General features: G+C 64.9%; 103 protein-coding genes and 2 tRNA genes (1 of these 105 cut by a window edge). 56 read left to right on the top strand and 49 right to left on the bottom strand.

Annotated features, from left to right (window positions below):
* Positions 1–443 precede the first annotated feature (443 nt).
* A tRNA-Arg gene (locus tag ACFSGJ_RS14970) sits at positions 444–520 on the bottom strand.
* Positions 521–669: 149 nt separating this feature from the next.
* Between ACFSGJ_RS14970 and ACFSGJ_RS14975 the strand changes: the two genes are divergently transcribed.
* The 4 genes from ACFSGJ_RS14975 to ACFSGJ_RS14990 are packed head-to-tail and all read left to right on the top strand — an operon-like array spanning position 670 to position 4,384.
* Positions 670–1,704 (top strand): LacI family DNA-binding transcriptional regulator, encoded by a 1,035-nt coding sequence (locus tag ACFSGJ_RS14975; protein ID WP_390263485.1) that lies wholly within the window; start codon positions 670–672, stop codon positions 1,702–1,704.
* Positions 1,694–2,575, top strand: coding sequence for a hypothetical protein (locus ACFSGJ_RS14980; RefSeq protein WP_390263488.1), 882 nt, complete (start codon positions 1,694–1,696; stop codon positions 2,573–2,575). Before ACFSGJ_RS14975 ends, ACFSGJ_RS14980 begins: the two co-directional genes overlap by 11 nt.
* Before the next feature lie 13 nt (positions 2,576–2,588).
* Complete coding sequence (locus ACFSGJ_RS14985; RefSeq protein WP_390263490.1) at positions 2,589–3,617, top strand: N-acetylneuraminate synthase family protein; 1,029 nt, start codon at positions 2,589–2,591, stop codon at positions 3,615–3,617.
* The gene (locus ACFSGJ_RS14990; protein WP_390263493.1) at positions 3,614–4,384 is read left to right on the top strand and encodes a glycosyltransferase family 25 protein; all 771 of its coding nucleotides are present in this window, start codon (positions 3,614–3,616) and stop codon (positions 4,382–4,384) included. Before ACFSGJ_RS14985 ends, ACFSGJ_RS14990 begins: the two co-directional genes overlap by 4 nt.
* Here ACFSGJ_RS14990 and ACFSGJ_RS14995 read toward each other — a convergent pair.
* Positions 4,381–5,166, bottom strand: a complete 786-nt coding sequence (locus ACFSGJ_RS14995) for a glycosyl transferase (RefSeq protein ID WP_390263496.1) — start codon at positions 5,164–5,166, stop codon at positions 4,381–4,383. The genes ACFSGJ_RS14990 and ACFSGJ_RS14995 overlap by 4 nt on opposite strands.
* A gap of 119 nt (positions 5,167–5,285) precedes the next feature.
* Between ACFSGJ_RS14995 and neuC the strand changes: the two genes are divergently transcribed.
* From neuC to ACFSGJ_RS15035, 8 genes are all read left to right on the top strand, one after another.
* The gene (gene neuC, locus ACFSGJ_RS15000) at positions 5,286–6,407 is read left to right on the top strand and encodes a UDP-N-acetylglucosamine 2-epimerase (protein WP_390263498.1); all 1,122 of its coding nucleotides are present in this window, start codon (positions 5,286–5,288) and stop codon (positions 6,405–6,407) included.
* The gene (locus ACFSGJ_RS15005) at positions 6,400–7,683 is read left to right on the top strand and encodes a 3-deoxy-D-manno-octulosonic acid transferase (RefSeq protein WP_390263501.1); all 1,284 of its coding nucleotides are present in this window, start codon (positions 6,400–6,402) and stop codon (positions 7,681–7,683) included. The genes neuC and ACFSGJ_RS15005 overlap by 8 nt, the downstream gene beginning before the upstream one ends.
* Positions 7,684–7,696: 13 nt before the next feature.
* Positions 7,697–9,013, top strand: coding sequence for a 3-deoxy-D-manno-octulosonic acid transferase (locus ACFSGJ_RS15010; protein ID WP_390263504.1), 1,317 nt, complete (start codon positions 7,697–7,699; stop codon positions 9,011–9,013).
* Positions 9,010–9,678 carry an acylneuraminate cytidylyltransferase family protein gene (locus ACFSGJ_RS15015; protein WP_390263507.1) on the top strand — a complete coding sequence of 223 codons (669 nt, stop codon included), beginning with the start codon at positions 9,010–9,012 and terminating at the stop codon, positions 9,676–9,678. Before ACFSGJ_RS15010 ends, ACFSGJ_RS15015 begins: the two co-directional genes overlap by 4 nt.
* Complete coding sequence (locus tag ACFSGJ_RS15020) at positions 9,675–10,553, top strand: SDR family oxidoreductase (RefSeq protein WP_390263509.1); 879 nt, start codon at positions 9,675–9,677, stop codon at positions 10,551–10,553. The genes ACFSGJ_RS15015 and ACFSGJ_RS15020 overlap by 4 nt, the downstream gene beginning before the upstream one ends.
* A gap of 314 nt (positions 10,554–10,867) precedes the next feature.
* The gene (locus ACFSGJ_RS15025) at positions 10,868–11,977 is read left to right on the top strand and encodes a transglutaminase domain-containing protein (RefSeq protein ID WP_390263512.1); all 1,110 of its coding nucleotides are present in this window, start codon (positions 10,868–10,870) and stop codon (positions 11,975–11,977) included.
* 16 nt (positions 11,978–11,993) lie between these two features.
* Positions 11,994–13,301: a phosphopantothenoylcysteine decarboxylase domain-containing protein gene (locus tag ACFSGJ_RS15030; protein ID WP_390263515.1), complete on the top strand. Its 1,308-nt coding sequence runs from the start codon at positions 11,994–11,996 to the stop codon at positions 13,299–13,301.
* A 90-nt stretch (positions 13,302–13,391) separates the two neighbouring features.
* Entirely contained in the window at positions 13,392–15,518 is a 2,127-nt protein-coding gene (locus ACFSGJ_RS15035; RefSeq protein ID WP_390263517.1) for a hybrid sensor histidine kinase/response regulator, read from the top strand.
* 19 nt (positions 15,519–15,537) lie between these two features.
* Here the strand turns inward: ACFSGJ_RS15035 and ACFSGJ_RS15040 are convergent, their stop codons facing one another.
* Positions 15,538–16,446: a LysR family transcriptional regulator gene (locus ACFSGJ_RS15040; RefSeq protein WP_390263520.1), complete on the bottom strand. Its 909-nt coding sequence runs from the start codon at positions 16,444–16,446 to the stop codon at positions 15,538–15,540.
* A gap of 111 nt (positions 16,447–16,557) precedes the next feature.
* Here ACFSGJ_RS15040 and mdlC point away from each other — a divergent pair, with 111 nt between their 5' ends.
* The 5 genes from mdlC (at position 16,558) to ACFSGJ_RS15065 (ending at position 22,515) form a co-directional block, all read left to right on the top strand.
* Positions 16,558–18,138 carry a benzoylformate decarboxylase gene (gene mdlC, locus ACFSGJ_RS15045; protein ID WP_390263522.1) on the top strand — a complete coding sequence of 527 codons (1,581 nt, stop codon included), beginning with the start codon at positions 16,558–16,560 and terminating at the stop codon, positions 18,136–18,138.
* Positions 18,139–18,210: 72 nt separating this feature from the next.
* Positions 18,211–19,239, top strand: a complete 1,029-nt coding sequence (locus ACFSGJ_RS15050) for a TRAP transporter substrate-binding protein (protein ID WP_390263525.1) — start codon at positions 18,211–18,213, stop codon at positions 19,237–19,239.
* A 25-nt stretch (positions 19,240–19,264) separates the two neighbouring features.
* Positions 19,265–19,732, top strand: a complete 468-nt coding sequence (locus ACFSGJ_RS15055; RefSeq protein ID WP_390263528.1) for a TRAP transporter small permease — start codon at positions 19,265–19,267, stop codon at positions 19,730–19,732.
* Positions 19,732–21,030: a TRAP transporter large permease gene (locus tag ACFSGJ_RS15060; RefSeq protein WP_390263531.1), complete on the top strand. Its 1,299-nt coding sequence runs from the start codon at positions 19,732–19,734 to the stop codon at positions 21,028–21,030. Before ACFSGJ_RS15055 ends, ACFSGJ_RS15060 begins: the two co-directional genes overlap by 1 nt.
* A 24-nt stretch (positions 21,031–21,054) precedes the next feature.
* Positions 21,055–22,515: an aldehyde dehydrogenase gene (locus tag ACFSGJ_RS15065; RefSeq protein ID WP_390263534.1), complete on the top strand. Its 1,461-nt coding sequence runs from the start codon at positions 21,055–21,057 to the stop codon at positions 22,513–22,515.
* 62 nt (positions 22,516–22,577) lie between these two features.
* On the opposite strand, the gene ACFSGJ_RS15070 is transcribed toward ACFSGJ_RS15065, so the two are convergent.
* Entirely contained in the window at positions 22,578–23,672 is a 1,095-nt protein-coding gene (locus ACFSGJ_RS15070) for a glycosyltransferase (protein ID WP_390263537.1), read from the bottom strand.
* A gap of 327 nt (positions 23,673–23,999) precedes the next feature.
* Positions 24,000–24,084 (bottom strand) — tRNA-Leu (locus ACFSGJ_RS15075).
* Between the two features lie 139 nt (positions 24,085–24,223).
* Between ACFSGJ_RS15075 and ACFSGJ_RS15080 the strand changes: the two genes are divergently transcribed.
* Positions 24,224–25,207 (top strand): complex I NDUFA9 subunit family protein, encoded by a 984-nt coding sequence (locus tag ACFSGJ_RS15080; RefSeq protein WP_390263539.1) that lies wholly within the window; start codon positions 24,224–24,226, stop codon positions 25,205–25,207.
* Here the strand turns inward: ACFSGJ_RS15080 and ACFSGJ_RS15085 are convergent, their stop codons facing one another.
* Complete coding sequence (locus ACFSGJ_RS15085) at positions 25,208–26,011, bottom strand: undecaprenyl-diphosphate phosphatase (protein WP_390263542.1); 804 nt, start codon at positions 26,009–26,011, stop codon at positions 25,208–25,210.
* Between the two features lie 201 nt (positions 26,012–26,212).
* On the opposite strand from ACFSGJ_RS15085, the gene ACFSGJ_RS15090 reads away from it, so the two are divergent.
* The 3 genes from ACFSGJ_RS15090 (at position 26,213) to gltB (ending at position 32,681) form a co-directional block, all read left to right on the top strand.
* A complete protein-coding gene (locus tag ACFSGJ_RS15090) occupies positions 26,213–27,646 on the top strand; it encodes an NAD(P)-dependent oxidoreductase (protein ID WP_390263545.1) in 1,434 nt (477 codons plus the stop codon).
* A 65-nt stretch (positions 27,647–27,711) separates the two neighbouring features.
* Complete coding sequence (locus ACFSGJ_RS15095) at positions 27,712–28,131, top strand: GFA family protein (RefSeq protein ID WP_390263547.1); 420 nt, start codon at positions 27,712–27,714, stop codon at positions 28,129–28,131.
* Between the two features lie 11 nt (positions 28,132–28,142).
* Positions 28,143–32,681: a glutamate synthase large subunit gene (gene gltB, locus ACFSGJ_RS15100; protein ID WP_390263550.1), complete on the top strand. Its 4,539-nt coding sequence runs from the start codon at positions 28,143–28,145 to the stop codon at positions 32,679–32,681.
* Here gltB and ACFSGJ_RS15105 read toward each other — a convergent pair whose 3' ends face one another.
* Entirely contained in the window at positions 32,682–33,245 is a 564-nt protein-coding gene (locus tag ACFSGJ_RS15105) for a sugar O-acetyltransferase (protein ID WP_390263553.1), read from the bottom strand.
* 70 nt (positions 33,246–33,315) lie between these two features.
* On the opposite strand from ACFSGJ_RS15105, the gene mtgA reads away from it, so the two are divergent.
* The 5 genes from mtgA to ACFSGJ_RS15130 all read left to right on the top strand — a co-directional run bounded on the left by mtgA (position 33,316) and on the right by ACFSGJ_RS15130 (position 37,074).
* Positions 33,316–34,053 carry a monofunctional biosynthetic peptidoglycan transglycosylase gene (mtgA, locus tag ACFSGJ_RS15110; protein WP_390263557.1) on the top strand — a complete coding sequence of 246 codons (738 nt, stop codon included), beginning with the start codon at positions 33,316–33,318 and terminating at the stop codon, positions 34,051–34,053.
* 57 nt (positions 34,054–34,110) lie between these two features.
* Complete coding sequence (gene fzlA, locus ACFSGJ_RS15115) at positions 34,111–34,776, top strand: FtsZ-binding protein FzlA (RefSeq protein WP_390263559.1); 666 nt, start codon at positions 34,111–34,113, stop codon at positions 34,774–34,776.
* Positions 34,773–35,804, top strand: coding sequence for a tRNA epoxyqueuosine(34) reductase QueG (queG, locus tag ACFSGJ_RS15120; protein WP_390263562.1), 1,032 nt, complete (start codon positions 34,773–34,775; stop codon positions 35,802–35,804). Before fzlA ends, queG begins: the two co-directional genes overlap by 4 nt.
* A gap of 81 nt (positions 35,805–35,885) precedes the next feature.
* Positions 35,886–36,818 (top strand): DMT family transporter, encoded by a 933-nt coding sequence (locus tag ACFSGJ_RS15125; protein WP_390263565.1) that lies wholly within the window; start codon positions 35,886–35,888, stop codon positions 36,816–36,818.
* A 64-nt stretch (positions 36,819–36,882) separates the two neighbouring features.
* Positions 36,883–37,074 carry a hypothetical protein gene (locus ACFSGJ_RS15130; RefSeq protein WP_390263568.1) on the top strand — a complete coding sequence of 64 codons (192 nt, stop codon included), beginning with the start codon at positions 36,883–36,885 and terminating at the stop codon, positions 37,072–37,074.
* A gap of 38 nt (positions 37,075–37,112) precedes the next feature.
* On the opposite strand, the gene ACFSGJ_RS15135 is transcribed toward ACFSGJ_RS15130, so the two are convergent.
* A complete protein-coding gene (locus tag ACFSGJ_RS15135) occupies positions 37,113–37,982 on the bottom strand; it encodes a branched-chain amino acid aminotransferase (protein WP_390263571.1) in 870 nt (289 codons plus the stop codon).
* 171 nt (positions 37,983–38,153) lie between these two features.
* Between ACFSGJ_RS15135 and ACFSGJ_RS15140 the strand changes: the two genes are divergently transcribed.
* From ACFSGJ_RS15140 to ACFSGJ_RS15210, 15 genes are all read left to right on the top strand, one after another.
* Positions 38,154–38,660, top strand: coding sequence for a MarR family winged helix-turn-helix transcriptional regulator (locus ACFSGJ_RS15140; RefSeq protein WP_390263573.1), 507 nt, complete (start codon positions 38,154–38,156; stop codon positions 38,658–38,660).
* On the top strand, positions 38,657–39,370 hold the full coding sequence (locus ACFSGJ_RS15145; RefSeq protein ID WP_390263575.1) for a response regulator: 714 nt from the start codon (positions 38,657–38,659) through the stop codon (positions 39,368–39,370). Before ACFSGJ_RS15140 ends, ACFSGJ_RS15145 begins: the two co-directional genes overlap by 4 nt.
* A gap of 87 nt (positions 39,371–39,457) precedes the next feature.
* A complete protein-coding gene (purU, locus tag ACFSGJ_RS15150; RefSeq protein ID WP_390263578.1) occupies positions 39,458–40,342 on the top strand; it encodes a formyltetrahydrofolate deformylase in 885 nt (294 codons plus the stop codon).
* 36 nt (positions 40,343–40,378) lie between these two features.
* The gene (locus ACFSGJ_RS15155) at positions 40,379–41,314 is read left to right on the top strand and encodes a histone deacetylase family protein (RefSeq protein ID WP_390263582.1); all 936 of its coding nucleotides are present in this window, start codon (positions 40,379–40,381) and stop codon (positions 41,312–41,314) included.
* Positions 41,311–41,553, top strand: coding sequence for an exodeoxyribonuclease VII small subunit (locus ACFSGJ_RS15160; protein WP_390263585.1), 243 nt, complete (start codon positions 41,311–41,313; stop codon positions 41,551–41,553). The genes ACFSGJ_RS15155 and ACFSGJ_RS15160 overlap by 4 nt, the downstream gene beginning before the upstream one ends.
* Positions 41,553–42,419: a polyprenyl synthetase family protein gene (locus tag ACFSGJ_RS15165; protein WP_390263588.1), complete on the top strand. Its 867-nt coding sequence runs from the start codon at positions 41,553–41,555 to the stop codon at positions 42,417–42,419. Before ACFSGJ_RS15160 ends, ACFSGJ_RS15165 begins: the two co-directional genes overlap by 1 nt.
* Before the next feature lie 12 nt (positions 42,420–42,431).
* Entirely contained in the window at positions 42,432–44,351 is a 1,920-nt protein-coding gene (gene dxs / locus ACFSGJ_RS15170) for a 1-deoxy-D-xylulose-5-phosphate synthase (protein ID WP_390263591.1), read from the top strand.
* Positions 44,352–44,497: 146 nt separating this feature from the next.
* Entirely contained in the window at positions 44,498–45,109 is a 612-nt protein-coding gene (locus ACFSGJ_RS15175; protein WP_390263594.1) for a ribonuclease D, read from the top strand.
* A complete protein-coding gene (locus ACFSGJ_RS15180; RefSeq protein ID WP_390263596.1) occupies positions 45,109–46,086 on the top strand; it encodes a KpsF/GutQ family sugar-phosphate isomerase in 978 nt (325 codons plus the stop codon). The genes ACFSGJ_RS15175 and ACFSGJ_RS15180 overlap by 1 nt, the downstream gene beginning before the upstream one ends.
* A 1-nt stretch (position 46,087) precedes the next feature.
* Entirely contained in the window at positions 46,088–46,687 is a 600-nt protein-coding gene (locus ACFSGJ_RS15185; RefSeq protein WP_390263599.1) for a hypothetical protein, read from the top strand.
* A gap of 28 nt (positions 46,688–46,715) precedes the next feature.
* Positions 46,716–47,198 (top strand): lipopolysaccharide transport periplasmic protein LptA, encoded by a 483-nt coding sequence (gene lptA / locus ACFSGJ_RS15190; protein WP_390264178.1) that lies wholly within the window; start codon positions 46,716–46,718, stop codon positions 47,196–47,198.
* Entirely contained in the window at positions 47,195–47,950 is a 756-nt protein-coding gene (lptB, locus tag ACFSGJ_RS15195) for an LPS export ABC transporter ATP-binding protein (protein ID WP_390263602.1), read from the top strand. Before lptA ends, lptB begins: the two co-directional genes overlap by 4 nt.
* A gap of 27 nt (positions 47,951–47,977) precedes the next feature.
* The gene (locus ACFSGJ_RS15200; protein WP_390263604.1) at positions 47,978–49,291 is read left to right on the top strand and encodes an RNA polymerase factor sigma-54; all 1,314 of its coding nucleotides are present in this window, start codon (positions 47,978–47,980) and stop codon (positions 49,289–49,291) included.
* Between the two features lie 58 nt (positions 49,292–49,349).
* Complete coding sequence (gene hpf, locus ACFSGJ_RS15205) at positions 49,350–49,925, top strand: ribosome hibernation-promoting factor, HPF/YfiA family (RefSeq protein ID WP_390263607.1); 576 nt, start codon at positions 49,350–49,352, stop codon at positions 49,923–49,925.
* 34 nt (positions 49,926–49,959) lie between these two features.
* Positions 49,960–50,424, top strand: a complete 465-nt coding sequence (locus ACFSGJ_RS15210; protein ID WP_390263610.1) for a PTS sugar transporter subunit IIA — start codon at positions 49,960–49,962, stop codon at positions 50,422–50,424.
* Between the two features lie 10 nt (positions 50,425–50,434).
* On the opposite strand, the gene ACFSGJ_RS15215 is transcribed toward ACFSGJ_RS15210, so the two are convergent.
* From ACFSGJ_RS15215 to cysQ, 8 genes are all read right to left on the bottom strand, one after another.
* Positions 50,435–51,838, bottom strand: a complete 1,404-nt coding sequence (locus ACFSGJ_RS15215) for a nodulation protein NodH (protein WP_390263613.1) — start codon at positions 51,836–51,838, stop codon at positions 50,435–50,437.
* Entirely contained in the window at positions 51,835–53,514 is a 1,680-nt protein-coding gene (locus ACFSGJ_RS15220; protein WP_390263615.1) for a DUF5927 domain-containing protein, read from the bottom strand. Before ACFSGJ_RS15220 ends, ACFSGJ_RS15215 begins: the two co-directional genes overlap by 4 nt.
* Complete coding sequence (locus ACFSGJ_RS15225; RefSeq protein WP_390263618.1) at positions 53,511–54,527, bottom strand: glycosyltransferase family 2 protein; 1,017 nt, start codon at positions 54,525–54,527, stop codon at positions 53,511–53,513. Before ACFSGJ_RS15225 ends, ACFSGJ_RS15220 begins: the two co-directional genes overlap by 4 nt.
* Before the next feature lie 41 nt (positions 54,528–54,568).
* Positions 54,569–55,819, bottom strand: coding sequence for a glycosyltransferase family 4 protein (locus ACFSGJ_RS15230; protein ID WP_390263621.1), 1,251 nt, complete (start codon positions 55,817–55,819; stop codon positions 54,569–54,571).
* Between the two features lie 9 nt (positions 55,820–55,828).
* A complete protein-coding gene (galU, locus tag ACFSGJ_RS15235) occupies positions 55,829–56,722 on the bottom strand; it encodes a UTP--glucose-1-phosphate uridylyltransferase GalU (RefSeq protein ID WP_390263623.1) in 894 nt (297 codons plus the stop codon).
* Positions 56,723–56,917: 195 nt separating this feature from the next.
* Positions 56,918–58,153 (bottom strand): glycosyltransferase family 2 protein, encoded by a 1,236-nt coding sequence (locus tag ACFSGJ_RS15240; RefSeq protein WP_390263626.1) that lies wholly within the window; start codon positions 58,151–58,153, stop codon positions 56,918–56,920.
* Positions 58,150–58,950: a 3-deoxy-manno-octulosonate cytidylyltransferase gene (locus tag ACFSGJ_RS15245; RefSeq protein ID WP_390263629.1), complete on the bottom strand. Its 801-nt coding sequence runs from the start codon at positions 58,948–58,950 to the stop codon at positions 58,150–58,152. The genes ACFSGJ_RS15240 and ACFSGJ_RS15245 overlap by 4 nt, the downstream gene beginning before the upstream one ends.
* On the bottom strand, positions 58,950–59,744 hold the full coding sequence (cysQ, locus tag ACFSGJ_RS15250; RefSeq protein WP_390263632.1) for a 3'(2'),5'-bisphosphate nucleotidase CysQ: 795 nt from the start codon (positions 59,742–59,744) through the stop codon (positions 58,950–58,952). Before cysQ ends, ACFSGJ_RS15245 begins: the two co-directional genes overlap by 1 nt.
* A 139-nt stretch (positions 59,745–59,883) precedes the next feature.
* On the opposite strand from cysQ, the gene ACFSGJ_RS15255 reads away from it, so the two are divergent.
* A complete protein-coding gene (locus ACFSGJ_RS15255; protein WP_390263635.1) occupies positions 59,884–60,705 on the top strand; it encodes an ABC transporter permease in 822 nt (273 codons plus the stop codon).
* 20 nt (positions 60,706–60,725) lie between these two features.
* Here ACFSGJ_RS15255 and ACFSGJ_RS15260 read toward each other — a convergent pair whose 3' ends face one another.
* Positions 60,726–61,847 (bottom strand): baeRF11 domain-containing protein, encoded by a 1,122-nt coding sequence (locus tag ACFSGJ_RS15260; RefSeq protein ID WP_390263638.1) that lies wholly within the window; start codon positions 61,845–61,847, stop codon positions 60,726–60,728.
* A 299-nt stretch (positions 61,848–62,146) separates the two neighbouring features.
* On the opposite strand from ACFSGJ_RS15260, the gene dnaK reads away from it, so the two are divergent.
* The 3 genes from dnaK to radC all read left to right on the top strand — a co-directional run bounded on the left by dnaK (position 62,147) and on the right by radC (position 66,109).
* Complete coding sequence (gene dnaK / locus ACFSGJ_RS15265; protein ID WP_390263641.1) at positions 62,147–64,057, top strand: molecular chaperone DnaK; 1,911 nt, start codon at positions 62,147–62,149, stop codon at positions 64,055–64,057.
* Positions 64,058–64,125: 68 nt separating this feature from the next.
* Positions 64,126–65,277 (top strand): molecular chaperone DnaJ, encoded by a 1,152-nt coding sequence (dnaJ, locus tag ACFSGJ_RS15270; protein ID WP_390263644.1) that lies wholly within the window; start codon positions 64,126–64,128, stop codon positions 65,275–65,277.
* Between the two features lie 67 nt (positions 65,278–65,344).
* Positions 65,345–66,109 (top strand): RadC family protein, encoded by a 765-nt coding sequence (gene radC, locus ACFSGJ_RS15275; RefSeq protein WP_390263647.1) that lies wholly within the window; start codon positions 65,345–65,347, stop codon positions 66,107–66,109.
* 214 nt (positions 66,110–66,323) lie between these two features.
* Here the strand turns inward: radC and secA are convergent, their stop codons facing one another.
* Entirely contained in the window at positions 66,324–69,020 is a 2,697-nt protein-coding gene (gene secA / locus ACFSGJ_RS15280) for a preprotein translocase subunit SecA (protein ID WP_390263650.1), read from the bottom strand.
* Positions 69,021–69,203: 183 nt separating this feature from the next.
* Between secA and ACFSGJ_RS15285 the strand changes: the two genes are divergently transcribed.
* The 4 genes from ACFSGJ_RS15285 (at position 69,204) to ACFSGJ_RS15300 (ending at position 72,105) form a co-directional block, all read left to right on the top strand.
* The gene (locus ACFSGJ_RS15285; protein WP_390263652.1) at positions 69,204–70,040 is read left to right on the top strand and encodes a peptidylprolyl isomerase; all 837 of its coding nucleotides are present in this window, start codon (positions 69,204–69,206) and stop codon (positions 70,038–70,040) included.
* 18 nt (positions 70,041–70,058) lie between these two features.
* Positions 70,059–71,417 (top strand): bifunctional glutamate N-acetyltransferase/amino-acid acetyltransferase ArgJ, encoded by a 1,359-nt coding sequence (argJ, locus tag ACFSGJ_RS15290; RefSeq protein ID WP_390263655.1) that lies wholly within the window; start codon positions 70,059–70,061, stop codon positions 71,415–71,417.
* Positions 71,414–71,812, top strand: coding sequence for an 8-oxo-dGTP diphosphatase MutT (mutT, locus tag ACFSGJ_RS15295; protein WP_390263658.1), 399 nt, complete (start codon positions 71,414–71,416; stop codon positions 71,810–71,812). Before argJ ends, mutT begins: the two co-directional genes overlap by 4 nt.
* A gap of 152 nt (positions 71,813–71,964) precedes the next feature.
* The gene (locus ACFSGJ_RS15300; RefSeq protein WP_390263661.1) at positions 71,965–72,105 is read left to right on the top strand and encodes a hypothetical protein; all 141 of its coding nucleotides are present in this window, start codon (positions 71,965–71,967) and stop codon (positions 72,103–72,105) included.
* 102 nt (positions 72,106–72,207) lie between these two features.
* Here the strand turns inward: ACFSGJ_RS15300 and infB are convergent, their stop codons facing one another.
* The 5 genes from infB to pip all read right to left on the bottom strand — a co-directional run bounded on the left by infB (position 72,208) and on the right by pip (position 78,682).
* The gene (infB, locus tag ACFSGJ_RS15305) at positions 72,208–74,709 is read right to left on the bottom strand and encodes a translation initiation factor IF-2 (RefSeq protein ID WP_390263664.1); all 2,502 of its coding nucleotides are present in this window, start codon (positions 74,707–74,709) and stop codon (positions 72,208–72,210) included.
* Positions 74,706–75,347 carry an RNA-binding protein gene (locus ACFSGJ_RS15310; protein WP_390263667.1) on the bottom strand — a complete coding sequence of 214 codons (642 nt, stop codon included), beginning with the start codon at positions 75,345–75,347 and terminating at the stop codon, positions 74,706–74,708. Before ACFSGJ_RS15310 ends, infB begins: the two co-directional genes overlap by 4 nt.
* Positions 75,348–75,361: 14 nt before the next feature.
* Entirely contained in the window at positions 75,362–76,972 is a 1,611-nt protein-coding gene (gene nusA / locus ACFSGJ_RS15315; RefSeq protein WP_390263669.1) for a transcription termination factor NusA, read from the bottom strand.
* 3 nt (positions 76,973–76,975) lie between these two features.
* Complete coding sequence (gene rimP, locus ACFSGJ_RS15320; RefSeq protein WP_390263672.1) at positions 76,976–77,566, bottom strand: ribosome maturation factor RimP; 591 nt, start codon at positions 77,564–77,566, stop codon at positions 76,976–76,978.
* Between the two features lie 123 nt (positions 77,567–77,689).
* Positions 77,690–78,682: a prolyl aminopeptidase gene (pip, locus tag ACFSGJ_RS15325; protein WP_390263675.1), complete on the bottom strand. Its 993-nt coding sequence runs from the start codon at positions 78,680–78,682 to the stop codon at positions 77,690–77,692.
* Positions 78,683–78,749: 67 nt separating this feature from the next.
* Here pip and ubiG point away from each other — a divergent pair, with 67 nt between their 5' ends.
* On the top strand, positions 78,750–79,490 hold the full coding sequence (ubiG, locus tag ACFSGJ_RS15330) for a bifunctional 2-polyprenyl-6-hydroxyphenol methylase/3-demethylubiquinol 3-O-methyltransferase UbiG (RefSeq protein ID WP_390264181.1): 741 nt from the start codon (positions 78,750–78,752) through the stop codon (positions 79,488–79,490).
* Here the strand turns inward: ubiG and ACFSGJ_RS15335 are convergent.
* From ACFSGJ_RS15335 to ACFSGJ_RS15345, 3 genes are all read right to left on the bottom strand, one after another.
* Positions 79,487–79,930 carry a MarR family winged helix-turn-helix transcriptional regulator gene (locus ACFSGJ_RS15335; protein WP_390263677.1) on the bottom strand — a complete coding sequence of 148 codons (444 nt, stop codon included), beginning with the start codon at positions 79,928–79,930 and terminating at the stop codon, positions 79,487–79,489. The two genes, ubiG and ACFSGJ_RS15335, sit on opposite strands and share 4 nt — an antisense overlap.
* A 74-nt stretch (positions 79,931–80,004) precedes the next feature.
* The gene (gene grxC, locus ACFSGJ_RS15340; RefSeq protein WP_390263680.1) at positions 80,005–80,262 is read right to left on the bottom strand and encodes a glutaredoxin 3; all 258 of its coding nucleotides are present in this window, start codon (positions 80,260–80,262) and stop codon (positions 80,005–80,007) included.
* Between the two features lie 34 nt (positions 80,263–80,296).
* Positions 80,297–81,022: a ComF family protein gene (locus ACFSGJ_RS15345; RefSeq protein WP_390263683.1), complete on the bottom strand. Its 726-nt coding sequence runs from the start codon at positions 81,020–81,022 to the stop codon at positions 80,297–80,299.
* Positions 81,023–81,075: 53 nt separating this feature from the next.
* Here ACFSGJ_RS15345 and ACFSGJ_RS15350 point away from each other — a divergent pair, with 53 nt between their 5' ends.
* Together ACFSGJ_RS15350 and hemH are read left to right on the top strand one after the other, a co-directional pair.
* On the top strand, positions 81,076–81,897 hold the full coding sequence (locus ACFSGJ_RS15350) for a methyltransferase domain-containing protein (protein WP_390263685.1): 822 nt from the start codon (positions 81,076–81,078) through the stop codon (positions 81,895–81,897).
* 99 nt (positions 81,898–81,996) lie between these two features.
* Positions 81,997–83,085 carry a ferrochelatase gene (gene hemH / locus ACFSGJ_RS15355; protein ID WP_390263688.1) on the top strand — a complete coding sequence of 363 codons (1,089 nt, stop codon included), beginning with the start codon at positions 81,997–81,999 and terminating at the stop codon, positions 83,083–83,085.
* A 46-nt stretch (positions 83,086–83,131) separates the two neighbouring features.
* On the opposite strand, the gene ACFSGJ_RS15360 is transcribed toward hemH, so the two are convergent.
* Positions 83,132–83,737, bottom strand: coding sequence for a L,D-transpeptidase (locus ACFSGJ_RS15360; RefSeq protein WP_390263691.1), 606 nt, complete (start codon positions 83,735–83,737; stop codon positions 83,132–83,134).
* Positions 83,738–83,934: 197 nt separating this feature from the next.
* Here ACFSGJ_RS15360 and dalA point away from each other — a divergent pair, with 197 nt between their 5' ends.
* Positions 83,935–84,450, top strand: coding sequence for a divisome-associated lipoprotein DalA (gene dalA, locus ACFSGJ_RS15365; RefSeq protein WP_390263694.1), 516 nt, complete (start codon positions 83,935–83,937; stop codon positions 84,448–84,450).
* 66 nt (positions 84,451–84,516) lie between these two features.
* Here the strand turns inward: dalA and ACFSGJ_RS15370 are convergent, their stop codons facing one another.
* From ACFSGJ_RS15370 to hslO, 9 genes are all read right to left on the bottom strand, one after another.
* Positions 84,517–85,011, bottom strand: a complete 495-nt coding sequence (locus tag ACFSGJ_RS15370; protein ID WP_390263697.1) for a L,D-transpeptidase family protein — start codon at positions 85,009–85,011, stop codon at positions 84,517–84,519.
* An 81-nt stretch (positions 85,012–85,092) separates the two neighbouring features.
* Positions 85,093–85,899 (bottom strand): ion transporter, encoded by an 807-nt coding sequence (locus tag ACFSGJ_RS15375; RefSeq protein WP_390263699.1) that lies wholly within the window; start codon positions 85,897–85,899, stop codon positions 85,093–85,095.
* Positions 85,900–85,915: 16 nt separating this feature from the next.
* Positions 85,916–87,154: a class I SAM-dependent RNA methyltransferase gene (locus ACFSGJ_RS15380; RefSeq protein WP_390263701.1), complete on the bottom strand. Its 1,239-nt coding sequence runs from the start codon at positions 87,152–87,154 to the stop codon at positions 85,916–85,918.
* The gene (locus tag ACFSGJ_RS15385) at positions 87,151–88,986 is read right to left on the bottom strand and encodes an ABC transporter ATP-binding protein (protein ID WP_390263704.1); all 1,836 of its coding nucleotides are present in this window, start codon (positions 88,984–88,986) and stop codon (positions 87,151–87,153) included. The genes ACFSGJ_RS15380 and ACFSGJ_RS15385 overlap by 4 nt, the downstream gene beginning before the upstream one ends.
* Positions 88,987–89,026: 40 nt before the next feature.
* Complete coding sequence (locus tag ACFSGJ_RS15390) at positions 89,027–90,871, bottom strand: ABC transporter ATP-binding protein (RefSeq protein WP_390263706.1); 1,845 nt, start codon at positions 90,869–90,871, stop codon at positions 89,027–89,029.
* 78 nt (positions 90,872–90,949) lie between these two features.
* A complete protein-coding gene (locus ACFSGJ_RS15395) occupies positions 90,950–91,546 on the bottom strand; it encodes a LysE family translocator (RefSeq protein WP_390263708.1) in 597 nt (198 codons plus the stop codon).
* 76 nt (positions 91,547–91,622) lie between these two features.
* The gene (locus tag ACFSGJ_RS15400) at positions 91,623–92,765 is read right to left on the bottom strand and encodes a CCA tRNA nucleotidyltransferase (protein WP_390263710.1); all 1,143 of its coding nucleotides are present in this window, start codon (positions 92,763–92,765) and stop codon (positions 91,623–91,625) included.
* Positions 92,762–93,340, bottom strand: coding sequence for a CoA pyrophosphatase (locus ACFSGJ_RS15405; protein ID WP_390263713.1), 579 nt, complete (start codon positions 93,338–93,340; stop codon positions 92,762–92,764). The genes ACFSGJ_RS15400 and ACFSGJ_RS15405 overlap by 4 nt, the downstream gene beginning before the upstream one ends.
* Entirely contained in the window at positions 93,327–94,319 is a 993-nt protein-coding gene (gene hslO / locus ACFSGJ_RS15410; protein ID WP_390263715.1) for an Hsp33 family molecular chaperone HslO, read from the bottom strand. The genes ACFSGJ_RS15405 and hslO overlap by 14 nt, the downstream gene beginning before the upstream one ends.
* Before the next feature lie 76 nt (positions 94,320–94,395).
* On the opposite strand from hslO, the gene ACFSGJ_RS15415 reads away from it, so the two are divergent.
* Positions 94,396–94,827, top strand: a complete 432-nt coding sequence (locus ACFSGJ_RS15415) for an NUDIX hydrolase (protein WP_390263717.1) — start codon at positions 94,396–94,398, stop codon at positions 94,825–94,827.
* Here ACFSGJ_RS15415 and ilvA read toward each other — a convergent pair.
* Entirely contained in the window at positions 94,824–96,062 is a 1,239-nt protein-coding gene (ilvA, locus tag ACFSGJ_RS15420; protein WP_390263719.1) for a threonine ammonia-lyase IlvA, read from the bottom strand. The two genes, ACFSGJ_RS15415 and ilvA, sit on opposite strands and share 4 nt — an antisense overlap.
* A gap of 104 nt (positions 96,063–96,166) precedes the next feature.
* Between ilvA and ACFSGJ_RS15425 the strand changes: the two genes are divergently transcribed.
* Positions 96,167–97,393, top strand: coding sequence for an argininosuccinate synthase (locus ACFSGJ_RS15425; RefSeq protein ID WP_390263722.1), 1,227 nt, complete (start codon positions 96,167–96,169; stop codon positions 97,391–97,393).
* 248 nt (positions 97,394–97,641) lie between these two features.
* Here the strand turns inward: ACFSGJ_RS15425 and ACFSGJ_RS15430 are convergent, their stop codons facing one another.
* Positions 97,642–98,121 carry a MarR family winged helix-turn-helix transcriptional regulator gene (locus ACFSGJ_RS15430; protein ID WP_390263724.1) on the bottom strand — a complete coding sequence of 160 codons (480 nt, stop codon included), beginning with the start codon at positions 98,119–98,121 and terminating at the stop codon, positions 97,642–97,644.
* A gap of 105 nt (positions 98,122–98,226) precedes the next feature.
* Between ACFSGJ_RS15430 and ACFSGJ_RS15435 the strand changes: the two genes are divergently transcribed.
* Positions 98,227–100,143 (top strand): FAD-binding monooxygenase, encoded by a 1,917-nt coding sequence (locus ACFSGJ_RS15435; RefSeq protein WP_390263726.1) that lies wholly within the window; start codon positions 98,227–98,229, stop codon positions 100,141–100,143.
* 24 nt (positions 100,144–100,167) lie between these two features.
* Here ACFSGJ_RS15435 and ACFSGJ_RS15440 read toward each other — a convergent pair whose 3' ends face one another.
* From ACFSGJ_RS15440 to ACFSGJ_RS15490, 11 genes are all read right to left on the bottom strand, one after another.
* Complete coding sequence (locus ACFSGJ_RS15440; RefSeq protein ID WP_390263728.1) at positions 100,168–100,527, bottom strand: hypothetical protein; 360 nt, start codon at positions 100,525–100,527, stop codon at positions 100,168–100,170.
* Positions 100,524–101,606 (bottom strand): EscU/YscU/HrcU family type III secretion system export apparatus switch protein, encoded by a 1,083-nt coding sequence (locus tag ACFSGJ_RS15445; RefSeq protein ID WP_390263731.1) that lies wholly within the window; start codon positions 101,604–101,606, stop codon positions 100,524–100,526. The genes ACFSGJ_RS15440 and ACFSGJ_RS15445 overlap by 4 nt, the downstream gene beginning before the upstream one ends.
* A complete protein-coding gene (locus ACFSGJ_RS15450; protein WP_390263733.1) occupies positions 101,603–102,394 on the bottom strand; it encodes a flagellar biosynthetic protein FliR in 792 nt (263 codons plus the stop codon). The genes ACFSGJ_RS15445 and ACFSGJ_RS15450 overlap by 4 nt, the downstream gene beginning before the upstream one ends.
* The gene (gene flhA, locus ACFSGJ_RS15455; RefSeq protein ID WP_390263735.1) at positions 102,391–104,472 is read right to left on the bottom strand and encodes a flagellar biosynthesis protein FlhA; all 2,082 of its coding nucleotides are present in this window, start codon (positions 104,470–104,472) and stop codon (positions 102,391–102,393) included. Before flhA ends, ACFSGJ_RS15450 begins: the two co-directional genes overlap by 4 nt.
* Positions 104,469–105,197 (bottom strand): lysozyme family protein, encoded by a 729-nt coding sequence (locus tag ACFSGJ_RS15460; RefSeq protein WP_390263738.1) that lies wholly within the window; start codon positions 105,195–105,197, stop codon positions 104,469–104,471. The genes flhA and ACFSGJ_RS15460 overlap by 4 nt, the downstream gene beginning before the upstream one ends.
* Before the next feature lie 170 nt (positions 105,198–105,367).
* Positions 105,368–107,272 (bottom strand): CocE/NonD family hydrolase, encoded by a 1,905-nt coding sequence (locus ACFSGJ_RS15465; protein ID WP_390263740.1) that lies wholly within the window; start codon positions 107,270–107,272, stop codon positions 105,368–105,370.
* Positions 107,269–108,843, bottom strand: a complete 1,575-nt coding sequence (locus ACFSGJ_RS15470) for an ABC transporter substrate-binding protein (protein ID WP_390263743.1) — start codon at positions 108,841–108,843, stop codon at positions 107,269–107,271. The genes ACFSGJ_RS15465 and ACFSGJ_RS15470 overlap by 4 nt, the downstream gene beginning before the upstream one ends.
* Complete coding sequence (locus tag ACFSGJ_RS15475) at positions 108,840–109,883, bottom strand: ABC transporter ATP-binding protein (RefSeq protein WP_390263745.1); 1,044 nt, start codon at positions 109,881–109,883, stop codon at positions 108,840–108,842. Before ACFSGJ_RS15475 ends, ACFSGJ_RS15470 begins: the two co-directional genes overlap by 4 nt.
* Complete coding sequence (locus ACFSGJ_RS15480) at positions 109,880–110,857, bottom strand: ABC transporter ATP-binding protein (protein ID WP_390263748.1); 978 nt, start codon at positions 110,855–110,857, stop codon at positions 109,880–109,882. The genes ACFSGJ_RS15475 and ACFSGJ_RS15480 overlap by 4 nt, the downstream gene beginning before the upstream one ends.
* Positions 110,854–111,756 (bottom strand): ABC transporter permease, encoded by a 903-nt coding sequence (locus ACFSGJ_RS15485; protein ID WP_390263751.1) that lies wholly within the window; start codon positions 111,754–111,756, stop codon positions 110,854–110,856. The genes ACFSGJ_RS15480 and ACFSGJ_RS15485 overlap by 4 nt, the downstream gene beginning before the upstream one ends.
* Positions 111,756–112,372: the 3' portion of an ABC transporter permease gene (locus tag ACFSGJ_RS15490; RefSeq protein WP_390263753.1), read on the bottom strand. The gene runs 352 nt beyond the window's last position; only the last 617 of its 969 coding nucleotides appear in the window; the start codon falls outside the window, past its right edge; its stop codon occupies positions 111,756–111,758. The genes ACFSGJ_RS15485 and ACFSGJ_RS15490 overlap by 1 nt, the downstream gene beginning before the upstream one ends.

A 112,372-nucleotide genomic window follows, 5' to 3' on the forward strand; every position in this document is an offset into this window, starting at 1 on the left:
ATTCGCAGCATCTATCGGCGCGGCCTCGATAGCCCTCTGATACCCTTGTTTTGTTGGGAGTTTTCACCTCTCCCCGGCTATTCCCACATAATCCCGCATCTCTGCAGGTATTGGTGTCACACAACACTTGAATCACGCAGGGGCGGCGACATCAAGCCAATCAATGGGTCCTGACCCTAGTGGTTCGTTGCCGAAAGAGACGGGCTTTCATAGCAGTTACCACGGGACCAAGGCGAACAACCGCTCCATCCCGCATCGCAGACGCTCCAGTGTCAACGCCCACTGCGGATCACCCGGCACAAGCAGCTTACGACCGCTGACCGCTATGCCCGAACCCCGAACGAGGCGGTCGAAGGTAAGCAAAATCCGCCAGGTTGGAACGAACCTGCAACGGACCTGATCCGACCCCTTCCAACCGTAAATCTGAGAACGGCGTGATTTATTGGTGACCCCGAGAGGATTCGAACCTCCGACCTCCAGATTAGGAATCTGCTGCTCTATCCTGCTGAGCTACGGGGCCGCCTGACGACCCCGTCTGGTTAAGCGTGCCTTGCGACGATTTCAACCGGGGATGACGCGGGTCGCCAAAGAATGCCCCGCAAAGTGCCGCTTGGACAAGCGTCGCCTTTGGCGCTATCAAGAGGTGCTGTAAGAAGGTTGCCTGCCTCTGTGTCCAGACCGCCCACCCCCGATCCCCGCCGCCCGCTGACCCTTCGGGACGTCTCGGAAGCCTCTGGCGTAAGCGAGATGACCGTGAGCCGCGTTCTCCGCAACCGGGGCGACGTATCGCCCGCGACGCGCGACCGCGTGATCGAGGCCGCGAAACGTCTGGGCTATGTCCCGAACAAGATCGCCGGTGCGCTCGCCAGCCAGCGGGTGAACCTGGTAGCGGTCATCATCCCCTCGCTCGGGAACATGGTCTTTCCCGAGGTGCTGGCCGGCATATCAGACGCGCTTGATGATACCGGGCTTCAACCCGTGGTCGGCGTCACGAACTATTCCGCCGAACGTGAAGAGGCGGTGCTTTACGAAATGCTGTCCTGGCGCCCGACCGGCGTGATCCTTGCCGGGCTGGAACATTCGGATGCCAGCCGGGCGATGCTGGAAAACGCCGGCATCCCGATTGTCGAGATCATGGATGTGGACGGCCCTGCGATAGATTCGAATGTCGGCATCTCGCACCATCGCGCGGGCCGGCAGATGGCCGAGGCGATCATCGCCGCGGGCTATCGGCGGATCGGATTTCTGGGCACGATGATGCCCGACGATCACCGCGCCCGCAAAAGGCTCGCGGGCTTCCGCGAGGCGTTGGGCGAAGCGGGGCTCAGCCTCGTGGATACCGAGTTCTATTCCGGCGGCTCCGCGCTCCTCAAAGGGCGCGAGATGACCGAAGCGATGCTGACCCGCAATCCGGATCTCGATTTCCTTTATTATTCGAATGACATGATCGGCGCGGGGGGGCTTCTTTACTGCCTGGACAAGGGGATCGACGTCCCCGGACGTCTTGGGCTTGCGGGGTTCAACGGGGTCGAATTGCTCGACGGGCTGCCACGGCGGCTTGCCACGATGGACGCCTGCCGCCGCGAAATCGGCGAGATCGCCGCCCAGATCATCGCCGGCAAACGCCAGAGCGACCTGATCGGCGGCGAGCGTGTGGAACTGACCCCCAAGCTTCAGAAGGGCGACACGATCCGTGCCGTCTGAACGCCCCGGCACGCCGCAGCTGCAATATGTCTTCGTGATCTGGGGGACGAAATACCCGGTCACGAATATCAACGCGATGATCGAGGCGATCGGCCGCGCCAGCCCCCTCCCCGCGCGATTCGTCTGCCTGAGCGACCGGCCGCGCCCCGACCTTCACCCCCTGGCCGAGTTGCAGGAGCTGGGACCGGCCTTTGACCGGCCCGAATACAAGTCGCGCGGCACCCAGGCCAAGCTTGCCGTTTTTGAACAAGGTCGCCTGCTGCCGGATGTGCCGGCGATCTATTTCGATCTCGACACGATGATCCTGGGCGACCCGGCGCGGCTTGCGCGCCTGTTGGACCGGCGCCGCGGGCTTCACCTGATCCCCGCCACGGACGGGCGGTTCTGGGGGATCGGGAAATGGATCAACCGCATCGTCCCGAACGCGATCCGGTTTCGCGGGAACGGCTCGATCTTCGTCTTCCGGCCCGAGGACTGGTATCACCTGCCGGGCCGGTTCCTTGACCTGGCGGAACGGACGCCGCATCCACGCCCGAGGCATCTCTGGGCCGATGACCGGTTCATTTCCTGGGCGGCGGGTCCGGCGATCTATCCCATTCCGCAGAACCTCGCCGTGAAGTTCGTGAACGAGTTCACATCGCGCCCGGCCGCCCTCGCCGGGATCAAGGGCCGCCTGCCCTTCGTGCGGAAAAGGCGCGCGGGGCTTGTCGCGATCACCTTTTCAGGCGATGCGTTCAACCCCGAGGATCTTTTGTCCCTGCCGCCTGGCGGCAGGCTGCGCGACCGCAAGGGGCGGGTCCTTGTCTGGAACGATCATGTCATGTCAGGCTTGATCGGCCCGATCCGCCGCTACTGGACCCATCTGACCTGAGGAATGTCCCCAGATGAAAATTGCCCATCGCGAGATTTCATTCGCCCACCCGCCTCTCGTGATCGCCGAGATCGGCATCAACCACGGCGGCGATCTGGACGTGGCGATGAACATGGTGCGTCTCGCCCGCGATGCGGGGTGTGAATGCATCAAGCATCAGACCCATATCGTCGAGGATGAGATGACGGAGGAAGCAAAGCAGATCTTCCCCCCGAACGCCGATGTCTCGATCTGGGAGGTGATGCAGCGCTGCGCCCTCCCGCGCGAGGATGAGGTCAGGCTCAAGGACTATACCGAGAGCCTAGGCATGATCTACATCTCGACCCCGTTTTCGCGCGCCGCGGCCGATTTCCTAAACGAGATCGGTGTGCCCGCCTTCAAGATCGGGTCGGGCGAGGCCGACAATCTGCCGCTGATCCGGCACATCGCGCGCATGGGCAAGCCGGTGATCCTGTCGACCGGAATGCAGACGATCGACACGATGCGCGCGAGCGTCGCCATTCTGGACGAGGCCGGGGTGGATTATGCGCTGCTGGAATGCACGAACCTGTACCCCTCGCCCCCGGAAATCGTCTCGCTGCGCGGAGTGACCGAGCTGCGGGAGGCCTTTCCGAAGGCGGTGGTCGGCTTTTCCGACCATTCGATTGGGCCGGAGATGGCGCTTGCCTCGGTCGCGCTGGGGGCCGCGATCCTCGAACGGCATTACACCGACAGCCGGTATCGGGTGGGGCCTGATATTTCCTGTTCCATGGACCCGGCCGAACTGCGCTTTCTCATCGACCGCTCGCGCGAGATCCACACCGCGCTCCATAACGAAAAGCGCCGCACCGCGCCGGAGGAAGCCGTCTATCGCTTTGCCCGCGCGAGCGTGGTCGCAGATCGCGACCTGCCCGAGGGTCATGTGATCGCCGAGGCCGACATCTGGGCCCGCCGCCCCGGTTCGGGCGAGATCCCGGGTTATGACTTCGACAAGGTCCTGGGGCGCCGCCTGACGCGCGCCGTCAGCCGCAACACGCAACTGAAATGGTCGGATCTGGCATGACGCTGACACGGGATGACATGGGTGTCTGGCTGATCAACCTGCCACGCGACACCGCCCGCCGAGAGGGGATGCAGACGCAGCTTGCGCGGCTTGGGCTGGATTACACCCTGTTCGAGGCGGTAGACGGGCGCGCGCGCGCCGACGAGCTTTCCGCGATGGCCGATGCCGGGGCCTACGCACGCAACATGGGCAGCCCGATCCTGCCCGGCAAGATGGGCTGCTATGCTTCGCATCTCTCGGTCTGGCGGGAACTTGTGGCCTCCGACCGCAAGGTCGCCCTGATCCTTGAGGATGACGTGGTCTTTCACGACGACTTTCTTGAAAGCCTCGATCTGGCGCTGGCCCATTCGGATGACTGGGACCTCGTGCGGTTCAACTGCATCCGGGCCAAGATGCCGGTCCGCCAGAAGCAGATCGGGCACTACAGCCTGAACGCCTATGTCGGCCCCTTTACCGGCAACGCGGCCTACCTTCTGAAGCGTGAGGTCGCCGAACGGCTGCTGCCGGGCCTGCTGCCGATGACCCGCGCGTTCGACCATGAGCTGAACCGCTTTTTCCGCCACGACTACCGCCAGTTCGGGCTGGAACCGTTTTCCAGCCATGTGGATGACGGCAATGTCAGCTCGATCACGGGGATCGGCTTCGCTGCCGTCAAGAAGTTCAAGTGGTATCGCAGGCTGCCGCATTACCGGCTGAAGGCCGCCAACTATTTCCGCCGGTTCTGGTGGCTTGCCCGCAACGGCTATCTTTGGGGTGCGCGGCGCTAGGGTCTGGCCCCCAGTTCCGTCCCGATCCATGCGTCGCGCAGCCATGCGCAGGGTCGGGTGCTGCGCAGACCCGCGCGATAGCCCGCGACGGCCTCTTCCATCTTGGGCCGGCCGTGAAAGCAGACGACCCTCGCATCCCTCGGCAGGCGCGGCGGCAGGAACAGGTTCAGGGGTTTTGCCGGCCTGCAATCGTATTTGAAACTCACGATCCATTCGTCGGGGAAGGGTTCGAAATCGTTGTGGCGGTCGGCGAGCCGGGACGTGTAGGTCTGCTCTGATCCCATCCCGAAGGCCACGGCCCCCTCGGGATCGCGCGCCATCTCCTCGTAAAGATACCCGTGCCGGTCGGGATGAAACTTCTCGACCGAGCCGTGCCCCAGCGCCCCGTTCGCGGCGCTCGCCTTCCATTCCCGCCGCATCGAGACCTTGCCGGGCGCGAAATCGCGCAAGGCGTCGATGCTTCCGGTGATCACCACGTCGATGTCAAAGACCAGCAACGACCCCTCCAGATCGGGGATCAGGTCGGGCCGGAACAGGCTGACCTTCTGCAGCCGTCCGAACTTGGGCGCCTTGCGAAGGGCCTCGAACATGCGGTCGTGAAACGGCTCTTGCGGCAGTGGCAGGATTTCGATTTCGGGGCGCAGGCCTGTCCGGTCATCTGTCATGCAGAAAAACCGCAAGGGGCTGGCGGTATTGCGGCCAAGGCCCGCCCAAAGCCTGTTCACATAGTCCGGCCCATAGGCGGACCCGTATTTGATGCAGATGGCGTTTGTCGTGACCAAGGGGAAACTCCGCTTTTGCGGCAGGCTATCCGCTTGGCACCGGACCGGCAATCGGTCGCGCAGACTTGCATCCGGCCCGCATCTCGGGCTTTCTATGCGCCGCCGTGGAAGAAAGCCCCATGACCAGACACATCCTCTTCGTCACCGGCACCCGTGCCGATTTCGGCAAGCTCGAACCCCTGGCGCTAGCGGCGCGGGATGCGGGGTTCCGGGTCTCGATCTTCATCACCGGGATGCACATGCTCGCGCGATACGGGCTCACCAAGATCGAGGTGCATCGGATGGCGGGGGTCGAGGTGCATGAATTCCTCAACCAGCGCGCGGGCGACCCGCAGGACATGATCCTCGCCAAGACGGTCATCGGCTTCTCCGATTTCCTGCAGGAACTGCGACCCGATCTGGTCGTCGTGCATGGCGACCGGGTCGAGGCGCTGGCCTGCGCGCTGGTCTGCGCCACGAATTACGTTCGCTGCGCCCATATCGAAGGCGGCGAGGTCTCGGGCACGATCGACGAGATCTATCGCCACTGCAACACCAAGCTCGCCGCGGTTCATTTCGTCAGTTCGGAGGCGGCGCGCCAACGCGTAATGGCGCTTGGCGAACCCAGCGAGGCGATCCATGCCATCGGCTCACCGGAACTCGACAAGCACGGCGCTCCGTCGGGCGTGACGCTGGACGAGGTGCGCGCACGCTACGGCATTCCGTTCGACGACTATGGCATCTGCGTCTTTCACCCCGTGACCTCGGAAACAGCGAGCATGGGCGATCAGGCGGCGTCGCTTTACGGCGCACTTGAGGCGTCAGGCCGGAATTTCGTCCTGATCCTGCCCAATAACGATCCGGGCTCGGACCAGATATTCGCTGTGATCGACAGGCTTCCTGCTGACCGGTTCCGCCGCATCCCGTCGATGCGCTTCGCCTATTTTTCGGAACTGATGAAGAACGCGGCGGTGATGGTCGGGAATTCCAGCGCCGGCGTGCGCGAGGCTCCGTTTCTGGGCATCCCGAGCCTCGATATCGGCACCCGTCAGACGGGCCGGTCGCAGGCGCCCTCGATCACCTCGTGCAGGGCCAGCGACATCGATGCGATCCGCGCGTTTCTGGAAGGCGAATGGGGACGGCGTTACCCGGCCCATACCGCATTCGGTGAAGGCCGCGCGGCCGACCGTTTCGTGAACGTCCTCATGGACCCGACATTCTGGGAGCGCTCGCTTCAGAAAGAGTTCCGCGACATTGGCTGAGAGCGGGCTCCTCTCTCTCTGGCTTGCGCTCTCGGCGCGGGTGGCGCCGCTGGCCCGCTGGCATCTGCAACGCAGGCTGGCCCGCGGCAAGGAGGACCCCGCCCGCCTGCGCGAAAAGATGGGCGAGGCCTCGTTGCCCCGCCCCCCCGGCACGCTGGTCTGGATACATGCCGTCGGCGTGGGTGAGGTGCTCGCCCTGCCCGCGCTGGTCGAGGCGCTGCGCGCAAGGCGACCGGGGCTTTCGGTGCTCATCACCTCATCCTCCCGGACCTCGGCCGCAGCGCTGGCGCCGAACCTGCCGCAGGGGGCGTTTCATCAGTTCCTGCCGCTGGATGCAGAGGCTTTTGTCGCGCGCTTTCTGGATCACTGGCGCCCCGATCTTTCCGTCTGGGCAGAGCGCGATGTCTGGCCCGTGATGATCGAGGCGGTGCGAGAACGCGGCATCCCGCTTGCCCTCATCAATGCGCGGATGAACGCGGCCTCGTTCCGGGCCAAGGGTCGGGCCCGGCGCCTCTATCCGGTTCTTTATTCGCGCTTTGCCTTCGTTTCCGCGCAGGATGAGGATACCGCCCGCCATTTCCGCGCGCTGGGGGTGGACCCTGCCCGGCTGAATGTGACCGGCACGCTCAAGGCCGGGGCGGCCCCGCTTGCCGATCAGCCGCAGGCCCGCGTCAGGTTGGAGGGGCTGTTGCAGGGACGCCGCTGCTGGATCGCGGCCTCCACCCATCCCGGGGACGAGGCCGGGGTGATCGCGGCACAGAAAGACATGCTGCGCCACGACCCCGCGACGATCCTTGTCATTGCCCCCCGCGATCCCGCCCGCGCGGCAGAGGTTGCCGGGGCGGCCCGGGCGGCCGGACTCGATACCGAGATCGTCGCCCCGGGAAACAGGATCGGACGCGCGGCATCGGTGCTGGTGCTGTCGGAAATCGGGCAGCTCGGGCTTTGGTATCGGCTTGCCGATGCGGCCTTTGTCGGCGGGTCATTTGCCACGACCGGCGGGCACAATCCCTATGAACCGGCGCGGCTCGATTGCGCGGTGCTTCACGGCCCGAACGTCGCCAATTTCGCCGGGGATTACGCGGCCTTCCATGCTGCGGATGCCGCGCGGATGGTCGAGGATGGCGCGGCACTCGCGACAGCGCTGCGGGACCCCGCGCTGGCAGAGACGCGCGGGCGGGCCGCCATCGTCGCGGCGCGCGGACGGCAGGCGGTCGAGGCAGAGGCCGAAAGGCTCTTGTCGCTCCTGCCCGGGCCGCTAAACCCCGGCGGATGACAAAGGGGGACAGATGACCCGACCGTTTGTGCAGCGCCTGTTTCTGCTGGTCTATCGCGCCGCCTGGTATCCCGCGCTGCCGGTGGTGCTTGCCTATCTGTGGCTGAGGGGGCGCAAGGACCCCGCCTATCGCCGGCACCTGCCCGAGCGGTTCGGTGCCGGGCCGGGGCTTGCCGGCGCCGTCTGGGTCCACGCCGTGTCGCTGGGCGAGATGCGTTCGGCCGTGCCGCTGATCCGCGCCCTGCTGGACAGGGGCGACACCGTCATCACGAGCCACCTGACCCCCGCCGGCCGCCGCGCCGCCGAAACCGCCTTTGCACCCGAGATCGCCCAAGGCCGGCTGGTCGTCCGCTATCTGCCGCTAGAGTTCGGCTGGGCCATGCGCCGCTTTCTCCGCCGCTGGCGTCCGCGCCTCTGTCTGGTGATGGAGATCGAGGTCTGGCCCGTCCTGATCGAGGAAACGCGCGTGGCAGGCGTGCCGCTCTATCTGGTGAACAGCCAGTATACCGCGCACAGCTTTGCCCGCGACCGCCGACTTGGCGCGGCCCATCCCGTCAGCGGGGTCGCCGGGGTTCTGGCGAAATCCGACCGCCACGCTGCGCGGTTTCGCGAACTTGGCGCGCCGAACGTCTCCGTCTGCGGCGAACTTCGGTTCGACCAGCCGATCCCGCCGCATCTTCTGGCCGCTGCCGCCCGGCTGCGCCCCTTGCTGGGCGGGCGGCCCGTGGTCGCCATCGCGAGCGTGGTCGAGGGCGAAGACCCGCAGTATCTCGCGGCCTACCGGATCATCCAGGAGGGCTTTCGTGCAAAAGGGCTGGTGCCGCCGCTCTTCGTCCACATTCCCCGCGCGCCCGAGCGGTTCGGCACTGTCGGCGATCTGCTGGCGGCGGGCGGGCAGCGCGTGATGCGCCGCTCGGTCGTGCTGGATGGCAGGCTCTCGCCCCGGACGCGCCTGCCCGATGCCGACATCCTGCTGGGGGACTCCTTGGGCGAGATGTATTTCTATCTCGCGCTTGCCGATCTTGCCGTGGTCGGCGGGGGCTTTGTCGAAAAGGGCGCCCATAACATCATTGAACCTTTAGCCCTGCGCAAACCCGTGCTTGTCGGCCCGCATGTCTGGACCATCGACTATCCGGCGGTCGAGGCCGAGGCGGCGGGCGTTCTGACGATCTGCCCGACGATCGAGCATCTTGCGGCGGAAATTCTGGACCTGCTGTTGCAAGAGGCTAAGCTGCAGGACATGTCAGGCCGCACCCAAGCCTTTTTCGCGGAACATGCCGGCGCGACCGAGCGGGTGCTTGCCGCCCTGCCGCCACGGGTCGTTCCATGACCGGTCTTGTGGCAATCGTGCCGGTCCGCGGCGGGTCCAAAGGACTGCCGGGCAAGAACACGCGGCTGCTCGCCGGCAAGCCGCTTTACCGCCACGCGCTCGATCAGGGGCTGGCGCTCGGCGCGCGCTGCATCCTGACGACCGATATTCCCGACCTTCTTGCAACCGATCACGGACCGGGGGTGACGGCGCTGGCACGGCCCGCCGAACTCGCCCGGGACGACACGCCGATGGACCCTGTGCTTGACCACGCGATGCGATCCTTTGACGGGACCGCGACGGTCGTCCTGCTGCAGGCAACCTCGCCGCTGCGGGCGCCTGACGATATCCGAGCGGCGATCACGCTTCATGCGGGCGGGGCGTTCGATCTGGTGATGACGGTGACGGAAACGTCCTCCACCATCCTGAAATACGGGATGATGCGCGATGGCGCCTTTCAGCCTGTCGCAGGGGCGGATTACTGCTTCATGAACCGGCAGGCCCTGCCGCCGGTCTATCGCCCGAACGGGGCCGTCTATGTCTTCGATGCCGACTGGTTCCGCCGGAACGGCCGCCTTGCCACGGACCGGATCGGCGCGGTCGAGATGCCGGCCGCCCGCGCCCAGGACATCGACACCGAGGAAGATTTCCGGCGCGCCGAGGCGACACTGGGGGCCGGGACATGACCGCGCTCCTGTCGCTCGGCCACGGCTACAGCGCGGCGACCCTTTCGCGCCGGCTTCTGTCGCGGGGGTGGCGCGTGACGGGCACGACCCGCAGCCCGCAAAAGGCCACGACGCTGGCGGCCGGGGGTGTCACCCCCCTTCTGTGGCCGGTCGACAGCCTGGGGGAAGCGCTGGCTGGCGCGACGCATCTCCTCATCTCCATCGCGCCGGATGCGGCGGGCGATCCGGTTCTTGCGACCCATGCCGGAGAACTGCGGGCGGCCCGGCATCTGCAATGGGTGGGCTACCTGTCGACCACCGGCGTCTATGGCGACCGCGCCGGCGGCTGGGTGGACGAGACGAGCGAACTGGCCCCCGCGACCCGGCGCGGCGAACAGCGCGTACGGGCCGAAGCCGCGTGGCAGGCGCTTTGTGACGAGGCCGGGCTGCCGCTCCATATCTTCCGCCTGGCCGGGATCTACGGGCCCGGGCGGGGGCCGTTCGAAAAGGTGCGCAACGGGACCGCGCGCCGCATCATCCGGCCCGGGCAGGTCTTTTCCCGCATCCATGTCGAGGATATCGCGACCACGCTCGAAGCCTCTATGGACCGGCCCGATCCCGGCGCGATCTACAACGTCTGCGATGACGACCCCGCCCCGCCTCAAGAGGTCATCGCCCATGCGGCACAGCTTCTGGGGCTGCCTCCACCGCCCGAAGAACCCTTTGAGACGGCCGAGATGACGCCAATGGCGCGCAGCTTCTATGCGGAATCGAAGCGGGTCAGCAACAGGCGGATGAAAGAGGATCTGGGTGTTCACCTGCGCTATCCCACCTATCGCGAGGGGCTGCAGGCGTTGCTTTCCGAATCAGGGGACGACAGCAGCGACAGATCATAGGCGACTTTCCGCTCATGACCACGGCATTCCGTATATTCCATGGAACCAAAAAGTATGGGGTGCGTTTGGCATCTCGCCCAATCATAACGGGCATTTACCTTTGCTTTCAAAATGCGCGGAAAGGCCGTTTGACGTTTTTCTGACAGCCGAAACGACGCAAAAATCAGGAAACAAAGGAAAAATTCGCGATTTTATTCTTCTGAATTTTTAAGGCCTGCTTTACCGTCCCGCTCACAACGTGAGGTAGAGATGCGTGCCTTCCGCCACATCGTTTGCCTCGAACCTCCCTTGGGTCCGCTCTGAAAGGCAAACGGATGTCCTACCTCTCGATCACCTCGCCGAAAATCAACTTTGCCGACTGGTTCAAGGAAACCCCGCTGGGTATCCGCCTGGGGTCGATGACCGACGCGATCTGGCGCATGGGCGAATTGCGCCGCATTGCAGCCGGTGACGTGCTTGTCGCGAAAGGCAGCGTCGAGCATGTGCTGAATGTCGTGCTGCTGGGGCGGCTGAACGACTCTCTTACCTGGTACGGGCCGGGCAACCATATCGGCAGTGCGGCAATCCTGCACGGGCGGGCGGTTGCCGACGATATCGTGGCCAGCGAGGACTGTACCGTCTGGACCCTGCGCATGGACTCGCCCCTCTGGCGGCGTGGAAATTCCCGTGCGGCGGAGCTTTTGATGCAGGTGATGGAGATACTGGAGCTTTTGCCCCGCGACCGGCCGGCGCCACCGCGGGCCGTGGCGGATGCCCATGCCTTTTGCGACGTGCATCACCCGCTGATCCAGCGCACCGCAGCCATGCTCAAGCGCGATAACGATTCCGACACGGCGGCGGCGATCTGGGCCTATGTCCGCGAAATGCCCTATCGGTTCGGCGCGTGGCAGGAACCCGCGTCGCAGACGCTGGCGCGCGGCACAGGAATGTGCACGACAAAATCCAACGTGCAGGTCGCGCTGTCGCGGGCTTGCGGACTGGAGGCCGCCTATGTCGAGGTCGGGCTGGAGATGAGCGTTCTGGGCCTTCTCATCCCCGATATGTGGCGATATGTGATGCGCCCCAAGGTCCGCCATTACTTTGCGGCGGTCAAGTTGGGCGGACGCTGGCACGCAAGCGACGCCACCTATAACGGAGACTGCATGGACATCTTTGCGCAGGCCAATCCGGTTCTCTATCAGCTCCAGCCCTACCGCTTTGGCGAGAACGAGCCCTTCAACCCCGGCGCCTTCGTGAACGGAGAGGACCCCTATGCAATCGACGTCCGCCCCGATCTTGCGCATGAAATGAGCAAGAGCAGCCGCTTTGAGGCGCATCACTTCGAATCCCTCAACACCCGTCTCGATCAGGCACAGGGCCTGTTGCGGATGCCGCAACTGGCGATGGACCCAGAGGCGCCGCGCGTTGCGGAACTGACCGCGTGACACGCAGGAAGACCATATGACCACCTTTGACTGGGACTTTTCGACCCCGACCCCCAGCCCGATGGGCGACCATGACGTGCCCACAGCCTCGGACCGGCTGAAGGGGCGGCGCGTCGCGCTGCTGGTGACGGGCGGCATCGCCGCGATGAAGACACCCGAACTTGCACGCGGGCTGCGGCGGAACGGTGCAGAGGTGGTCGCCTTCTGCTCGGACGAGGCGCTGCGCTATGTGGCGGCCGAGGCGCTGGAATGGGCGACCTGCAACCCGGTCGTCACCGCGCTGACCTGGAAGGCCGAACATCTGTCGGACAGCGCGCCCTTCGACGCCTATCTGGTGGCGCCGGCGACCCATAACACGATCGCCAAGATGGCCCACGGGATCGGCGACACAGTCGTGACCTCGGCACTGGTTTCCGCGCTGGGGCGGATGGAGCAGGGTCGCTGCAAGGTGATCGTCGCGCCCACGATGCACGGCACGATGCACAACGCGCAGCTGGTCGACAATGCCCGCCGGCTGGCAGCGCAGGGCGTCGTCTTTGCGGCCCCGCGCGACGCCTATGGCAAGCACAACATGCCGGACACGGAGTTTCTCTGCGTCTGCGTGGGCCGCGCGCTCAGCACGTCACCCTTGCGCGGGCGCCGTATCCTCGTGACGGCGGGGCCGACGCCGGTGCCGATCGATGGCGTGCGCCGGATCGTGAACCGCTTTCGCGGGCGACTGGGGGCGGAAATCGCGGCGGAACTGGCCTGGCGCGGCGCGGATGCGGAACTGTTGCTGGGCGATGGCGCATGGCGTCCGGCTGCGTGGGTCCCGACCACCATCGCGCGCACCTATGACGATTATCGCCGTCTGGTGCTGGAACGGGTGGAAACCGGACTTTTCGCCGGGGTTTTTTCGGCAGGCGTCGCCGATTACCGCCCGGCCTCGGCGGTCGATGGCAAGATCGCCAGCGGTCAGGCGCAGCTTGCGCTGAACCTCGTGCCCACCGAAAAGGTTATCGATCTTGCCTGCGCCGCAGACCCCGACATGCATTGCGTGGGGTTCAAATACCTTGAAAAGGTCACCGAAGAGGAACTGATCCGCGTCGCGAGGGGCCGTCTGGATCGCGCGGGCCTGATCGTGGCGACCCGGGGCGAGGACACGCGCGGGACGGAACAGCGGGCGCTCTTCGTGCGCGAAGGCGGCGTCGTCGCCGTGGACGGCAAGCGGGCCATCGCCGCCGCCCTTGCCGATCATCTCGAGGGCCTTACCGCCCGGGAGACCGCGCAGGACAGCCCCGACCGCGGTACGAATGTGTTGAGTCTTGGCGGAGTGAGGGAGTAGGGTTTGCAACCCCGTGCGACATCTCAATGCGGCGCTGCGCCAGGCCCCGACGCGCCGTTTTTGGCATCCCCACCAACATGACGATCCAGAATGACAGAACTGCAGGAGCTTGAGGACGACCTGGACCGCTTGACGCGGATCCAGCCGCTTGTCGTTGAAATCCTCAACAACCTCCTCAAATGTGCGATCGAGGAAACTGACGCGGCGGTGCATGAAGCCTTGGCGCGCCTCGGTCAGTTCTGCGGATCCGACCGCACCTATGTCTTTGTCGTCCGCGACGAGAACCTGCTCGACAACAGCCACGAATGGTGCGCGGACGGTATCGAGCCGATGATCGGCATGCTGCAGGGGCTAGATATCAGCCTGATCGACGCCTGGGTGGATGAGTTGCGGCAGGACCGGCCTGTCCACATCGCGGATGTGGAGGCTTTGCCGCCGCAACGGTCTGAACGGGAAATTCTTCTGGCGCAGGGCATAAAATCCCTTCTGACCGTGCCGATGTCGGACGGGGGCAAGCTTACGGGCTTTGTCGGCTTTGACGCGGTGCGCAGCAAGAAGGCGTTTCTGCCAGGCGAGATATACCTGCTCAAGTCCGTCGCGGACGTCATCATGTCGGTCCTCTGGCGGCGCGCGACCGACACCGCCTATCGCCGGGCTCAGGCCGCCCTGGACGAGGAACGTGCCTTTCTTGACAGCATCCTTCGGACCAGCGTTTCAGGCATTCTGGCTGTGGATGCGGATCGGGAAATCGTCTTTGCGAATGCGGCAGCCGAACGGGCGCTGGGGGCGGGCAAGGGTGCGCGGCTCAACTTTGAGGGTGTTACCGTAACGAGGCTGGACGGGCAGCCCCTCCTACCGGACGATCTGCCGGTTGCAACTGTCCTGCGGACGAACGAACCCATCACGGACATGCGTCTGGCCCTGCAGCAACAGGACGGGACACGCCGCTTTCTGTCGTTCAACGCGGCCCCCCTTTTTGCAGGTCAGGCCGACCGGTGCCGCGTCGTGTGTTCGGTGACGGATGTGACCGAGGAAGTTCTGGCGAGCCAGGATCTCAAGGCCGCGCTGCAGGACGCACAACAGGCAAGCCGTGCCAAGACGCGGTTCCTAGCAAACATGAGCCATGAGATGCGCACGCCGCTGAACGGCGTGCTGGGCGTGGCCGAACTCCTTGATGCTGCGCTCACCGATGCGGAACAGCGGCGGATGATCTCGGTCATCCGGGACTCCGGCGAGCTGCTTCTCAGCATCATCAATGATCTGCTCGACATGTCCAAGATCGAGGCCGACCGGCTGGAGATCGAACAGGTCATGTTCTTCCCCGCAGAACTCGCGCGGCGGATCGAGGCGACCCATACCGTTCGGGCCTCCGAGAAACATATTTCACTTTCCATCCTGACCTCTTCGGGCGCGGATATCCCGCGTCTCGGCGATCCGAACCGCATCCTGCAGATCATGCACAATGTCGTCGGCAATGCGCTCAAGTTCACCGAGGCGGGCGAGGTCACGATGGCGCTGAGCTGCGTGCCCGGCAAGCCCCTGGTGATCGACGTGCGCGACACCGGCATCGGCATGACCGAGGAACAGCTGAGCCGCATCTTCGAGGACTTCGCGCAGGCCGATACCTCTATCTCCCGGCGCTATGGCGGGACCGGTCTTGGCATGGCGATCGTCCGGCGCCTGGTCACGATGATGGGCGGCACGATCCGCATCAACAGCCGCCCCGGCGAAGGCACACAGGTGCGCATCGCGCTGCCGCTGCCCATGGACGAGACGCGGCCAACCGCGCCGATCCGGCCCGCAGAACCCGCCAGCGGCGGAATGGGCCTGAGGGTGCTTGCCGCGGATGACAACGGCACGAACCGGATGATCCTGCAGGCGATGCTGCGGAACCTTGGCGTTGAGGTCGTGATGGTCCCGGGCGGTATTCCGGCCCTTGAGGCCTATGAGCGGGAAAAGTTTGACGCGGTTCTTTTGGATATCTCCATGCCCGATCTGGATGGCATCAGCGTTCTTCGGGAACTGCGCAAACGCGGAAATCCGCCCGGTTCACCGCCGCCACCCGCGATCGCCGTAACAGCGAACGCGATGGATCATCAGATCGAGGCCTACCGCGCGGCAGGTTTTGACGGACATATCGCGAAACCGATTTCGCAAAAGACGCTGCATGAGGCGCTGGAGCGAATTCTGGCACAGCACAAGATGTCCAGGCGCTGACGCGCGTGCAGTTGGCGAGTCAGGGCGCATCCTGCGCCAGTTTCTGCAAGGCGCGCAGCAACTGGACGGCAGCGGGAGGCAGTTGCCCCATGCGGCGGCGATAGACGTGAAAGGTCCGGCGGTGACGCAGTTCGGGGATCGGCAGCGCGGCAAGTTGCCCGGCCTCGACCTCCAGCGCCACAAGCCCGCGCGGCATCCAGCACATGAGCCCGCCCTGCGCCGTCATGCTTTTCAGCATGTTGACCGACCGGGATACGACGCGGATTTCGATCGTCTCGATCCCGCGCGCGAAGAACCGGCGGCGCAATTCCCGCGTGACGGGCGTGTCCGGTGGTGGCAGCGCCCAGGGGTGCCGCGCGACCTCGGCCAGCGATATGTCACGCGCGTTGGCCAGGGGGTGGTCGGGGGTGGCATAGACCTCGACCTCATCGTGCAGGCCTTCGGGGCAGGCCAATGCGATCTCCTCGTCCAGATAAGGTTCGGGTGACACGGCCAGATCGATCTCGCCGCGTTTCAGGGCGGTCAGCAGCTTGTCCTCGATCTCTTCCACCACCAGCGCCTGAAGCCCCGGTTGCAAAGCAAGCAGGCGCCGCAGCGCCGTCGCCAGATGGCCGGATGTGACGCTGCCCACCCCGCCCACGCGAACCACCCCCCGGCTTGCCCCGCGCATCGCATTCACAAGCTGTTCGGCGTTCGACATCTCGGCGTCCACGACACTGGCGTATGGGAGCAGCGCCTTGCCATAGACGTTCAGTGCCACACCCGTCGTCGTGCGGTCAAAGAGGGGCGCGCCAAGATGCGCCTCCAGCCGCCGGATGATACGGGTCACGGCGGGCTGCGTCAGGTTCACGTCCCGCGCCGCGCGGCCAAAGCTGCCCGCCCGGGCGGTCGCAAGAAAGACGGCAAGGCTGCGCTGATCCCAAGTCATGACAAAACGGTATGGCTTTGCGCAGAGAATGACAATTCCACAACAGTGCCTTTCTGACCACGATCCTGTGGCAAGACAAAGATCCCGGCACCGCCCGGGACGGGAGGAGCTATGATCCAGTCGGGTATCGCCCGCGGCACGACCGTGCGGGATGCGGTTTTCGATCTGCTGCGCCATCACGGCATGACGACCATCTTCGGCAATCCCGGCTCGACCGAGCTGCCGATGTTCAGCGACCTGCCAGAGGGGTTCCGCTATGTCACCGGGCTGCAGGAATCCGTGGTGGTCGCCATGGCGGACGGGCACGCCCTGGCGCGCCGGGGTCCGGCCTTTGTCAATCTTCATTCGGCGGCCGGCGTGGGCCATGCGATGGGCGCGATCTATTCGGCCTTTCGCAACCGCGCGCCGGTGGTGATTACGGCCGGCCAGCAAAGCCGGCCCTTGCTGAAATCGGACCCGTTTCTCTTTGCCGAGGCGCCGACCGTGCTGCCGCAGCCCTACGTCAAATGGGCCATCGAACCCGCCCGGGCCGAGGATGTGCCGGCGGCGATCGCCCGGGCCATCCACATCGCGACCCTGCCGCCCGCGGGGCCGGTTTTCGTATCCATCCCGCTCGACGACTGGGGGAAATCCTGCGACACGCCTGTGCTGCGCGAGGTGGCGGGGCGCGCGCAGCCCGATCCCGCGCGGCTGGCCGAGGTCGCGGCGCGGCTCAACGGCGCCGACAGTCCCGTGATGGTGATGGGCGCGGGCGTTGACGCCGATGACGGCTGGGACGGCGCCGTGGCGCTCGCCGAGCAGTATCAGGCGCCGGTCTGGGTGGCGCCGCTCGCCTCGCGCTGCTCCTTTCCGGAAAGCCATCCGCTTTTTGCAGGTTTCCTGCCCGCGAATGAGGCCGACATCGAACGGCACCTTGGGGGGCATGACCTGATCCTTGCGCTCGGGGCGCCGGTCTTCACCTATCACTACGAACGCCCCGGAACGATCCCGCCCGCCGGTGCCTCGCTGATCCAGATCGTGAGCGATCCGCAACAGGCAGCGGGCGCGGTATGCGGCCTTTCGCTGGTCGGGAACCTCGCATTGTCGCTCGCCGCGCTGCGTGACCATTTCGACCAGCCGCGTCCCCCGCGCAGGGCGCCCTTGCGAACCTTTGCCGCCCCCGCGCCCGCCCGTGGTATCAGTGGCGCGATGGCGCTGCGCACCTTGCAGGACCTGCGCCCACGGGACGGCATCGTGGTCGAGGAAGCCCCTTCAAGCCGCGATGACGTCCATGACCATCTGCCCATCGACCGGCCCGGCGGCTTTTTTGCCACGGCAAGCGGGGGTCTCGGCTATGCGCTGCCGGCGGCGGTCGGTGTGGCCCTGTCCAACCCCGGTCAAACCGTGCTTGCCGTTCTGGGGGACGGGTCGTCCATGTATTCCATCCAGGGGATCTGGAGCGCGGTCGAACATGACGCGGATGTGCTTTTCGTGATCCTGAACAACGGGGGGTATGCCGCGCTTCGGGGCTTCGCCGGCAACAAGCCGGTCGTGGGCTGCGATATCGGCCACCTGTCGCTTGCGGCGATTGCCGAGGCGCAGGGCTGCCCCGCCCGCCGCGTCTCGGACCCGGCTGAGCTCGAACCGGCACTGCGCGAGGCTTTTGCCGCCCGGGGTCCCCGACTGGTGGAGGTGATGATCGACGCAGGCTGAGCCCTTGGGAGGGGGCGAGGCGAGGAACTGCAAAACAGAAGCGTATCGGAAACTCTTGAGGAGGAGGAAGAGATGATGCGGAAGGCTTTTCTGGCGGCGACGAGTGCCGCAATGCTCGGCACGCTGCCGATGGGCGCGGCCCTTGCACAGGACAACCCGGTCGACTTGCGTCTTGGGGTCTGGGTCGGCGCGACCCACCCGTTGATGGAGGGTGCCGCGGAATGGATCGCCTCGATCAACGAGGCATCCGGCGGTTCGATCACCATTACCGTCTATCCGTCGCAACAGCTGGGCGCGGCGGCGGACCATTACGATCTTGCACGCGACGGCATCGCCGATATCTCGTTCGTCAACCCGGGCTATAACGCCGGTCGCTTTCCGATCATTTCCTATGGCGAGCTGCCATTCCGCTTCAACGAGGCGGCGGCGGGGTCGCGCGCCCTTGACCAGTGGTATCGCGATTACGCCGAAACCGAGATGAGCGACGTGCAGTTCTGCATGGCCTTCATGCATTCGCCGGGCACGATCCACACCACCCGTCCCGTCACGACCCCGGCCGATCTGTCCGGCCTGTCGGTGCGGCCCGCGAACGGGACGCTGGGACAGTATCTCTCGGGCCTCGGCGCGACAACGATCCAGGCCTCGGCGGCCGAGATGCGCGACCTCCTGAGCCGGGGAACCGCCGATGGCACCGCAAGCCCCTACAGCTCGCTCGCGACTTGGGGGATAGCGGATGTCGCCACGCATCACCTCGACATGCCGATGTACACGGCGAACTTCGTCTTCGTGATCTCGCCTGTCGCCTGGTCGCGGCTCAGCGAGGCGCAGCAGGCGGTGATGAACGATCATTGTTCGACCGAATGGGCGGGCCGCATCGTCGAGGTCTGGGCCGAGGAGGACACCGTCGAGCGCGCGGTTCTGGAAGAGGACGCGGCGCATGTCTTTACCGCCCCCAACGATGCCCAGCGCGAGGAATGGCTTGCCGCGGCGGAACCGATGATCGCGCGCTGGCGGGAACTGGCGACGGCGGCGGGCATCGACGCCGAGGCCGCCGAGGCCGGTATTCAGGCCGCGATTGCCGAACATGACGCCGGGCTCTGACACCGCGGCGCAAGAGACGGGCCTCATGGCCCGGCTCATCCGCGTGATCGAGGCGGTGGCGGGCGTCTTTCTGGTGCTCATCGCGCTTTTGACGGTGACCGAGGCGGGGCTGCGCTATGCCCTCGGGATGCGCATCCCTGACGCCTATATCGGCGCGACGGCGCTGCAGGGCATCGCCATCGCCTGGGGCATCGCCTGCACCACCTGGACGCGGCGCCATATCAGCGTCGATGCGGTCTATCTGCTGGCGCCCGTCTGGGCGAAATCGGCGATCAACGTCTTTGCCTCGGCGGTCACCTTCGGGGCCATGGCCACGCTGATGTGGATGCTGTGGCGCAAGACCGGACAAAGCCTGCGCAGCGGCGAGGTCTCGAACGACCTTCTGTTGCCGCTCTGGCCCGTGATCGCGGCGACGGCCCTCGGGATCGGCGCGGCCGCAATCCTCGGTCTCATGCGCCTTCTGCGCGACGTAATCGAATTCAGGACCCGATGATGGACCCGACGACGCTTTCCTTTCTGGGCTTCGGCGCCCTGTTCCTGCTGATGATCCTGCGCGTGCCGATCGGGGTCGCGATGGGCATCGTGGGCGTGACGGGCTTTGCCGCGATGGTAAGCTGGCCGGCAGGGCTCAACCTTCTGGTCAACGCCCCCTACAGGATGATGTCCGACTATGCGCTCAGCGTCGTGCCAATGTTCGTGCTGATGGGCGTCTTTGCGGGCGCCGGCGGGCTGAGCCGGGAGCTTTTCGACGCCTCCAACACCTGGCTCGGGCATGTGCGGGGCGGGCTTGCCACGGCGACGGTGGCCGCAAGCGGCGGCTTTGCCGCGATCAACGGATCGTCCGTCGCCTGTGCCGCGACCATGACGACGGTCGCTCTGCCGGAAATGCGCCGCGCGGGCTATGCCCCGGGCTTTGCCGCCGGCGTGATCGCCGCAGGCGGGACGTTGGGCGCGATGATCCCGCCGTCGGTCTTTCTGCTTCTTTACGGGATCATCACCGAACAGAACGTCGCCAAGCTGTTCGTGGCGGGTGTGGTCCCGGGGCTGTTGGGCCTGACGCTTTACGCGATCGTGGTGCAGATCGTGGCCTGGCGCAATCCTGCCGCGATGCCCCGCGGCACCCGTGCCGGCTGGTCCGAGAGGTTCGCAGCCCTGCGGCGGCTCTGGGCCACGATGCTGCTTTTCGCGCTGGTCATCATCGGTATGTATGGCGGCTTTGTCACCGTGACCGAGGCGGCGGGTCTTGGCGCTGTCGGCGCGCTGCTGATCGGGGTGGCGCGGGGCAAGCTTCCGCCACGGGTGATCCTGCGCTGCCTGATCGACGCGCTCCAGATCACCGCCGCGATCTTTACCATCGCCGTTGGCGCGACGCTCTTCGGCTATTTCCTGACCGTGACGCAGGTGACGCAGAACCTGACCGCATTCCTTACGCAGGTGCCGCTGCCCGCTTGGGGGGTGCTTGGCCTTGTGCTGCTGGTCTATCTGGCGCTTGGGGCGGTGATGGACGAACTCGCCGTGATCCTGCTGACGGTTCCCATCGTCTTTCCAGCCATGCAGTCGCTGGGCTTTGACCCGGTCTGGTTCGGCATCGTTCTGGTGACGACGATTTCCATCGGGCTGATCTCGCCGCCGATCGGGATGAACGTCTTCGTCATCAACTCCATCGCCCGCGACGTGAAACTGACCGACATCTATCGCGGCGTCCTGCCCTTCGTGGGGGCGGACATCCTGCGGATCGTCATCCTGTGCCTGTTCCCGGCGCTCGCGCTCTGGCTGCCGGGGACGATGTGATTTTGTCTGTAGAGGAGACCGACAATGGACGGACAACCCCTTGATCTTCGCGCCCCCACCCAGTTCTTCATCAACGGCGCCTGGGTCGCGCCCAAGGGCGGGGCGCGGCTTGACGTTATTTCGCCGGTGACGGGCGAAAAGCTGATGGATTACCCTGAAGCCTCGGTTGCCGATGTGGACGACGCCGTCGCCGCCGCGCGCGCGGCATTCGACCACGGCCCCTGGCCCCGGATGACCCCCAAGGAACGCGCGGGTTATCTGCGAAAGGTCGCCGACCAGATCGAGGCCCGGCTGGGCGAGATCGCCGAAAGCTGGACCCGGCAGATGGGCGCGCCCATCACCCTCACGCGGATTCTGGCCCCGCAGAACGTGACGCTCTTTCGCTATTATGCGGATCTGATCGATTCCAACTCGTTCAGTTTCGAGGATGAGCGGACGCGCAGCAACGGCGGCCGCACCGTCGTCGCAAAAGAGCCTGTGGGCGTTTGTGCGGCGATCACGCCCTGGAACGCGCCGATGGTCCTCTTGACCTACAAGATCGCGGCGGGGCTGGCGGCGGGCTGCACCTTCGTTTCCAAACCCTCGCCCGAGACCCCGCTGGAGGCCTATATCCTTGCCGAATGCATCGAGGCGGCGGGGCTGCCCAAGGGCGTGTTCAACCTTGTCCCCGCGGGGCGCGAGGTGGGCGATTATCTCGTGCGCCACAAGGACGTGGACAAGGTGGCCTTTACCGGCTCGACTGCGGCGGGCAAGCATATCGCCGCCGTCTGCGCGGAACGTCTGGCCCGGGTGTCGCTTGAACTGGGCGGCAAGTCGGCGGCGATCCTGCTCGACGATGCGGATTTTGCGGCGGCGCTGCCGACACTGATGATGTACACGATGCCGATCACCGGGCAGGTCTGCTTTTCGCTGACCCGCATCCTCGTGCCGGAAGCTCGCGCGCAGGAATTCACCGATCTCTTCGTCGGTGCGGTCAAGGGGATCAAGGTGGGCGACCCGTCCGACCCGGCCACGCAGATGGGGCCGCTTGCCATGGGGCGCCAGCTTGAACGGGTGCAGGGCTATATCGAGGCGGGCCTGGCCGAGGGCGCCACGATCGCTATCGGCGGCGGGCGTCCCGCGGGGCTGGAGACCGGCTTTTTCATCGAGCCCACCGTCTTTACCGGCGTCACGCCCGAGATGCGAATCGCGCGCGAAGAGATCTTTGGCCCGGTCGTCTCGATCATCACCTACAAGGATGACGAGGACGCCATCGCCAAGGCCAACGCGACCGATTATGGCCTCAACGGCGCGATCTTTTCTACCGACAGCGAGCGCGCCTATGCCATGGCGCGGCGCGTCCATTCCGGCGGGCTGACGATCAACGGCAACATCATCGACCCGCTGATGCCGTTCGGGGGGGTCAAGCAATCGGGCTATGGCCGCGAAGGCGGGCTGGAAGGGATCGAGAACTACCTCGAAACCAAGACGATCCATTTCGCCTGACGAAACGGACCGGGCAGGACTTGCCCGCCCGGTCCATCCATGCAACCTCCGCCCCGCCTGCCTCAGCGCCGGGATCGTTCAGGCATCGCGACGGGCACGATCTCGTGGCCGCGAAACTGCAAACGCGGTAAGGGCGCGTCCAGATCGAGAATATTCGGATCGGCAAATCTCCCTTCCGAGACAGAGCGCCGGAGAATCGACAGGACCTCTCTCCGGCGGTCGCGCCACTGGACCTCCAACCGGGTTGCACGGCGCCCCCGGACCCCCAGCGCGTAAAAAAGACGGTCCAGCGAGGCACGAAACCGGTGCACCGCTCGTGGCGTTGAATGAGGCTCAAGCGCTTGCTGCGGCAATCCGGCCTCGGCAAGCATAGCCCTGAACTCGACCGCAGCCCGCTCGACCGCAAGCGCGGCACCACGCCTCGGCAGCCGGTGATACGGTTTCACGTCGTGGCAATAGTGCCTGATCGCCGGCGTGACCGCGTGATCAATGCCCAGCCCCATGAGGCTTTGTTGAAAATTCAGGTTCGGCGACAGTTCCGTGATCCGGCCCGCGAAATGGTGGTTGAGAAAATCCTGATCCAACAGCCGCGGGCGGAACCGTGCAAGGTAGTCGCGCAGCGCGAGCAGGATTCCATCGAGATCCCATCGGGCGGTGTCGATTAGCAGGATCCCGCTGTTGAAATATGCTGCGGGATCAACGCCGCGGGACTGGCGCAGTTCGTCGGGGCACATACGCGAATAATGCATGCCGATGTAATAGTCCCGGACCATTCCCAATCCGTGCGAAAGCGCAAGCGTTTCCAGCCAATCCGGCTTTGGCCCGAGCAGGATGTCGATATCGCAGTAGAGAACCCGGTCATAATGCGACAAGGCCCGAGGCACGAACAAACGGCCCCAGGTTGCCATGGTGAACCTTGGGTCGTCCGGCAAATAGTCCCGCGCCTCTCCCAGAAGTGTCTCGAAATGGTAGGTTACACCCGGGATCCGCGTCTGCGGAACGGAGGCCGAGATATCGCGTCGTTCCAGAAAGACGTGGACATCCATTCCCCAGCGCTGCGCGATCCGCGCGGCCACCGCGCCCGCGGGACCGGCAAGCGTCTCGTCCGACACAAGAGCGCAGGCGAGTGATGGCGTTTCGGCGTAGGATCGGGGCATCGCTTCATCCGGATTGGGCATTCGACATACCGCGGCGGACAAAACTGGACAAGCGGATCGGGATCAAGGGTTGGCGGACCGGGCATCGCGGCTTGACGACCTTTTGTTACGCAACCGGTCTCCATCCGGAGCCTTCGCGGCGACAGGTCTGCGGATCACCGGCTGCAGAATCGATGCAGTGGCTCAAGTTCGTGAACTGGCGCAACGCGCCGCAACACGCTTGGCCAAAAGGGTGACATCTGCCCCCTCCGGCCGAGTGCCAAGCACTTGGTCCTGTGTTGCGCCTTGCTTGACCGGTGTTTATCAGGATTTTTTTAATCGACTATATGGTGCCCAGGAGAGGACTCGAACCTCCACGCCTTGCGGCACAGGTACCTGAAACCTGCGCGTCTACCAATTCCGCCACCTGGGCAGGTGTCGTGAGGGGCGGTTTATCGGGGGTAATCTGCACTGTCAACGGGGTGTCATTGAAAAAGATGCGACCCAGTTGCCGCTTGTTCGGCAATGCCGGGAAGGCTAAGGAAAACCTGCACAGGCACGGAGATCGCATCATGTCGAAACTGGTCACGATCATCGGCGGCTCGGGCTTTATCGGCCGCTACATCGCCCGCCGCATGGCCAAGGAGGGCTGGCGCGTCCGCGTCGCATCCCGCCGCCCGAACGAGGCGTTGTTCGTGCGCACCTATGGCGTGGTCGGCCAGGTCGAACCCGTGTTCTGCAACATCCGGGACGATCTTTCCGTCCGGGCTGCGGTGACGGGGGCCGATGCGGTCGTGAACTGCGTCGGCATTCTGGTGAACGAGGGCAAGAACCGCTTTGACGCCGTTCAGGCAGAGGGGGCAGGCCGTGTCGCGCGGATCGCCGCCGAGGAAGGCGTGGCCCACCTGGTGCAGATTTCCGCGATCGGTGCCGATGCGGCATCCGACAGCGATTATCAGCGCAGCAAGGCGGCAGGTGAGGCTGCTGTCCTGTCGGCCTATCCGGAGGCAGTCATACTGCGCCCCTCGATCGTCTTTGGCTTCGAGGATGGCTTTTTCAACCGCTTTGCCGGGATGGCGCGGCGGATGATCGTGCTGCCGCTGGTCGGGGCCGAAACCCGGTTCCAGCCGGTTCATGTCGAGGACGTGGCCGAGGCGGCCGCGCGTGCAGCCCTCGGGCAAGCCGCGCCGGGCATCTATGAACTCGGCGGGCCGGAGGTGCTGACGCTGCGCCAGATCGTCACCGCCATGCTGCAGGAAATCCGGCGGCGCCGCGCGGTCGTGAACATGCCCTTTGGCGTGGGTGCGGCCATCGGTGGGGCACTGGACCTGATGCAGACGCTCAGCATGGGGCTTTATACCAACCGCACGCTGACCCGCGATCAGGTCCGCAACCTGCGGCGCGACAACGTGGTTGCACCCGATGCCCGCGGGTTCGAGGCGCTTGGCATCCGCCCAACGCCGTTCGAGGCGGTGATCCCGGAATACCTGTGGCGCTATCGCCCGACGGGGCAGTATGACGCCATCAAGGAATCCGCCCGCAACCTGCGCGGCTGATCAGCTGTAGGCATAGACCAGCAGCACCACGCCCAGAACGATCCGGTAGATCACATAGGGCGTGAAGCTGACGCTGCGCAGCAGGCGCATCATGAACCAGAGCGCCGCAAGCGCCGCCACGAAGGAAAAGAGCGCGGCAATCGCGCCGTCGCGCGCAGCGGCCTGATTGGCCGTCGCGATCACATCGGCGCCCATCAGCGTGGCCGAGGCGACGATGGTGGGGATCGACATCAGCATCGCAAGCCGCGCGGCCGAATGCCGGTCATAGCCAAGCGCGCGGGCGCCCGTGATCGTGGCCCCCGACCGCGAGGTTCCGGGGATCAGCGCGATTGCCTGCCAGACGCCCATGACCACCGCATCGCGGATCGTCCACTGGTCGGATTTCTTGGCCTCCATCCCCCGTTGATCCGCCCAGTAAAGCGCGATGCCGAACAGGATCATCGTCCAGCCGATCAGCGCGACGGACCGCACCACCTCCATCAAGCCGGTGATCTTGAAGATCAGGCCAAGCAGAATCACCGGGATCGTCGCGATCACCAGACAAAGCGCAAGCCGTGCCCCCGGCGTGTCCACCCGCCCCCGCGCCAGACGCCCCAGCCCGGCGAAACCGCTATGCACATCCCGCCAGAAAAACAGAACGACGGCAAAGAGCGTCCCGATATGAACCGCCACGTCGATCACGAGGCCCTGATCCTCCAGCCCGGTCAGCGCCGGCAGAAGGATGAGATGCCCCGAGGAAGAGATCGGAAGGAACTCGGTAAGCCCTTGAATAATAGAGACAAGGACGAGGTGAAGCAAAGTCATGATGCGCCTGTATTGATTCGTGACGCCAGAGTGGCCCAGCCCATGGTGGAATAATAGGTAAAATATACTTACCTATTATCGACCGCGAGCCGGTGCGCGGAGAGAGTATGTCGCAAAATTTTCTGCATATAGGTAAGCAATACTGACTTTTAATCATATTTGCACAGGTGTATCACCGCGCGAGGATAAGAGGGGCTAGCCATGGCACAACAGCGAATGCTCACGTTCGTCTCCGTCGCACGGCAGACGCCTGAAAAGCGGCCGCCGGATCTGCGCGTAGACGATTTCGGCGAAATCTACCGCGAATTCAGCCAGGACAAGGCCGCCGAACAGGCGGGCCGCTGCAGCCAGTGCGGCGTGCCCTATTGCCAGGTTCACTGTCCCGTGAACAACAACATCCCCGACTGGCTCAAGCTGACGGCCGAGGGCCGGTTGCGCGAAGCCCATGAAATCAGCCAGGCGACGAACAGCTTTCCCGAAATCTGCGGCCGCATCTGCCCGCAGGACCGCCTGTGCGAGGGGAACTGCGTCATCGAACAGTCGGGCCATGGCACCGTGACCATCGGCGCCGTCGAGAAATACATCAACGACACCGCGTGGGAGGAAGGCTGGGTCGCCCCGATCCGGCCCCATGCGGAACGCCCGGAATCCGTGGGCATCATCGGTGCAGGGCCGGGGGGGCTGGCTGCCGCCGACCGATTGCGCCGCGCCGGGGTGCAGGTGACGGTCTATGACCGCTATGACCGTGCGGGCGGGCTGATGACCTACGGCATCCCGGGCTTCAAGCTGGAAAAACCGGTCGTGATGCGCCGCGTCGAATACCTGCGCGACGGCGGCGTGAACTTCGTCGCGAACTGCAATGTGGGCGAGGATATCAGCTTCAACGCGATCCGCGGCCAGCATGACGCTGTCCTGATCGCGACCGGCGTCTACAAAAGCCGCGAGTTGACGGAAAGCGGCCATGCGGCATCCGGCGTGGTGCGGGCGCTCGACTATCTCACTGCCTCGAACCGGCTGAGCTTTGGCGATGAGGTGCCGGAGTTCGAGAACGGCGAGCTGAACGCGGAAGGCAAGCGCGTCGTGGTCATCGGCGGCGGCGATACCGCGATGGACTGCGTGCGCACCGCGATCCGCCAGAACGCGACCTCGGTCAAATGCCTCTATCGCCGGGACCGGGCCAACATGCCGGGCAGCCAGCGCGAAACCCAGAACGCCGAGGAAGAAGGCGTCGAGTTCGTCTGGCTTTCGGCGCCCAAAGGGCTGGAGGGCGACCCGGTCACCGGGGTCCATGTCCAGAAGATGCGGCTGGGCCAGCCCGATGCGACCGGCCGCCAGACGCCAGAGGTCATCCCCGGCGCCGATTATCTGGAAGAGGCCGACCTGGTGATCACCGCGCTCGGCTTTGAGCCCGAGGACCTGCCCACGCTCTGGGGGGTGCCGGAGCTTGAAGTCACCCGCTGGGGCACGATCAAGGCGGATTTCCGCAGCCACGCAACCGCGATCCCCGGCGTTTATGCCGCGGGCGACATCGTGCGCGGCGCCAGCCTGGTGGTCTGGGCGATCCGCGACGGACAGGAAGCGGCGGATTCGATCCTCGACTATCTGGGGCAGGCCGCGCAGGTGGCCGCCGAATAAAGCCCCGTGACAACCTCCGGGGGCGGCCCGCGCCCCCGCCAGCCACACGCCAAGCGGAGGTTCCCGTGCCAGACAAATCCGGTCAGTGCCTGTGCGGCGCCGTGCGGTTCACCGCGACGCGCTGGGACGAAAACGTAGGCATCTGTCATTGCCGCATGTGCCAGCGATGGACAGGCGGCCCCTTCATCACCGTGACACTTCCGGTCGATGCCGTGACGATCACCGGCGAGGACCGGATCGTGACGCGCGAGACCTCGGACTGGGCCGCACGCAGCCGCTGCGGCGATTGCGGATCACCGCTCTGGTATCGGCAGAAGGGGGGCAGCGAGTATTACGCCGCCATCGGCCTTTTCGACGACCATGACGGGCTGGTGCTGAACCACGAGATTTTCATCGACCGCAAGCCGGACACCTATGCCTTTGCGGGCGAACATGAACGCGCGACCGAGGCAGAGACGATGGCCCGGTTTGCCTCTTCGGAATGAGGAACAGAGACATGACCACCTACGATGCCGCCTGGGTCGCCGCCGAAGAAGCCAAGCGCCGCTGGATGGATGAAGTGAGCCTCTACAAGGCCGAGGACGAACATGCGTCCTGCGGGGTGGGCCTTGTCGTGTCGATCGACGGCCAGCCCAGCCGCAAGGTCGTTGCCGCGGGTATCGACGCGCTCAAGGCCGTGTGGCACCGCGGTGCCGTGGATGCCGATGGCAAGACGGGCGACGGCGCCGGCATCCATGTCCAGATCCCCGTGCCCTTCTTCTATGACAAGATCCGTCGCACGGGCCACGAACCCGACGTGACCGCACTGGTTGCCGTGGGCCAGGTATTCCTGCCCCGCACCGATTTCGCCGCGCAGGAACGCTGCCGGACGATCGTGGAAACCGAAGTGCTGCGGATGGGCCATTACATCTATGGCTGGCGCCATGTGCCCGTGAACACCGAGGTTCTGGGTGAAAAGGCCAATGCCACCCGGCCAGAGATCGAGCAGATTCTCATCCGCGACGAAAAAGGCCTGGACCGCGAGGCGTTCGAGCGCGAGCTTTATGTCATCCGCCGCCGGATCGAAAAGGCCGCCATCGCGGCACAGATCCAGGGGCTTTACCTGTGCAGCCTGTCCTGCCGGTCGATCATCTACAAGGGGATGATGCTGGCCGAGCAGGTGGCCGAGTTCTACCCCGACCTCAAGGACGAGCGGTTCGAAAGCGCCTTTGCCATCTATCACCAGCGCTATTCGACGAACACCTTCCCGCAGTGGTGGCTGGCGCAGCCGTTCCGGATGCTGGCCCATAACGGCGAGATCAACACGCTCAAGGGCAACCTGAACTGGATGCGCAGCCATGAAATCCGGATGGCGCATTCGGCCTTCGGCGATCAGGCCGAGGATATCAAGCCCATCGTGCCCTCGGGGTCGTCGGATTCGGCGGCGCTGGATTCGGTGTTCGAGGTGATGGTGCGGGCCGGGCGCAATGCGCCGATGGCCAAGACGATGCTTGTGCCGGAGGCCTGGAGCAAGATCGCAAGCGAGATGCCGAAGCCCTGGCAGGACATGTATGCCTATTGCAACGCGGTGATGGAACCGTGGGACGGCCCCGCGGCGCTTGCCATGACCGATGGCCGCTGGGTTTGCGCCGGCCTCGACCGGAACGGTCTGCGGCCGATGCGCTATGTCGTGACCGGGGACGGCCTGCTGATCGCCGGTTCGGAAACCGGTATGGTCCCGGTCGATGAAATGACCGTGCGCGAAAAGGGCGCGCTTGGCCCCGGGCAGATGATCGCCGTCGATATGGCAGAGGGCAAGCTTTACCACGACACGCCGCTCAAGAACAAACTGGCGGCCGCCCAGCCCTTTGGCGACTGGATCGAAAAGGTCGTGGACCTGAACGCCATCATGCGCGACATCCCCGAAAGTCCGCTGTTCGACGGCGCTGAACTGCGCGGCCGTCAGATCGCGGCAGGTTATACGCTGGAGGAGCTGGAGCAGGTTCTCGCGCCGATGGCCGAGGACGGCAAGGAAATGATCGCCTCGATGGGCGATGACACACCCCCCGCGGTCCTGTCGAACCAGTACCGGCCCCTGTCACACTATTTCCGCCAGAACTTCAGCCAGGTGACGAACCCGCCCATCGATTCCCTGCGCGAAAGCCGGGTGATGAGCCTCAAGACCCGGTTCGGCAACCTCAAGAACGTGCTGGACGAAGACAGCAGCCAGACCGAGATCCTCGTGCTGGAAAGCCCCTTCATCGCCAACGCGGAATTCGACCGCATGGTCGAACAGTTCGGCGAGCTGGTCGCGATCATCGACTGCACCTTCCCGCCCGATGGCGGCTCGGACAGCCTGCGGCTGGGGCTGGAACGCATCCGGGCCGAGGCAGAGGACGCCGTGCGGTCCGGCGCAGGGCATCTGGTCCTGACGGATCAGCATCTGGACGCATCGCGTGTGGGCATGCCGATGATCCTTGCGACCAGCGCCGTGCACAGCTGGCTGACGCGCAAGGGCCTGCGCACCTTCTGTTCGATCAACGTGCGCTCGGCCGAATGTATCGACCCGCATTATTTCGCGGTGCTGATCGGCTGCGGCGCGACCACGGTGAACGCCTATCTGGCACAGGATTCCATCGCCGACCGCATCAACCGCGGCCTGATCGAGGGTAGCCTGACGGACGCGATGCGCCGGTATCGCGATGCAATCGACGCGGGCCTTCTCAAGATCATGTCCAAGATGGGGATCTCGGTGATCTCTTCCTATCGCGGCGGGCTGAACTTCGAGGCGGTCGGGCTGAGCCGGGCGATGGTCGCGGAATACTTCCCCGGCATGCAGAGCCGCATTTCCGGCATTGGCGTCGGCGGCATCCAGAAAAAGCTGGAAGAGGTCCATGCCCGCGGCTTCCGCACCCATGACCAGATCCTGCCCATCGGCGGTTTCTACAAGGCGCGCCGGGCCGGCGAGAAACACGCATGGGAGGCGCAGACGATGCACATGCTGCAGGCGGCCTGCGACCGGGCATCCTATGACATGTGGAAACAGTATTCGGCGGCGCTGCGGGCCAACCCGCCGATCCATCTGCGCGACCTTCTGGACATCAAGCCCCTGGGCAAGCCGATCCCGATCGAAGAGGTGGAATCCATCACCTCGATCCGCAAGCGCTTTGTCACGCCCGGGATGTCGCTGGGCGCGCTGAGCCCCGAGGCGCACAAGACGCTGAACGTCGCGATGAACCGCATCGGCGCGAAGTCCGACAGCGGCGAGGGCGGCGAGGACCCGGCGCATTTCCATCCCGAAGCGAACGGCGACAACCCGAGCGCCAAGATCAAGCAGGTGGCCTCGGGCCGGTTCGGCGTCACGGCCGAATACCTGAACGCCTGCGAGGAGCTGGAGATCAAGGTCGCCCAGGGCGCCAAGCCCGGCGAAGGCGGGCAGCTTCCGGGGATGAAGGTCACGCAACTGATCGCGCGGCTGCGTCATTCGACGCCGGGCGTGACGCTGATCAGCCCGCCGCCGCATCACGACATCTACTCGATCGAAGACCTCGCGCAGCTGATCTATGACCTCAAGCAGATCAACCCGCGGGCCAAGGTGACGGTGAAGCTGGTGTCGCAGTCGGGCGTCGGCACCATCGCGGCTGGCGTGGCCAAGGCGAAGGCCGACATCATCCTGATCTCGGGCCATAACGGCGGCACCGGGGCAAGCCCGGGCACCAGCATCAAGTATGCGGGTCTGCCGTGGGAGATGGGCCTGACCGAGGCGCATCAGGTTCTGGCGATGAACAACCTGCGTGAACGCATCACGCTGCGCACCGATGGCGGGCTCCGCACAGGGCGCGACATCATCATCGCCGCGATGATGGGGGCCGAGGAATACGGCATCGGCACCGCCGCCCTGATCGCCATGGGCTGCATCATGGTGCGCCAATGCCAGTCGAACACCTGCCCCGTGGGCGTCTGCACGCAGGACGAAAAGCTCCGCGCCAAGTTCACCGGCAGCGCGGACAAGGTGGTGAATCTCATCACCTTCTATGCGCAAGAGGTGCGGGAGCTGCTGGCCTCCATCGGCGCGCGGTCGATCGACGAGATCATCGGGCGGGCGGACCTGCTGACGCAGGTCAGCCGTGGTGCGGCGCATCTCGACGACCTCGATCTCAACCCGCTGCTGATCACGGTCGATGGATCGCACAAGATCACCTATGACCGGTCCAAGCCGCGCAACGCGGTGCCGGACACGCTGGATGCCGAGATCATCCGCGACGGTGCGCGCTTCTTCGAGGATGGCGAAAAGATGCAGCTGTCCTATGCCGTGCGGAACACACACCGCACCATCGGAACGCGTGCATCGAGCCATATCGTCCAGCGCTTCGGGATGCGCAACGACCTGCAGCCCGATCACCTGACGGTCAAGCTGAGCGGCAGCGCAGGTCAGTCGCTCGGGGCCTTTGCCGCGCCGGGCCTCAAGATCGAGGTGTCGGGCGACGCCAATGACTATGTCGGCAAGGGCCTGTCGGGTGGCACCATCGTCGTGCGCCCGCCGATGGCAAGCCCCCTGACCGCGGCTGATAACACGATCATCGGCAACACCGTCCTTTATGGCGCAACCGATGGCTATCTCTTTGCGGCCGGCCGGGCGGGCGAACGCTTTGCCGTCCGCAACTCGGGCGCGCGGGTGGTGGTCGAGGGATGTGGGTCGAACGGGTGCGAATACATGACGGGCGGGGTTGCGGTGATCCTTGGCCGGATCGGCGCGAACTTTGGCGCCGGGATGACCGGGGGCATGGCCTATGTCCATGATCCGGACGGCACAGCCGAGGAACTGATGAACCTCGAAACGCTGGTGACCTGCGCCGTGACCGTCCCGCATTGGGAGGCACAGCTGCGTGACCTGATCGAGCGGCATGTCCGGGAAACCGGCAGCCAGAAGGCGCAGAAGATCCTTCAGGACTGGGAGACGGAGCGGTTCAACTTCCTCCAGATCTGCCCGAAGGAAATGCTCATCCGCCTGCCCGCGCCCCTGAGCGAGGAGCCCCGGGCCGTCCCGGCGGAGTGATCAGCCAAGCGGCCGGATGACCCGACAGGGGTTTCCGGCCGCCAGCACATTCGGCGGCAGGTCGCGGGTGACGACCGCGCCCGCCCCGACCACCGTGTTTTCGCCGATCGTCACGCCCGGACAGACGATTGCGCCGCCGCCCAGCCAGACGCCATCGCCGATGACGACCGGCTGCGCGCTTTCCCAACCGGCGCGGCGCCGTGCAGCATCCAGCGGATGGGTGGCCGTGTAGATATGGACCGCCGGTGCGATCTGCACCTCGGCGCCGATGGCGATCGTGTTGCAGTCCAGAAAGACGCAGTCGTAGTTGACGAAGCTGCGCGGGCCGACCGTGATGTTATAGCCGTAGTCGCAGCGCAGGCTGGGCTTGATGACCGTATCTTCGCCCAAGGCGCCCAGAAGTTCGGACAGCAGGGCATGTCGCAAACCGGCCTGATCGGCAGCGCTGCGGTTGAAGCGTTCCAGCAACGCCTGCGCGCGCAGATGCTCGGCGACAAGTTCGGGATCAGAGGCGAAGTAATCCTCTCCTGCCAGCATCTTCTGCTTTTCGCTGCGGTTGGTCATGGCGGAATGCTCCCCGTTCCGAGGTGATCGCGCGCTTGACCCGGTGGCAACAGCCATGATGAAAGGGCGCATGGCGAAAAGAGCAGCAAAATCGACTGCCCGCAAGTCGCGGGGCGCAGCCTTGTCTTCACGGCGGAGGCTTGCCGGCCTGGCCCTTGGCTGGGCCTTGCGGGGACTGGCCGCCGTTGCGGCGTTTTTCGTCCTGCTGGTCGTGCTCTTTTCCTTCGTCACGCCGCCCCGGGGCATCTACATGATCGCCGAGGCCCGGCGTCTGGGCGGGATCGAGCGCGAATGGGTGCCGATGAACCGGATCAGCCCCAACATGCAGCGCGCCGCTGTCGCCGCCGAAGACGCGAATTTCTGCCTCCACTGGGGGTTCGACATGATCGAGATCCGCCGCGCGCTCGATCAGGGCAGCAGCCGGGGCGCCTCGACCATCAGCCAGCAGGTGGTGAAGAACGTGTTCCTCTGGCACGGGCGGAACTGGTCGCGCAAGGCGATGGAGGCCGTGCTGACGCCGGTGGTGGAGACCTTCTGGTCCAAGCGGCGCATCCTTGAGGTTTATCTCAACGTCGCCGAGTTCGATGAGGGCGTGTTCGGCATCGAGGCGGCGGCCCGCCACTATTTCGGCACCGATGCGGCCTCACTCTCGCCGCAGCAGGCGGGGCGGCTGGCGGCGATCCTGCCCGACCCCAAGGGCCGCAGCGCGTCGAACCCGTCCGACTTCGTGCGCCGCAGGGGCGCCGCCATCGCCGATGGCGCGGCGACCATTCGCGCCGACGGACGGTCCGCCTGCTTCGAGGGTTGAGTTTCCGCGCCCCGCAAGGCAGGAAGGGCCAGCCGTTTCCCAGCAGAGTGAAGAAGAATGACGCGTCTTTTCCACGTTCCCCTCTCGCCCTTCTGCCGCAAGGTCCGCCTGACGCTGGCGGAAAAGAAGATCGAGGTGGAGCTGATCGAGGAACGCTTTTGGGAACAGAGCCCGGAGTTCCTCCGCCGCAACCCCGCCGGCAAGGTGCCCGTCCTCAAATATGAAAACCGCCTGCTGAGCGAAAGCCAGGCGATCTGCGAGTATCTGGACGAAGTTCATCCCAATCCGCCGCTCTTCCCGCGCTCGCCGGCCGACCGGTTCGAGGTGCGGCGTCTGTGTTCCTGGTTCGACGACAAGTTCCACCATGAGGTGACGGCGAACCTGCTTTATGAACGCGTCAACAAGAAGCTGACCGGGCAGGGCTATCCCGAAAGCCGCAACGTCAAGACCGGCGCGCAGAAGATCAAGTATCACCTCGATTACATGGGCTGGTTGCTGGATCAGCGCCGCTGGCTCGCGGGCGACGCGATGACCCTTGCCGATTTCGCCGCGGCCGCCCATCTGTCCTGTCTCGATTACATCAGCGACGTGGACTGGAACCGGAATGCCAATGTGAAGGACTGGTACGCCAAGATCAAATCGCGCCCCTCGTTCCGCGCGATCCTTGCCGATCAGGTGCCGGGATTCCCGCCCCCCTCGCACTACGCGGATCTGGATTTTTGAACGAGACGCTCCGCAACGAACTCGAAGAGGCCGCGCGCCAAGAAGGCTTTGCGAAACTCGGCATCTGCGCCCCGGATGCCATCCCAGAGGCCGCCGGGCGGCTGGCGCAGTTCCTTGCCGATGGACGGCACGGCGACATGGGCTGGATGGCGGAACGCACGGCGTGGCGGGGCGATCCGGCCAGCCTCTGGCGTGACGCCCGTTCGGTCATCATGCTGGCCGAGCTTTACACCCCCAGCCACGACCCGAGAGAGGACACCGCGCAGCCCGACCGCGCAGCCATTTCGGTCTATGCCCAGAACAGGGACTATCACGATCTGGTCAAAAAGCGGCTCAAGCGACTGGGCCGCTGGCTGCTCGACCGTGCGGGCGGGGAGATCAAGGTCTTTGTCGATACGGCGCCGGTCATGGAAAAACCGCTGGCCGAGGCGGCAGGGCTGGGATGGCAGGGCAAGCACACGAACCTGCTCGCCCGCGATCTGGGAAACTGGTTCTTTCTGGGGGCGATCTTTACCACGCTCGATCTGCCGCGCGACAGGCCCGGGCGGGAAACCTGCGGGTCCTGCACGGCCTGCCTCGATGCCTGCCCGACCGCGGCCTTTCCCGCGCCGTTTCAACTCGATGCGCGCCGCTGCATTTCCTACCTGACGATCGAGCACAAGGGCCCGGTCGACCCCGAATTGCGGCCGCTTCTTGGCAACCGGATCTATGGCTGCGACGACTGCCTTGCCGCCTGCCCCTGGAACAAGTTTGCGGCCGAGGCGAGCGAGCTTCGCTATGCCGCCCGGCCCGACCTGCGCGCGCCGCCGCTGGCGGAACTTGCCCAACTGGACGACACCGCCTTTCGCGAAAGGTTCTCGGGCAGCCCGATCAAGCGCATCGGCAGGAACCGTTTCGTAAGGAACGTGCTTTATGCCATCGGCAATTCGGGCCTGCCGCAGCTTTTGCCCGATGCAAGGCGGCTGACGGATGATGCCGATCCGACGGTCGCGGATGCCGCACGCTGGGCTGTCGGGCGCCTGAAATAGGCACGACACGCGGGGACCTTCGCCGGGACGGTTTTCATTGCCGGCAGCTTGGGCTAGGCAGGCCGCAACAAGGAACGACCCATGCCCCCTGCCAGTCCCTCGCCCGTCACCGGTATTCTGCTCAAGGTGCTTTCGGTCATCGTCTTTGTGGGGATGGCGACGCTGATCAAGGCAACCGCCGATGCCGTGCCGCCCGGTGAGGCCGTTTTCTTCCGATCCTTCTTTGCGATCCCGGTGATCCTTGCCTGGCTCTGGTGGCGTTCGGAACTTGCGACCGGGCTGCGCGTCGCGGAACCGCTTGGCCATGTCTGGCGGGGCTTTGTAGGCACCGTGGCGATGGGGCTCGGCTTTGCCGGCCTCGGCCTCTTGCCCCTGCCCGAGGTTACGGCCATCGGCTATGCCGCGCCGCTGTTGACCGTGATCTTTGCCGCCATGTTCCTGGGCGAAGAGGTCCGGCTTTTCCGCCTTTCCGCCGTTGCGCTGGGGCTGGTGGGCGTGCTGATCGTGCTGTCGCCCCGGCTGGGCGCGGTCGGCAACCTCAACGCCACCGAAACGCTGGGGGCAGTGGTGGTGCTGACGGGCGCCACCTTTGCGGCCCTTGCGCAGGTTCTGGTGCGCAAGCTGGTGCGGATGGAACGCACCTCCGCCATCGTCTTCTGGTTCTCGGTCACATCCTCGGTCCTCGCGCTGGCGACCTTGCCCTTTGGCTGGGTCATGCCCGCGCCGCGTGACTTTGCCCTGCTGGTTCTGGCGGGCCTCATGGGCGGGCTGGGCCAGATCCTGCTTACGTCGAGCTATCGCTTTGCCGATGCCTCGGTCATCGCGCCGTTTGAATATGCCTCGATGATCTTCGCCCTCGGCATCGGCTATTTCCTCTTCGATGAGGTGCCGACGCTGGTGATGCTGGGTGGCGCGGCGCTGATCATCCTCGCGGGCGTCCTGATCATATGGCGCGAAAGGCGGCTGGGTCTGGAACGCGCCCGCCAGCGCAAGGCGATGACCCCGCAGGGCTGAAATCCGGGAACAAACCCGCCGCGAATATGTTATATAGGCCCTGCAACGATAGGAGGATCGTGGCATGACCCGACATATCATCGACAAGACGCCCCGCAACAATACGGGCACGCGCCTGCGCTCTTTCCTCGCCATCGCGAGAGAGGACGGCCAGCACCCGGCGACGCAAAAGCTGATCCGCCGCCCCGCGGACCGTTCAGCGGCAGGGCGACGGCTGAGAGAGTTCCTGCGGATCGAACGCGGGCGCCTCGTCTGAGGTGCCCGGCGCCCCGGCCCACCGGCCGGGGCAAGCCCCTAGCTGCGGACATGCCTTTCGTACTGCTCGGCGATGTCGCGGGTCAGGGCGCCTACCTCGAAGGTGTAGTCGCCGATCTGCCCCACCGGGGTGACCTCGGCCGCCGTCCCCGTGAGCCAGCATTGCTCGAAGCCCTCAAGTTCTTGCGGGAGGATGTGGCGTTCATGCACCGCGACCCCCTTTTCCTTGAGCATCCGGATCACCGTCTGCCGCGTCAGCCCGTTCAGGAAGCAATCGGCGAGCGGCGTGTGGACCTCACCATCCTTGACGAAGAAGATGTTGGCGCCCGTCGCCTCGGCCACATAGCCGCGATAGTCGAACATCATCGCGTCGGAACAGCCCTTGGCTTCGGCCGCGTGCTTGGACATGGTGCAGATCATGTAAAGTCCCGCAGCCTTGGCCGCCGACGGAATCGTCTCGGGGCTGGGCCGTTTCCAGCGCGAGATGTCGAGCTTCGCGCCCTTCATCTTGGCGTCGCCGTAATAGGCACCCCATTCCCAGGCGGCGATCGCCATGCGGACAGGATTGCGGCTTGACGCCACGCCCATATCCTCACCGGCGCCACGGAACGCGACGGCCCGGACATAGGCGTCGCTGAACCCGTTCGCCTTCAGCACCTGGGTCTTGGCGGCCTCGATCTGGTCGACCGTCCACGGAATTTCCATGTCGATCAGCCGTCCCGAGGTCAAAAGCCGCTCCGAATGTTCGCGGCTGAGAAAGATCTTGCCGTTATAGGCGCGTTCGCCCTCGAATACCGAGCTTGCGTAGTGGAGCGCATGGGTCAGAACATGTACATTCGCGTCGCGCCAGTCCACCAGCGCGCCATCCATCCAGATCTTTCCGTCCCGGTCATCGTATCGCCCGGCCATCTCACGCCTCCTGTCCAGCCGCCGCTGGAATTTGTGATAATTTCCCACAAGGGACCGATGCGGACATAAAATTGCGTCCGCATGGGGTTTCGCTAGCAATTGATTCTTGGAAAGTCAACAAGACTGACATAAAATCACCACAGAGGCCGATTTTCGATCATAGGATGTGCAATGGCAGAAGGTGGTGCAGGCCCGGGCGGAGAGAGCCTTCTCTTTCTGACCGACGAACAGCTTCGCAAGGGGATCGAGGCGATGTTCTTTGCCTATCGCGGGTTCACGGCGGACCCGGACCGCATCCTTGAAAACCACGCCTATGGCCGCGCCCATCACCGCGCGCTGCATTTCATCCACCGAAGCCCCGGCACGACCGTCAACAACCTGCTCGCGATCCTTGGCGTGACCAAGCAGTCCCTGAACCGCGTGCTGCGTGCCCTGATCGAGGACGGGCTGGTCGAAAGCCGGGTCGGCCGCAAGGACAAGCGGGAACGCCACCTGTTCCTGACCGAACGCGGCGCCCAGCTTGAGCGGGAACTCTCCGATGCGCAGCGCGCGCGGATGCGCGCCGCCTATCGCGCGGCAGGGCCTGTTGCGGTGGCGGGCTTTCGTCAGGTACTTGAGGCGATGATGGACCCGGACCTTCGCCGACAGTATCAGACGATCAAGGACAGCAGCGCATGACGGAACCGCAGGCACATCTTCTGATCGTGGACGATGATGAGCGTATTCGAAAACTCCTCCAGAAATTCCTGATCCGGAACGGATTCCTTGTATCTGGCGCGCAGGATGCGGCGCAGGCGCGCAGGCTTCTCGGGGGGCTGGAATTCGACCTGCTGGTGCTCGACGTGATGATGCCGGGCGAGGATGGGATCACGCTGACACGCGCCTTGCGCGAAGTGATGGACACGCCGATCCTGCTCCTGACCGCCCGCAGCGAAACCGACGACCGGATCATGGGGCTGGAGGCCGGCGCCGACGATTATCTGGCCAAGCCCTTCGAGCCGCGCGAACTGCTGCTGCGGATCAATGCGATCCTGCGGCGCGTCCCGCAGCCGCGCCCGGCGGCGGATGGTCCGCGCGTGCTGCATCTTGGCGCGATCCGCTATGACGTGGACCGGGGCGAATTGTGGCAGGGCGAGGCGCCGGTGCGGCTGACCGCCACGGAATCCGCGCTCATGCGGATTTTCGCCGCCAAGCCGAACGAGGCCGTCAGCCGCATCCAGCTGGTCGAGGATCTGGGCCGGGACCGCGGAATGGCCGGCGATCCCGCCCAGGAACGGGCGGTGGACGTCCAGATCACCCGCCTGCGCCGCAAGATCGAGGCCGACCCGAAACAGCCGCGTTACCTTCAGACCGTGCGCGGCTCTGGATACATGCTTTCGCCAGATTGACGAAATGCGTCGCTTTCAGGCTTGCAAAAGCCTAAATTTCTGCCAGATTTGGCAGCGAACATCATTTCGTGTATACAAAGGCGCGCCATGACTGCTTTCGTCCTGACTGTCCAGTGCATCTCTCGCCGCGGGATCGTCGCCGCCATTTCCGGCTATCTTGCCAAGAACGGCTGCAACATCACCGACAGCGCCCAGTTCGATGACGCCGTCACCGGCAATTTCTTCATGCGCACCACCTTTGTCGCGGAAACGGGCGTTGATCTTGACGCGCTGACCAAAGGCTTTGCGCCGGTCGCGGAAGAGTTCGACATGACGTGGGAATTTCACGATGCCCGCAGCAAGATGAAGGTCTTGCTGATGGTGTCGAACTTTGGCCATTGCCTGAACGACCTTCTCTATCGCTGGCGGATCGGGGGCCTGCCGATCGACATCGTGGGCGTCGTGTCGAACCACATGACCTACCAGAAGGTGGTCGTGAACCACGACATTCCGTTCCACCACATCCGCGTCACCAAGGAGAACAAGCCCGAGGCCGAGGCGCGGCTCATGTCCCTGATCGAGGACAGCGGGGCGGAACTGGTCGTGCTCGCGCGCTACATGCAGGTGCTGTCCGATGAGATGTGCCGCAAGATGTCGGGCCGGATCATCAACATTCACCACTCGTTCCTGCCGAGCTTCAAGGGCGCGAACCCCTACAAGCAGGCCTATGAGCGCGGGGTCAAACTGATCGGCGCCACGGCGCATTACGTGACCGCCGATCTGGATGAGGGCCCGATCATCGAACAGGACACGGTGCGCATCACGCACGCCCAGTCGCCGGACGACTATGTCAGCCTTGGCCGCGATGTCGAGGCGCAGGTGCTGGCGCGGGCCGTTCACGCCCATATCCACCACCGGGTGTTCCTGAACGGAAACAAGACGGTGGTCTTCCCGGCCAGCCCCGGGTCCTACGCGTCCGAGCGTATGGGCTAGTTGCAAGCGCGACCCGACGCGTCTAATCTTTTGCCCATGACGACGGCGCTTCTGACGCATGGCGATTGCCTGAAACACCTGACGCCGCCGGGCCACCCCGAACAGGTGGCCCGTCTTGATGCCGTAATGGCCGCGTTGCAGGCACCCGAATTTGCCGCGCTTCAGCGGATCGAGGCGCCGCTGGCCGATATAGGAGAGGTATTGCGCGTCCATCCGGCGCATTATCTGGCCGAGGTCAAGGCCGCCATCCCCGCCGGCGGGAACGCCAGCCTCGATGAGGACACGCATCTCTCGCCCGGATCGCTCGACGCGGCGCTGCGCGCGGTCGGGGCGGCCACACTGGGGGTCGATCTGGTGGTGGCCGGGCAGGCGCGCAACGTCTTTTGCGCAACCCGCCCCCCCGGCCATCACGCCGAGACCGCCCGCGCCATGGGGTTCTGCCTGTTCGGGACGGCCGCCATCGCGGCCAAACGCGCGCTGGATCATCACGGGCTTTCGCGGGTCGCCGTTGTGGATTTCGACGTCCATCACGGCAACGGAACGCAGGACCTTCTGTGGAATGAACCGCGCGCGCTCTTCATCTCGTCGCATCAGATGCCGCTTTACCCCGGAACCGGCGCGCCGGACGAACGGGGGGCCCATGACAACGTCCTGAACCTGCCCCTGGCCGACGGAAGCGGCGGCGCGGAAATGCGGCGGGTTTATCAGGAAATGGCGCTGCCCCGACTTGCCGATTTTGCGCCGGAGCTCATCATCATATCTGCCGGGTTCGACGCCCATCGCGCCGACCCGCTGGCAGGTTTGGCCTGGGACGAAGACGATTTTGCCTGGCTGACCGGGCAGATCTGCGATGTGGCGGAACGGACGGCCTCGGGCCGGGTGGTCTCGACACTCGAGGGAGGGTATGATCTGGACGCGCTGGCGGCAAGCGTCGCGGCCCATGTCCGGATTTTGATGGAGCGTAACGAATGACTGACCAGAAGCCCGTGGCTGACATGACCTTCGAAGAGGCGATGGGTGAATTGGAACGCGTCGTGGCCGCGCTGGAGCAGGGCAACGTCCCGCTGGAACAATCGATCGCGCTTTACGAACGCGGCGCCACGCTGCGCAAACATTGCGAAGACCGCCTGCGGGCCGCCGAGGAAAAGGTCGAAGCCATCCGCCTGGCCGAGGGGAAACCCGCCGGCCTCGCACCTGCCGACGGGCTCTGATGTTCGGCGCGGCACTGGCTGCGGCGGCAGCGCAGGTGCAGGACCGGCTGGCGCAGGCCATGGCCACTCTTCCCGACCAGCCGGTCTCTCATGCGATGCGCTATGCGGTGGCGGGCGGTAAGGGCGTGCGGGGCTTTCTGGTGCTGGAAGGCGCGCGCCTGCATGACGCCCCGCCCGAAGCGGCGCTGGCCGCCGCCGCGGCGGTCGAGGCGCTGCACGCCTATTCCCTTGTCCATGACGATCTCCCGGCCATGGATGACGACGACCTGCGGCGCGGCCAGCCCACCGTCCATGTGAAATGGGATGAGGCGACGGCCATCCTGGCGGGGGACGCGCTCCAATCGCTCGCATTCGAGCTTTTGACCGAGCCCGTCATTGGCCCGGCCGACATCCGCATCGCCCTGCTGCGCGGTCTTGCGGGGGCCGCCGGCGCCCGCGGGATGGTCCTTGGGCAGGCGCTCGACATCGCGGCGGAAACGGCGCCCGCCCCGCTGACGCTCGAGGAGATCACGGAACTGCAATCAGGCAAGACCGGCGCCCTGATCCGCTGGTCGGCCGAGGCCGGGCCGATCATCGCCGGCGCCGATCCGTCATCACTTGGAAACTATGCCGATGCGCTGGGGCTTGCCTTTCAGATCGCCGATGACATCCTTGACGTGGAGGGCGATCAGGAAACCGCCGGCAAACGACTGCGAAAGGATGCCGCGGCGGGCAAGGCTACTTTTGTCTCGCATCTGGGGCTGGAAGGGGCGCGGCGCCGCGCGGCCGAACTTGTCGCATTGGCCGAGGCCGCCCTCGACCCGTATGGCAGCCGCGCCGAGACACTGCGCGAGGCGGCCCGCTTTGTAATTGCCCGCAGGAACTAGGAAGGCTCCGCGATGACCGATCGACCCAAGACGCCGCTGCTCGACCGGGTACGCCTGCCCTCGGACCTCAAGGACCTGTCCGACCGCCAACTGCGCCAGCTTGCCGACGAATTGCGGGCCGAGACGATTGCGGCGGTTTCGGTCACGGGCGGGCATCTTGGCGCGGGTCTGGGCGTGGTCGAACTGACGGTCGCCATTCATGCGGTCTTTGACACACCGCGCGACAGGCTGATCTGGGACGTGGGCCATCAGTGCTATCCGCACAAGATCCTGACGGGCCGGCGCGACCGCATCCGTACCCTGCGTCAGAAAGACGGGCTGAGCGGGTTCACCAAGCGCTCCGAATCACCCTTCGATCCGTTCGGGGCGGCGCACAGCTCCACCTCCATCTCGGCGGCGCTCGGCTTTGCGATGGCCCGGGAACTGGGGGCGACGGATGTCGGCGACGCCATCGCCGTCATCGGCGACGGCTCGATGAGCGCGGGCATGGCCTATGAGGCGATGAACAACGCCGGCCATCTGGGCAAGCGCCTGATCGTCATCCTGAATGACAACGAGATGAGTATCGCGCCCCCGGTCGGCGCGATGTCTGCCTATCTCTCGCGGCTCTATGCGGGCGCGCCGTTCCAGGATCTCAAGGCCGCCGCGAAAGGCGCGGTCAGCCTTTTGCCCACGCCGCTGCAGGAAGGGGCGCGGCGCGCCAAGGAAATGATCAAGCACCTTGCCGTGGGCGGGACCCTGTTCGAGGAGCTGGGCTTTTCCTATGTCGGGCCCATCGACGGGCATGACCTCGACCAGCTTTTGCCAGTGTTGTGGACGGTGAAGTCACGGGCCGAAGGTCCGATCCTCATTCACGCGATCACCCGCAAGGGCAAGGGCTATGCCCCGGCCGAGGCCGCCGCCGATCGCGGCCATGCAACCAACCAGTTCAACGTGCTCACGGGTGAACAGAAAAAGGCACCCTCGAACGCGCCGTCCTATACCAAGGTCTTTGCGACCTCGCTGATCCAGGAGGCCGAGCGCGACGACAGGATCGTCGCCGTGACGGCGGCGATGCCCGACGGGACGGGGCTCAACCTCTTTGCCGAGCGGTTTCCGCGCCGCTGCTTTGATGTGGGGATCGCAGAACAGCATGGCGTGACCTTTTGCGCGGGGCTTGCGGCGGGGGGGATGAGGCCCTTTTGCGCGATGTATTCCACCTTCCTGCAGCGCGGCTACGATCAGGTCGTGCACGACGTCGCGATCCAGCGCCTGCCGGTGCGCTTTGCCATCGACCGCGCGGGGCTGGTCGGCGCCGATGGCGCGACCCATGCGGGCAGTTTCGACGTGGCCTATCTCTCGAACCTGCCAGGTTTCGTGGTGATGGCTGCATCGGATGAGGCCGAGCTGGTCCATATGGTCGCGACCGCGGCGGCAATCGACGACCGGCCCAGCGCGTTCCGATTTCCCCGCGGGGAAGGCGTGGGCGTCGAGATGCCCGAGCGCGGCACCCCGCTTGAGATCGGTCGCGGCCGTATCGTCCGCGAAGGCGGCCGTGTGGCGATCCTGTCGCTTGGCACCAGACTGTCCGAGGTTCTGAAGGCCGCCGAAAATCTGGCCCAGCGCGGGCTGGCCCCGACCGTCGCCGACGCGCGCTTTGCCAAACCCCTGGACCGTGACCTGATCCTGCGGCTTGCGCGCGAACATGAGGTGCTGATCACCGTCGAGGAAGGCGCGATCGGCGGGTTCGGCAGCCATGTCGCGCAGCTTCTGGCCGAGGCGGGGATGTTCGACCGGGGGCTCTGCTATCGCTCTATGGTGCTGCCGGACATCTTCATCGATCAGGCCAGCCCCGCCGACATGTATGCGGTCGCCGGCATGAACGCCCCGCAGATCGAGGCCAAGGTGCTGGAGGTTCTGGGCGTGACGCTGGCGGGCGAACGCCGCGCCTGACCCGCGCCCCCCCAACCGCCGCGTCGAACCCGCGTCTTGGCCGGCCCTTGAAGCGCCGGTTTACATCGCCACATTGGCAGGTCTAGAACACCGCAGGGTCGCGGGCCTGCCGCGCCATCAGGCGAAACAAGACGCAAGGGAAGTCCATGTCCATCCATCTGCATCCGCGTGATCTTCCCGACGATCTGGATCTTGGCCCCGTGGTCGCAATCGATACCGAGACGATGGGTCTCAACCCGCATCGCGACCGGCTCTGCCTCGTGCAATTGTCGTCGGGTGACGGGACGGCGCATCTGGTGCAGATCGAACGCGGCCAGCAAGAGGCGCCCAATCTCGCCCGGATGCTTGCCGATCCGGCGGTGCTCAAGCTCTTTCACTTCGGGCGGTTCGACATAGCGGCGCTTTACCACGCGTTCGGGGCCCTTGCCGCGCCGGTCTACTGCACCAAGATCGCATCCAAGCTCATCCGCACCTATACCGACCGGCACGGGCTGAAATACCTGCTTCAGGAACTGCTGGAGGTGGATATCTCCAAACAGCAGCAGACCTCGGACTGGGGCGCCGAAACGCTCAGCGAGGCGCAAAAGGCCTATGCGGCGTCGGACGTGCTTTATCTTCACCGGCTCAAGGCGGAACTCGACCTGCGGCTGGAACGCGAGGGACGGATGGATGTCGCGCAGGCCTGCTTCGACTTCCTGCCCACCCGCGCCCGGCTGGACCTGACCGGCTGGCCCGAACTCGACATCTTTGCCCACTGATGCCGTCCGGGGCCGACACCGATCCGTTCCTTGCGACCGCGCAGCGCGTCCTTCGGCGCGAGGCCGAGGCGCTGGACGCCCTTGCCGGAACGCTCGGCGCCTCGTTCACAGCGGCGGCCGAGATGATCCTTGGCACACGGGGCCGCGTGATCGTGTCGGGGATGGGCAAATCGGGCCATATCGCGCGCAAGATCGCCGCGACCCTTGCCAGCACCGGAACGCCTGCGCATTTCGTCCACCCCGCCGAGGCGAGTCATGGCGATCTCGGGATGCTGACGGCCGGGGACGTTGCGCTTGTGCTCTCGAATTCGGGTGAGACGCCGGAACTTGCCGATATCGTCGCCTATACCCGGCGCTTTGGCATTCCGTTGATCGGTATCGCCTCGCGCGCGGACAGCACGCTGTTGCGGCAATCGGATGTGGCGCTTGTGCTGCCACAGGTGCCGGAGGCCTGCGAAACCGGGATCGTGCCCACCACCTCGACGACGATGACGCTGGCACTGGGGGATGCACTGGCCATTGCCCTGATGGAACATCGCGCCTTCACGCCCGAGAATTTTCGCGTGTTCCATCCCGGCGGCAAGCTGGGCGCCCGGCTGGCCCGGGTCAGCGACCTGATGCATGGGGCGGCCGAGGTTCCCGTTGTCCCGCTGGAGGCCCCGATGGGCGACGCGCTGATCACCATGAGCCAGAAGGGTTTCGGGGTGGTCGGCGCGGTAGACGCCGGGGGACGGCTCTGCGGGATCGTCACCGACGGCGACCTGCGGCGCCACATGAACGGGCTTCTGGATCGCCGCGTGCATGAGGTAATGACCAAGGGGCCGCGCACCATCGAGCCCGGCGCGCTGGCCCACAAGGCCGTCGCGATGATGGAGGGGGCGCGCATCACCAGCCTCTTCGTTGTCGCCCCGGGTGGCGGCGGGCGCCCAGAAGGCATCCTGCATATCCATGACTGCCTGCGGGCGGGGGTGGTCTGAGATGTCGCTGACCGACAGCGGTTACAGCCGGCTTGTCACATGGCTCAAGATCGGGTTGCCGCTGATCGCGCTTGCGCTGCTCTCGACCCTCTTTCTCTTTTCCCGGACCATCGACCCGACGCGGGCGATCCAGTTCACCGCCCTGAATGTAGAGGAACTGGCGCGCGAACCGCGTGTGACCGCGCCGCGCTATTCCGGCCTCACCTCGGACGGGAGCGCGCTGCGCGTCGAGGCGGCGACCGCGCGCACCGATCCGCTGCAACCCTCGGGCCTTTCGGGGCAGGAGGTGGAGGCCTGGCTGGAAACACCCGATGGTCAGAGCGCGGCAATGCAGGCCACCAGCGCCGCCATCGACCAGGGGTCGGGGGAACTGCGCCTGACCGGGGCCGTGCGGCTGGAAACCTCGGGCGGCTATGACCTGCAAAGCGAAGAGGTGATAGCGCTGCTGGACCGGACGCGCCTTGTCAGCCCCGGACCGGTTCAGGGCAGCGCCCCCGCGGGCGATCTGGAGGCAGGCGCGATGACCCTGCAACAGGCGCCGGACGGCCAGAGCTATGTTCTTGTTTTCAACGAAGGGGTCCGGCTGCTATATCGGCCCTGAAGAGATGAGAGTCACCATGCGCCGCCTGATGTTCCGGATCGCCTTTACCGCGCTGGTCTGCGCCGGTTCCACCACGCTTCATGCGCAGGGCGCGCAAGTGGGTTTCGGGGCGATCCGCGCCGACAGTTCGCTTCCGGTCGAGGTGACGGCCGACCAGCTTGAGGTCACGCAGGCCGATGGCACGGCGGTCTTTACCGGCAATGTGCTGATCGGGCAGGGAGAGATGCGGCTGAGCGCAAATCGCGTGCAGGTGGATTACGCGGCCGATGGCAACCGGATCGCCCGGCTGCTCGCCACCGGGGACGTCACGGTGGTGAACGGCCCCGACGCCGCCGCCGAGGCCGATGAGGCCGATTATTCCATCGACGACGGCGTGATCGTCCTGACCGGAAATGTCCTGATGACGCAAGGCCCGAACGCACTGAGCGGTGAGCGGATGGTCATCGACCTCACGACCGGATCGGCCCAGGTGGACGGGCGCGTTCGCACGATCCTGAACCCGCAAAGATGACAGTCCCGCCCGTGGCAGATCGCCCCGGCGAGGGGCTGCGCGTCACCGGCCTGCGCAAGAGCTATCGGCGCCGGCCCGTGATCCGCGACGTATCGCTCGACCTGCGTCAGGGCGAGGTCGTGGCGCTTCTGGGGCCGAACGGCTCCGGCAAGACCACCTGTTTCTACGCCATCGCCGGCCTTGTTTCCGCCGAAGGCGGGCAGGTCACGATTGACGGGCGCGATGTGACGGGGATGCCCATGTATCGCCGCGCCCGGCTCGGGGTAGGATATCTGCCGCAAGAGATGTCGATCTTTCGCGGGCTGAGCGTGCAGGACAACATCCTCGCCATCCTCGAAATCACCCATTCCGACCGGCTGAAGCAACGCGAGCGGCTGGAGGAGCTCTTGTCCGAGTTTTCCATTGGCCATCTGCGGCGGGCGCCGGCGCTGGCGCTTTCCGGGGGGGAACGGCGGCGGGTGGAAATCGCGCGCTGTCTGGCCGCCGATCCGCGCTATCTGCTGCTGGACGAACCCTTTGCCGGGGTCGATCCGATTGCGGTGGGGGAAATCCGATCGCTTGTCGCGCAGTTGCGGACGCGCGGGATCGGCGTCCTGATTACCGACCACAATGTGCGCGAGACGCTTGAGATCGTGGACCGCGCCTATATCCTGCACGACGGGGTCGTCCTCATGAGCGGGACGACAGAGGAGGTCGTGCGTGACGAGAATGTGCGCCGCGTCTATCTTGGGGACACGTTCCGGATCGACTGAGGCCGGATCGACTCACGGGCGGCCGGAATGAAGCTGGGGTTAAGGCAGGGCCAGCGCGTCACGCTCGCCCCGCTGCTGCGTCAGGGGATCGCGCTCCTGCGTCTCCCCGCGCTGGAACTGTCGGAACTGATCGCGCGCGAGGCGGCGGAAAACCCTTTTCTCGAAATCTCCATGCCCCGACCGGCGCCGGGCGTCTCGGCCTATGACGTGGCCCTCGATACGGTCGCGACCGAGCCCTCGCTGCACGAACGGCTGTTCACCCAGATCGCGATGATGCGGCTTGGGGCAAGGGTTGCCGAGGCCGCCTGCCATCTGGTCTCGGAACTGCGTGAGGACGGTTATCTCGACCGCCCCCTGCCCGAGATCGCGCAGGAAACCGGCCTGCCGCTGGCAGATCTGGAACAGGGGCTTCGGGCGCTGCAGGGCTGCGAGCCATCAGGGATCGGCGCCCGCACCCTTGCCGAATGCCTGACGTTGCAACTCTGCGATCAGGGGCTGACCCTGGACGAGGCGCAACGGGCCGTGGGCCGCATCGACCTTTTCGGCGGGCAACCCACACAGGCGGCCGCACAGACGCTGGGCATGACGGTGGACCGGATGCGCCAGATCGCGCAGATCGTGCCGCGGTTGAAACCCCGGCCGGTCGCGGGCGACGACGCGGCCACGCCGCCGCTTGTGGCCGATGTCGCGCTTGATCTGCAGCCCGACGGATCGTTTGCCGCACGGCGGGCACGGGGCGCGCTGCCGGCGCTAAGCCTGAACGAAAACCTGATTGCCCGCGCCCGGACCGAGGGGTTCGGCGCCGAGGCGCGTCACCGCGCCGAAGCCCTGATGCAGGCGCTCCGCTACCGCGAAGACACGCTGGTGACCATCGCGGGGTGGATTGCGCGGCATCAGTATCGCGCGCTGTCCGACGGGGCCGAACATATGCTGCCCCTGACGCAGCGAGAGATCGCGCAGGCGCTGGGGCTCAGCCCCTCGACCGTCAGTCGCGCCATCGCCGGCAAGGGGCTTTCCGTCCTGGGGCGCATCTGGCCCTTGTCGCGGTTCTTTTCCAACGCGCTTCCGGGCGGGGATGAGGGGCTGTCGGCCTTTGCGGTCCAGCAGACCATCGCGCGGCTGATCGCGCGCGAACCGCCCGGCGCGCCCCTTTCAGATCAGGATCTTGTCGGGCTTCTGTCGCTCGAAGGCGTTGACATAAGCCGGCGAACTGTCGCCAAATACAGGGGATGCCTGCGGATACCTTCTTCGCACGGGCGTCGCCGCAAAACGCGGCACGGGACGCTGCGACAGATCGCGCAGCCGGCCGGGCCGGGTGGAAAGGGCCCCGCGAGGCATTAACTTGAAAGTATCCTTGCCAAGCAAGGATACAACCTGCGGACAAGCCAGAGGAGGTGTCATGCGGTATCAGATCAGCGGAAAACAGATTGACGTGGGCGAGGCGCTTGCAACCCATGTCGAGACCGAGCTTGGCGAGGTGATGGGCAAGTACTCCCAGCGCCCGACCGACGCGACGGTGGTGTTTTCCCGCGATGCGCATGAATTCGTGTGCGAGGCCACGGTCCATCTTTCGACTGGCCTGACCGCGCAGGCCCGTGCGGCGGCGACCGAGATCTATGCCGCGTTCGACGGCTGTCGCGACAAGATGGACAAGCAGTTGCGCCGCTACAAACGCCGCCTGAAGGACCATCACCGCGAACGTGCACAGCCGGTTGAATTCGACGGCGCACCGTCCTATATCCTCGCCGCATCTGAAGGACCCGAGGAAGCGGAACCAGAGACGCTGCAGCCCATGATCATCGCCGAGATGGAAACGCGCATTCCAAGCGTATCCGTGGGCGAGGCCGTGATGCAGATGGAACTCGCCGGTTCGCAGATGCTGGTCTTTCGCAACGAAGGCCATGGCGGGGTGAATGTCGTTTATCGGCGCGATGACGGCAATATCGGATGGATCGACCCGCGCAACACGAGGTGACGCCTGAAAAGGGCGGACAGAAATCAGCGTTTACATGAACCTAGCAAAAATTCTCGCCCCCGAAGCCGTCAAGGTCTGCGGCCATCTCACAAGCAAGAAGCGGCTCTTCCAGGATCTGGGAGAGCTTGCCTCGGCGGCTTATGGGCTGGATGCCAGCGTGGCCATCGACTCGCTGCAAGAGCGGGAAAGCCTTGGTCCGACCGGCGTGGGGCATGGCATCGCCCTGCCGCATGCGCGGCTTGACGGGCTGGAACGGGTGGTGGGCGTGTTCCTGCGGCTCGAAAAACCGCTGGATTTCGATTCGGTGGATCGTCAGCCGGTGGATCTGGTGTTTTCGCTTTTCGCCCCAAAGGAATCCGGTGTTGAACATCTCAAGGCGCTGGCGCTCGTGTCACGAACGATGCGCGACCCGGCCATCCTCACCAAGCTGCGGGCCAATTCCGATCCGGCGACGCTGCACGCGATCCTGACGGAAAGCCGCGACACGCGCGCGGCCTGACCTCGCCGGCTCAGCCCTGCCAGTTCCCGTAACCGAAGGCCAGGTAATCCCGGTCATAGGCCTCGCGTGCGGCGGCCTCCAATTCTTCATCATGGATGTCCGCTAGGGCGACGGGGCGTTCCTCGGTCGTCTTGCGCGGGGCGGGCGCCGTTTTGCCCAAGAGGGCGGCAATGCGCGGAAGCTCGGCCTCGATTTCTTCCTCGCGCAGGACGAAATCCGGCAGGGCAAATTGCGCAAAGCCCTGAAGCACCGCGCATTGGCTGGCCCAGCTTCCGTGGACATGGACGCTGGTCTGCCCCGAAAGGTTGCCCTTGACGAAGCGGAGGAAGGCGAGGAACGCCTCACGATGCTCGGCCACCGAAAGCACCTCGCCATTCTGCGGCAGGGGCAGTTTGTGGACCTTGATCAGCGCCGTCTTGATCGCCCGCAGCCGCGGTGTCAGCAGGTAGTCGCAAAAGGCCGCATGGGCGCGTGCGAGCGGATGGCGCACCACGGTGAAGGTGCGATGCCCGGGATTGGCCGATTGCCAGCGCCGGATGCTGCGGCCGGTGAATCCGTCGACCGGGGGCGCGCCGTCCATATCCTCCATCCAGGCCAGAACGCGCGCCTCGGGTCCGCAACGCACCGGCATGAACAGAAGCGGGGTCTGCGCGCCTGCGCTGAAGGATGGCACGCCCGCACCGCGCCGCGGCTCGAAATTCGGGGTGCGCGACAGGTTGAACCGGTCGAGCCGGGCAAGGGCCCGCTCCATCTCCTCGGGGTTCGTCACCTTGTCGCGGATATCTTCGGGGTTCTGCTTTTTCAGCTTGTCGGACGGCGCGTCGAGCTTTGCGTCCAGCCCCAGATACTTGCCCAGCCCGTTCAGGACACGCACGTTCTGAATATCCTCATAGGCGATGTAGAACGCCGTCTGCCCCGACACCTGAAGCCCATGCAAAAGCAGCAGTTGAAAGTTCTGCAGCTCCTCCATCATCTGAAGGAACTCGTCGCTTTTGAACTCGACCCGGGCGCTGCGCTGGAAGCGGACATTCTGCAGCTTCCACTGGCCTGTCGCGCTGGCGATCTTGCGCGAGACATAGCTTTCCAGCGGGTTCCGGGTCAGGATGATCTTGGCGCAGCGCGGGTCCGACAGCACATGATCCAGAACGCGCGGATCGTGATCGTGGAAGAACCGGAAGCCGAACAGACCGGGGCTCGCATCCCGCATCCGCTGCAACAGCGCCAGCGGATCATCGCGCCGTGCCTCCAGCGATATGCCCAAAAGCTCTGTCTTGCCCTGCTTACCGATGAAGACCGGGTTGAACGCCTCTCCGTACGAGGTGATGCCCGGAAATTCGCAGATGCTCGTTTCCAGAAAGTTGGAGCCTGTCCGCATCTCGGCGAAAAGGACGAAATAGTCGAATTTTCGGGTCATTCCGCTGCTCGTTTCACAGATCTTGTGGTTACAAGGGAAAAATCACCGATCACATGCGGTGTCATCCCTTCATTTCGCAGACGGCGCAGGAAGGCGGCAAAACCATCGAGCGGCACCATCTGCGGCAGTTGAGGTGCATTTATATGCGCCCGTGGGTTCATCTCATCCAGAACGGAATGGAGGTTGTCGCGCATCCCCAGCAGAAACTCGGTAAGCGTCCACACCCGGACCCGCGCCGTCGTCCAGGGGGTGCGCAGGGTCTTGAGGAACGCCATCTCGATCTTCTGAAGGCGCGCCGCCTCAGTCCGGATGGTGGCGAAATCGAGGTTCGACCGGAAGAGCGGGATCGCCCAGGCTCCGCTCACGACCGCGATCTGGGCGTTGTGATCGGTCGCCATGAACCAGTTGAGCGCCTGGTTGTCCCCCGGACCGTATTGGAACGACTGCCGCTGGCCGCGCGTGTTCCAGATCAGGCTGGTCAGGAAGGCCCGCGGATCACGGTCACGCAAGGACGCGGCATCGGACAGCCCGCCCCGGAAGACCTCGGCGCCGCCGCTGAAATGAACCCGGTCCGGCGCAAAGAGATGCCCGTGCACCGTCGTGCGCGTCACCTCGGCCAGCCAGGTTTCGAAGTCCGGAAAGAGCGCGTCGAACCCGGAAAAGACCGAATAAGGCGCGGCCGTCTTGCCATGTTCGCGGTCCCGGCGCGGAAAGCGGCTTTGCATGTAAAGGCCCGGGCGCCCCTGGATCCGCCGTTCCTGAGCGATCTGAAAGACCCGGTCGATCCGCGCGGGGTTCGGATCGGCGCGCCGCAGGGATTCGCCGCCGCCTTCTCGCAGAAAAACCCGGTAAAGCACATTGGCGCGCGGCCAGATCTTGCGCGCGACGAAACAGTCCGACCGCCGCAGAAGCCGCAGGTGATCGTCGTAAAAGATGTAGGGTTTGCCCTGATAGTCGAATTTGGAAAGCGTGAGCGACCGGCTTTCGATCTGCCGGGAATGAATACGGACGAGGGTCTGGAAATAGGATTCGTCGGGAATCCAGACGCGGCGGAAATACCGGTCGAACTCCGCCCGCCGCGGGTCGTTCAGGATCGCCGTCAAGGTGTCGCGCGTCAGGCACCACCACTGCGAGCCGAGATGCGGAACGATGCCTTCGGGGACCCGCCGGCGAAGCCCCAACCGACGCTGGACCCGCACCGAGGCATCGAAAAGCCTGCGCTGCCGCCGCCACGAAAAGGGAAACCAGAGCTGGAACCTTTCACGCTCCAACCCGCCTACGGTCCAATCCACATCTTCGGTCGTGACGGATTCGATGAAGTCCGTCTGCGGCTGCTGATCCAGATAGTCGATCAGTTCCTGAACCGGGCGCAACGGCAGGCAAGAGCCCGAGACGTGATAGACATGGCGCACCTCGGGAAAGGTCTGCAGCATCACCTCGCTCGCGCGGATGGCGGCGGCGATCAGTGACCAGTTGCCCCATTCGCACCGCTGGCGGCGACAAAAGCGGATGTTCTGATGCTTGCGCAGCCGGCGGACGAAGGCGCTGTAATCCTCGGTGCGGACGCTGCGGTCCACATGAATCACCACCGGACAGCCCGCCCCGGCCCAGTGCTCGGCCACCTGCGCCGCGCGGTTGAGCGCCGTGTGACAGAGCATGACAAAGCCGACGCTCATACCCAGCTTCCCTTGGACATCAGGCCCAGGATTTCCAGCTGCCGCCAGCCCGTGTATCGCTCTGACGCCTCGCACCAGAAAACCGCGCCGGCGTGCAGCCCCTCATGATAGGCGCGGTATTCGTGACTGCCGGCGTAGTGTTGGCGGCGCTCCAGCTCTTCCACGGATTTTTCGGGGAAGGTGCTGATGAACTTGGCGTGGAGCAGACAGCCCGAGGCAAGTTCCCCGCCCTCGCGGTCATAGGTGCGGTTCAGGCCCCGGGGCAAAAGCATGTGGGTCGAACTGACATAGGCATAGCGCCGGTCCCATTTCACCAGCGGGATCTTGTTCAGCGCGGGCGCCCGTTCCGGCGCATCCCGGAAGAAGAGACGCGCCCTCGGCCCCCCCTGAATCCAGAGGTGGCCGAATTCGGTATTGCGCGTGAAGGTGTAGTTGCCGCTGTCGAACCATGACGTGATTTCCAGCGGGTCCTGCCCTTCGCGGTAGGGGATGCTGTTCAAACCGCCCCGGGGATAGAGATCCAGAAGCATCGCACTGAACGACCGCACTGATGACGCATCGAGCCAGTCGGTAAGTGCCTGAATGGGGCGCGTGTCGCAGAAGGGATAGATGAAGAACTCGTCGGCATCGACCACCAGCGTCCAATGCCCGTCCCCATAGGTCCGCAACAGCCAGCCCAGCCAGTCCACCCCGAAACGGGACCGCTTGTAGCTGGCCGAGGTCGTCCAGATCGACACATCCGGCTGATCGGCGAGATATTCCCGCGTGCCGTCATCCGACGCGTTTTCGACGAAGAGAAAATGGTTGATGCCCATTCCCCTGTAATATTCCAGGAAATACGGCAGGCGAATACGTTCGTTCCGCAAGGTGCAGAACAGCAGCACGTCATTCCTCCGGATGGACTTTGTCCTGTCGGCGACGGCAGACAGTTCACGCCTTTTTCGAAAGGCCCGCAGAAGGAACTGCTTGCGCTTCAGCCTGAGACCGTATCGTCCGACGAGGCCCAACGTCATCCTCACTGTCGCGCTTCAAAAACACCTGCCACAAACCCGGATCAGACCCGAGGCAGGACCAGATCGAAATGTCTGGCCCAACCCGCCGTGACAAGCGGCGTCTGACGCCGGGGTTGCGCCGCTTGCGCAAGCTCCAATATCTTTGCCCTCCAGACATACTGGTCACCCGGGTCGAGGTAAACCGGATAATCCCCCGCGAACTCCCGGTAGATCGGCAGGTCGCAGCAAACCGCCGGCAGGCCGATCGACGCGGCCTCGAGCACCGGAAGACCAAAGCCTTCGACGAAGCTCGGGAAGAGAAGCGCATGCGCCCCCTGCATCAGCGCCATGACCCCCCCGTCGGTCAGGCCTGACAGTTCATGCACATGGCGCCCCATAAGGGGTGAGGTGTCGAGCCTGCGGAATACCTCTTCGTTCTTCCAGCCTCGTGATCCGACGATCAGCAGACCGGGCATCCGGTCATCGGGTAACGATGCTGCCATCCCGTCCCAGATATCCAGCAGAAGGGCGTGGTTCTTGCGGGGCTCGATGGTGCCGACCGTCACGAAGTAAGGGCGCGCCGGCGGCATCCCCGGCGGAAGGGCGCTGGGGTCGGCACCCGGGGGCGCATGGCCCAGATGCGCGACAAGGGCGGGCGGTATGCGCCCGGCCTGCGCGAAATGCCGTTCCGCATCCTGGCGGCTTTGGTCCGAGTTATAGATGACGAAGTCCGACATCGCCGAGACGCGCGTCAGAAAATCCGCGAAATCGCGCGTCGACCGGGGCGTGCTGAACTGGGGATAGTCGACCGGGATCGTGTCATGGATCAGGATATTGATCCGGAAACCCGCCTCTCGCAGCGTCCCAAGGAACAGATCGGTCAGGTTGCCATGGCTGACATTGATGTAGCTGCCACCCTGCGGGGCATGTCGGCGCAACATGCGTGCCAGACCCGAGGGACGACAGCGGGCCATCGCAATGCGGCGCGCGAAGGAATTCGCCTCTCGCTGGATCTGGTTCTGCTTGCGCATGAAACGCGAAAGGAAATCGGCCTGTCCGGGGCTTTTGCCAGACAGAACCATCTCGCGCAGCCTTGCCGCCCCGGCCCGATCCAGCAGCACATAAAGCGGTGAGGCGCGCAACAGCGCCAGAAAAGGTCCGGGCTGCGCGAGAAGAGCGTCGATATACGCAAGCTCTACCCGGTCGATCCCCGTCAGGGGATGGCGCGCCGTCCGTGACAGAAGGCGCGACAGGTCCAGAAGCCGCAAAGGCGGGGCCGCATTGCGCGCCCCGCCCGTTTCCCGATCCGTCATTGGGACGACTTATTCCGCCGCGCTTTGCACGCTGGTCATCTCGCGGAGGAATTCCGACAGTTCATCCCGCAATTCGTCGCGGGCAAGGCCAAAGGCCACCGTCGCCTGAAGGAAGCCAGCCTTGGACCCGCAATCGAACCGCTGCCCGCGGAAGCGGAAGCCATAGACGTTGTCGGTCTGGCTGATCTCGCGCGCGATGGCATCGGTCAGCTGAATCTCGCCGCCGGCACCGGCCTTGATCTCATTCAGGTTGTTCAGGACCGAGGGGCTGAGGATGTAGCGCCCGATCACCGCAAGGTTCGAGGGCGCCTCGCCGGCCTTGGGTTTTTCGACCATCCCGCGCACCGAGACGAGGGAGCCCATATCCTCCTTCACGTCGAGAACACCATAGGCCGAGGCCTTTTCAGCGGGCACTTCCATCGCGGCGACCATGTTGCCGCCGGTTTCGGCATAGGCCTCGACCATCTGCTGCAGGCAGGGCTTTTCGGCTGCGATCACGTCATCGGGCAGGATCACGGCAAAGGGCTCATCGCCGATCAGGCGGCGCGCGCACCAGACGGCATGGCCAAGACCCAGGGCCTTGTGCTGGCGCACATAGGCGATGGCGCCGCTTTCCATGTAGGTCGATTGCAGAACTTCCAGCAGCTGGTTCTTGCCGGCGTTGCGCAGCGAAGTCTCCAGCTCGGGCGCATTGTCGAAATAATCCTCGAGCGCGCCCTTGCCGCGCGAGGTGACAAAGATGAACTCGGTAATGCCGGCCGCTCGCGCCTCGTCGATGGCGTATTGGATGAGCGGGCGATCCACCAGGGTCATGATCTCCTTGGGAATCGATTTGGTCGCCGGAAGAAACCTTGTGCCAAGTCCAGCGACGGGAAATACCGCCTTGGTCACCTTACTTTTCATAACAACTCCGTATGTATGCCAGCCGCACGATGCACCCGCGCGGCGCTTTTCTGGCGGATGCAAAACGCCCGAGTCACCGGGAAGTTCCGAAACCAACCATACAACAATTCGTAAAACAATTGCGTTAGCTTTTAATAAAAGTGGAGATTCCTGAGCAGACAGACGCACTTGCCCCTTTTTCAGGCAGCTTTCCGCTCAAGCAGGGAAGAAGCTGCGCAGATGCGCCAAACGGTATCTCTCGGCACGGATGCGGTCGGCGACTCGCCACAGGCGGATCGGGGGCTGGTTGCGATCGGACGGCGAGATCAGGCCCCCCGACTGTTCCCATATCCCGTCCCGGCGCAGGCGCATCCGGTGAAGGCGCGGCGAGAGCGACAGGACCAGAAGCGTCACAAGCGCCCCCCCTGCCCGCAGTGTCCGCGCCCGGTCTTCGAGCCGATGCCGGTGCCGGGCGAGCCCTGCCACGAAATGATGCGGCCGCGGGCCCGTTCCGCCAAGCGCCGCAAAATCCCGTGCGGCAGGTGCCAAGGGCGGCGTCGGTTCAAGCGCACGCCCGGCCGCCGCGGTCATCCCCGCCTCAAGCGTATGCATCAGGCGGCGAACATCGCGGGGTTCCAGCCACCCCGCGACCATGAGCCGAAGGAGACGCCGCCGCTGTTCCTTCCTCAGCCGTTCGATCGCCCGCGCATGATCCCGCGCACCCGCATGTTTGCGCAGAAAGATCACCGAACTTGCGCCCACGTCAAAAAGGCTGCGTGGGACGCGCCCCGGCCCGCGACGGTCCCCGGGGGCGGAGCCGTGAATGACCTCGGCATCGGTCACGATGGCGGTCATGCGGCCCAGCGCGGCCAGCCGCATGTTCACGTCCGTTTCATCGAGGTAAAAGGCAAACGCCGGGTCGAAGCCGCCCATCGCCAGCAGGTCGCCGCGGCGAAAGGCGCAGTTCGTTCCTTCTGTCTTGATCGCCCGCCCCGGCGCGCCGCGATGAACCGAGATGCCCTGGGGCACGGAAAGCGCGGCGCCCGCGCCGGTCGCGTCGACCGTCTGCGCCTGCCATTGATAGGAAATGCCATTGCGCCCGCGCACAAACCCGCCCGCCGCCGCGACATCAGGGTCCGCGAATGGCCTGACAAGCCGCGACAGCCAGGATGGCTCTGCCACCGCGTCATCGTCGATATAGGCGATGATCCGGCCCGCCGCAGCGCCAATGCCGATATTCCGCGCGAGCGAGATATTGGCGATGTCGCAGGGCAGCAGAAGCCGCCCCTCCTTCGGCAGAACCTGCGCGGCGACATCAAGCCCTGCGGCATCGGCCACCACCAGAACCTCAAAGCCTGAGTGATCCTGCTGAAGCAAAGAGATCAGGCAAAGCCGCAGATGGTCTGGACGCCCACGACTGACCACGATCACCGACACGGTGTCGGAGGTCATTCCATTCCCATTTCGGCCATCATCGCCTCGATGCGCGGCACGTCCTCGGGGTTGTTCAACTCCCAGAACTGCCGCCCCTCCGCCCTGACCTCCACGCATTTCACGTGACGACCGTTTTCGAGGAAGCGCAACTGTTCCAGCCCCTCAAGCCGCTCCAACGGGCCGACGGGCCAGCCGGGATAGGCCGCCAGCGCATCCGGACGGTAAGCGTAGACGCCCACATGGTGAAAGACCGGTGTTTCCGCATCGGGCGCATAGTCGCGCCCGGTATAGGGGATGACCTCTTTGGAGAAATAGAGCGCCTGCCCGGAGGCCCCGAAAACCGCCGTTGTCCCGCCGACGCGCCCCGCGCGCCGGTCCTCGACCAGCCCCTGCAACGCCCGGCCATCACAGCGCAGAACCGGCGTCGCGATTTCCGCCGCGGGATCGGCCTGCAAGGCGCTGACCAACGCCTCGATGAACCAGGGGGGTGTGAGCGGCGCGTCGCCCTGCAGGTTGACCACGATATCCTGCGTGCCGCGCAGATGCCTGTAGGCCTCGGCGCAGCGCTCGGTCCCGTTGGCGCATTCCGCCGAGGTCATCACGACTTCGGCACCGAAAGCGGCGCAGGCCTCACGGATACGATCGTCATCGGTCGCCACCACGACTTTGTCGACGCCCCGGACGGCGATCGCCGCCCTCCAGGAACGCTCGATCAGGCTGCGCGACAGGCCACCCGCGCCCCGCAACGCGGCAAGAGGTTTGCCGGGATAGCGGCTCGAGGCGAAACGCGCCGGAATGACGACAAGAACGGACATCAGGGGGCCTGCAGCTCCACCCCGGGCGCGTAGGCGATGAAGAAGGGGTTGTCATAGCCGGGCTTGCCATAGGTGAGCGGGCTGTGGTCCTCAAAACGTACGACCTTACCCCCGGCACCCAGCAGAACCGCGTGGCCGGCGGCCGTATCCCATTCCATCGTGCGGCCAAGACGGGGGTAAAGATCCGCCTCCCCGGTCGCGACCAGACAGAACTTGAGCGACGATCCGGCGCTGGTCATGTCGCGCACAGCGTATTTTGCGATATAGGCATCCGTGGCCGCGTCGCGGTGGGACTTGGAGGCCACGACCATCAATGCCGTGTTATCGGGGTTCGTGACCGAGATGGGCCGCAATTCGCCCGCAGTCGGGCCGAAGGGGCCGGTTTCCTCGACCGACGATCCGTCTGCCGTGGTATAAAAGAGGCGGTTCTTGGCCGGCGCATAAACCACGCCAAGCTGCGGTACGCCATTTTCGACATAGGCGATGTTGACGGTGAAATCGCCACGTCGCTGCACGAATTCCTTGGTGCCGTCCAGCGGGTCGACGATGATGAAGCGATCCGCCCCCTGGCTGTGGGTAGAGGCCTGTTCCTCGGTGATCACGAGGATATCGGGGAATGCCTGCGCAAGGCCCTCGGCGATGATTGCATCCGCTGCCTCATCCGCAGCCGTCACGGGGCTGTCGTCGGACTTGGCGCGCACGTCGAAATCCGGCGCCTCATAGATTTCCATGATCTTCTCGCCTGCCTCGAGGGCAAGCGCACGAAAGCAGTCCACAAGATGTTGGCGGTTCACTCTGCCTCTCCCGGTTGTGTTCGCCTTGTCGGGCGCACATCGTGTTTCCCCCCTTCGCAAGTATTGCCAGCCGCGTTAGGATGGCAAGTGATGGATATGCAACAGCGTTGCGTTGCGGACTTGGCGCAGGATGATCGGAATGTTTGAAAACAGGCGCAACCGGACCAAGGTCGGCATCGCACTGTCGGTGCTTGAACTGATCTTTTATGCGACGGTCCGGGACATCCGCAAAGCCCACGGAAATGCGATCATCGGCCTGCTCAAGAGCATAATCCAGAACCTGATACTGGTTGTGGTGTTCTACTTCATGTTCTCGGTTCTGGGCCTTCGCGGGTCCGCCGTCCGAGGTGATTTCATTCTCTACCTTCTGTCGGGGATCTTTCTTTTTCTGACACACAATCAGGCCGTGGGCGCGATCCTGTCCGCCGAGGGGCCGACATCGCCGATGATGAAACATGCACCAATGAACACGATCGTGTCGATCACCTCCTCGGCGCTGGCTACGCTTTATATCCAGGTCCTTTCGCTGGGTGTCATTTTGCTGATGTACGACGTGCTGGTCAGCCCGCTCGAGATTTACATGCCGGTTGCCGCCTTCGGCATGTTTGTCATGGCGTGGATGTCGGGATGTGCCATCGGACTGATCTTTCTGGCGCTACGGCCCTGGATGCCCACGGTTGTCGGCATTGTCTCAACCCTCTATCGGCGGGCAAACATGATCACCTCGGGCAAGATGTTCCTTGCCAACAACCTGCCGGGCCATCTGATCGCGATATTTGCATGGAACCCCTTGTTCCACACGATCGATCAGGCGAGGGGCTTCACCTTCATCAACTACAACCCTCATTATTCCTCGGCCATGTACCCGGTCTATTTCACGCTGGCCTGTGTCGTGCTTGGCTTGATGGGCGAATTCTTCACGCGGCAGCGTGTTTCTGCGAGTTGGTCTGCCGGCCGCTGAACCGCGTAGCGCAAGATGGATCAGACCGCGTAGCGCAGGATCGCCGCGAGCGAGGCGTTCTGTGGCAGTTCTTCCTTGCGAACGGCCAGCACATGACCGCCGGACAGAATCACACGCCCAGCGATTTCACCGACCACGCCATAATTCGCCGCGGTTGATGCTGGTTCGAACGTGACCGCGCCCGTGGCCTCGTCAATCTCCCCCGGCACGACCTCATCGATGTCCACCATCAAGGTATCCACAGCACCTTGCGTCGCTGCTCGGGCGGCCTGGGCGATATCGCTGGTTGCCCGCCCGGCGTTTTCCCGTTCGGCATAGGTTTCATGAAACGCCCGGACCGTTTCACCGTGCAACCTGTCCAGAATGGGCCGCGCCGCATCGGCCAGCTCGGCAGGAGTTTTTTGCACCGGGCTGATCTCGATCATCTCGGTCGCGAGATGCGGATAAGTGTTCACCGAATGATAGATCGAGCGGAGCGGTTCTGCCGCAGCCAGAATCAGGGGCTCGGACCGACCGGCAAGGATCGGGCGCAGGGCCGCATCGACCTGCCGCGCAAAATTCCGCAGGAGGATTTTCTGCCCCTCGCTGCCGTGGATACGGCCCGACGCGGATCGGGAGTTTACAGATGCCGTATGGTTCGCATCCGCGGCACTGCGCGGTAGGTTCGCGACCCGCACTTCCTCTGCCGGAAGGTCGCCCGTGACTTCGATCAGCCGCACCTCGTTTTCGGCCAGAGCCAGCACGAAGGCATGTTGCGGCACGCTCATGGCGCGCAAAAGGGGCTTGATGTGAAACCGGTCGGAAACCTGCACAAACTCTGACAGGTTGTTCGGCAGGCGGAAGGTCTGCATCCGTTCGGGCGTCACGAAAATCGCGAGGCTGTTCGCCTGATGCGACCAGAAAAGGTCGTCGGCCACAAGATCCTGGACCTGCTCGGCGATCGACAGGACAGCGCGCTTGTCGGTGCCCGCCTGTTCCAGCTGAATCTCGGCTTCTTTCATGAGATGGCCGAGTTGCAGGCGCGCAGTCTCGATATTCTGGGTCTGGGGCGTGGTCTGAAGGTAGAACGAGACGCTTGCCTCATGTCGGGCGCTCACCAGTCGGCGAAGTTCGGGCTGGGTCGGGATATCGACGTAGAGCATGGTCTCTCCTTCTCATAACCTGTCGGGCCCATCCGGAAGATGTGCCGTTCCGGACAGGGAACGCCCGCAGGCCGGGTGGGGTTCCGGCCCGTCCCCCACCACCCCGCCCCGTTAGGCAGAGTTTGCCGGAAATCACGGCTGCGTGACGCTTGCAGCCCCTTTTGCGCCTGCCTATATACGCCGTGAGCCGGAATGGGCCGCCCGCAAGGGCACCGGACCGGAAGGAAGTTGGGATCGGAGGGCAGAAGCCGCAACTCGGGTCTGTCAGCCACATAATCGCCAAAGAAGAGGTGCATATCATGGCCAAAGTCATCGGAATCGACCTCGGGACGACGAACTCCTGCGTTGCCATCATGGATGGGGCACAGCCGCGCGTGATCGAGAATTCCGAAGGGGCGCGCACGACGCCCTCTATCGTCGCATTCACCGACAGCGAGCGTCTTGTCGGTCAGCCGGCCAAGCGTCAGGCTGTCACAAACCCCACCAACACGATCTTTGCGGTCAAGCGTCTCATCGGTCGCCGGTTCGACGACGCGGATCTTGCGAAGGACAAAAAGAACACCCCCTATTCCATCGTGAACGGCGGCAACGGCGATGCCTGGGTCGAGGTGAAGGGCGAGAAATATTCGCCCAGCCAGATCTCTGCCTTCATCCTGCAAAAGATGAAGGAAACTGCCGAAAGCTATCTGGGTGAAACCGTCACGCAGGCTGTCATCACCGTTCCTGCCTATTTCAACGACGCCCAGCGTCAGGCCACCAAGGACGCGGGCAAGATCGCGGGGCTTGAGGTCCTGCGCATCATCAACGAACCGACGGCCGCCGCGCTGGCCTATGGGCTCGACAAGAAGGAAACCCGCACGATCGCGGTCTATGACCTTGGCGGCGGAACCTTCGACATCACCATCCTTGAAATCGACGACGGACTCTTTGAGGTGAAGTCGACCAACGGGGACACCTTCCTCGGCGGTGAAGACTTCGATATGCGCATCGTCAGCTACCTGGCCGACGAGTTCAAGAAAGAGCATGGCGTCGATCTCACGCTCGACAAGATGGCGCTGCAGCGGCTGAAAGAGGCTGCCGAGAAAGCCAAGATCGAGCTTTCGTCCAGCCAGCAGACCGAGATCAACCAGCCGTTCATCTCGATGGACAAGAACACCGGGCAGCCGCTGCACATGGTCATGAAACTGACCCGCGCCAAGCTGGAATCCCTGGTTGCCGATCTCATCAAACGCTCGATGAAACCCTGTGAGGCCGCATTGAAGGATGCCGGTCTTTCCAAGGGCGATATCGACGAGGTGGTTCTGGTCGGCGGTATGACCCGGATGCCGAAGGTCGTCGAGGAAGTGACCAAATTCTTCGGCAAGGAGCCGCACAAGGGCGTGAACCCCGATGAGGTGGTTGCGCTTGGTGCCGCGATCCAGGCCGGCGTGCTGCAGGGCGATGTCAAGGACGTGGTCCTGCTCGACGTGACCCCGCTGAGCCTCGGGATCGAGACGCTGGGCGGTGTGTTCACGCGCCTGATCGACCGCAACACCACGATCCCCACCAAGAAGTCCCAGGTCTTCTCGACCGCCGAGGACAACCAGAATGCGGTGACGATCCGCGTCTTCCAGGGTGAGCGTGAGATGGCGGCCGACAACAAGCTGCTGGGCCAGTTCAACCTTGAAGACATTCCGCCCGCCCCCCGCGGCATGCCGCAGATCGAGGTGACGTTCGACATCGACGCCAACGGCATCGTGTCGGTGAGCGCCAAGGACAAAGGCACCGGCAAGTCGCAGAACATCACCATTCAGGCGTCGGGCGGGCTGTCCGACGACGATATCGAGCGGATGGTGAAGGATGCCGAGGCCAATGCCGAAGCCGACAAGCAGCGCCGCGAACTGGTCGAGACCCGCAACCAGGCCGAAAGCCTGATCCATTCGACCCGCAAGTCGATCGAGGAGCATGGCGACAAGGTCGATCCGTCTACGGTCGAGGCGATCGAGCTTGCCATCGGCGCACTGGAGGAAACCCTGCCGAACGACGATGTCGGCAAGATCAAGGGTGGCATCCAGAACGTGACCGAAGCCGCCATGCGTCTGGGTGAGGCCATCTACAAGGCGCAGCAGGAAGGCGCCGAAAGCGGTGGCGAAGACAATCCGCGCGGTGTCGATGAGGACATCGTGGATGCCGACTTCGAGGATCTTGGCGAAGACAAGAAACGTTCGTGACAGCGAACTGAACCGGGAAAGCCGGCCTGCTGTCGGGCCGGCTTTCGCGTTGCGGGGAAGGGCCATCCATGGCGAAGAAAGATTTTTACGAGGTGCTCGGCGTCTCCCGCGGCGCCTCGGCCGAAGAGATCAAGAAAGCCTATCGCGCCAAGGCAAAAGAACTGCACCCCGACCGGAACGCCGACGATCCGGGCTGCGAGGCGCGGTTCAAGGAAGTCAACGAAGCCTATGACGTTCTGAAAGACCCCGAACGCAAGGCCGCCTATGACCGCTTTGGTCATGCCGCCTTTGACGGCGGCATGGGGGGCGGTCCGCGCGGGCAGGGTGCCTATGCCCATGGGCAGGGCGACTTCGCCTCGGCCTTTTCGGACGTCTTCGAGGATCTGTTCGGCGACTTCATGGGCGGCCAGCGGGCAGGCGGGCGGCAACGTGCCGCGCGCGGGTCTGACCTGCGCTACAATCTGCGCATCACGCTGGAAGAAGCGTATAACGGCGTGCAAAAGACGATCACCGTCCCGGCCTCGACCGCCTGCGACACCTGCAACGGCACGGGCGCCGAGGGTGGCGCAGAACCCGTGACCTGCCCCACCTGTTCGGGAATGGGCAAGGTCCGCGCACAGCAGGGCTTCTTTACCGTCGAACGCACCTGCCCGACCTGTGGCGGCATCGGCCAGATCATCAAGAACCCGTGCAAGGTTTGCGGCGGCGCGGGCCGGATCGAGAAAGAGCGCGCCCTTTCCGTGAACATCCCCGCCGGTGTCGAGACCGGCACGCGCATCCGTCTTTCGGGCGAGGGTGAGGCCGGAATGCGCGGCGGCCCGTCCGGAGATCTTTATATCTTCATCGAGGTGCGGGAACATACGCTCTTTCAGCGCGACGGAATAAGCCTCTTCTGCCGGGTTCCGGTCAGCATGACGGCCGCAGCCCTTGGCGGAGAGGTCGAGGTCCCCACGATCGACGGCGGTCGCAGCCGCGTCAAGGTGCCCGCCGGCAGCCAGACCGGCAAGCAGATGCGCCTGCGCGGCAAGGGGATGCCCGCCCTCCGTGGCGGCAGCTATGGGGACATGCTGATCGAACTGGCGGTCGAAACCCCCGTTAATCTCACCGCGCGGCAAAAGGAAATCCTGCGCGAGTTCGAAAAGCTGAGCGAGGACAACAATCCCGAAGGCTCCAGCTTCTTTTCCAAGGTGCGCAGCTTCTGGGACGGGATGAAAGGCTGACGTTTTGCGGCCCGGACATCCGGGCTGCATTAACCGTTCCTTTACCGTCCTCTGCAAGTCTGGCCGCATGAGCCAGAACCATTCTTTCCAGGAAGCCCCCATACCTCTGTTCGAGGTGGACCCGGATGAAGCCGCGCCGGAACCCTTGGGCGCGCGGCTTCCGTCCTATATCCGGGACCACAGGAAAAGGCTGCGCACCCGCTTCATGGAAGGCGGCGCGCAGGCAATGCCTGACTATGAGCTTCTGGAGCTTGTGCTGTTCCGGGCGATCCCCCGGCAGGACGTCAAGCCGCTGGCACGGCAACTGCTCGACACGTTCGGCGATTTCAACCGCGTCCTGTCTGCCGCCCCTGCGCGCCTTCTGGCCGTTCCGGGCGTGGGTGAGGCGGTCGTCCAGGAACTGAAGATCGTCGAGGCGGCGGCCCATCGCCTTGCCCGGGCGAAGGTGATGAAACAGCCGGTTCTGTCCAGCTGGTCCGCCCTGCTCGACTACTGCCACACAGCCATGGCGCACCGGGAGACGGAGCAGTTCCGGGTTCTCTATCTCGACCGCAAGAACACGCTCATCGCGGATGAGGAACAGGCCCGCGGCACCGTAGACCATGTTCCGGTCTACCCGCGCGAGGTGGTGAAACGCGCGCTGGAGGTGAACGCCTCGGCCTTCATCCTCGTCCACAACCACCCTTCCGGCGATCCCACCCCGTCGCAGGCGGATATCACCATGACCATGCAGATCCAAGACGCCGCGCAGGCACTTGGCCTGACGCTGCACGACCATCTCATCATCGGGAAGGAGCGGGAACTGAGCTTTCGGTCGCAGGGCTATCTGTAGCGGACCCACGCCGAGATCATGATCGGTGTTGCCGCTCTGAGGCCCAACCGCGAGGGTCTCCATCCATATTGCCCAAGGGATGCGCGGCACTCACACCTGACATAGCGTTGATGAGGAGCGCGCGCCCCGCCTTCCTGCCGTTGTCACGCAAGTCAACTTGCTCAACGTTGAGACAATACCGTGCGGTCCTTCAACGCCCCCGCCCGAGGCCCCGTCAGGCAAACCTTCCATGGCAATGCTTGAACTTCTGGCCGGATCCGCAGGGGCAGGGGTCGTTGCGGCCCGGGTTCCCCCATGTTGCCGGGTCCGCCTCATCGAAACCCTCAACCAGCGGCGCGGGTGCATCTGACGGCTCGGGTGCCTTGGCGGCGCGGGACAGGGCGGCTTGCTGCGCGGCGATCTGGCGCAGCATCGTTTCCTGCTCTTCCTTGGTCAGGGGACGGATCTGGCCCAGCCGCTGCGTCACATCCACACGCAGGCTGTTCAACATGCTCTCGAACAGCGTGAATGCCTCGGTCTTGTATTCGTTCAGCGGATCGCGCTGCGCATAGCCTCGGAAACCAACGACCGAGCGCAGATGCTCCAGCGTCAGAAGATGTTCGCGCCACTTGCCGTCGATCGTCTGAAGAAGCAGCTGCTTTTCAATGTTGCGCATCGTCTCCGGGCCGAACTTTGCGGTCTTGTCGGCCATGAGTTCGTCAGAGGCTGCATAAAGCCGTTCGCGCACCGTATCCTGATCGACGCCTTCCTCTTCGGCCCAGCCGAGCACGGGAAGATCGAGCCCCAGACGCTCGCCAATGGCGGCCTGCAGGCTCTCCATCTCCCATTGGTCGGCATAGCTGCGGGGCGGCAGATGCAGGTCCACCAGATCGTCGATGACCTGATGGCGCATGTCCTGCACCATTTCCGAAAGATCCTCGGCCTCCATGATTTCGAGGCGCTGCGCAAAGATCACCTTGCGCTGGTCGTTCATCACGTCGTCGAATTTCAGAAGCTGCTTGCGGATGTCAAAGTTGCGCGCCTCGACCTTGGCCTGCGCCTTTTCCAGGGACTTGTTGACCCAAGGGTGTACAATCGCCTCACCCTCCTTCATGCCGAGCGTCGACAGAACCTTGTCGAGCCGGTCCGACCCGAAGATGCGCATCAGGTCATCTTCGAGCGACAGGAAGAAGGACGACCGGCCCGGGTCCCCCTGACGGCCCGACCGGCCGCGCAGCTGGTTGTCGATACGGCGGCTTTCATGCCGTTCCGTCGCCAGAACATAAAGCCCCCCGGCGGCAAGCACCTTCTGCTTTTCCTCTGCGACCTCGGCTTCGACACGCGCCCGCAACTCGTCCGGATGGGCGTCCGGATTTTCGTCGAGGGCCTGCATGACCTTCATCTCGACATTGCCGCCAAGCTGAATGTCGGTCCCCCGGCCGGCCATGTTGGTTGCGATGGTCACCGCGCCCAGCCGCCCTGCATCCGCAACGATCTGCGCCTCTTGTTCATGCTGGCGCGCGTTGAGCACGTTATGGGCGATGCCGTCCTTCTTGAGGAGATCGGACAGGAACTCGGACTTCTCGATCGAGGTGGTGCCGACCAGGATGGGCTGGCCCTTGGCATTCGCTTCCTTGATCGCTTCGACGATCCCGTCGAACTTTTCGCGCGCCGTGCGATAGACCTGGTCATGTTCGTCGATCCGCTGCACGGGACGGTTCGTCGGCACCTCCACCACGCCCAGCTTGTAGATCTCCATGAACTCTTCGGCTTCGGTCGCGGCCGTCCCCGTCATCCCGCCCAGCTTTTCGTAGAGCCGGAAGTAGTTCTGGAACGTCACCGAGGCGAGCGTCACGTTCTCCGGCTGGATCTGTGCGCCTTCCTTGGCCTCGATCGCCTGATGAAGACCATCCGACAGGCGGCGTCCCTTCATCATCCGGCCGGTGAATTCGTCGATCAGGACGACTTCGCCCTCGCGGACGATGTAATCCTTGTCGCGGGTATAGAGCTTGTGCGCCCGAAGCGCCTGCGTGACATGGTGAACGAGGGTCGTGCTTTCGGGATCATAGAGCGACTGGCCTTCCGGCAAGAGCCCCGCCACGCGAAGCCGCTCCTCGATGAAGTCGTTCCCTTCGTCGGTATAGGTGACGGTCCGGGTCTTTTCGTCGAGCGTGAAATGATCTTCGGTGATGCCGGGGATGATCGCGTCGATCTTTACGTAAAGCTCCGACCGGTCCTGAGACGGACCCGAGATGATCAGGGGTGTCCGCGCCTCGTCGATCAGGATGCTGTCCACCTCGTCGACGATGGCAAAGAAATGGCCGCGCTGCGCCATCTCGTCCAGCGACGATTTCATGTTGTCGCGCAGATAGTCGAACCCGAGCTCGTTGTTCGTCGCATAGGTGATGTCGGCGCGATAAGCGGCGCGCTTTTCGTCTTCCGGCTGGAAGGGGTAGACGACGCCGGTGGTCAGGCCAAGCTGCGCGTAGACCTTGCTCATCCAGTCGGCATCGCGCTTGGCAAGATAGTCGTTCACCGTCACGACATGCACGCCCTTGCCGGCCAGCGCGTTCAGATAGGCCGGGAAGGTCGCGACCAGCGTCTTGCCCTCGCCCGTCTTCATCTCGGCGATATTGCCCTGATGCAGGAAGATCCCGCCCATGAGCTGCACGTCGAACGCCCGGAGGCCAAGCGCCCTGCGCGCACCTTCACGGCAGTTGGCGAATGCCTCGGGCAAAAGATCGTCCAGCGTCTCGCCCTGGGCAAAGCGGGACTTGAACTCCGCCGTCTTTTCCTTGAGGCCGTCATCGGACAGGGCCTTGAACTCTGCCTCCAGATCGTTGATCCGTGCGACCAGCGGGCGGGTCGTCTTGACCTTGCGATCATTCGGGGTGCCAAAGACCTTTTTGGCGATAGTTCCGAGACCCAGCATGTTTTCTCCGCATGGCGTCGTTTGACAGGATCGTGTGGCGCTTTGCCTTGCCGCCCCCGCCAGCCCGCCGTAGAAGTGCTGCAAACGCAGGGCGGCCCGGCCGAGATGTCCTTCGGCGATGTAAGGGTCAGCCCGCAGAGTGTCAACGTCGCGGGTGCCGCGGCCTCATGCAGGAGTGTCAATATGTCGAAACCCGCAAGCCTCTGGCTCGGCTCTGCCGTCGCGCTCGCGCTCGCGCTGCCGGCGATGGCCCAGGATGCGGACACGGTGGTCGCCACCGTGAACGGGACCGACATCACGCTGGGCGAGATGATCGTTCTGCGCGAACAACTACCCGAACAATATCAAAGCCTGCCGGACGAACTGCTGTTCGAGGGCATCCTCGACCAGCTGATCCAGCAGACCGCCCTTGCGCAATCGCTTGAGGGCGAGCTTTCGCGCCGCGACGAGATCGCCATCGAGAACGAGCGCCGCGCCTATATCGCAAGCGTCGTCCTGTCGCAGAGCGCCGAAGAGGCCATCAGCGACGAGGCCCTGCAGGCTGCCTATGAGGAACGTTTCGCCGGGGCTGAACCCTCGCAGGAATACAACGCCTCGCATATCCTTGTCGAAACCGAGGAAGAGGCGCAGGCGCTGCGGCAAGAGCTTGATGAAGGTGCCGATTTCGCCGAGCTCGCGCGGACCCATTCGCAGGATGGCGCGGCGCAGGGTGGCGGAGCCCTCGGGTGGTTCGGCCCCGGCATGATGGTGCAGCCCTTTGAGGACGCCGTGACGGCGCTTGAGGTCGGCGAGATCTCTGACCCGATCGAGACGCAGTTCGGCTGGCATCTCGTGCTGCTGAACGAAACCCGCCTGGCCGAGGCGCCCTCGCTCGATGAGGTGCGGTCCGAGCTTGCCGTCCAGCTTCAGAACGAGGCGGTCCAGAACCGCATCGCCGAGGCCACCGGAAATGCCGAGATCGCCCGCAATGACGAAGGGATTGACCCGGCGGTCCTTCGCGATCAGATGTTGCTCGACTGAGCCGATCGGGGGGACGGAATGACCAAAAAGGAAAAGGGCGCCAAGGCAAAGCTGAAGGCCGAGGCCAAGGGCCTTCGCAAGAAGCTCAAGGCGCTGAAGGCCGATGTCGCCGCGACCGCGCCAAAAGCTGCCAAGGGCCATTCCGTCTCGCCGCTCGCACCCGCGGCCTTTCCGCAGCTTCCGGTGATCGCGGGTGTGGAATTCGCGACCGCCGAGGCCGGTGTCCGTTATCGCAACCGGACCGATGTGATGCTTGTGCGCCTCGCACCCGGAACCGCGATTGCGGGGGCGTTTACCCGCTCGGCCACACGGGCCGCGTCGGTCCTCGATTGCCAGGCGAAGCTGCGCCGCCGTGCGCCTTCCGATGAGGGCGCTGCGATCATCGTGAATTCCGGCAATGCCAATGCCTTTACCGGCGCCGCAGGCCAATCGGCCGTCGATCAGGTCACGGCCGAGGTCGCGCGGGTTCTGGGTGTGCCGCAGAAGCGCGTTTTCTCCTCCTCGACAGGTGTGATCGGTGAACCGCTGCCCCATGACCGGATCACCGCCAAGCTGGAGGAGCTTGCAGGGGCTCTGTCGGAGGATACAATCGAGGCTGCCGCCAGGGCGATCATGACCACCGACACCTTCCCGAAAGGTGCTGCCGCCGAGATCGAGATCGACGGCCAGCCGGTGCGCATCGCGGGAATCGCCAAGGGGTCGGGCATGATTGCGCCGGACATGGCGACGATGCTCGTCTATATCTTCACCGATGCGAAAATCGCGGCCGGCCCGCTGCAAAAGATGGTCGGCCGCCTGACAGACAAGACGTTCAACTGCATCACCGTGGACAGCGACACCTCGACTTCGGACGCGATGATCGTTGCCGCAACGGGGAAAAGTGCCGCCCCGGAGATTTCCGACATGCGCTCGGGCCCGGCCAAGGCCTTTGAACGTGCCCTGCGGACGGTGATGATGGATCTTGCGCATCAGGTCGTGCGTGACGGCGAGGGCGCGACGAAATTCGTCGAGGTCAAGGTGACGGGCGCGGCAGACGCCGGGGACGCACGGCGCGTCGCCATGGCCATCGCGAACTCGCCACTCGTCAAGACGGCGATCGCGGGCGAGGATGCGAACTGGGGCCGTGTCGTGATGGCGGTCGGGAAATCGGGGGCCAAGGCCGACCGTGACCTGCTTTCGATCCGGTTCGGAAAGATCCTCGTCGCCGAAAAGGGATGGCGCGCGCCGGATTACGACGAGGCGGAGACCTCGGCCTATATGCGCGGCCAGGAACTGACGATTGCGGTCGATCTGGGGCTGGGCCGCGGGCGGGCCCAGGTCTGGACCTGCGATCTCACGCATGGATACATCGACATCAACGCCGACTATCGTTCATGAAGATCGTCCTCGTTTCGGCTGTCGCGTTGATCGACGCGGATGGCCGCGTGCTTTTGGCACAACGTCCCGAAGGCAAGTCGATGGCGGGCCTTTGGGAATTCCCCGGCGGCAAGGTTGAGCAAGGCGAGACGCCCGAGCAGGCCCTGATCCGCGAGCTGCACGAGGAACTGGGGATCGAGACCTGGTCAAGCTGCCTTGCGCCCCTGACCTTTGCCAGCCACGCCTATGCCAACTTCCACCTGCTCATGCCGGTGTTTGCCTGCCGCAAATGGGCCGGGACACCGGTTTCGAAGGAAGGTCAGGCGCTTTCCTGGGTGCGGAAGGAGCGGCTCCGTGACTTTCCGATGCCCCCCGCAGACGTCCCGATTGTTGCAGTATTGCGTGAATGGCTCTGACCCATTTCCGGCTAAACGGTCACGGGGCCTCACTTTTCGCAAAATTGTCGAAAATTAGGCGTAATTTTGTGACCTGCGCCCAAATTCCTAATGTTTTTTTATCCGATTCCCCTTAAATTCAGAGTCATGGGTAGACAAACAGGGGTCGAATCATGATCCGGACGATCAACATCGGTAGCTACATCTCGGTTCAGGGCATGTTCCTGCGCCAGCTCCCCGACGGTAAGGTTGCCGTGCGGGTTGGTGACAAGACGTTCGTCGGGACCCCGGTCGGGAACGATCAGGCGGCGTGACGAAGCTTTCGGCACCGGGTGCCAAAGCAGTCAGTATGAGTTTCAGTTGAAACAGCCGGATCGCATGACGATCCGGCTGTCTTCATTTCTATCTGCACAATCTCAGGCGAGCGTGCGCTCCACTTCCTCACGCTCGAAGATCTCGATGATGTCGCCGGGACGGATGTCGTCATAGGCCTCGAATGCCATACCGCATTCCTGCCCGGACACCACTTCCTTGACCTCGTCCTTGAAGCGCTTGAGCGTCTTGAGCGTGCCTTCGTGAATAACCACGTTGTCGCGCAGCAGCCGGACCCCGGCAGAACGGCGCGCCACGCCCTCGGTAACGAGACAGCCGGCAACCTTGCCCACGCCCGTAACCTTGAACACCTCGCGGATTTCCGCATAGCCGATGAACTTTTCGCGGATCTCGGCCGAAAGCAGGCCAGACGCCGCCGCCTTCACATCGTCCACAAGGTCGTAGATCACCGAGTAATAGCGGATCTCCACGCCCTTCTGGTTGGCCGCGTTGCGGGCCGGAGCGTTGGCACGGACGTTGAAGCCGATGACCGGGGCGCCCGACGCTTCTGCCAGACCAATATCGGACTCGGTGATCGCGCCCACGCCGTAATGCAGGACCCGGACGCGCACCTCGTCGTTTCCGACCTTTTCGAGCGCCTGGACAATCGCCTCGGCAGAGCCCTGCACATCGGCCTTCACTACCACGGGCAGTTCCGCCACGCTCTGATCCGCCTTGGCCTTGGCCATAAGCTGTTCCAGCGTGGTCGCGGCACCCGCCGCAGCACGCCGGTCCTTGGCCGCCTGCGCCCGGTAATCGGCGATCTCGCGGGCCTGCGCCTCGGTCTCGACGACGTTGAGCACGTCACCCGCCTCGGGCGTTCCGTTCAGACCCAGAACCTCGACCGGAACCGACGGTCCGGCTTCTTTCACCCGCTCACCCTGATCGTTGATGAGCGCGCGGACCTTGCCCCACTGTTCGCCCACGACAAAGATATCGCCCTGCTTCAGCGTTCCGTTCTGAACAAGGACAGTCGCTACGGGGCCACGGCCCACGTCCAGCTTTGCCTCGATCACCGCACCCATCGCGGCACGTTTCGGGTTGGCATGAAGCTCAAGGATTTCTGCCTGCAAGGCGATCGCATCCAGAAGCTCGTCCAGCCCCTTGCCGGTCAGGGCCGAAACCTCGACATCCTGCACATCGCCGGACATCTTCTCGACGACGACCTCGTGCTGAAGAAGGTCCGTCCGCACCTTGTCAGGCTGGGCCGAAGGCTTGTCGCATTTGTTGATCGCGACGATCATCGGGACTCCGGCCGCCTTGGCGTGATTGATCGCCTCGACCGTCTGCGGCATGACCGCGTCATCGGCCGCGACAACCAGCACGACGACGTCCGTCACCTGCGCACCACGGGCTCGCATCGACGTAAAGGCGGCGTGGCCCGGCGTGTCGAGGAAGGTGAGAACAGCCCCGCTCTCGGTGCGCACCTGATACGCACCGATATGCTGGGTAATCCCCCCGGCCTCGCCAGAAACGACGTTGGTCTTGCGGATCGCATCCAGAAGCGAGGTCTTGCCGTGGTCGACGTGGCCCATGATCGTGATGATCGGCGGGCGCGCAACGAGATCTTCGGGCGCATCCTTGACCGAATCGATGACCTGTTCCACATCGGCATCGGAAACGCGCACGGCGCGATGGCCGAATTCCTCGATCAGAAGCTCAGCCGTATCGGCATCGATGGTCTGGTTCATGGTGGCCATGACGCCCATCTTCATCAGCGCCTTGACCACATCCGCGACCCGTTCGGCCATGCGGTTCGCAAGTTCCTGCACCACGATGGTTTCAGGAAGCTGCACATCGCGCACCTGCTTTTCGCGCGACTGGCCGGAGCCCATCGCCTTTTGGCGCGCCCGTTCCTGCTTGCGCTTCATGGCCGCAAGGCTGCGCTGACGGCCGCCTTCGCCCGAAAGCGCCTCGTTCAGGGTCAGCTTGCCGGCACGGCGGCTTTCGTCGCCCTTGCCTTTGCCGCGGCCGTCGCGATCGGCATCGCGCTCACGCTCCACCTTGCGGGGGGCAGAGGCAGGCTTGGGCATCGAGCGTTCGGCTGCCGGCGCCTCTGGTGCGGCAGGCGTCGCATCCGCGGTCTTCTTGCGCTCGGCGCTGCGGCGGGCACGTTCGGCCTCTGCGGCCTTTTCACGCTCTTCTTCCTCGGCCTTCAGCCGCGCGCGCTCTTCCCGCTCGCGCTCTTCACGCTCCCGGGCCTCGATCTCTTCGCGTTTGCGCTGACGCTCTTCCTCGCGCTCGCGCTCTTCACGCTCGCGCCGCGCGGTATCTTCGGCCTCGCGGGCACGGGCGGCCTGAACCGCCCTCAGGCGACGCTCCATCTCGGCGTCGCTGATACCCGCGGGACGTTTGGACGGATCACCGAGATGCGGCGATGACCCCGAGGCAGCACCCGAACCCGCACCCGGCTTGGGCACGACCACGCGCTTGCGCTTGGTTTCCACCACAACAGCCTTGGTCCGGCCGTGGCTGAAGCTCTGCTTCACCTGACCTGAATTCGATCCGCGCAGCCCAAGGGGCTTCTTACCGTCTGTATCGCTCATGCGTCTTTCGTATCCTTCCCGGCGGCCCTGCCACCGATCTGCCCACGGATGCCCGAGAGCTTTCGCGCCTCGTCTACAACACGCGCCGTGAGTCCACCAGCCGCAAGCGCGGCATGTATCACATGTTCCCGTCCAAAAGCCAAACCCAATTCAGCAGCCGTGAGGCAGCCGATAAAGGTCGTATCTCCTGCATTCACAGGCTCGGGCGGGCGGAGTTTCGTCTTGCCTCGTTCCGACCCGTCACAGGCCTGGATCAGGACCTCTGCCTGGTCCTTGACCAGCCAATCCTTCACCTTTTCGAACCCGGCCACCGCCGCGCCACCCTTGCGCGCCAGCGACAAAAGGTCGACGACACGGCGTCCCAGCCCGGCCTCAAGCGCCGAGACCAGATCCCCGGTCTGCACCGGCTGGCGGGCGGCACGCGCGAAAAGGCCCTTCTTCACCGCCTTTTCCACCGCAGCTCGGTCGGCGCTGACCCAGATGCCCCGCCCCGGAAGCCGTTCCAGAAGGTCGGGAATCACCTGACCCTCCGGTCCGACCACAAAGCGGATCAGGCCCGCCTTGGGCTGGCTTTCGCCCGTCGCGATGCACCGGCGTTCCGGTTCGTCCCGGTCCTTGTCGCGTCCGCCGCGCGTCATGCTGCCTCCTGGCCTCAGGGCTCCTCGCCCTCTGCGGCCTCTTCTTCTTCGGCGGCACCTTCCAGTTCGGCCGGATCCACCCAGCCCAGAAGAACACGCGCCGTCATCACCAGATGCTGCGCCTCTTCGAGGCTCACATCGAATTTTTCCAGAACGCCCTCATCCTTGACGCGCTGGCCATTGACCGTCGTCCAGCCGCCGGCCAGTTCCCAGTCCGCGCAGGTCGCGAAATCTTCCAGCGTCTTGACGCCATCCTGGGCCAGAGCCTCGACCATCTGCGGGGTCAGTCCCTCGAACTCGATCAGGCTGTCCTCTGCGCCAAGGGCGCGCGCGGCCTCAAGCGCCTTGCGGGTCGCCTCTTCGATCTGGTCGCGCGCCCGGGCCTGAAGCTCGTTCGCGGTATCCTCGTCAAAGCCGTCGATGGAGAGGAGTTCGTCCTGATCGACATATGCGACTTCTTCGAGATTTGTGAAGCCCTCGGCCACAAGAAGTTGCGCCAGCGTCTCATCCACGTCCAGCGCATCCATGAAGAGCTGCGTGCGCTCGGCGAATTCCGCCTGACGCCGCGCGGCCTCATCGGCCTCGGTCATGATGTCGATGTCGAGACCTGTAAGCTGGCTGGCCAGGCGCACGTTCTGGCCGCGACGGCCGATGGCGAGCGAAAGCTGTTCATCCGGGACCACGACCTCGATCCGGCCCGCATCCTCGTCGATGACGACCTTCGACACCTCGGCCGGCTGCAACGCGTTCACAAGGAAGGTCGCCTGATCCTCATTCCACGGAATGATGTCGATCTTTTCGCCCTGAAGTTCGTTCACCACCGCCTGAACGCGGCTGCCGCGCATACCGACACAAGCGCCCACCGGGTCGATCGAGCCGTCATAGCTGATCACCGCGATCTTTGCCCGGCTGCCGGGGTCACGGGCCACGGCCTTGATCTCGATGACACCGTCATAGATTTCGGGCACTTCCATCTTGAAGAGTTCGGCCATGAATTCCGGCGCCGTCCGCGACAGGAAGACCTGCGGGCCGCGCGCCTCACGGCGGACATCCTTGACGAAGGCGCGGATACGGTCGTTCGGGCGATAGCTTTCGCGGCCGATCTTCTCGTTCCGGCGCAGGATCGCCTCGCCGCGGCCGATATCGACGATGATATTGCCGTATTCCTCGCGGCGGACGGTGCCGTTGATGATCGTGCCCTTGCGGTCCTTGAATTCCTCGTACTGCCGGTCGCGCTCTGCCTCGCGGACCTTCTGCAGGATCACCTGCTTGGCCGATTGCGCCGCGATACGGCCCAGATCGACCGGCGGCACCTCATCCACGATCTCGTCCCCGACCTTGGGATCGGCGAGATACTGCTTTGCCTGCTTGACGGTCAGTTCCGCCTGCATGTTCTCGACCGCGTCATCCTCGACCACCGTGCGGACCCGGGTAAAGCGCGCGCGCCCCGTCTTGCGGTCGATGCTGACGCGGATGTCCAGTTCGGAGCCATAGCGCGACTTGGCGGCCCGGGCGAGGCTTTCTTCCATCGCCTGAACGACCAGATCGGGGTCGATCATCTTTTCGCGCGCCACCGCTTCGGCGGTCTGCAGCAGTTCAAGCTGGTTGGCAGAGGTGATTGCCATGTCTCACTCCTTTTCCGAAGCGGTGTCCGATTCATCATCGGTGTCGGTTTCAATCTCGTCGAATTCGGTTTCATCGATGATGCCGGCTTCCTTGCGCTGGCGCAGCATCTCGGCAATCAGGTCGTCGGTCAGGATCAGCTTTGCATCCGAGAGCCAGTCGAACTTGAGTCCGATCACGCCCTCTTCGATCTCGATCAGTATCTCGTCGCCTTCGGTCCCGCGCAGCTCGCCCTTGAAGCGACGGCGGCCATCGATCAGCTCGGTCGTCTCGACCCGCGCCTCATACCCTTCCCAGACGTCGAAATCCTTGAGCCGCGTCAGCGGGCGGTCGATGCCGGGGCTTGAAACCTCCAGCATATAGGCGTCGTCAAGCGGGTCCTCTACGTCGAGCACGGCCGATACGGCGGTGGAAATCATGGCGCATTCGTCAACGACGATCCCCCCTTCCGGACGGTCGGCCATGATCTGCAGCACACGGGTCTTGCCGCCCTGCAGCCGGACGCGCACAAGCTCAAAACCCAACCCCTCGATGGCGGGGGTGATGATCTCGGCGAGGCGCCGGTCGATGGCGGTTTTTGCGATAAGATCGGTCATGGGTCCAAATACAAAAAAACGGGCGCGCGGCCCGTTGTCTTATCCGGTGGGCCCCGGATCATCCGAAGCGCCGCTATTGGCTGCCATATAGGGGCAAATCCCGTCGGCCGCAAGGCCGATGAATCAGATGCCCAGCGCCGGGCCCTTGTGGCGCAGCAGGTTCATGCTCCGCACGAGTTCCGCGGTGATCCCGGGCTCGGACAAGGCGTGCCCTGCCATGCCCACCAGCTTCAGATCCGCGCGGGGCCAGTTCTGCGCCAGATGCCAGGCCGCAGCGGGCGGGCAGATCATGTCATAGCGGCCCTGCACGATCGTCCCGGGAATCTCGGCGATCCGCGGCAGGTCGGCGATGATCTGGTCATCGCGATGCAGGAAGCCGGCATGGGTGAAGTAGTGATTCTCCAGCCGCGCAAAGGCTCGGGCATAGTCGCCGGGCGCCTCGCCCACCGGGCCTTCATGTTCGATCGCGGCCAATGCGTTTTCCCAGGCCGCCCAGGCGCGGGCGTGGCGCGTTTCCTCAACGGTGTCGCCGCTGAACAGCCTGCGGTGATAGGCGCCGATCAGGTCGTGACGCTCATCTTCCGGGATCAGTGAGACGAACCGAGCCCAGAGGTCGGGCCAGAACCGCCCGGCCCCGCCGCCGTAGAACCAGTCAAGCTCGGCCCGGGTCATCAGAAAGACACCCCGCAGCACCAGATGGGCGACACGGTCCGGATGAGCCTGCGCATAAAGCAGCGCAAGCGTGGCCCCCCAGCTTCCGCCAAAAACGATCCAGCGCGGGATGCCGAGCGATTCCCGGATCAGTTCGATATCGGCGACCAGATGCCAGGTGGTGTTCGCCTCGACGCTCGCATGGGGCCGCGACCGGCCGCAGCCCCGCTGGTCGAACAGGATGATCCGATAGACCGTGGGGTCGAAATAGCGGCGCATCGCGGGGCTGCATCCGCCCCCCGGCCCGCCATGCAGGACGACAACCGGAAGCCCGTCGCGCGCGCCGCATTGTTCGACATAGATGCGGTGCCCGTCGCCCACGTCCAGCACCCGCTGGTCGAACGGATCGAGCGGCGGATAGAGAAAGGCGGCGGCTGCGCGCTTTTGGCCTGCGGTTCTGTCCATGATTGTCCTATATAACGCCGGAACCCGCCCCGCCACGGGGTTTTCAAGCGAGAGACTGAAGATGACCGTGCGAACCGGCTCAACCATAGACGCGGCAGAGGTCGCCAAGTTCCAGGCCATGGCCGCCGAGTGGTGGGACCCGAACGGCAAGTTCAAGCCGCTGCACATGCTCAACCCCTGCCGGCTGGATTACATCGTGCGCCAGATCGCGGCGGAATTCGGGCGCGACCCCGGATCCGAGCGTCCCTTTGCGGGGCTGCGCATTCTCGACATCGGGTGCGGGGGCGGCCTCCTTTCGGAACCGATGGCGCGGTTGGGCGCCGATATCGTGGGCGCCGATGCGGCGGAACGCAATATCCCCGTCGCCCGCATCCATGCCGAGCAGATGGGCCTTGCCATAGACTATCGCCACACCACGGCCGAGGATCTGGCCGCCGCCGGCGAGACCTTCGATATCGTCCTGAACATGGAGGTCGTGGAACATGTGGCCAACCCGCTGACCTATCTTTCGGCCTGCCATTCGCTGTTGCGGCCGGGCGGGCTGATGATCTGCTCGACCCTGAACCGGAACCCGAAAAGCTGGCTCATGGCGATTGTCGGTGCGGAATATGTGATGCGCTGGCTGCCCAAGGGCACCCATGACTGGTCAAAGTTCATCACGCCGGACGAGCTTTATGACCTGCTCCGCCGCGCGGGGCTGGACCCGGTGGACCGCAAGGGGTTCGTGTTCAACCCCGTCACATGGTCCTGGTCGCTGTCGGATCGGGATCTGTCGGTGAATTACGTGACCGCGAGCATCCGGCGCTAATCCGCCTCCATCCGCAGTCGCAGTTCGCGCAGCACCGGAAGAACGGCGCGCACCCGTTCGGCGCCCAAGGCGCGCACCACGTCGCCAAGCACTGGCGTGATCGCCTGAAGGGCGGCGTCGCGCGCAGCACGACCCGCCGGGCTGATAGAGACGAATTTACGACGCGCATCGTCCCAGTCGGGGCGGATATGGACATGCCCCGCCTGTTCCAGCCGTGAAAGCGTGTTGGTCATCGCCCCGCGGGTGACGTGAAAGCTGCGCGCAAGCTGCGCCGGCGTCCGTTCATCGCCCACGCCCGCCAGATGGTTCAGGACGCTGAAATGCGACAGCTCCATCCCCTTGGGCATCACGCGCCCGATCAGCGTCCGGGCCAGCTGATCGGCCATGAAAAGTTCGCCGAACAGCGCCGCGGCAAGATCTTCGGTCTTGCCGTTCGTCATGCGTCCGTCCCGACGGCTGTCGCCCGGGGCGGGCAAGTCGCTGGCCGGTGCCCCATCCGCCCCGGGCGCATCGCTCAGCCCGCCAGCAGCGCGTCGAGCTTGCCGGCCCGTTCCAGCGCATGCAGATCGTCCGAGCCGCCGACATGGGTCGTGCCGATGAAGATCTGCGGCACGGTATGGCGGCCGTTTGCCCGTTGCATCATCTTTTGCCGCAGGGCCGGATCGCGCGACACGTCATGTTCGGTGAACGACACGCCTTTTTGGCGCAGCAGATGCTTGGCCGCATGACAATAGCCACAAGTGGGCGAGGTGTAGATTTCGACAGGTTGCATGGCCCATTCCCCAGGAAGCGGTAACTATAGGTATTTAGGCATTCTTCGCAACGCGGGCCAGTACCACGATGCGCACCCCTGCGGCGCCCGCCTCAAGGCAGGCCCGCGCGGCCTCGGCGAGGGTCGCGCCCGACGTCATCACATCATCGACCAGAAGAACGTTGCGGCCCTGCATCCGCACGGTGCGGCGCGGATGGGCGGTGATCGCGCCGGCAAGATTTTCGGCCCTTTCCGCACGCCCTTTGCCGTCCTGGCTGGAGGTCCGGCGGCGGCGCAGCAAAAGATCCGGGCAGTGATCGAGCCCGGCCTCCCTCGCGAGCGCCCGCGACAGAAGCGCCGACTGGTTGTAGCGCCGCCGCAAAAGCCGCGTCCAGTGAAGCGGAACCGGCGCCACCACCATGTCCGGCAGCAGGATCGGGGCCGCCGCCCGCGCCATCCACATCCCGGCGGGCCGCGCTATATTCAGCCGGTCCCCGTGTTTGAGCGCAAGGATCAGCCGCCGCCCCACCCCGCCATAGGTCATGACCGCCCGGCCGCGCGCCCAAGGCCGCGGTGTCGACAGGCAGTCGTCGCACAGCGTCGCCTGCGCCTCCTGGCCCGGCAGCTGCACGCCGCAGTGGTCGCAGCAAAGGCCCGCCACAAACGCCGTGTCGCGCCAGCACGCCCCGCAAAGTCCCGGGCCTGACCCGGGCCCCCGCGCAATATGCGCCCGGCAGGACAGGCATTCCGCCGGAAAGATCGCCTGCAGCACGCTTTGCATTTCCCCGCCCCCCGCTTACATAGCGGCAATCCTTGCCCTACAGGACCAATCCCATGTCCCGCCCGCCGCAAGCCAGCCCTGACCTGACCGACCGCCACGCGCTGGCGCTGCATCGCCGCCGCATTGCGCGGGCGCCCGAGCTCTTCCTGCACCGCGAAGCCGCGGCCGAAGTGCAGGAGAGACTGAGCGAGGTTAACAGAACGTTTACGGCACCGGCGATCGTCACCCCTTTCCCCGAGGCCTGGGATCTGCCCGGGGCGCAGGTCGTTCCCGATGACGATATCCTGGACCTGAAACCGGGGGCGCATGATCTGGTGATCCACGCGCTCTCGCTCCACTGGGCGAATGATCCCGTCGGGCAGATGGTGCAATGTCGTCGCGCGTTGCGACCAGACGGGCTGTTTCTCGCGGTGCTCTTTGGCGGGCAGACCCTGAACGAGTTGCGCCGGGCGCTGGCCGAGGCCGAGGCGCATGTGACCGGGGGCCTGTCGCCCCGCGTTCTGCCGATGGGGGAAATCCGCGATCTGGGTGCCTTGTTGCAGCGGGCGGGCTTTGCCCTTCCGGTCGCGGACAGCGCGACGACCGTCGTGACCTATGCCGATCCGCTGCGGCTGATGCGGGACCTGCGCGCGATGGGCGAATCGAACGCCCTCGGCGCCCGCCTGCGCCACCCGACCCGACGCGCCGTGATGCTGGAGGCCATACGCCGCTATGCCGAACATTTTCCGGCAGCCGACGACCCCACCCGCATCCGCGCCACGTTCGAGATGATCTATCTGACCGGCTGGGCCCCGCATGAGGGGCAGCAGAAACCGCTCCGCCCCGGATCGGCCATCACGCGCCTTGCGGATGCGCTGGGAAAAGACACGCCATGAACGGCCCGTGCCGCGACGATGCGCAGCATTTGAACGGCGGCGGAAACCGTCTATGTCAGCGCCACACGAGGCCAGACGGACAGGGCCAGAGGGATAACGATGCTCGACGCAAAGACAACCGACGCTGCGCATAAGATGAAACCCGGCGAGGGGCGGCTGGCCCATGCCGCGCCTGACCACCCGCCGGTGCCCCGCGCCCGGATCGGGCTTCTGCTCGCCAATCTCGGGACGCCGGACAATTACGACTACTGGTCGATGCGGCGGTACCTGAACGAGTTCCTCTCGGACCGCCGGGTGATCGATTACTCGCCGCTCTTCTGGCAGCCGCTCCTGCAGCTTGTGATCCTGACCAAGCGGCCGTTCACATCCGGCGCGAACTACAAATCGATCTGGAACCACGACAAGGGCGAAAGCCCCTTGATGACGATCACCAAGGAGCAGACGGCCAAGATCGCGGCGCGGATGCAGGAACGGTTCGGCGACGACGTGATCGTCGATTTCTGCATGCGCTACGGCAATCCGTCGACCGAGTCCAAGGTGCGGTCGCTGGTCGAGCAGGGATGTGAAAAGATCCTGTTCTTCCCGCTTTACCCGCAATATGCGGGCGCGACGACCGCCACCGCGAATGACCAGTTCTTCCGCGCGCTGATGAAGGAAAAGTGGCAGCCCGCGGCCCGCACCGTCCCCGCCTATTTCGAGCATCCGCTCTATGTTGAGGCGCTTGCGGAATCGGTGAGCCGGGTCTGGGACGCGATGGACGAAAAGCCGGAGCTTCTGGTGACCTCCTATCACGGGGTTCCGAAACGCTATCTGCTGGAAGGCGATCCCTATCACTGCCAGTGCCAGAAGACCTCGCGCCTGTTGCGCGAACGGCTGGGCTGGGAAAAGGGCAAGGTGGTGACCACCTTCCAGTCGCGCTTTGGCTCCGAGGAATGGCTGAAGCCCTACACCGTGGAAGAGGTCGCGCGCCTCGCCGAAAGCGGCATCAAGCGGATCGCCGTCGTGGCCCCCGCCTTTTCCGCCGACTGCATCGAGACGCTGGAAGAGATCAACGAGGAAATCCGCGAAAGCTTTGAGCACGCCGGCGGAGAGCAGTTCACCTATATCCCCTGCCTTAATGCCGATGACGCGCATATCACCGCACTGGAAGCGGTGGTCCTGGACAACCTGCGCGGCTGGATCGAATGAAAAAGGGCGGCCCAAGGGCCGCCCGCCGTGCCGGACTGTCGCGGTCTCAGATCAGCAGAACCTGCGTGCCGACGCGGGTCAGGCCGTAAAGCTCGGCGATATGTTCGTTGAAAAGACCGACACAGCCATTCGACGACCGGCGCCCGATCTTGCGCGTGTCATGCGTCCCGTGGATGCGGTAATACTGCCACGAGAGATAGAGCGCGTGCGTCCCCAGCGGGTTGTCCGGGCCGGGGCCGACGAAATCCGGCCATTCAGGGTTGCGCTGCTTCATTGCGGGGGTCGGCGCCCAGGACGGGCCTTCGACCTTGCGGATCACTTCGGTGCGGCCGCGACGGGTCAGGTCCTCGCTGACCGGAACGCTGGTGGGGAACAGGCGATAGACGCTCTGATCCTCGGACCAGTAATGCAGCGCGCGCGAATCGAGATCGACCAGAACGGCGCCGTTGCGCAGGTTGTCGAAATAGGGGCGCCAGTCCAGCGTGCGGAAGCTGGAGATGTTACGCTGCACGTTGGTGGACAGCGACCGTTCCATCTCGGTCGAATTGTCCATCTGCTGCGCCCATGCGGGCATCGCTGCCGCCGCCAGGGCGGCAACACCGGCGCCTACGAACACCCGCCGGTTGATGTTATGAGAGCCCTCGCCACTCATTCCCACTGCTCCTAGAAAGATCACATATTTGTGAAGGCCACGTCGTTGAACCCGGTCGTCCCTTCAGAAGTAGATGCTTCGGCAGATCGCGACAAATCAAACCCTTGTCAACTGTTTCTCTTCCGGGCAGTTGAAATTGAACATCTTCGGCCAAGTCTGTATGGCTCGGCTGGCAAATACATCTGGATGGCAGGAACATGGTTCGTCTGACTGGCCTCATTCTCGTCGCTGCAATGGGCCTTGCGGCTTGTGGTGGCGGTACGGAAATTACCCAACTCGGCCCCGATGGCCGCCCGATCCAGCGCATCTATGACGTGCGCAGCGCGAATGCCGGAGAGATCCAGTACCGGATGCTCGATGCGGTGAACACCTATCGCCAGGCCGGAAACCGCCCGCCGCTGGCGCTGAACGCGCAGCTCAACGCGGCCGCCGCAACGCATTCGCGCGACATGTCGGTTCAGAATCGCCCCTGGCATTTCGGGTCCGACGGATCGTCGCCGGTCGACCGCGTGCGCCGCGCGGGCTATCCGGGGTCGGTCCAGGGCGAGGCGATCTCGGAAACCTATGAGAACGAGCTTGAGACGCTGGCCGCCTGGATGGCCGAACCCCTGACGCGCAACGTCATCATGGACCCGGTCGCGCGGGAAATGGGGTTTGCCTGGTATCAGGAACCGTCGGGCAAGATCTGGTGGACGCTGACCACCGGCCGGTAATACCGAAACGGGGCGCCACTGGCGCCCCGTCTGATTTACGGCCTGATGACCCGCTTACGGTCCCATTCAGGGCACGATGGTGATCGGCGTCCCTGTTCTCACCATCGTCCAGATCTCCTCCATCTCCCGGTCCGTCACGGCGATGCAGCCTGCGGTCCAGTCGCGCCTCCCGCCATCCTTGCCGGCGCGCCCGTGGATGAAGATGTTTCCACCCGGCGACCGCCCCACCTGCTTGGCAAAGGCGTGATCGACCGGATTCGGATAGGAGATCCCGATCGACAGGTGATAGGCGCTGTTGGGATTGCGGCGGTCGATGTAATAGGTCCCCTCGGGTGTGCGGCCGTCGCCCTCGAACTGCTTGTGCCCGACCGGTGAAAACCCGAGGTCGATGTCATACATCTTGATGACCTGGTTGCCGTGCAACAGCATCATCCGCCGGTTCGTTTTCTCGACATAGATGTGGGTGATTTCCGGCCCGGTATAGACAGCCGGCGGTCTTTTACCGCAGGCCGCCACCAGGGCCGTAAGTAGAATAAGCCCGATAACGCCAAATATGCGCATTGTTTTTCTGCCTGCCCCTCTGGGATTTTTTCCGAAGATACAGAAGAATCGGGGGCTGTGGCCAGAACTTATTGGCGAAAATCAGCCGATACGCTCCGGACGGGCGTCCGCTGCACCCGCGCCCTGCTGTTCGGCCAGTCGCGCCTCGATCGCGGCAAGCCGGGCCAGAACCTCATCCCGGTAGGCATCGGTGCGCTGCGTTTCCTCTTCCTGATGGGCGTCCTGCATCGAGTTGACGATGAGACCGACCAGCAGGTTCACCACCGCGAAGGTGGTGATCATTATGAAGGGGACAAAGAACAGCCAGGCATAGCCATACTGGTCCATCACCGGCCGCACGATGCCCATGGACCAGCTTTCCAGCGTCATGATCTGAAAGAGCGTATAGGCCGAGGCGCCGATCGAGCCGAACCATTCGGGGAAGGATGCGGCAAAGAGCTTGGTCGCCATCACGGCGCCGATGTAAAAGATCAGCGCCATCAGCAGAAAGACCGATCCCATTCCCGGCAGTGCCGTGATGAACCCCTCGACCACCCGGCGCAGGCGGGGGGCCGCGGAAATGACGCGCAGCACCCGCAGGATGCGCAAGGCGCGCAGGACGCTGAAGGTCTGCGCCCCAGGCACAAGCGAGATGCCGACGATCAGGAAATCGAAGATGTTCCAGGGCGACCGGAAGAACCGCAGCCGGAACGCAAAAAGCTTCAGCCCGATCTCGGCCACGAATATCGCAAGGCAGGCAAGATCCAGCGCGATGATCAGCCAGCCGATCTGCGTCATCACCGTGCCCGAGGTTTCCAGCCCCAGCAGGATCGCGTTGAAGACAATCACCCCGATGATCGCGTTGCGCACCCATGGCTGATCCAGCCAGATCTCGACCTGTTGACGCATCGTCCGCCCCTCTTTGTCAGTTTCGGGCGATATGGCCTTTCGCAAACCGGGCTGCAAGTTCCACATGGGGCGACCAGCGGAACTGATCGACGACCTGCACCCATTCGAGGCGATAGCCCCCGTCGATGAGCAGCCGCGCATCGCGGGCAAAGGTGACCGGGTTGCAGGACACGGCCGCGATCACCGGAACATCGCCTTGCGCAAGCGCGGCCATCTGTGCCTCGGCGCCCGCGCGGGGCGGGTCGATCACCACGGCGTCGAACCCCGTAAGCTCGGCCCCCGACAACGGCCTGCGGAACAGGTCGCGCGCCTCGGTCGTGACCCGGCGCAGCCCCTGCGCCTGCCGCCAGCCCTGTTCAAGCGCCCCGGTCATCGCCGCGCCACCTTCCACCGCGTGGATCTCGGCCCGCTCGGCGAGCGGGAGGGCGAAGGTTCCGCATCCCGCGAAAAGATCGGCGATCCGGCGCGCCTCGCCCACCGCGTCGCGAACCGCTGCAAGCAAGGCGGCCTCGCCCTCGGCCGTCGCCTGCAGGAAGGCGCCCGGGGGCGGCACGACCAGGGCCTTCCCCATCCCTTGCGCGGGCGGCTGGCGCAGGGCGATGACCTCATCGTCCCAGGCAAGGCGGGCGAGGCCTGTGCCCTCGGCCAGTGCGGCAAGATCGGCGCGCAGGGGCGCGTCGAGCGGCTTGCCCCCGCGCACCGCCACATCGGCGCCAAAATCGGACCGGGTGACGACCAGCGTCAGTTCCCCCTTGCGAGAGGCGCCAAGCATCACGATCCGTTCCAGAACCGGAAGCAGTGTCATCAGATCCGGATGCAGCAGGTGGCAGTCCGGGATCGGCACCACCGTGTCAGAGGCACGGCCATGCAGCCCGACGATCACGCCCTTCTTTGTCCGCCGCCCGGCCAGCGCCGCCCGGCGCCGCGATTGCGGCGGAGAGGTCCGGATGGGGCGGAACGGGGCCTCCAGCCCCTGTGCCGCCAGCGCCGCCACGACCACATCCTGCTTCCACGCCGCGACGAACGGGTCCGAGGCATGTTGCAGCAGACAGCCGCCGCAGGCACGGAAATGCGGGCAGGGCGCACGCACCCGATCGGGCGAGGGCGTCAGGATCTTCGGCGCGGCCATGCGGCCTGCCGCCACCTCGCCCTCGACCTCTTCGCCCGGCAGCGCCAGCGGCACAAGGACCGGTCCGTCCGCCGTTACCGCGATCCCGTCGCCCCGATGGCCCAACCGGGCAATCGTCACCTTCATTCCGCGGCCTCACCCAGGAAACCGCCCGACTGCCGTTCCCAATAGCGGGCATAGGTGCCGCCCCGTTCCAGGAGGGCGTCATGCGTCCCCTCTTCGACGATCCGGCCATCCTCCAGCACGATGATCCGGTCCATCGCCGATATCGTGGACAGCCGGTGCGCGATGGCCAGAACCGTCTTGCCCTCCATCACCCGCAACAGCGCGTCCTGGATCGACGCCTCGACCTCGCTGTCGAGCGCCGATGTCGCCTCGTCCAGCACAAGGATCGGCGCGTCCTTGAGGAAGGCCCGCGCAAGCGCGATCCGTTGCCGCTGCCCGCCCGAAAGCTTTACCCCCCGCTCGCCCAGATGCGCGTCATATCCGCGACGCCCCGCATGATCGACCATCGCCATGATGAAATCATGCGCCTCGGCCTTTTCTGCGGCGGCGATCACATCCTCCATCGAAGCACCGGGTCGCCCGTAAAGGATGTTGTCCCGGGCGGACCGGTTGAACATCGCGGTTTCCTGCGTGACCATGCCGATCTGACGCCGCAGGCTTTCCTGCGTGATCTTCCGCACGTCATGACCATCCAGCAGGACCCGCCCCGTCTCGGTTTCGTAAAGCCGGAGCAGCAACGCGACCAGCGTCGATTTGCCCGCGCCCGAGGCGCCGACGATGCCGATCTTCTCGCCCGGCCGCACGGTCAGGTCGATGTCGCGCACCCCGCCGGCGCCGGTGCCGTAGGCAAAGCTTACGTGGTCGAACCGCACCTCGCCCCGCAGCGGCGGCAGATCCTGCGCATCGGGCGCGTCGGTCAGCGCATGGGGCGGCGTGAGGGTACGGATGCCGTCCTCGACCTCGCCCACATTCCCGTAGATCGCCATGAGCGTAAAGCTCACCCAGCCGGTCATCTGCGCGATGCGGATCGAGATCGCGCCCGTCGCCGCGATATCCCCCGCCGTCGCCACCCCGAGCGACCAGAGCCAGAGCGTCCCGCCGATCAGCAGGACCGGCAGGATGCCGGCGACCGTCATCAGCGTCAGGCGGAAGGTGGCGGAGACGACCCCGAATTCCAGGCTGCGTTCCCGGAATACCGCCATCGCCGACAGCGCCTCGCGGTCCTCATGATCCGTGTGCGCGAACAGCTTGACGGTCTTGATGTTGGTGATCGTATCGACCACCTGCCCCGAGACCATCGCCCGTGCCCCGGCGCGCTTGGCCGAGTACTTCCGCACCCTCGGGATGAAGTAACGGATCAAACCGAAATAGATCACGAGCCAGACCGCCAGCGCCACCGCGACCCGCGCGTCGATCGCCAGCAGAAAGACCGCCGATCCGACCAGCGAGGCCAGCGCGAAGGCCACAACGTTGATGCATTCGGACGCGACATCGGTCACGGCCCGCGCCGTCTGCATCTGCTTTTGCGCGATCCGACCGGCAAAGTCGTTGTCAAAGAACGTGACCGCCTGCCCCATGGTCCAGCGATGTATCCGCGACAGGACCAGCGGCGTCACGTTCGGCACCACCACGACAGAGTTCGCCGCCGAAGAGGCCGCAAAGATCAGCGGGCGCAGCAGCACAAAGAAAAGCAAGGCCCCCAGAAGCAACGCCGCATTCTGGGCAAAGAATCCCTCGGGGCCAGAGGCGAGCGCAAGGTCGATCACCCGCCCGAGGAGCAGCGCCGACACGACCTCCATCACCCCCGCCAGCGCCGATATCAGCCCCGCCCCGATCAGCACCGGCCAGGATCCCGAAAGGCACCAGTAGAAAAAGGCGCCAAGGCTGCGGGGCGGCGCCCCCTCGGCGGGTTTGAAGGCGTCGATCAGGTCAAGCCACCGCGCAATTCTCATCCCGCCATCCTCATCGTGCCGCCCCTCATTCTGCGGCACATCATTCTGCGGCCTCGTCCGTGCCGATGAACCCGCCCGACTGCCGGTCCCAGAACCGGGCATAAAGCCCGCCCTTCGCCAGAAGGGCATCATGGGTACCCTCTTCGACAATGCGACCGCCATCGAGCACCAGAATCCGGTCCATCCGGGCAATCGTCGACAGGCGATGCGCGATGGCGATCACGGTCTTGCCCTCCATCACCCGATAAAGCGTGTCCTGAATCGCCGCCTCCACCTCGCTGTCGAGGGCCGATGTCGCCTCATCCAGAACGAGGATCGGCGCGTCCTTGAGAATGACGCGTGCCAGCGCCACACGCTGCCGCTGCCCGCCCGAGAGTTTCACCCCGCGCTCGCCCACATGGGCGTCATAGCCGCGCCGGCCCTCGGGGTCTTCCAGACCAAGGATGAAGCCATGCGCCTCGGCCCGTTCGGCTGCGGCGATCATTTCCGCGTCACTCGCGTCAGGGCGGCCATAAAGGATGTTCTCGCGCACGGAACGGTGCAACAGCGCGCTGTCCTGCTGCACCATGCCGATCCGGGCGCGCAGGCTGTCCTGCGCAACGCCCGCGATATCCTGCCCGTCGATCAGGATACGCCCGCCATCCGGGTCGTAGAAGCGCAGCAAAAGCTTGACCAGCGTCGTCTTGCCCGCGCCTGACCGCCCCACAAGGCCGATCTTTTCGCCCGGGTGGATGGTCAGGTCGATGCCGTCGATGCCGCCGCTCTCGCGCCCGTAGTGATGGCTGAGGTTCTGCAGCTCGATCCGCCCCTCGCGCAGTTCCAGCGGCCGGGCCCCCCTGGCGTCGCGCAGCGTGATCGGCTGGGCGATCGTCTCCATCCCCTCGGCCACGACGCCGAGCGAGCGGAAGAAGGTCGAAAGCGACCACATGATCCAGCCGGTCATCGCATTGAGCCGCAGCGTCAGCGCGCTCGCGGCAGCGATCACGCCGACCGAGGCCTGCCCCGCCATCCACAGATACATCGCCCAACCCACGACCGAAACGATGAGAAACCCGTTCAGCGCGACCAGCGAGATGTCCATGACAGTGAATATCCGCATCTCGCGAGCGAAGGTCTGGCGGGTCCTTTCGATCGCCTCATGCGCATAGTCGAGTTCGCGGGCATGATGTGCAAACAGCTTGACCGCGTGGATGTTGGTATAGCTGTCCACGACGCGTCCCGTGACCTCGCTCCGCGCGTCCGCCGAGGCCTTGGACGCGGGACCGACCCGTACCAGCGTCCAGCGCACAAGAAGGCCATAGAGCACCAGCCAGATCAGCAGTGGGATCGCAAGCCGGGGATCGGCATCGGCCAGCAGGACCACTGCGCCGATCATATAGGCTATGGAAAAGGTGATCGCGTCAAAGATCTGGAAGACGGCATCGCCCGCCGCGGGCGGGGTCTGCATGATCCGGTTCGCGATACGTCCCGCAAAGTCGTTCTCGAACCAGCCCACCGACTGGCGCAGGACATGGCGATGCGCCCGCCAGCGAATCAGCGTTCCGAAATTCGGCAGGATGGCGTTGTTCAGGAGCGCGACATCGAGCCCCTGAAGCAAGGGCCGCAGCACCAGGATGAACACCGCCGCAAGGATCAGTTCCGTCCCGTGCGCCGCCCAGAAGGCCCCCGGATCGTCAAGCGACAGGAGGTCCACGAGCCGCCCCATATACCAGATCAGCCCGACCTCGATCGCGGCGACGATCACCGACATGATGCCCGTCGCGACGAAAACGCCGCGGAAGGGGCGCGAATAGGTCAGCAGAAACGGCCACAGCCGCCGGGGCGGCGTGTCATTTTCTTCATAAGGCGTATAGGGGTCGACGAGACGCTCGAATTGACGCAGCACGGGAAAACACCTTTTACGGCCCGGACCGGGGACCTCTGGGGCATATAGACCCGATCCGGCCCAAGGGAAACCTGCACCCTATTCCAGAAACATCCAGACGACGCCCAGGGCGATCATGCCGCCCATCACCATGTTGAAGGCGCGCAGCCGCGCTGGATGCGACAGCCAGCGCCGCAGCGCCTGCCCGGCCGCAGCCCAGCCGAAGGCCGACGTGAACCCGACCCCGACAAAGACAGCCGCGATCCAGAGCGCCGAGACCAGCGGCGCGTCGGCCCGGACGAACTGCGCGCTGATCGCCAACGCCATCACCCAGGCCTTGGGGTTGATCCACTGAAAGGCCGCCGCCTCGACAAAGGTGAAGGGGCGCGCCCGGCCCGCCGCGCCACCAACGCCCCCCGCGGTCGCGATCTTCCACGCGACCCACAAAAGCAGCGCCGCCCCGCCCCAGCGCAGACCCTCGCGCAGCAGCGCGCTTTGCTGAAACAGCTCACCCAGGAACAGCCCCACCACAAGGATCATGAAGGAAAAGCCGAGCGCGATCCCCGCCACATGCGGCAGGCTGCGGCGCAGGCCAAAGTTCACCGCCGAGGCCGCGACGAGCGCGTTGTTCGGACCCGGCGTCCAGGAAGAGGCCATCGCGATCGTGAAAAGCGAGAGAAGGAGTTCGAACGGCATCGTCGCCACCGTGAATGGCGGCCCGCAAGGCCACCGTGAGGGGATGACCCAGTCGTGCCGGCGCAGGCGCGAAGGGTCAAGCCAGAAGTTCGTCCCGCCCGAGCGCAAAGCCCGAGGCGATCCAGCGCGCCTCCAGCTCTCGCAGCCGCGCGCCGAGCGCAGGGCCGTCGTATCGCGCGGCCAGATCGCGGGCCGAGACAGGGAAGACGGCACTGGCCCCGCGTTCTATGGCGGCCTTCCAGTCGCCGGGCAAAGGCACGCCCATCAGCGCCGCGCGGATCAGGCAGGCATCGCGCGCCAGTTCCGCGCCATGGCGATAGGCGGTTTCCGCGGCCCCCGCGTCGTCCAGGGCGAGCCTGCGCAATGTCTCCAGCCGCCGGGCCTCGGCGCGTGACAGGCGCAGGCGTCCGGGCAGGCCCTCGCCGCCCAGAAGCGCAAGACGGCGCGTCCAGTCCGGCGCTACGTCCTCCCCCGCCTCCAGATGGACCAGAACCGGCAAGGTCCGCGCATCGGCACCGGGCAGGATACGCGTCAGGATACCCGTCTGTGCCATGGCTGCGACCGCCGGGGCGGGGTCGGGCGCGGCGAGCAGCTTGCGCATTTCCGCCCCCACCCTCTCGCGCGACAGCGCCTCGATGCCCTCGGCCTGCTCCGCACAGGCGGCAAGCCCGTCCGGGTCCAGACCCGCTGCCGGGTCAGCATACCACGCGTGAAACCGGAAAAAGCGCAGGATGCGCAGATAATCCTCGGCAATCCGTCGCGCCGGGTCGCCGACAAACCGGAGCCTGCGCGCGCGCAGGTCATCGAGCCCGCCCAGCGGATCGACGACCCGGCCCGACGGGTCGGCATAGAGCGCGTTCATCGTGAAGTCGCGGCGCGCCGCATCCTCCGCGATGTCCGTGCCAAAGACGACGACGGCATGACGGCCATCCGTTTCCACATCCCGCCGGAAGGTCGTGACCTCATGCGGTGTGCCATTGGCGATGATCGTGACCGTCCCATGCGCAATGCCGGTCGGAACGGCGCGCAGGCCGGTGGCCTCCGCGAGCGCGAGAACACGGTCGGGGGTTGCGTCGGTCGCGATATCCACATCGCTGACGGGCATGTCCAGCAGCGCGTTCCGGACGCATCCGCCGACGAAGAGCGCGCGAAAGCCCGCCCCTGTGAGCATCGTGCAGACCGGTGCCGCGCGTTCAAGCCAGGGGCCCGCCACGCTCATCGCGCCAGCCCCCGCAGGATACACGCCGTTGCCCCCCAGATGTAATAGGGGCCGAAGGGCACGACGTAATAGCGCCGCCATTCCCCGCGCCACATCCGCCGCTCGATCCGGAACCGCGCCGGGTCCGTGACATGGGACAGCGGCACGTCGAACACTTCCTGCACCTCACCCGCTTCGGGGACTGGGGCAAAGGCGCCGTGGATGCGGGCCAAGACCGGCGTCACGGCAAAGCCCGTCACCGTTTCATGTTGCGGCAGGCGACCCAGCGGCTCGACCTGCGCCGGATCGAGGCCGATCTCCTCCTGCGCCTCGCGCAGGGCGGCGGCCTCGGGCGTGGCGTCCCCGGGCTCGAACTTGCCCCCCGGGAACGCCACCTGCCCCGGATGATGGCGCAGGTGCGAGGCACGTTTGGTCAGGATGACCCGCGGGCCATCCCGGCCTTCGACCAGCCCCACCAGAACAGCCGCCGGGCGCAGGATGCGGTCGGGCGACAGCGCGACATGCCCGTTCAGGTCGTAATCCGAGGACGGTCCGACCGCACCCAGAAGGCTGCTGAACGGATCAGGCGCTGCCACCTTCCGCCTCACGCCCAAGCGTCCGGGGGTCGAACTCGTAATGCGCGCCGCAGAACTGGCAATCGGCCGTCACGATCCCTTCGTCGGTGATCATCTCGGCGATATCCTCGGCCGAATAGATCGAGAGACTTTCGCGGACGCGATCCTCGGAACAGGTGCAGCCGAAGGTGACCGGCTGTGCGTCATAGACCCGGGGGCCCTCCTCGTGGAACAGACGCACCAGAAGGTCGGTGGGATGCACCGAAGGTCCGATCAGCTCCATCTCCTCGACCGTGTCGAGCAGGAGGTTGGCGCGGCTCCAGTTCTCGCCCTCATCGCCCGAAAGGATGTCGTCGGCCGCCAGAAGACCACCTTCGCCCGACCCGCCCTCACCCAGCACATGGGGCGAGGCCTTGGGCATGTGCTGAAGCATCACGCCCCCGGCGCGCCAGCTTTCGATGCCGCCGGGCACCTGCGAGCGTCCGAAGGACACCGCAAAGCGCGTCGGCAGCTGTTCGGACTGCGCGAAGTAGGTCTCGGCACAGGCGGCAAGCGAACCGCCCGCGATGGGGGTGATACCCTGATAGGGGACCATGCCTTCGCCCTGGTCGATCATGATGGCGAAATAGCCCTTGCCGATCTGGTCGAAGGCCGGCATGTCCGGGTCGATCCGGTCGCGGTCGAACCCGGCATAGGCCCGGATACGCGCCGGCGTTCCTTCGGACGAGGGGCCGTAGTAATCGGTGGCGATCAGCCGGACCGGCCCGTCGCCCCGGATCTGGAGCGACAGTTTCCAGCGCAGCTTGATCGTCTGCCCGATCATCGCGGTCAGCATCGCGGCTTCCGCCACCAGCGCCTCGACCTGGGGCGGATAGTCATGCTGCGCCAGAACCTGATCCAATACCCCGTCGAGCCGCGCCACCCGGCCCCGGATATCGGAACGGTCAAGTTGAAATGGCAGGACGGTATCGTCCCAGGCGATCTGCGAACCAAGTGTCATGGGGTTTCCTTAAGTGCCGCTTCAAGGCATACCGCGTCTATATAAGGACGACAACCGAAGCACCAAGGGGCAGCACATGCGCAGGTTCGGCGAAGGCCCGAAGGCGGGTCAGGTCTATCGTCGGCGTCCCGGCGTCTACGCAGTGATCCGCGAGGGGCGGGACCTGCTGCTTACCCATCAGAAAGACCCGGTACCGGAATACCAGCTTCCGGGCGGCGGGATCGACCCGGGCGAACATCCGATCCATGCGCTCCACCGCGAGGTGTTCGAGGAAACCGGCTGGCGAATCCGCGTCCTGCGCCGGTTGGGGGCGTTCCGCCGCTTTGCCTACATGCCCGAATACGATCTCTGGGCGGAAAAGCTCTGCACGATCTACCTGGCACAGCCGGTGCGCCGGCTTGGGCCGCCGACGGAACCCGGGCACAGCGCGATCTGGATGGCCTCGGACGCGGCGTCCCGTCTTCTGGGCAACGAAGGCGACCGGCAGTTTGCGCGGATCGGCCGCTAGATCAGGAACTCGGACAGGGTTTCGTCGCCGGTGATGTCGCGCCATGCGAGACCCGCCGCATCCATCCTGTCGAACAGGGGCCGGAAGTTGCCCGCGTCCTTCGTCTCGATCCCGATCAGCACGGTGCCGAAGTTCCGTGCGGACTTCTTGAGGTATTCGAACCGCGCGATATCGTCGTCCGGTCCCAGCATCTCGAGGAAGTCCCTCAGCGCACCGGGCCGCTGCGGCAGGCGCAGCAGGAAGTATTTCTTGATCCCGGAAAAGCGCATGGCCCGTTCGCGCACCTCTGGCAGACGCTCGAAATCGAAGTTGCCGCCGGATGTGACGCAGACGACCGTCTTGCCCCGGATCTGGTCGGCCAGGTCGCCCAGTGCGTCGATGGCCAGCGCCCCGGCAGGCTCCAGCACGATGCCCTCGACGTTCAGCATCTCAAGCATGGTGGTGCAGATGCGATCCTCGGGCGCCAGAAGCACATGCGCCGGGTCGACATCCGCCAGCATGGCAAAGGTCTTTTCGCCGATCCGGGCCACGGCCGCGCCATCCACAAAGCTGTTGACCCGGGGCAGCGTCACCGGCGCACCCGCGGCAAGCGCAGCAGTCAGGCTCGCCCCGCCCGCGGGTTCGACGAAGCGGAAGTCGCATTGCCCGCCCAGATAGCCCGTCACGCCCGAGGCGAGACCGCCCCCGCCCACCGGCAGGATCACCATGTCGGGCGCATGGCCAAGCTGTTCGACAATTTCGACCGCGACGCTCGCCTGCCCCTCGATCACATCGGCATCGTCGAAGGGCGACAGGAAATGAGCCCCCTGTTCAGCACAATACGCCTGCGCCGCAGCAAGTGATTGGTCGAAGTAGTCCCCCGTGAGCCGGATATCGACTGCCCCCGACCCGAACATCCGGGTCTTGTCGATCTTCTGCTGCGGTGTCGTGACCGGCATGAAGATCGTCCCGCGCACCCCGAAGTGGCGGCAGGCATAGGCCACCCCCTGCGCATGGTTTCCCGCGCTGGCGCAAACGAACTGCCCCTGCCCGGGGTCGCGCGCCAGCACCTTGCGCATCGCGTTGAAGGCCCCGCGGATCTTGTAGGATCGCACCGGCGACAGATCCTCGCGCTTGAGCCAGATCTCGGCGCCGAACCGCTGCGACAGGTGATCGTTGCGCAACAGCGGCGTCTCGGCAAAGAGAAGGCGCATTTCGGCACAGGCTTGGCGGGCGTTTTCAGCAAAGTCGCTCATGGCCGCGGACGCTAGACCTGTTTGCACCGCTTGAACAGGGGCCGCTCTTGTCCCGTTTGGGAAAAGGCAATAGACCGCGTGAAACATTTCCGACAGGAGTGCCCATGTCCGCCCCCAAGAAAGTCGTGCTCGCCTATTCCGGCGGGCTGGATACCTCGATCATCCTCAAATGGCTGCAGACCGAATATGGCTGCGAGGTGGTGACCTTCACCGCCGATCTCGGCCAGGGCGAGGAGTTGGACCCGGCCCGCAAGAAGGCCGAACTGCTGGGGATCAAGCCCGAAAACATCTATATCGAGGATGTGCGCGAGGAATTCGTGCGCGACTTCGTCTTCCCGATGTTCCGGGCGAATGCGGTCTATGAAGGGCTCTACCTGCTGGGCACCTCGATCGCGCGGCCCCTGATTTCCAAGCGGCTGATCGAGATCGCGGCGGAAACCAGCGCCGATGCCGTGGCCCATGGCGCGACCGGCAAGGGCAATGACCAGGTGCGCTTCGAACTCTCGGCCTATGCGCTGAACCCGGACATCAAGGTGATCGCCCCCTGGCGCGAATGGGATCTGACAAGCCGCACCAAGTTGCTGGAGTTTGCCGAAGCGAACCAGATCCCGATCGCCAAGGACAAGCGCGGCGAGGCGCCCTTCAGCGTCGATGCGAACCTTCTGCACACCTCGTCCGAAGGCAAGGTGCTGGAAAACCCGGCCGAGGAAGCGCCCGACTACGTCTACCAGCGCACCGTTGACCCCGAGAACGCGCCGGACACACCGGAATATGTGGAAATCACCTTTGAGCGTGGCGATGCCGTCGCGATCAACGGCGAGGCGATGTCGCCCGCGACCATCCTGACCACGCTGAACGAACTCGGCGGCAAGCATGGCATCGGACGCCTTGACCTTGTCGAAGGGCGTTTCGTCGGCATGAAGTCCCGCGGCATCTATGAGACCCCCGGCGGCACCCTGCTGCTGGAGGCCCATCGCGGGATCGAGCAGATCACGCTGGACCGCGGCGCGGCGCACCTGAAGGACGAGCTGATGCCGCGCTATGCCGAGCTGATCTACAACGGCTTCTGGTTCAGCCCGGAACGCGAGATGCTGCAGGCTCTGATCGACCGGAGCCAGGAACACGTGACCGGCACCGTGCGGCTGAAGCTCTACAAGGGCCTTGCCCGCACCGTCGCGCGCTGGTCGGACCACTCGCTCTACTCCGAAGCGCATGTGACCTTCGAGGAAGACGCCGGCGCCTATGACCAGAAGGACGCGGCGGGCTTCATCAAGCTGAACGCGCTGCGGCTGAAGCTGATCGCCACACGCAAACGCCGGCTGGGGCAGTAAGGCGACCGGCAGAGGAAAAAGCCCCGCCTGACGGGGCTTTTTACCTTGTCCCACGCCTGCTGGCGCGCAAGTGGTTTTCGGCCCTGTTCCTGTGCGTGAAATCTCGCCCGGAGCGGCCAATGAATTGAACGCGGCCTGACATTCCCGTTCGCGCCTTTTCTTCACTCGCCTCCATATGCCGCCTGAATCCATGCGCATTCCGAAGGATCCCGGAGGACATGAGACGTCCGGCCGGAGTGAGGGCGTCGCTATCCGCGGTTCGTGCCGTCGCCGGGCGTAGAAACAAGCGCATCGGCTTGTTTGGCGGCTTTCGCGGCAAGTTTGACGAAGGTCGCGTATTCGGCTTCATCCAGCCCCTGCAGGATATCGCGCTGCAATCCGGTCACGACCGGCAAGAGTGCCGCAACCGTTTTGCATCCCTCCTCGGTAAGCGTCAGGACGCGGGCGCGTTTGTCACGCGCGCTGACCGTCCGCACAAGCAGCCTCTTGCGCTCCAGCCGCTCGATCACCGACCCGGTTGTGGCGCGGTCCTTGGCGATATGATCCGCAAGTCCCGCCTGATCGATGCCAGGGTAATGGCCAATCGCGTCGAGCGCCGCAAACTGAACCGGCGTCAGGTCATGGCCGGCATCCGCGACACGCTGCAGGAACAGCTGGGTCGAGATCTGGTGAAGCCTGCGGATCAGATGGCCCGGCAAGGCATGGCTGACGGTTCCGGGCGCAGTCATCTTCATCCTCCGTAAGACTGCGTCGATAGTATGCGCACATATCAGTTCTTGCAATCGCGCACCCGATATAGTAAGTTATCTTACTAATTGCGCAGGAAGGACGCGATGCAGTATTATCTCGATGGCTTCCGGCCGGGTGACCCCGATCATCTCGACGCCGCACCGGGCCGTGAGGAGGGTCAGGGGCCGCTTCCCGATCTGCTTGACGTCCTGATCGTCGGCAGCGGTCCGGCGGGGCTGACGCTTGCGGCGCAACTCGCCGCCTTCCCCGGGATCAACACCCGCATCATCGAGCGGCGCCCCGGCCCGATGGAAAGGGGCCAGGCCGACGGGATTTCGTGCCGCAGCATGGAGATGTTCAACGCGTTCGGCTTTGCCGAAAAGGTCCTGCGTCAGGGCTACTGGGTGAATGAGACGACCTTCTGGAAGCCCGATCCGGACGCGCCCGGGCAGATCCGGCGCAACGGTCGCGTCCGGGATGTGGAAGAGGGGCTGTCGGAAATGCCGCACATGATCCTCAATCAGGCGCGGGTGCATGACATGTATCTGGAAAAGATGCGCAATGCGCCCTCGCGGCTGGTTCCCGACTACGGCATCGAAATGGTCGACCTCTCGGTGGACCATGACGCCCCCGACTACCCCGTGATCATCACCATCCGCGAGTCGGACAAGCCGGACACCCGTACCTTGCGCGCCCGCTATGTGGTGGGCTGCGACGGCGCCCGCAGCGCGGTCCGGCGTGCCATCGGGCTGGAGTTGTCAGGCGACTCGGCCAATCACGCCTGGGGTGTCATGGATATCCTCGCCGTCACCGACTTTCCCGACATCCGCTGCAAAAGCCTGATCCAGTCCGCCACAGAGGGCAACATCGTCATCATCCCCCGCGAAGGCGGATATCTCGTCCGCTTTTATATCGAACTGGACAAGCTCGACCCCGGAGAGCGTGTCGCAAACCGCAACCTTACCGTCGACCATCTGATCGCGGCCGCGCAACGGATCATCAGGCCCTATTCGCTGGACGTGAAGGATGTCGTCTGGTGGTCGGTCTATGAAATCGGCCAGCGGCTCACGCAGAAATTCGATGACGTGCCCCAGGAAGATGCAGCGCAGCGCCAGCCCCGCGTCTTTATCGCGGGCGACGCCTGCCACACCCACAGCCCCAAGGCGGGTCAGGGGATGAACGTCTCAATGGGGGATGCGTTCAATCTGGGCTGGAAGCTCGCCTCGGTGCTGGAGGGAAAGTGCCCGCCGCGGATCCTGCACAGCTATTCGGCCGAGCGTCAGGCGGTGGCGCAGGATCTGATCGACTTCGACCGCGAATGGTCCCGTATCATGAGCGCGCGCCCCGCCGAACCGGCGCCCGGCGCGGGTGATCTGCCAACCTTCCAGCGGTATTTCATCGAGCACGGGCGTTATACCGCCGGGATGTCCGTAACCTATGGCCCGTCAGCGATCGTTGGGGCGCCTGACTGGCAGGATCTGGCCCGCGGCTTCCCGATCGGCGCGCGGTTTCACTCCGCGCCCGTGATCCGGCTGGCGGATGCCAAAACCCTGGAACTGGGTCATACGATCCTCGCGGACGGGCGCTGGCGCATCTTCGCCTTTTGCCCTGCTGATGATCCGGCAGCAGCGGGTTCCGCGATCCGGAAACTCTGTGATTTTCTCTATGAAGCGCCAGACTCGCCAGTGAGGCGTTTCACAGGCGCTGGTGCCGACCCCGACGCCCTGATCGACTTTCGCGCGGTATTCCAGCAGGACAGGCACGATCTGGACATCGGACAGTTGCCGCCGGCGCTTTTTCCGCAAAAGGGACGCCTGCGGTTGCGCGATTACGAAAAGGCGTTCTGCCGTGACGGCGCGGCAGGGCGCGATATCTTTGATCTGCGGGGGATCGCCCGGCAGCGCGGCTGCATGGTGGTCGTGCGCCCCGATCAATACGTCGCCCATGTCCTGCCGCTTGGGGCGCAGGAGGAGCTTGCCGCGTTCTTTACCGGCTTCATGCTGTCGCAGGGCCCGGCCTGAAATCGCCGGGGTATGATGGGGCAATCACCCCTTCCTTGCCCCTGCACGCTCGATCAGCTTGCCCAGAACCTCGTCCCGCCCAAAGGCGCGGGCGGCTTCTTCTTTCGCGGCAAGCCAGATCGCCGTCTCTCTCGCCAGTCGCAGGTTGAGATGCCGGCGCTGGTTCTGCTGCCACTGCGCATAAAGTGCCTGTGCGCAATGTGCGGCGATGTCGCCCGGGTCCACCATCGACCGACGGTCGATCCGGGCCAGCATCGCAAGCGTGGCGTCCCGCGCCGCGGCGGCGCGGCGCAACTCTGCCAGCCGCGCCTCGCGCGCCGCCGTCGTAAGCGACCGGAGCGCCGCGAGCTTCCGTGCCTTCTCGGTCATCGTCCTGTCGGTCATCGCCAACCTCCTTTCGCGCGCAGGCGCATCGCCTCGGCAAAGCGGATCGCGGCCGCGACTGCGCGAAAATGCTCCGGCCGTATTTCCGAGCCGACCGCCACAGTCGCGTGAAGCGCCCGCGCCGTCGGCGGGTCATGGTGCAGCGGCACACCGGCTTCCTGCGCCAGTTCACGTATCTTCGCCGCGATCTCATCGACGCCCTTGGCCACGCAGACCGGCGCACCGCCCGACCGCCGGGACCAGCGCAGCGCCACCGCGTAATGCGTGGGGTTCACGATCACCACACTGGCCTTCGGAACATCCGCCATCATCCGGTTCGAGGCGATCTCCATCCCGCGCTGGCGCCGCTGCTGCTTCATATGCGGGTCGCCCTCGGTCTGCTTCATCTCATCCTGCATCTCCTTGCGGGACATTCGGTTCTTGCGGATATGCTCTGCCCGCTGCCAGAGGAAGTCGACGACCCCGATGCCGCCGGTCAGCAGGATCAGGATCAGCAGAAAGACCGCGACAAGTTCGAACAGCAGGCGGCCCACCATCGCCGGGCCAAGGTAGAGGCTCGCCGCGATCGAGGGCAGGCGGGCAAAGAGAAATATCCACAGGACCGTGCCGATCAGGATGAGCTTCAGAAAGCTTTTTGCAAATTCGAACAGGCCCGAACGCCCGAACTTGTTGCGCGCATTCGACAGGGGCGAGACGCGCGACAGCTTTGGCTGAAGCTTTTCCGGCGCGAAGACCAGCGCCCGCTGCGCCAGAAGCGACGCGACCGCAAAGCCCATCGGTACGAGGAACAGCGGCCCGAGCCCCGCCGCCAGTGTCAGGAGGATGCCGCCAACCGGCGCACCGCTGCCGCCGAACAGAAGCGGCGCAAGCCGGTCGGCCTGATCCAGGAGAACCCGCCCCAACGTCCCCAGCGTTTCGCCCATCAGCGACCCTGCCGCCAGGCCGGCAACGAGAAAGCCAGCGAAGGCCGCCGCAGCCGTCACATCGGTCGACTTGGCGATCTCGCCACGGCGCCGTGCCTCGTCGAGCTTGCGCTGGGATGGTTCGTGTTCCTTTTCCTGGGCGTCTTCCTCGCTCATCCGGCACCTGTGAACGGGTCGGCCAGCAGGCGCAGAAAGGCCGCGTGCCAGACGCCGAGCAGGATCGGGGTGATCACCAGCAAAAACAGGAGCCCGCCAAGCGTGAGGGCCGGCGCGCCGACGAAGACCACCATCAACTGCGGCATCGCCTTGTTGATCGCGCCCAGCGCGAGGTTGTAGATCGTGGCGGCGATGACGAACGGGGCCGCAAGCGTGAAGGCGAGCGTGAAGGCCCGGGCGATGTGTCCGATCCCCCACTCCGCAACAGTGGAGCCGCCGGGAAACTGCCCGGCCGGCATCAGCTCGTAGGAAAAGAGAAAAAGCTCGGCCACGCGAACATGCAGATCCGCCGCGGCGGCCAGCGCGAGCCCCGCGAGGAAGAAAAGCTGCGCGACGGCCGGTTGCGGATCAGGCCCGGCGCCGCCCAGAAACTGCGACAGCGAAATCGACTGCGCAACGATCGTTCCCGCGATCTGCAGCACCATCACGAAGAGCCGCAGCGACAGGCCGATCAGCAACCCGGCGATGGTTTCGGTCGCGATGGCGCGGGTCAGGACCTCCGCCGCCGCGACAAGGGCGCCCATATCGGCCCAGGCGAGAGGTGTGACGACCAGGGTGAACGCGACCGTCAGGCCAAGCCGCACGCGCAGCGGGACCACCTGTTCACCAAAGACAGGCAAGGTCGCCATGGCCGCGCCGACCCGCAGAAAGACGAAGAACCCCGCAAGGAGCATCTCTTGCCCCTGCCCCAGCAGCGCCGCCATCGTCTCGGACAGCGCCGGGTTCATGCGGCGATCAGGCCCACGAGGGCGGGGCGCGCCTCGATCCCGATTTCCTCGAACGAAAGAACCGGGGCGGTCATGCCGCGCGCCGCAAGAACCGTGCGGAGGAAGCGCCTGCGTCGGACTGTCGTCACAACGGCGGGGTTCAGCCCGGCCTCGGCCGATTTCGTGAGCTTTTCCTGAAGCGCATTGGCAAGGCGGTTGAACTCGGCCGGGGGCAGCGCGACGTCGGTATGGCCCCGCTCCCCCTCGATCTGGTAGGTGCTGAACGCGCCTTCCCATTCGGGCGCAAGCTGGATCAGCGGGATGGTTCCGTCATCCCGGCGCAGGTCGGCCACCAGCTGGAACCCCAGCCGCTGGCGCACATGTTCGCAGATGGTTTCGGGCGTGGTGTGGGTTGTGCGGACCTCGGCGATGGCCTCAAGGATCAGCGGTAGGTTGCGGATCGAAACCCGCTCGTCCACCAGAAGCTTGAGGACGGCGAGCAGTAGTTCGACCGGGATCTTGTCGGGCACGAGATCGTCGAGCAGACGGCGGTTGGATTCCGCACGGGACGCATCGGAGAGGTTCGCGAATTCGTCCAGCAGGCGGCGAAGGGCCTTCATCGTCAAAAGGCGCGCGAAGTTTCGCTTCACCACCTCCAGCAGATGCGTGGCGAGGACTTCGGGCGCGTTGACGACGGTTGCGCCGGCAAGCGCGGCCTCATCCTGATCGTCGCGGTTCACCCATCGGGCCGGGGCGCCGTAGACGGGTTCCCGCACGTCCTCGCCCATCGGGCCGTCGGCCTCTGGCCCGGCCAATAGCGCAAGAACCTTGTCAGGGCGGAGATGATCGCGCGCCTGTTCCACGCCATGGATACGGATGCGGTAAGTTCCGGGCGGAAGGCCCGCATCGTCCGTCAGGCGCATCTCCGGCAGGATGATTCCGTAGACCGTCGCGACATGGGACCGCATGTTGGCGATCCGCGCATCGAGCCCGGTGGCGGGATCGAGAACCATCGGCACAAGATCCGGGGCGAATTCCACATGGATATCTTCCAGATCGAGCAGGTCGCCCATCGACCGGTCGCGCGGCGCAGGCTCTGCCGGGGGAAGCGCCGCCTCAGCCTCGGCTTTCTGTGCCAGACCCCGCACATGCCAGGCTGCAGCCCCAAGCGCGCCCGCCCCTGCAACGAAGGGAAGGAAAGGCAGGCCGGGAACAAGCGCGAAGAGCGCCATCAGCACCGCCACAGTGGCGAGCGCCTGCGGATACCGCCCCAGTTGCGAAAAAAGCGTGCGGTCCGTCGCGCCCGAAACGCCGCCCCGCGCAAGCAGAAGCGCCGCGGCGATCGAGATGATCACGGCCGGGATCTGGCTGACCAGACCGTCGCCGACCGTAAGGATCGCATAGGTTTCAAAGGCCTGCCCGATCGGCATTCCATGGATGACGGTGCCCATGATCAGCCCCATCACGATATTGAGCAGCGTGATGAGAAGACCCGCCACCGCATCGCCCTTGACGAATTTCGAGGCGCCGTCGAGTGACCCGAAGAATGTCGTCTCGGCCTGTTCGCGTTCGCGCCGCGCCTTGGCCTCCTGATGGGTGATTGCGCCGGCGGACATGTCGCTGTCGATGGCAAGCTGCTTGCCGGGCATCCCGTCGAGCGCAAAGCGCGCCCCCACCTCGGCCATGCGACCTGCACCCTTTGTGATCACCACGAAGTTCACGATCAGCAGGACGCAGAAGACAACAACGCCGAGAAAGACGCTGCCGCCCATGATGAACATGGCAAAGCCCTGAATGACATTGCCGGCGGCATGGGTGCCGGAATGGCCCTGCCCGATGATCAGCTTGGTCGATGACACGTTGAGCGAGAGCCGCAGCATAAGCGTCGCGAGAAGCACCGTGGGGAAGGACGAGAAATCCAGCGGGCGTTCGATGAAGAGCGTGACGGTGAAGATCAGGATCGCCAGCCCGAACGAGGCGGCAAGCCCGACATCAAGCACCCAGGCCGGGACCGGCAGGATCATCATCACGATGACGGCCATCAGCGCGAGCGCCAGAAGGACCGTCGGCTGAAAGAGCGACTGGATGCTGAGCTTCATGGCAGATCCCCCGTTTCGACCAGCGGCCGGGCGGCTGAACTGAAAAACGGCCCCGCGGCCTGCGCATCGGTCGAGACGAGCGAACCTCCGCGCCCCCCCGAGCCGGGAAGGAGCAGCGGATAGGTATTCACCCGGACCCTGACCGCCCGCGTCACCGCGCCGGCGGGCAGATCGGGCAGCGAATGGCGCATCCCGTCCTCGGCCAGAAAACGGGCGCGGAACGCCTCGAACCGGGCGCGGTATCTTTGCGCGAATTCCGGCGTGCGGGAGTGATAGGCGCCGGCGGCCATGTCCCACGAGCCCTGCTCATGATAGAGATCGCGCAGGAAGCGGGCAGCGTAGAAGGCATTGCTGCGCGGGTCGAACATTTCCTCGAACGAAGAGAAGTTTTCGCCATGCCAGTGGTAGTTGATCTGAAAGCATCCGACATCGAAGCTGCGCGCGCCGCGCCGATGATGATCGCGCACGAAGGTCAGCGCCTCGGCCATAGTGTCGAACCATGCGCCGCGCCCCTCCATGTTGACGGTCCAGGGCCAGGGGCGCATCTCTCCCTGCCGGGGGCGGCCGGTTTCGGCGCGGGTGATCGCCTTCATCACCGACAGCGGGACGCCCGTCGCCTCTGACGCCTCGATCGCCGCGCGATCGCAAAGCACGGAAAGATCGGCGCGCGCCAGACCGGGAAGCCCCCAGCACAGGAACAGAGCCGTAAGAACGATTCTTTTCATCAAAGCCGCATTTCTTGCTGCCGTTTCCGGCACGCTAGAGCGGCTTTGTTTACAAAAGGTTAGGATCGGGAAGCGGCGCCCCGATTGCACGGCGCATAGCGCGTTTCAGCCCGCGCCTTGCGAATGCACACGCCGGGCAACGGCGTGTGCGTCTGGTTCCGAGCCTCCTGTCAGCCCTGCGTCAGGAGATCCGCGTTCAGCACCTGAAGCCGCAACCGAGAGGGGCGCTCCGCGTTCACGAATACCGTATTTACCGCTACGCGCCGCCGGCGTGACTGCCCCTCGGGCTCTCCGGTATTAGGATTGACGTCATATTTCGGGAAGTTCGAGGATGAAATATCCAGCCTTACCCGATGCCCCTTCTTGAACAGGTTCGCGGTGGCAAAGGGCCGGATGGTGATGCGGAACACCTCGCCGTTCCCGATCGGTTCGGGCCGGTCGAAGCCGTTGCGATAGCGGCAGCGGAAAATCCCGTCGGTGATGTTGAGCGCATAGCCCCGCGGATAGTCGTCGCAAGGCGGATAGACATCCACAAGCTTGGCGGTGAAATCCGTGTCGGGCGCGTCGGAGGTCACCCAAAGCTCCACCTCCACTGGCCCTGCGACGAGCGTATCCTCGGCCAGGGGATCGGTTTCGAAGGACAGCACATCGCGGCGCGCGGACAGCGGCATGCCGGGCCGCGTGCAGCCATAGAAGGCCGCGTCCTCCACCTGGTTGAACCCGCCGCCGGTAAACACCGGTTCCCCTGAGGTCAGCGACCCGCCGATGGTCGGCACCGGGTTTGCAGGATCGAAATCATAGCTGATCGCCCCCTCCCCCGTCGCAGGCTCTGCCCCCAGCCCCATGTCGGGCCGCAGATACAGGTCCAGCGGTGCGGCTTCCGGCACCGGCCAGTCGCTGCTGGTGATCCACTGCCCGCCGTGGTTCAGATGCCCCGCCGCGGTCCGCCCGCCGCGGCCGGTGCCCATGACGAACAGATGCACCTTCGCGCCCTCATCCGCCTCTGCACCCTTCAGCCAGCGGTCGAACCACTTGATCCGATAGGTCAGCCAGTCCTCGTCCACCTGCCCGTCAAAGGTCGCGGCGGGACCGAAATCCACGTCGCCGAAGACGGTGCGCGACCGGTTGCCATGCGTCCAGGGTCCCATGATGAGCTTGAGCGGCCGATCCGGGTCGCCCTTCAGCCCCTCGTAATTCTCCAGCGTGGTCTGCACATAGGCGTCGTACCAGCTCGACATGAAGGTGGTCGCGACCTTGGGGAAGCTGTCGTAATAGCCCGCCGCATAGATGCCGACCTTCTTCCAGAAGTCGTCGAATGTTCCGCGCTGCCACTGCTCCAGCAGGTAATCCTCATATTCCGGGTTCCAGCGCACCGGCGACCGGCCCTTGCCCCAGGGCATCACCCGGAACCAGTCCATCAGGCTTTCCGCCGCCACCGCAGGCTTCACCCGCGGGTCGGTCAGGGCCGCGCCCCCCTCCATCGCCCGGTGATAGGCCCAGGTCGCCTGCTTCAGCTCGAACGCGCCGCCCTGCCGGATGCCGCAGGTAAAGGCGTTGGAAAACCCGCCCGAATCCACCGCCATGCAGACCAGCCCGGGCGGGTTCAGGCACGCCGCCGCCATCTGCGTATGCGCGTCATAGGACAGGCCCATCATGCCCACCTTGCCGTTGCACCAGGGCTGCGCCACGATCCATTCCAGCGTATCGAACCCGTCCTCGCCCTCGGACAGGTACTTGGTGAAATGCCCCTCGGAGGCATAGCGCCCCCGGCAATCCTGCCAGATGACGACATATCCCAGCCGCGCCAGCCTGACCGCCAGTTCGGGCCGGGTCATCGGATCGGGCCGCGCCACCGAAAGCTCGGTCCGGGGGGTGCCGGCCTTGTCATAGGGCGTCCGTTCAAGGATCACCGGCAGCGCCCCGGTCATGCCCGCGGGGCGATAGACGTCGGTCGCCAGATGCACGCCGTCCCGCATCCGCACCATGACGTTGAAATCGACGATCACGTCATCGGGCAGGCCCGGAATACCGGCCACGGATGTGGCCGGCGCAGTGTTCACAAGGGTATCGGTCAATTTTCAGCCCTTACGTCTGTGGCAACGGTGCGTTCGGCAAGGTTCGGGGTAAAGTCGATCCCCTCCTTCGACGCCCAGTAGACCCGCTGGAAGTAGAGCGGCACGATGGCCTGATCCTCCATGGCGATCCGGGTCGCCTCGGCCAGCTTTTCATTGCGCAGGTCGGGGTCGAACTCCTGCACCGCCTCGTTCAGCGCCGCGTCGAACTCGGGGTTGGAGTAGCGCATCCGGTTGAACCCGCCGGTCCCCGCATCCGTATCCCGGGTCTGCAACAGCGCGCGCAGGTTCGCCTCGGAATTCGGCGTCGATGCCCCGAGCGAGAAGACGAAGGCGCCGAACTCGCCATTGGTCGCAGCGCCGGCATAGACGTTATAGGGCTGCGTCACCACACCGTTCACCTGCAACCCGCCGCGGGCCAGCATCTGCCCCATCGCCTGCGCGATGTCGCCGTCCCCCGGAAACCGGTTGTTCGAGGAATAGAGCGTGATCCCGAACCCGTCAGGGAAGCCCGCCTCGGCCAGAAGCTCGCGCGCCCGTGCGGGATCGGCGGGTTCGGGCTGAAGATCCTCGGCGTAACCGCCCAGAACCGAAGGGACGATCTGCGCCGAGGCGACGGCCGCCCCGTTCAGGATGCGGTCGATGATAAGCTGCCGGTCGATCATGTGGGAAATCGCCCGCCGCACATTGGCGTCGCGGAACGGGTTCGGCTCGATCGGCTGGCCCTGCGCATTTACCACGCCCGGCGCCGTATCATCCCGCATCGACAGCGCTAGATAGACCAGACGCCCGGAATCCACGCCATAGACCTTGAGGCCCGGCGTGTTTTCCAGCCGCGCCACGTCCGAGGGCGCCACCGCGTCGATCAGATCGACCGACCCCGACAGCAGCGCCGCCGTGCGCGCCGCATCGTTGCTGATGAAGCGGAATTCGACCGTTCCGTAATCCGGCGCCTCGCCCCAATAGTCGTCGAACCGCTCGACAGTCAGCGATTCCGCCGGGCGCCAGTTGACGAAGCGGTAGGGGCCAGTGCCGATGGCGGCCGTTCCGGCGTTGAAATCCTCGACCGAGGCGCCCTCGGCCGCGGCCTGCGAGACGATGAAGACCCGCCCGATCTGTTCCAGCAAAGCCGGGTTCGGGGAATGGGTCACGATGCGGATCGCGTGATCGTCGATCTTCTCCACCGAGGCGATGGAACTGACCATATCCGTAAAGGGCGCGGGGCTGTTCGGGATGTCCTTGACCCGTTCGAGCGAAAAGACCACGTCATCGGCGGTGAAGTCAGAGCCGTCGTGGAACTTGACGCCCTCGCGCAGCTGGATTTCCCAGGTCAGCTCGTCGATGTTTTCCCATTCGGTCGCGAGGCCGGGGGTCATCTGCAGGTTTTCATCGGTCAGCAGCAGCGGCTCAAAGATATTGTCGGCCGTCATCTGGTTGTTGCCGGTGCGCGAGAAATGCGGATCAATCGCGGAAGGCTCGGTCGAACGTCCGATCACCAGATCGGCGGCAAGGGCCGGCGTCAGGCTGGTGGTTGCCAGAAGCAGCCCGGCAAGGGCGGCGCGGAATTTCGTCATGCTGGTATCTCCCTGTTATTGGTCTGTGTGAATCGCGGCCTTTCGGCCAGGTCGTTCAGGTGGCACGCAGCCTCTTGCCCGCCGCCGACGGGGACAAGCGCCGGGCGCTCCACCCGGCAGCGGTCCATCGCAAAGGGGCAACGCGGATGGAAATGGCACCCCGAGGGCGGGTTGATCGGCGACGGAATCTCCCCCTTTACCGGCTGAAAGCTCCGGTGCCGCCGGTCGATGCGCGGCACCTCCTCCAGCAGCGCGGCGGTATAGGGATGGTTGGGGCTGGCAAAGATCGCCTCGGTCGGCCCGCTTTCCACCACGCGCCCCAGGTACATGATCACCACCCGGTCGGCGATATGATGCACCACGCTCAGGTCATGGCTGATGAACAGGTAGGTCAGGTCCAGATCCTGCCGCAGCTGCATGAACAGGTTGATGACCTGCGCCTGGATGGAAATATCCAGCGCCGCGATGCTCTCATCACAGACCAGGAACTCCGGGTTCACCGCCAGCGCCCGGGCAATCCCGATCCGCTGCCGCTGCCCGCCGGAAAACTGGTGCGGGAACCGGTCGCGCATGGACGGGTCCAACCCTACCTTCTCCAACAGCCCCGCCACCAGCGCCGCCTTGTCCTTGCGCGGGATCAGCCCATGCGCCACCGGCGCCTCGCCAATGATGTCTACCACCCGCTTGCGCGGGTTCAGCGACGACATCGGGTCCTGAAAGATGATCTGCGTTTCCAGCCGCGCCTGCCGCGCCTCCTGCCCGCGCAAGCTGGCCCGGTCCTTTCCGCGAAACCGCACGGTCCCCTCGCTCGGCGGCAGCATCCCGGCGATGATCCGGCCCAGCGTGGACTTCCCGCACCCGGATTCCCCTACCAGCCCCACGACCTCGCCCCGCCGGATGGTCAGGTTCACCCCATCCAGCGCATGCACCACCTTGCGCGTATCCCGCGCCCCCAGCTTCACCGCGATGCGTTCGGCCAAGTCAGGCTCGGTGGTAAAGCGGCGCGAAACGCCAACAGCCTCGGCAAAGACCTCGCTCATGCCCCGCCCTCCATGTTGCGCGGATGAAAACAGCGCCAGCGGTGCACGCCCTCCGACTCCGGCGGCTCCTGCAAACACCGGTCGGTGGCGAAATCGCAGCGGGTGCGGAACGCACAGCCCTCCGGCCGCTGCAACGGCGGCGGCGCGGCCCCTCGGATCTGGCGCAGCGGCTTGCCCCGCTCATTCGCCAGCGGCGCCGAATTCACCAACCCCTGCGTATAGGGATGGCGCGGCCGGTCCAGCACCTCGTCCACCGGCCCCTGTTCGACAATCTTCCCCGCGTACATCACCGCCACCCGGTCGGCCAAGCCCGCCACAACCCCAAGGTCATGGCTGATCCAGATCAGCCCCATCCCCAGTTCCCGGCAGAGCTTCTGCACCTGCGCGAGGATCTGCGCCTGGATGGTCACATCGAGCGCCGTCGTCGGTTCGTCCGCGATGATCAGGTCCGGCCGGTGCAACAGCGCGATGGCGATCGCCACCCGCTGACGCATGCCCCCCGAAAACTCGTGCGGATAGCTCTCGATCCGCCGCGCGGCATCCGGGATGCCCACCATCTCCAGCGCCTCGACCGACCGGCGCAGCGCCTCTGCCCGCCCCACCTTCTCATGGGCCAGAACCGTTTCCACCATATGCGTCCTGATCGACAGCACCGGGTTCAGCGTCATCATCGGGTCCTGAAAGATCATCGCGATCCGGTTGCCGCGCAGCCCGCGCAGCCGCCGTTCCGGCGCACCCAGCAGATCCTCGCCGTTGAACAGGATCTGCCCGCCCACGTTGCGCCCCGGCGGATCGACGAGACCAATGATCGAAAACCCGGTGATCGACTTGCCCGACCCGGATTCGCCCACCAGCCCCACGATCTCGCCCCGGTTCACGGTCAGGCTCACGCCATCCACCGCCTTCACCACGCCCGCGGGGGTGAAGAAATGTGTCTGAAGCTCTCTCAGATCCAGCATCGCATCCCCGCTCATTTCACCAGCCTCGGGTTCAGAACCTCGCGCAGCCGGTCACCCACGATGTTGATGCTGAAGACCAGAAGCAGCAGCAGAAGCCCCGGAAACACGCTGATCCAGTAAAGCCCGGCCAGCAGCACCTGATAGCCGTTGGAAATCAGCAGCCCCAGCGATGGCTGGGTGATCGGCAGGCCGATGCCCAGGAACGAGAGCGTCGCCTCGGCCGCGATAGCGCTTGCCACCTGAATGGTGCCGATGACGATCAGCGGCGGCAGGCAGTTCGGCAGCAGATGCCCGAAGAGGATCCGCCAATGCGACAGGCCCAGACAGCGCGCGGCCTCGACATAATCCCGGTTCACCTCGACCAGCGCCGCCGCCCGCGCCGCCCGCGCGAAATAGGCCCATTGCACGAAGACCAGCGCCAGGATCACCTTCCACACGCCCTGCCCGAAGACCGCCAGGATCATCAGCGCCACAAGGATCGTCGGAAAGCCCAGCATCAGGTCCACGAAGCGCATCAGGAACGCGTCCAGCCGCCCGCCCGCATAGGCCGCGATCAACCCGAGCGATGCCCCGATGGCCAGCGCCAGCCCGCCCGCGATCAATCCCACACCCAGCGAGGTGCGCAGCCCGTAAAGCATCGCCGACAGCATGTCGCGCCCCTGTCCGTCGGTGCCCAGCACATAGATCATGCCGGTATAGCCTTCGGACATCGGTGGCAGCCGACTGTCGAACACGTCGATCTGCATCAGGTCATAGGGGTTCTGCGGCGCGATCCAGGGTGCGAACACCGCCGCCCCGATCAGGATCACGCAAACCACCAGCGCGATCGTCGCCTTGGTGCTGCGCAGGATCCCGTTGACCGAGGTTGCGACGATACCCTCGCCCATGCGGGCCGGAAGCCGGAGCACAGCCATTAGCGTTTCCCCCGGATGCGGGGATCAAGGACGGAATACAGGATGTCCACGATCAGGTTGATGGTGATGAACATCGCAACGATCACAAGGATGTAGGCGACGATGACGGGGCGGTCGAGGATGTTGATGCTGTCGATGATCAGCTTGCCGATCCCCGGCCAGGCAAAGATCGTCTCGGTCACCACCGCGAATGCGATCAGCGACCCGAACTCGATCCCCAGCACGGTGATGATGGGGATCATGATGTTCTTCATCACATGGACCGAGACGATCCGCCGCCCCGAAAGCCCGCGCGCCCGCGCGAACTTGATGAAATCGAGCGGCATCGTCTCCTGCACGCCCGTCCGCGTCAGCCGGATCACCAGCGCGATCTTGGCCAGCGCAAGGTTCAGCGCCGGCAGGATCAGGTGCCGGATACCGTCCGCCGTTGCAAGGCTGGTCTCGATGCCCAGGATCGTCCCCGTCCGCCCCCGCCCCGTGGAGGGCAACCACCCGAGGATCACCGCAAAGATCATGATCAGCATCATCCCCTGCCAGAAGTTCGGCAGCGAAAACCCGAGGATCGAGCCGGTCATCACGGTTTCCTCTGTCCGCGTCCCCGGCCGCAGCCCCGCCA

Source organism: Halodurantibacterium flavum, from assembly GCF_042681825.1.
Lineage (GTDB): Bacteria > Pseudomonadota > Alphaproteobacteria > Rhodobacterales > Rhodobacteraceae > Halodurantibacterium > Halodurantibacterium flavum.

Excerpts from the sequence above, each read along its gene's own strand:
- ACFSGJ_RS15215 (WP_390263613.1), bottom strand. The coding sequence starts at position 51,838 with ATGACCCGAAAATTCGACTATTTCGTCCTTTTCGCCGAGATGCGGACA.
- pip (WP_390263675.1), bottom strand. The coding sequence starts at position 78,682 with ATGGACAGAACCGCAGGCCAAAAGCGCGCAGCCGCCGCCTTTCTCTAT.
- ACFSGJ_RS15220 (WP_390263615.1), bottom strand. The coding sequence starts at position 53,514 with ATGAGCGTCGGCTTTGTCATGCTCTGTCACACGGCGCTCAACCGCGCG.
- ACFSGJ_RS15155 (WP_390263582.1), top strand. The coding sequence starts at position 40,379 with ATGACGACGGCGCTTCTGACGCATGGCGATTGCCTGAAACACCTGACG.
- ACFSGJ_RS15240 (WP_390263626.1), bottom strand. The coding sequence starts at position 58,153 with ATGACCTCCGACACCGTGTCGGTGATCGTGGTCAGTCGTGGGCGTCCA.
- ACFSGJ_RS15400 (WP_390263710.1), bottom strand. The coding sequence starts at position 92,765 with ATGAGCGTGGCGGGCCCCTGGCTTGAACGCGCGGCACCGGTCTGCACG.
- ACFSGJ_RS15040 (WP_390263520.1), bottom strand. The coding sequence starts at position 16,446 with ATGACTTGGGATCAGCGCAGCCTTGCCGTCTTTCTTGCGACCGCCCGG.
- nusA (WP_390263669.1), bottom strand. The coding sequence starts at position 76,972 with ATGGCAATCACCTCTGCCAACCAGCTTGAACTGCTGCAGACCGCCGAA.
- ACFSGJ_RS15460 (WP_390263738.1), bottom strand. The coding sequence starts at position 105,197 with ATGAAAAGAATCGTTCTTACGGCTCTGTTCCTGTGCTGGGGGCTTCCC.
- argJ (WP_390263655.1), top strand. The coding sequence starts at position 70,059 with ATGACCAAAAAGGAAAAGGGCGCCAAGGCAAAGCTGAAGGCCGAGGCC.
- ACFSGJ_RS15050 (WP_390263525.1), top strand. The coding sequence starts at position 18,211 with ATGATGCGGAAGGCTTTTCTGGCGGCGACGAGTGCCGCAATGCTCGGC.
- mdlC (WP_390263522.1), top strand. The coding sequence starts at position 16,558 with ATGATCCAGTCGGGTATCGCCCGCGGCACGACCGTGCGGGATGCGGTT.
- ACFSGJ_RS15300 (WP_390263661.1), top strand. The coding sequence starts at position 71,965 with ATGATCCGGACGATCAACATCGGTAGCTACATCTCGGTTCAGGGCATG.
- ACFSGJ_RS15385 (WP_390263704.1), bottom strand. The coding sequence starts at position 88,986 with ATGAGAATTGCGCGGTGGCTTGACCTGATCGACGCCTTCAAACCCGCC.
- ACFSGJ_RS15185 (WP_390263599.1), top strand. The coding sequence starts at position 46,088 with ATGTCGCTGACCGACAGCGGTTACAGCCGGCTTGTCACATGGCTCAAG.
- ACFSGJ_RS15435 (WP_390263726.1), top strand. The coding sequence starts at position 98,227 with ATGCAGTATTATCTCGATGGCTTCCGGCCGGGTGACCCCGATCATCTC.
- ACFSGJ_RS15015 (WP_390263507.1), top strand. The coding sequence starts at position 9,010 with ATGACCGGTCTTGTGGCAATCGTGCCGGTCCGCGGCGGGTCCAAAGGA.
- ACFSGJ_RS15130 (WP_390263568.1), top strand. The coding sequence starts at position 36,883 with ATGACCCGACATATCATCGACAAGACGCCCCGCAACAATACGGGCACG.
- ACFSGJ_RS15375 (WP_390263699.1), bottom strand. The coding sequence starts at position 85,899 with ATGCGTCAACAGGTCGAGATCTGGCTGGATCAGCCATGGGTGCGCAAC.
- ACFSGJ_RS15210 (WP_390263610.1), top strand. The coding sequence starts at position 49,960 with ATGAACCTAGCAAAAATTCTCGCCCCCGAAGCCGTCAAGGTCTGCGGC.
- ACFSGJ_RS15175 (WP_390263594.1), top strand. The coding sequence starts at position 44,498 with ATGTCCATCCATCTGCATCCGCGTGATCTTCCCGACGATCTGGATCTT.
- grxC (WP_390263680.1), bottom strand. The coding sequence starts at position 80,262 with ATGCAACCTGTCGAAATCTACACCTCGCCCACTTGTGGCTATTGTCAT.
- ACFSGJ_RS15230 (WP_390263621.1), bottom strand. The coding sequence starts at position 55,819 with ATGACGGATCGGGAAACGGGCGGGGCGCGCAATGCGGCCCCGCCTTTG.
- ACFSGJ_RS15125 (WP_390263565.1), top strand. The coding sequence starts at position 35,886 with ATGCCCCCTGCCAGTCCCTCGCCCGTCACCGGTATTCTGCTCAAGGTG.
- ACFSGJ_RS15350 (WP_390263685.1), top strand. The coding sequence starts at position 81,076 with ATGTCCCGCCCGCCGCAAGCCAGCCCTGACCTGACCGACCGCCACGCG.
- ACFSGJ_RS15345 (WP_390263683.1), bottom strand. The coding sequence starts at position 81,022 with ATGCAAAGCGTGCTGCAGGCGATCTTTCCGGCGGAATGCCTGTCCTGC.
- ilvA (WP_390263719.1), bottom strand. The coding sequence starts at position 96,062 with ATGAGCGACTTTGCTGAAAACGCCCGCCAAGCCTGTGCCGAAATGCGC.
- ACFSGJ_RS15445 (WP_390263731.1), bottom strand. The coding sequence starts at position 101,606 with ATGAGCGAGGAAGACGCCCAGGAAAAGGAACACGAACCATCCCAGCGC.
- ACFSGJ_RS15060 (WP_390263531.1), top strand. The coding sequence starts at position 19,732 with ATGGACCCGACGACGCTTTCCTTTCTGGGCTTCGGCGCCCTGTTCCTG.
- ACFSGJ_RS15260 (WP_390263638.1), bottom strand. The coding sequence starts at position 61,847 with ATGCTCTACGTCGATATCCCGACCCAGCCCGAACTTCGCCGACTGGTG.
- ACFSGJ_RS15430 (WP_390263724.1), bottom strand. The coding sequence starts at position 98,121 with ATGACTGCGCCCGGAACCGTCAGCCATGCCTTGCCGGGCCATCTGATC.
- ACFSGJ_RS15395 (WP_390263708.1), bottom strand. The coding sequence starts at position 91,546 with ATGCCGTTCGAACTCCTTCTCTCGCTTTTCACGATCGCGATGGCCTCT.
- ACFSGJ_RS15415 (WP_390263717.1), top strand. The coding sequence starts at position 94,396 with ATGCGCAGGTTCGGCGAAGGCCCGAAGGCGGGTCAGGTCTATCGTCGG.
- ACFSGJ_RS15225 (WP_390263618.1), bottom strand. The coding sequence starts at position 54,527 with ATGACGTTGGGCCTCGTCGGACGATACGGTCTCAGGCTGAAGCGCAAG.
- ACFSGJ_RS15440 (WP_390263728.1), bottom strand. The coding sequence starts at position 100,527 with ATGACCGACAGGACGATGACCGAGAAGGCACGGAAGCTCGCGGCGCTC.
- ACFSGJ_RS14990 (WP_390263493.1), top strand. The coding sequence starts at position 3,614 with ATGACGCTGACACGGGATGACATGGGTGTCTGGCTGATCAACCTGCCA.
- ACFSGJ_RS15470 (WP_390263743.1), bottom strand. The coding sequence starts at position 108,843 with ATGACGAAATTCCGCGCCGCCCTTGCCGGGCTGCTTCTGGCAACCACC.
- ACFSGJ_RS15025 (WP_390263512.1), top strand. The coding sequence starts at position 10,868 with ATGTCCTACCTCTCGATCACCTCGCCGAAAATCAACTTTGCCGACTGG.
- ACFSGJ_RS14985 (WP_390263490.1), top strand. The coding sequence starts at position 2,589 with ATGAAAATTGCCCATCGCGAGATTTCATTCGCCCACCCGCCTCTCGTG.
- dnaJ (WP_390263644.1), top strand. The coding sequence starts at position 64,126 with ATGGCGAAGAAAGATTTTTACGAGGTGCTCGGCGTCTCCCGCGGCGCC.
- ACFSGJ_RS15145 (WP_390263575.1), top strand. The coding sequence starts at position 38,657 with ATGACGGAACCGCAGGCACATCTTCTGATCGTGGACGATGATGAGCGT.
- mutT (WP_390263658.1), top strand. The coding sequence starts at position 71,414 with ATGAAGATCGTCCTCGTTTCGGCTGTCGCGTTGATCGACGCGGATGGC.
- hemH (WP_390263688.1), top strand. The coding sequence starts at position 81,997 with ATGCTCGACGCAAAGACAACCGACGCTGCGCATAAGATGAAACCCGGC.
- ACFSGJ_RS15160 (WP_390263585.1), top strand. The coding sequence starts at position 41,311 with ATGACTGACCAGAAGCCCGTGGCTGACATGACCTTCGAAGAGGCGATG.
- hslO (WP_390263715.1), bottom strand. The coding sequence starts at position 94,319 with ATGACACTTGGTTCGCAGATCGCCTGGGACGATACCGTCCTGCCATTT.
- ACFSGJ_RS15450 (WP_390263733.1), bottom strand. The coding sequence starts at position 102,394 with ATGAACCCGGCGCTGTCCGAGACGATGGCGGCGCTGCTGGGGCAGGGG.
- ACFSGJ_RS15485 (WP_390263751.1), bottom strand. The coding sequence starts at position 111,756 with ATGGCTGTGCTCCGGCTTCCGGCCCGCATGGGCGAGGGTATCGTCGCA.
- ACFSGJ_RS15200 (WP_390263604.1), top strand. The coding sequence starts at position 47,978 with ATGAAGCTGGGGTTAAGGCAGGGCCAGCGCGTCACGCTCGCCCCGCTG.
- ACFSGJ_RS15335 (WP_390263677.1), bottom strand. The coding sequence starts at position 79,930 with ATGACGAACGGCAAGACCGAAGATCTTGCCGCGGCGCTGTTCGGCGAA.
- ACFSGJ_RS15380 (WP_390263701.1), bottom strand. The coding sequence starts at position 87,154 with ATGAAGGTGACGATTGCCCGGTTGGGCCATCGGGGCGACGGGATCGCG.
- ACFSGJ_RS15245 (WP_390263629.1), bottom strand. The coding sequence starts at position 58,950 with ATGTCCGTTCTTGTCGTCATTCCGGCGCGTTTCGCCTCGAGCCGCTAT.
- ACFSGJ_RS15360 (WP_390263691.1), bottom strand. The coding sequence starts at position 83,737 with ATGAGTGGCGAGGGCTCTCATAACATCAACCGGCGGGTGTTCGTAGGC.
- flhA (WP_390263735.1), bottom strand. The coding sequence starts at position 104,472 with ATGAAGCTCAGCATCCAGTCGCTCTTTCAGCCGACGGTCCTTCTGGCG.
- ACFSGJ_RS15255 (WP_390263635.1), top strand. The coding sequence starts at position 59,884 with ATGTTTGAAAACAGGCGCAACCGGACCAAGGTCGGCATCGCACTGTCG.
- secA (WP_390263650.1), bottom strand. The coding sequence starts at position 69,020 with ATGCTGGGTCTCGGAACTATCGCCAAAAAGGTCTTTGGCACCCCGAAT.
- ACFSGJ_RS15090 (WP_390263545.1), top strand. The coding sequence starts at position 26,213 with ATGGCACAACAGCGAATGCTCACGTTCGTCTCCGTCGCACGGCAGACG.
- ACFSGJ_RS15065 (WP_390263534.1), top strand. The coding sequence starts at position 21,055 with ATGGACGGACAACCCCTTGATCTTCGCGCCCCCACCCAGTTCTTCATC.
- ACFSGJ_RS15425 (WP_390263722.1), top strand. The coding sequence starts at position 96,167 with ATGTCCGCCCCCAAGAAAGTCGTGCTCGCCTATTCCGGCGGGCTGGAT.
- dnaK (WP_390263641.1), top strand. The coding sequence starts at position 62,147 with ATGGCCAAAGTCATCGGAATCGACCTCGGGACGACGAACTCCTGCGTT.
- ACFSGJ_RS15475 (WP_390263745.1), bottom strand. The coding sequence starts at position 109,883 with ATGAGCGAGGTCTTTGCCGAGGCTGTTGGCGTTTCGCGCCGCTTTACC.
- gltB (WP_390263550.1), top strand. The coding sequence starts at position 28,143 with ATGACCACCTACGATGCCGCCTGGGTCGCCGCCGAAGAAGCCAAGCGC.
- ACFSGJ_RS15310 (WP_390263667.1), bottom strand. The coding sequence starts at position 75,347 with ATGACGCGCGGCGGACGCGACAAGGACCGGGACGAACCGGAACGCCGG.
- ACFSGJ_RS15020 (WP_390263509.1), top strand. The coding sequence starts at position 9,675 with ATGACCGCGCTCCTGTCGCTCGGCCACGGCTACAGCGCGGCGACCCTT.
- hpf (WP_390263607.1), top strand. The coding sequence starts at position 49,350 with ATGCGGTATCAGATCAGCGGAAAACAGATTGACGTGGGCGAGGCGCTT.
- ACFSGJ_RS15165 (WP_390263588.1), top strand. The coding sequence starts at position 41,553 with ATGTTCGGCGCGGCACTGGCTGCGGCGGCAGCGCAGGTGCAGGACCGG.
- ACFSGJ_RS15055 (WP_390263528.1), top strand. The coding sequence starts at position 19,265 with ATGGCCCGGCTCATCCGCGTGATCGAGGCGGTGGCGGGCGTCTTTCTG.
- ACFSGJ_RS15180 (WP_390263596.1), top strand. The coding sequence starts at position 45,109 with ATGCCGTCCGGGGCCGACACCGATCCGTTCCTTGCGACCGCGCAGCGC.
- ACFSGJ_RS15070 (WP_390263537.1), bottom strand. The coding sequence starts at position 23,672 with ATGCCCCGATCCTACGCCGAAACGCCATCACTCGCCTGCGCTCTTGTG.
- ACFSGJ_RS15140 (WP_390263573.1), top strand. The coding sequence starts at position 38,154 with ATGGCAGAAGGTGGTGCAGGCCCGGGCGGAGAGAGCCTTCTCTTTCTG.
- mtgA (WP_390263557.1), top strand. The coding sequence starts at position 33,316 with ATGGCGAAAAGAGCAGCAAAATCGACTGCCCGCAAGTCGCGGGGCGCA.
- ACFSGJ_RS15135 (WP_390263571.1), bottom strand. The coding sequence starts at position 37,982 with ATGGCCGGGCGATACGATGACCGGGACGGAAAGATCTGGATGGATGGC.
- lptA (WP_390264178.1), top strand. The coding sequence starts at position 46,716 with ATGTTCCGGATCGCCTTTACCGCGCTGGTCTGCGCCGGTTCCACCACG.
- ACFSGJ_RS15105 (WP_390263553.1), bottom strand. The coding sequence starts at position 33,245 with ATGACCAACCGCAGCGAAAAGCAGAAGATGCTGGCAGGAGAGGATTAC.
- dxs (WP_390263591.1), top strand. The coding sequence starts at position 42,432 with ATGACCGATCGACCCAAGACGCCGCTGCTCGACCGGGTACGCCTGCCC.
- infB (WP_390263664.1), bottom strand. The coding sequence starts at position 74,709 with ATGAGCGATACAGACGGTAAGAAGCCCCTTGGGCTGCGCGGATCGAAT.
- rimP (WP_390263672.1), bottom strand. The coding sequence starts at position 77,566 with ATGACCGATCTTATCGCAAAAACCGCCATCGACCGGCGCCTCGCCGAG.
- ACFSGJ_RS15480 (WP_390263748.1), bottom strand. The coding sequence starts at position 110,857 with ATGAGCGGGGATGCGATGCTGGATCTGAGAGAGCTTCAGACACATTTC.
- neuC (WP_390263498.1), top strand. The coding sequence starts at position 5,286 with ATGACCAGACACATCCTCTTCGTCACCGGCACCCGTGCCGATTTCGGC.
- ACFSGJ_RS15085 (WP_390263542.1), bottom strand. The coding sequence starts at position 26,011 with ATGACTTTGCTTCACCTCGTCCTTGTCTCTATTATTCAAGGGCTTACC.
- ACFSGJ_RS15035 (WP_390263517.1), top strand. The coding sequence starts at position 13,392 with ATGACAGAACTGCAGGAGCTTGAGGACGACCTGGACCGCTTGACGCGG.
- purU (WP_390263578.1), top strand. The coding sequence starts at position 39,458 with ATGACTGCTTTCGTCCTGACTGTCCAGTGCATCTCTCGCCGCGGGATC.
- ACFSGJ_RS15370 (WP_390263697.1), bottom strand. The coding sequence starts at position 85,011 with ATGCGCATATTTGGCGTTATCGGGCTTATTCTACTTACGGCCCTGGTG.
- ACFSGJ_RS15285 (WP_390263652.1), top strand. The coding sequence starts at position 69,204 with ATGTCGAAACCCGCAAGCCTCTGGCTCGGCTCTGCCGTCGCGCTCGCG.
- ACFSGJ_RS15030 (WP_390263515.1), top strand. The coding sequence starts at position 11,994 with ATGACCACCTTTGACTGGGACTTTTCGACCCCGACCCCCAGCCCGATG.
- fzlA (WP_390263559.1), top strand. The coding sequence starts at position 34,111 with ATGACGCGTCTTTTCCACGTTCCCCTCTCGCCCTTCTGCCGCAAGGTC.
- dalA (WP_390263694.1), top strand. The coding sequence starts at position 83,935 with ATGGTTCGTCTGACTGGCCTCATTCTCGTCGCTGCAATGGGCCTTGCG.
- ACFSGJ_RS15010 (WP_390263504.1), top strand. The coding sequence starts at position 7,697 with ATGACCCGACCGTTTGTGCAGCGCCTGTTTCTGCTGGTCTATCGCGCC.
- lptB (WP_390263602.1), top strand. The coding sequence starts at position 47,195 with ATGACAGTCCCGCCCGTGGCAGATCGCCCCGGCGAGGGGCTGCGCGTC.
- galU (WP_390263623.1), bottom strand. The coding sequence starts at position 56,722 with ATGAAAAGTAAGGTGACCAAGGCGGTATTTCCCGTCGCTGGACTTGGC.
- ACFSGJ_RS15080 (WP_390263539.1), top strand. The coding sequence starts at position 24,224 with ATGTCGAAACTGGTCACGATCATCGGCGGCTCGGGCTTTATCGGCCGC.
- radC (WP_390263647.1), top strand. The coding sequence starts at position 65,345 with ATGAGCCAGAACCATTCTTTCCAGGAAGCCCCCATACCTCTGTTCGAG.